Here is a 100,974-nt window from a genome sequence, read left to right as displayed (position 1 = left end):
GCCGATGCGGTCAGTCCTGGGCTACGAGGTGCAGGAGGTCAGCGACTGCACCCGGGCCGTCAGCGAACCGGTCCCGCCCAGCAGGGTCACGGAACCGACACCGAGGCGGGCGATTCCCGCGATGATCCCGGCGGACAGGCAGTTCGTCTGGCTGACGTACAGCGGCGCCGCGCCCTTGGCCGCGAGCACTGCACCGGCGAGGGCGTCCGGGAACACGACACCGCTGGCGACGTAGACCTTCGACGCTGCCGGGAACGCATCGGTGTTGATCGTCTGCGATGCCGCATAGCGGTCTGCGCCTCCGAGCCGTTTCACCGAAGCCGCTTTGCCCGCGAGCGATTTCTCGATGCCCGCCGACACCGATCCGGCGCCTCCCGCGATCCGGATGGCGGCCGGGTGCAGTTTCGCGATGAGCGCCAGCGTGGCGGCGTCGAGCGTCGGCTTGGCGCCGTTGACGAGAAGGACAGCGGAGCCCGTCGAACCCGCTGCGGCGCCGGCGGACAGCGCATCCGGGAAGTTGGAGCCGGTGGCGAGGTACAGGGTCGGAACCCCCGTCTTGCCGAAGACCCCGTCGACCAGGCCGCGGGAGGCGGCGTAGCGGTCGGCACCGGCGTAGCGCTTCACAGGGGCGATCGCGCTGAGCGTCTTCTCGACCGCGGCGGAGACCGAACCGGTGCCGCCGACGATCACGATCTTCGCCGGTGAGAGGGTGGCGATCTTCGCCTTGACGCTCGCCGGCAGGGTGCTCTTGGCCGTCAGGAGGAGCGGTCCCTTGCCCGCTGCCGCTGCAGGGGCGGCGCTCAGAGCATCCGGGAACGTCTCGCCGCTCGCGACGTAGACCACGTCAGCCGTCGTCGGGTAGCCGGCGTTCGCGATCGCGACCGCTTCGCTGTACCTGTCGGCGGCGGCGATCCGGTCGACCGCCGGCGTCGCGGCGATGGTGACGGTGCCGGTGACGGCCGTGGAACGGCTGCGCACGCCCCAGCCGGCGACGACGCGATACGTGTGCTTGCCGCGCGCGGCACCTGTCAGGGGCAGGCTGAACGCCGTGCTGCCCTTCGCGATGGCCACCTGCGAGGTCGGGGAGGACGCGCCGTCGAGGTACAGGTAGACGGTGTCGCCGGGGATGCCGTTCGGCAGCGTTCCCTGCAGGCCGTGTCCGGTGAAGACGACGCCGGACGGGTCGAAGACCGTCGGGGTGCTCAAAGAGACCGCGAGCTCCCAGTCGGGCTGCTGATCGGCGATGCTCTCGTACTGCCCGATGATCGGGAAGAATGCGGAGTGGATCGCCGAGCTGCAGGACTTCGTGCCATTCGGTGCATCGCTCGCCGACAGCACACCGATCGCGTAGTTGCCGGCCATCGCCGATCCGCCACTGTCGCCGGGCAGAGCGCAGGCGGTGGTGATGTACGCGTTCACCGTGTGCGCGACGTCGTTGTCGTCGTAGACGTCGACGTACTGATCGACGTCGGTCACCTTGCCGCACGTCCACCCTGTCGTACGTCCCGACTTGCAGAACAGCGTGCCGGCGACGGCAGAGGTCTGCCCGTAGACGGCCACGGGCGAGCCTGCGGTCTGAGCGCCCTTGCCGCCGCCCCACGTGGCGACGCGCGGCTTCGGGGTGAGCGCCTTGTTCGTGACGGCCACGAGTCCGGAGTCGTAGCCGCCCCCGAATTCGAAGCTGGCGTCGATCATCGAGCCGATCGGAGAACCTGCCCGCAGAGAGGTCGATCCCGCGGTCGGCTGGGTGAGCATGAACGGAGTCGGGAGCGGGGAGGACTGATTGCTCGCCGTGCGCAGGCAATGGCCGGCGGTGGCGAACTGCGAGGCTCCCGTGGAGACCGAGAAGCCGTTGAAGCCGATCGAGCAGAGGTCCCAGTACGGACCGTCGACGAACGCCCATCCGGTGCCGTTGACGAGGTCGGCGAGCGCGGTGAACTTCTTGCCGCTGAAGACCTCACGACCGGCGCCGCTGCCGACGACGGCGTCCGCCCCGCGCGACGTCACGGAGGCGACGTCGTGCTTCGTGGCGACGTCGACGACGAGCTGCGTGCCGTCGAGCCTGGCATCGGAAACGTGGACGCCGTCGCCCGTGAGGTCGGAGATCACCTGTCCCGCGTCGACCGTCGCGGCGGCGGTGGCCAGATACTGCTCCGGCGTCACCCCGAGGTCGCGCTGCACGGCGGAGACCAGGTCATCGGGGAGCTGAGCCGCCTGATCGACGAACCGGGAGGCGGAATAGTCGCCCATGTGGGCATCCGGAGCAGATGGTCCCGACGGAGTCGACGTCGAGTGCGGCGTCGGCTCCTCCGATGCGATCGCCGGAGTCGCCCCCAGCAGTCCGGCGATGATCGTCGCGAAGACGATTCCCGCACCGGTTTTCGAGACCTTCATGCATCCCCCTTTGTAAGCAACAGAAACATCGAGAGCTTAGGGGTTGCGGGGCCGCTTCGGCGACTTCCCTTACGGGTGACACGCACCGCACGAGCGGACACGGACACTGGGGCGGATCACCCCGGAGCCCACCCGCCGTCGACGCGCACGAGCGCCGCGCGGCGGATACGTTCGTCGCTGGACCGCCGACCTCGAGGACCCGTCATGCATCAGCAGAATCACCCCGGGCACAGCGTCCCGGACGACCGGACCACCGTCACGTTCTATCTCGACCTGGAGTTGCGCGCCAGAGCCCGCGCGGCGTACGAGCACACGCGCGTCGTCGAGACCGACGACTCGTGGTCGCACATGATCGGCAAAGCCGTCTCCGCCGAAGTCGGGCGGCGCGAAGAGCTCTACAACCAGAGCCACCGGTTCGTCGCCGACGACCGGCGTCTCCCTCCCGGCCGGCCGGTCCGATGACGAACGCTCCGCTCGAACAGCTCTCGACCCGGCTGCTCGCCCAGTCGGCCTACGAGGCGCTCCGCCGGATGATCATCACCGGGCAACTGGCACCCGGCACGCGCATCCGGGTGGACGACCTGGCGTCGCGCTGGCACGTGTCGCGCACGCCGGTGCGGGAGGCCGTCTCCCGGCTGGTGCTCGTCGACCTCGTCACGGTCGCGCGCAACAGTCGCACGGCGGTCGCGCACTGGACACCCGGCGACATGCTCGAGCGCGCCGAGATGATCGGCACCCTTGCGGAGGCGGCCGGCGAGCGCGCGATGGCCATGGTTCCGTCCGCGCATGACGGGTCAGGCGAATTCGACGACGCCGCGGCCGATCTGCTCACCGCACGCGCGACAGCATCGGATGTGCGCGCGTTCGTCACCCTGTGCTGTGGGATTCTCCGCCGCTCCGGCAACCGCGTCGCCCTCTCGACCGTGAGCGTTCATCTCGCCCCGCTGGTCGGGGACTTCTACGTTCCGGCGATCGCCGGGCGGTTCGGCGTGCGACTCGACATCGCCGCCGACGAACGCCGCACGCTCGTGGCCGACTTGCGACAGGCGATCGACGCCGGTGACGCACCGTGTGTCCGCTCGACCATCGCGGCGTACGTCGCGGCGCTCCGTCGCTCCCACGAAGGGGTCGGGAACATCAATTGAGCGGGTTCGCGTCGATGTCGACGTCGGTGCGGCGGTATTCGTCGAGGAACTGGCGACGGCTCGCCCCGAACAGTTCGCCCACCAGCCGGGCGGCGGCCTCTGCGTCGCCCTCCTTCGCGGCGGCGACGATCCGATCGAGCTCCGCGGGAAGATTGTCGACGTCGAACGGGCGCGTCCACACCGTGACGTAGCGGAGCACCTGCGGGCGCAGACCCTCGGCGGCGGCGAGCAGCACGGCGTCGCCGGAGGCGCGCTCGAACTCGAAGAAGAAGCCGTCGACGGCGCGGGCGAGCGCCGCCCCGTCTCCCGCCTTCGCGTTCGTCTTCGCCTCAGACGCCTGTCGTGCCAGCTCCGCGATCTCGGGCGACCCGAGGTGCGGCACCGCCCGCCGCACGGCCTGCTCCAACAGGATGCCCGCGGCCGCGACGCCTTCGTCGATCGCCCGCAGGTCGAGCGGGGCGACGCGCGTGTACCGGTTGGGCGCCATCTCGACCAGCCCGATGTCGGCGAGCCGCATCAGTGCTTCGCGCACCGGGGTACGGGAGACGCCGAGCCACGTCGTGAGGGTCTCGTCGAGAAGGGTCTCCCCCGGCTCGAGGGTTCCATCGATGATCCCGGCGTAGATGCGCTCGTAGACGATGTCGCGGAGAAGCCGGCGTTCGAGGGGCGCGGAGTTGCGCGTGGGAAGCGGCATCAGTGCTCTCCTCCCGCCGGTGCCTGCGCGGCCGCGGCGGCGCCCCCTATCCCGTCGGACCAGAACGCGGAGGCGCTCCGGGCGGCCGCGGCGGCGTCGCCGTCCAGCGCTGCGCCGATCATCGCGGTCAGCTGGGGAAGCGCTCGTGCGGGGGCATCCGGTGCATGACCGACGTTGATCGCACGCAGCACTTCGGGGGTGTGGCGGGCCACCAGCCGGGCGATCGCGCGATTGTCCAGGCGTCGGAGGAAGAGGGCGAGCGTGGAGTCGTCGGCGAGCTGGCCGCGCAGGAGAGCCGCCGGATCCGCCACAGCCGCCAGGCTCTTCGCCGTGGAGCGGAGCGCCTCCCGGTCGGCGTCGGTGAGAAGTGGAGTCGCATCCTGTACGGCGGCGCCGGCCAGAGTCGCGAGCATGTCGGCGAGCGCGCTGATCCGCGCGGGATCCACGGGCGTGACCCTCGTCTGCTTCTGGGGCAGGATCTCCACGAGTCCCATCGCGGCGAGCTGATTCAGAGCCTCGCGCACCGGGGTGCGGGAAACGCCGATCCACTGCTCGATCTCGCTGTCGACCAGCTGCTCGCCCGGCAGGAGGTCTCCGCCGACGATCGCATCGAGCAGACGCTCGAAGACTTCGTCGCGGATCAGCCGGCGCGGACTGATCGTGTCGATCACAGGTACGGGCATCTTCTGGATATTACATCCCAACTACTGGGATGCCTCCGGGGTGCATCTCACCCGTCGCGGGTGATGGACGTGCGCTGAGCCCGGTACTAGGGTCGGTCGCGTAAGGGAGCAGGCGTCGAGGTCGCTCCCGAGGAGATGGTCCATATGTGCCGTTGGTTGGCGTATTCGGGGGAACCGCTCAAGCCGTCGACGGTGGTGCTGGATGCCCAGCATTCCCTCGTCAAGCAGTCGCTGAACTCACCGCTGGGCGCCGAGACCGTGAACGGGGATGGATTCGGGTTCGGGTGGTATCCGAGCGGGCCGGACGCCGGCACGCAGCCGGCGATCTTCCACAGCACGGAGCCGGCCTGGAACGACACGAACCTGCGTGAACTGACGGAGGCGATCGAGAGTCCGCTCTTCTTCAGTCACGTGCGAGCGGCCGCCGGGCCGCCGATCCAGCAGACGAACTGCCACCCGTTCCGGTACGAGAACTGGCTGTTCATGCACAACGGGGCCCTGGCGGACTTCCACAAGACCAAGCGCGAACTGACCTTCGCGATCGACCCGTCGCTCTATCCGCATGTCATGGGCACGACCGACTCGGAAGTGCTCTTCCACCTGGCCCTCACCTTCGGCCTGATGGAGGACCCGATCGCCGCGATGACCACGGCCATCCGGCTGGTCGAGAAGGTCGGGCATGACAACGGCATCGCGTTCCCCATGCAGGGAACGGTCGCGGTGGCGGACGGGACGACCATCTGGGCGTTCCGGTACTCGTCGCAGGGCCGCACCCGCTCGCTCTTCCACTCCGTCGACATCCCGACCCTGCGCGAGATGTACCCGGACATCGACCGGCTCAACATCTTCGGCAGCCGCGCGCAGGTCGTGGTCTCCGAACCGCTGAACGATCTGCCAGGCGCGTTCCGCGAGGTGCCGGAGTCGACGGTCGTGGTGCTCGACGAGACCGGATACCGGCACGAGCCGTTCCTGGCCGAGGAGTCCGTTCCGGTCTGAGGGGTGGGGGCGCCGGCGCTCGGTGAGCGCGTCTACGATGAGCGCATGACATCTGCCGAGGCCGTCCCCCCGACGGTCGAGAGCGTGCACGTCCCCGAGAACTGGTCGTCCGGCCGGTTGCTCTCGACGGCCGCCCGGCTGGTCGAGCGGGCGTGGGCGGATGCCCTCGAACAGCTCGGACTGACGCACGCCGGCCTGATCGTGCTGCAACTGCTCGAGTCCGGCGTCACCACGCAGGCGGAGCTCGCCCGGCACGCACGCGTCGAAGCGCAGACCATGTCGCGCACCGTCGACCGGCTCGAGCGCGAGGGCCTGGTGGAGCGCGTTCCGGATGCCGCCGACCGTCGCCGCCACATCATCCGGATGACGCACAGCGGCGCCGCGATCTGGCAGCGATCCCTCGGCCTCGAGAAGACGGTCTTCCCTGAGGTCGACGATCCGGATGCCCTGCGCGCCGCCCTCCTGCAGATCGTGCACGCCCCGGCGGTCGCGCGCCGCGCCTGATCCGCAGCGCGCAAGGCGGCGGGTGTCAGCGCCCGAGCGCCGGCTGGGACGGACAGCGAGCGAGGACCCGCGCGATCGCGTCGCGCTCGGCCTGCGTGACCCAGAGGCCGTATGCCGCCTTCACCGACACCTGCCGCGCGACATAGGCGCACCGATAGCCTGTGCTGGGCGGGAGCCAGGTCGCCGCATCGCCGTCGCTCTTCTGCTCGTTCGTCGGCCCGTCGACCGCGAGCAGGTTCAGCGGATCGTTCGCCAGCGCGATCCGCCTGCTCTGCGTCAACTGCTGCGCACCCGTCTGCCACGCGTCCATCAGCGCGACGACATGGTCGATCTGCACGGCGACGGACGTGGTGCTGCCGCGAACGAAGGCGATGGTCCTTCCGGTGTACGGGTCGTGGAGGGTTCCGGAGGTCACCCGGCACGACCCCGATCTCACGGCCGGACGCAGGTCGCGGGCGAGGATGTCGTTGCGGGTGTCGCAGCCGTTGCGGTCGACGTCCGTCCAGGCCGTTCCGAAGCGGCCCACGCGGTCGTACCCGGTCTTGGGCGCTCGCCCCTTGACCGGCAGGGTCTGCAGAAGTGCGAGCGCGGTGCCACCCGCCGCCGGGGCATCCGGGCTTGTCGGGGTCGGGGTCGGCACGGACGTCGCGGAGTCGGTCGACGCGGGAGCGGACGTCGCGGGAGCGGACGTCGCAGGATCGGCCGTCCCGGGATCGGCCGTCGGGGCGCCGACGAGTCCGCTGCTCGCGGCGCCGACGACCACCACGGCGAGAACGGCGAAGCTCAGCCAGCCGGCGAGGGCCCGCGCCTTCGATGAACGGCGTCGTGAGGGCACGGCACGTCTGGATTCTGGCACGACGAGAAGTCTCGCAGGGGCCGCCGACCTTGCGGGCCCCGCTCGCCGGTCATGCGGACTTCCGGCTCACAGCAGCGCCCGTCGGGCCACGCGATCGGCGTGGGAGACCGTGGGTGCGAGGTCGCTCGGCGAGGAGCCGGCATCCGCGTCGCTGCGACGTGCGTCTGAGGCGCCCGCCCAGACGATCGGCCGCCTCGCCGCCAGAGACGCGGGCACGTCGAGCACACGCTGGTTGGTGCTGCCGCGGAACGCCAGGCTCAGGTCACGCCGCTCGATCAGGAAGGGACCATCGACCAGCACGTCGAGGCCGTCGAGCAGTGCGAGTGTGTCGGCGCGCCCGGCGGCACCCTCGGCCAGGAGCTGCTCGAACGTGTAGCCGCTCCAGCACCACACGTCTCTGCTCCGGCCGAACCGCTCGCGCACCCGATGCAGCAGGCGCAGGCACACCCTCGTGTTGAGGAACGGCTCGCCGCCCATCAGAGTGAGCCCCTGCACGGCCTCGTGGGCGAGATCGACGAGGATGCGCTCTTCCAGCTCGTCGTCGTACGGCCGGCCGTAGCGGAAACTCCAAGCGGCCTCGTTGTAGCAGCCCTCGCATCCGAAGAGGCAGCCGCTCACGTACAGGCTGCAGCGCACACCCTGGCCGTCGACCATGACGAACGGCTTGTAGTCGGCCACGTAGCCGTGGCTGACCTTCTCGGATCTCCATCGGCCCGGTTCGGGCACGCGCACCACGGGCGGTCAGTCGACGGTCAGGTGCTTGACACGCGAGGAGATCTCGACGTGGCGCCCGTGCACCATCGGTCGCTGCTGCGGATTGCCGAGGTAGCCGCAGGTGCGCTTCACCACGTCGCAGCTGCGGGGGTCGGTGTTGCCGCATCCGGGACACGCGAAGCCGCGCGCTGTCGGCGAGAAGTCGCCGACGAAGCCGCAGAGGTGGCAGCGGTCGATCGGGGTGTTCGTGCCCAGGTAGCCGATCCGGTCGTAGGCATAGTCCCACACCGCCTCCAGCGCCTTCGGATTGGTGCGGAGCACCGGGTACTCGCAGTAGTGGATGAACCCTCCCGACGCATACGGCGGGTAGTCCTTCTCGAAGTCCAGCTTCTCGAACGGCGTGGGGTTCTTGCGCACGTCGTAGTGGAAGCTGTTCGTGTAGTACTCCTTGTCGGTGATGTCGGGAACGGAGCCGAACCGGGCCGCGTCGAGGCGGCAGAACCGGTCGGTCAGGCTCTCACTGGGCGTGGAGTAGACCGAGAACCGGTAGCCGTAGCGATCTGTCCACTTCGCGGCACTGTCGGCCAGCCGGCGGAGGACGCGGAGCGTGAACTCCTTGGCCTCGGGGTCGTTCTCCCACCGGCCGCCGTAGAACGCGGTCGCGGTCTCGTAGAGGCCGATGTAGCCGAGCGACACCGTCGCGCGGCCGTCGCGGAACAACTCATCGACCTCGTCGGTGGGCGCCAGCCGTCGCCCGAAGGCGCCGTGGACGTAGAGGATCGGGGCGTTCGCCGGGACGGCCTCGGCGCACCGCTGCACCCGGTAGACGAGGGCGTCGCGCACAGTCTGCAACCGCTCGGCGAGCAGGCTCCAGAACACGTTCTGGTCACCGTTCGCCTCGAGGGCGATGCGCGGCAGGTTGAGCGTGACGACGCCCAGATTCATCCGGCCCTCGACCACGTTCCTGCCCTCGTCGTCCACCCAGGCCGGCAGGAAGGAGCGGCACCCCATGGGCATCGTGAAGCCGCCGGTCAGTTTCACGATCGTGTCGTAGCTGAGGACATCCGGGTACATGCGCTCGGTCGCGCACTCGACGGCGAGCAGCTTGATGTCGTAGTTCGGATCGGACGGCTCGAGGTTCAGGCCGCGCTTCAGCGTGAAGATCAGCTTGGGGAAGATCGCAGTGCGGCGCTCACCGCCGAGCCCCAGGATGCGGATCTGCAGGATCGCGCGTTGGATCTCGCGCTCCAGCCAGCCGGTGCCGAGCCCGAAGCCGACCGACGTGAACGGTGTCTGCCCGTTGGACGTGAACAGCGTGTTGATCTCGTATTCGAGGCTCTGCATCGCATCGTAGATGTCTTTGCGCGTCTTCTCCTCGACGTACGCGTTCCGCTGCTCCTCATCGACGTTCCATCGTTCGGCGTCGGCCTGGTGCTTTGCGCGGTTGATGGCCGCGTACGGCGCGAGCAGCTCGTCGATGCGGTTCACGGAGCAGCCGCCGTACTGGCTCGAGGAGACGTTCGCGATGATCTGGGAGATCTGCGCCGTCGCCGTCTGGATCGAGCGCGGAGGGTCCACCTGGGCATTGCCGATGCGGAAGCCCTGCGCGAGCATCGTGTCGAAGTCGATGAGACAGCAGTTCGTCATCGGCGCGTAGGGGTGGTAATCGAGGTCGTGGTAGTGGAGATCGCCCTTGGTGTGGGCGTTCGCGACGTGCGGCGGCAGCATCCTCAGCCCGATCGCCTTGCCGACGGCGCCGGCCGTGAGGTCGCGCTGCGTGTTGAAGACGTCGCTGTCTTTGTTGGCGTTCTCGTTGACGACCGCCTGCTCCTTCTCCAGCAGCCGGCCGATCGACTGGTTGACGTCGGTCGCCCTGCTGCGCGCGAGGTCGCGTTGCACGCGGTAGTCGATGTACGCCTGAGCGACGGCGTACTCACCCGACTCCAGCAACGCGTGCTCGACGACGTTCTGGATCTCGTAGATCTTGATGGCGGCGCCAGTGCGTCCGGCTCCGGTGCCTCCGGCTCCGTCACTGCCCCCGAAGCGATCCGCGATCTCGGCCTCGATGCTCTCGACCAGTTCGTCGAGCACGAGCTCGTGGAGCGCAAGCGGCGGACCGTAGACGGCGCCGAACGCCCGGCGGAGCGCCGACCGGATGCGCGCGTCGTCGAACGGCAATCGTCTCCCATCGCGCTTGAGCACCGAGAGCGGCGGCCGCTCCACGTCCCCCGCGCTCACGTCCGCGCCGACGCGAGTCTGCTTCTCCTGGTCGATCGGGCTCACGATCCGCTCCCTCCGCCGCGATCGGGTCGACCACAAGATGTGGTTCCGTCTCGCGCAGCGGCAACAACATATTCGGTCTGAGGGCAGCCATCGGCTCGGATCCGGCGCCGTGCACGAGGTCCGCGGCCGGGATGCGCAGCCGAGGTCCCTGGTCTACGCGCCTGTCACCCGGACCGGCCGCCGGTGCCCGAGCCCGCTCCTCCACTCGCACCGCGCTGAGTGGTCGCGAATTGTCGCGCGGAGCACGATTTCGACCCGTGCGGCGACAATTGGTGACCACTCGGCGCCGGCCACGACGATCGCCTGTGGACAACCATGCGGCGAGGGGACAATCATGCGGGAGACGGCACCAAACGAAAACGGCCCGCTTTCGCGAGCCGTTCTCTACTGTCTCAACCAGTGTGCGCCCGGAGGGATTCGAACCCCCAACCTTCTGATCCGTAGTCAGATGCTCTATCCGTTGAGCTACGGGCGCAATGGCCTGATGCGATACGCTCGCGGGCCGGATTAGAGCTTACATGACGCCGTCGAGTACCGCCAATTGGCGCTTCAACGCGACCTGGCGGTACGACGTCTCGATCAATTCGGCGAGTTCGGTCCAGTCGGCGTCCCGGGTGTCGAGGTCGACCGCCAGCCAGCCGGATGGTCCCCAGTACGGGGGCGAGAAGAAGCGTTCGTCCTCGCGCAGCGCCCGCGCCTCCTCCGGGTCCGGCTTGAACACGACCGTGTTCGGGCGGTCCATGCTGCTGCCGACGATCGCGAAGATCTTCTTGCCCGCGCGGAACGTCGGGCGGCCCCAGGCCTCGACCTCCACCGACTCCGGCAGCCGCAGGCACAGCCCCCTCACCCGCGCGACCAGCCGGTCGCCCGCGTCGAAGAGCTGCGGATGTTCCATGGCAGGAGGGTACCGCCGACGTGCGACCCGCGCCAGACTGGGGCGGGGAGGTCGATGATGACTGTTTTCATCGATATGACGGTGTCGCTCGACGGCGTCGCGGCCGGTCCGGAGGTCGGCCTGTCGCACCCGCTCGGCATCGGCGGCGGCCGGCTGCACCGCTGGATCGGGATGGGCGGCGACCAGGACATCGACGATCCGCCCGCGCGCGCAGGAGAGCCCGACGGGATCGATGCGGCCGCGGCCGCCGCGATGTTCGAGGGCACCGGTGCGTTCGTCATGGGGCGCACCATGTTCGATGTCGGCATCGACCTGTGGGGGCCAGACGGCGCGTTCGGCGTTCCGGCCTTCGTGGTGACCCACCGGGCGGAACCGGTGCTGGTGCGCGGCGCGACCACCTTCACGTTCGTGACCGAAGGGCTCGAGACGGCCGTGCACTGGGCGCGGGATGCGGCGCAGGGCCGCGACGTGTGCATCGCCGGCGGCCCCACCCTGGCCGACGCCGCGCTGCGAGCGGGTCTGGTCGACGAGCTCGTACTGCACGTCGTGCCCGTGCTGTTCGGCGAAGGCACCCGTCTCTTCGAGGATGGTCCGCTGCACCGCGTCGAGCTGATGCCGCTGGCCACCACCCAGACCGCGGCCGCCACGCACCAGCGCTACGCCGTTCTGCGCTGAGCCGAAAGCCACTGCGGCAACGAGCCTCGCCGCTCCCTGCGGGCGGCGGCTACGCGAACACCTCGTCGAGGAAGCACACCATCGCCCGCCAGCTGCGGGCATCCGCCACCGGCCGGTAGCGGTCGGTTCCCGGGATCGTGAACGCGTGCGGCGCGCCCGAGTAGCTCGTCACCTGCCAGTCCACGTGCGGGGCCGCCCGCAACTCGTTCTCGAAGGCCACCACCGCGTCATCCGGCACCACGGGGTCGGATGCGCCCGTGAGCACCAGCAGCGACGCGGCGATCGCACCCGCATCGCTCGGATCGTGCGTCACCAGACCTCCGTGGAACGACACGACGCCACGGGCGGGCGCACCCGTGCGCGCGAACTCGAGCGCGGCCGTCCCGCCGAAGCAGTAGCCGATCACGGCGAGACGCGCCGGGTCGACAGCCGGATGCTGCAGCAGCGTCGTGAACCCGGCCGACACCCGCGAACGCAGCAGGGGGAGATCGCGGTAGTACTTCGTCGCTTCGGCCGATGCGTCGTCGCCCGTCGGGCGCACACCGGCGCCGTAGAGGTCCGCCGCGAAGGCGACGTAGCCGAGCCGTGCGAGCATCTGCGCGCGCATCCGCACGTTGTCGCCGACGCCGTGCCAGTCGTGCAGGATCAGCACGGCCGGCTTGCGCTCGTCGGCCTGCACGTCGCGGGCGAGGTAGCCCTCCAGGGCGAGCCCCTCGTGCTCGTACGCGATGACTTCGGCGTCGATCACGGAGTGGGGACGGATGGGGACCTGCGCGAGCAGGGCCTCGTGGGCAGGCGAGAGGGAGGGCATCGGGGATGCGATGGTCACAACGGCTCCAGGAACTTCGGTTCGCGCTCCGTCGGTCGACGGGCGCGGCCTGGCCTGCTGTGGCTCGGGTACGCGGTATGCAACACGCGGAATCCCCAGGGTGCGGGTCGGGATCCCACGAGTTTCACCATACATCGGGTTGCCTCACGACGCGACGGACGTACCATTGGCGCATGAGCACGGAGTTCAGCAACGAGACCGATGCGAGCCGCTACGCGATGCACATCGACGGCGAGCTGGCGGGGGTGCTCGACTACAGCATCCTGGGCTCGGCGATCTCGCTGACCAGGGCTTTCACGGTTCCCGCCCGACGCGGGCAGGGACTAGCCGCGCAGCTCGTCGAGTTCGCGGTGAACGACATCGAGGCCACCACCGACCTCCGCATCGTGCCGATGTGCTGGTATGTGGCCGACTGGTTCGAGGCGCACCCCGAACGCTCGGGTCTGCTCGAGCGCCGCGCCGGCTGAATGAGCGATCCCGGGCGACCCCTCACCGAATGCGGCGCGAGATGACGACGACGCGACGGGTGCGGGTCACGGCCTTCGGCGCGGCCGACGTTCTCGTGATCGAGTCCGCGGGCCTCCCGGCGCCGCGTCACGGAGCCGTGGTGGTGCGCGTCACACACGCGTCCGTCGGCGCGACCGACGTGCTGGCTCGTCGCGGCGGCTACCTGCTGCAGCCGCGTGCCGGCTTCACCCCCGGCTACGACGGGGTCGGCGTTCTCGAGACGGGCAGCGAAGACGCCGAGCGTCTCGGTCTGCGGCCCGGGATGCGCGTCGCATTCTGCCTGCCCCGGATGCGCACCCACAGCACGCGACTCGTCGTCTCCCCGTCCCTCCTGGTGCGCGTGCCCGATGAGCTGACCTCCCCGATCGCGGCGACCGCTCCCCTCGATCTGCTCACGGCAGGCCTGGCGCTGCATCTCACCGGTGCGCAGAGCGGGGACTGGCTCCTCATCCAGGGCGTCACCGGCGCTGTCGGATCGTTCGCCGCGCAACAGGCGACGCGCGCCGGCATCCGGATCGCCGGCACCGCATCGGCGCGATCAGCGGAGTCCGCCCGCGCGTCCGCCTCCGTCGTCGTCGACTACACCGACCCCGACTGGGCCCGCGTTCTCCGCGATGCCGTCGGCGGCCGGGTCAGCGCGGCGATCGACCACACCGGGGCGGCCGCGGTGCGCGATGCCGTCGATCCGCGGGGAATCGTCGTACGAACAGCCTTCACCGGACGCGCGGGCCGCGAACGCGCAGATACGGCGGTGGGCGGGTTCAGGTCGAGCATCCGGCGCTGGGGGCATCCGCGGGAGCGCGTGTGCTCGGTGCCGCTCTTCATCGCCACCCGTCGCGCCGCATATCGCCGGATGCCGGTCTCGCCGACCTCGCCTCGGGCGCGCTCACCCCTCCGGAGGTCGAGCTGTTCCGCTTCGACGAAGTGCGCGCCGCCAACGAGCGGGCCGCGCATCCGGTGCCGCGGCGCAAAGCCGTGCTGGAGATGCCGCCCGCCTAGCCGCCTGCGGCCCAGGTCGTGTGGGAATGGCGGATGGCCATTCCCACACGGCATCGGGTAAGACGCCGGCGCCGCCGAAACGGCCCCTAACTCCGTGCAGCGACACGCCGGTGACAACTTGAGTAAACATCGACGTCAACCGGACAGTCAACTCCGGTAGGCACGTTCGGCTCCCTGGAGGTCGCGTCAGGTCGCCGACGGCGCGAGCGCCTGGAGCGCGCTGCGGTTGGTGTCGTAGATCGTCACTCCGTCGATGAGTTCCAGGTGCTGCAGCCGCTCGCGCAGCCCCGGCCGCAGCCGCGTGAGCCCGAGGTCGGTGTTGCGGCTCTCGAGCCACTCCCGCAGCGCGCGCCAGGCGTCCGCCCCCGTCACATCGACGTCGGTCACCGCCTCCATGTCGAGCACCAGATGCTTCGCGTCTGCCGCGCGCACCGCACGCTTGACCGCCTGCTCGAAGGGCGAGCTGTTCGCGAAGAACAACGGCGCCGCGAGGCGGATGACCACGACGCCCGGCGCCGTCGGCTCGCCGGGTGGCGCCTCGTCGAGCAGCGAGCTGCCGGGGTCACCGTCGGCTGCGAGCGTGTCGATGGCGGGATTCGCGGCGCGGCGGGTCACGTTGATCACGGCGAGCACGAAGGCGATCACTATGCCCGCGATCGGCCCGAGCAGCAGCGACCCGAGGAAGCAGGCGGCCGCGATGACGAACTCGAAACGGTCCTGCTTCCACAACGAGATCAGGTCCGGGATGCCCAGCAGCGGCACCACGGCGACGGCGACGATCGCGCCGATGGCGGGCGACGGGATGTCCTCGAGCAGCGCGGTGCCGAAGATCAGGAGCGCGAGAGTGCCGACCGCGGTGATCAGCGTCGGCAGCTGCGTGCGGGAGCCGGCCTGGTCCATCGCGGCCGTACGCGACGTGGACGAGCCGACCGTGAAGCCGCCGGTGACGCCGGCGCCGAGGTTGGCGACGCCGAACGCGAAGAGCTCGCGGTTCGGACGGGTGGGATAGCCGCGCTTCTCGCCGTACGAGCGGGAGACCAGCAGCCCCTCCCCCATGGTGACGAGCGTCAGGGCGATGGCCGAGGGGATGAGCGTGAGCCACTCCGTCCACGCGATCACCGGCCAGGTGAACGTGGGAGGACCGGCCTCCACCTTTCCCAGCACAGAGACGCCCGCCTTCTGCGCGTGGGTGAGGACGACGACGATCGTGCCGACGATGAGAACCACGAGCGCCCACGGAACCGCCCGCGCGATCCGGCGACCGCCGAGCAGCACGATGAGCGCGCCGATCGAGATGAGGAGCGACCAGCCGTTCAGCGTCACCAGGCCGCCGAACAGACCGCCGAGCTTGTCGACGAACTCTCCGCCGCTGTCGATCTTGACCCCGAGCATCTTGGCCACCTGGCTCACGAGGATGTCGAGCGCGAGGCCCCCGACGAATCCGATCAGGATCGGCTTGGAGAGGAAGTTGGCGAGGAAGCCCAGCTTGAAGAAGGAGCAGAGCAGGAACAGCACGCCGCCGATGAGTGCCTGCGCGAGCGCGAGCGTGATGTAGTCCTTGCCGCCTGCGACGGCGAGCCCGCCGAGCGAGGAGGCGACGAGCGCGGCGGCTGCGGCATCCGGCGATGCGACGAGCTGCCGGGACGACACGGTCAGCGCGTAGAGGATCGCCGGGACGACCAGGGCGTAGAGGCCGGCCGTCGGCGGGAGCCCGGCGATCTGGGCGTAGCCGATGTTGAGCGGCACCGCGATCGCGAGGAGGGTGACGCCGGCGAGGATCTCGCGCACGGCGTTCTTGGCGGTGAGACCCGCCAGCGGGCGGATCCGGACTCGACTCTCCGGCGCCGCGGTGTCGCGCGGCGCCGGAGAACCGGAGTTGGTGGTCACGTCAGGTCAGGTGAACCGACGTGCGGTCAGGCGGACGGGTTGTGAGCCAGCGCGTGGGCCTTGAGGTGCTCGAACTCCTCCTGCGTGATCGTGCCGGCGTCGAGAAGAGCCTTCGCCTTGGCGATCTCGTCGGCCGGGCTGGCCGCGGCGACCGTGCGGATGTAGCTGTCGGTGGCCTGCTGAACCTGCTTGGCCTCTTTCTGGCTGCGCTCGGCCATCCCCGGTCCGCGCGCGATCAGGTAGACCAGCGCCGTGAGGAAGGGCACGAAGATCAGGAACAGGATCCACACTGCCTTCCACCAGCCGTTGAGCTTGTGGTCGCGGAAGAGGTCACCGATGATGGCGAACAGCGCGAACAGGTAGGCGATGAACGCGAAGCTCCAGAAGAAGAGCCAGATGATGTCCCAGAAATTGCTCCACATAGTGCGATCGATCCCCTCGTGCACCCTGCGCCCAGTGCACAGGGATGCGGTGAATGTATCGTGCGCCCGGTCACGGCGTCTAGACCCTCTGTTATGCAGGGAGACGCTCGGCTAGGGTCGGCTGCAACGCATCGAAGCTCATGATGGAGGGGACGCAACATGGTTGACGCGCAGGACTCGGTACAACGGGCGACACTCCCGATTCCCGATCTGGCATATACGGGGACGGTCACCTACGACGCGACCGATCCGGATACCCACTATCCGCCGATCAAGCGACTGCTTCCGCCGTCCGACGCCCCGAACGTGCTGGTCGTCCTCATCGACGACACCGGCTTCGGGGCGTCGAGCGCTTTCGGGGGTCCTGTTCACACGCCCAACTTCGAGCGCGTCGCCGCGCAGGGCCTCAAGTACACGCGGTTCCACACGACGGCCCTGTGCTCGCCGACCAGGGCCGCACTGCTGTCCGGACGCAACCACCACACCGTCGGCATGGGCGGCATCACCGAGATCGCGACGAGCGCCCCCGGGTACAACTCCCTGCGACCGAACAACTGCGCTCCACTGGCGGAGACGCTGCGCCTCAACGGCTACAACACGGCGCAGTTCGGCAAGTGCCATGAGGTGCCGGTGTGGGAGACGAGCGCGGTCGGACCGTTCGACCACTGGCCGACCCCCGGTGGCGGCTTCGAGTACTTCTACGGTTTCATCGGCGGCGAGACCAACCAGTGGTATCCCGCCATCTACGAGGGAACGACCCCGGTCGAGCCGTGGGGAACCCCCGAAGAGGGTTACCACTTCATGGCCGACATGACCGAGAAGGCCATCGTCTGGACGAAGCAGCAGAAATCGCTCGCCCCCGACAAGCCGTTCTTCACCTACTTCGCCCCCGGCGCGACCCATGCCCCGCACCACGTCCCGCCGGAGTGGGCCGACAAATACACGGGGAAGTTCGACCAGGGCTGGGACGAGATCAGGAACGAGACCTTCGCGCGCCAGAAGGAACTGGGCGTCATCCCCGAGAACGCGACGCTCACGACGCGCAGCGACGGCATCCCGGCCTGGGATGAGATGAGCGACGAGATCAAACCTGTGCTCGCCCGCCAGATGGAGGTCTACGCCGGGTACCTCGAGTACGCCGACCACCACGTGGGCCTTCTGCTCGACGCGCTCGAGGAGATCGGCGAGCTCGACAACACGCTCGTCTACGTGATCATCGGCGACAACGGCGCCTCCGCCGAGGGCACGATGACCGGAACGACCAACGAGGCGTTCACGATCAACCACATGACCGAGATGGAGGACGACGCGTACAAGATCGCCCACAAGGACGACCTCGGAACGCCGCGCTCCTACAACCACTACGCCATCGGCTGGGCGCACGCCATGGACACCCCGTACCAGTGGACCAAGCAGGTGGCCTCGCACTGGGGCGGCACCCGCAACGGCACCATCGTCTCGTGGCCGAAGGGCATCGCCGCGCGCGGCGAGATCCGCAACCAGTTCGCGCACGTGATCGACGTGGCGCCGACCGTGCTGGCCGCTGCCGGCATCCCGGAGCCGTCGACCGTTCACGGCGTGACGCAGCGACCCTACGAGGGCACCCCGATGAACTCGACGTTCGAGGCCGAGGACGCCGACGAAGTGCACACCACCCAGTACTTCGAGATGCTGGGCAACCGCGCGATCTTCCACAAGGGTTGGACGGCGGTCGCCCTGCACAAGAAGCCGTGGCTCGGGTCGGACCACGGCCTGGACGAGGACGTCTGGGAGCTCTACAACGTCGAGGAGGACTGGACGCAGTCGCACGATCTCGCCGCCCAGGAGCCCGAGAGGCTCGCCGAACTCCAGCGGCTGTTCCTCATCCAGGCGGCGCGGTTCAACGTGCTCCCGCTCGACATCCGGTCGGCCGAGCGCTTCAACGAGGAGATCGCCGGACGGCCGGCGCTCGTGAAGGGGACCTCGCAGACGTTCTACCCGGGCATGAAGCGCCTCAGCGAGAACTCGGTCGTCAACGTGAAGAACAAGTCGTTCACGGTGACCGCCAAGCTGACCGTGCCGGACGGCGGAGCGAGCGGCGTCGTCATCGCCCAGGGCGGTGCGTACGGCGGATGGTCGCTCTACCTGACCGACGGCAAGCCCGCCTTCGCGTACAACATCATGGGCATCACGACCGACTTCACTCGATCGGAGACGGCGCTCGAACCCGGCGAACACGAGCTCGTGATGCATTTCGCGTACGAGGGCGGCGGTCTCGGAAAGGGCGGAACGGTCACGATCACCGATGGCGGCACAACGCTCGCCGAGGGGAACGTGGAGCGGACGCTGCCGTTCTTCTTCTCCATGGACGAGACCGTCGACATCGGCGAAGACCTGGCCTCGCCGGTCTCCAGCGACTACGGCGCGACCGGCAACGCGTTCACGGGGAAGATCTCGTGGATCCGGCTGGATGTCGGCGACGACAACCACGATCACCTGATCGATCCGGAGCACCGGCTGCAGATCGCGATGACCCGGCAGTAACGATGAGCGACCTCCTGCCGTCCTGGCGTGACACGGCGACGAAGAGCGCCATCGTCGACTTCGTGGCCTCGGTCACGACCGGCGATGGCACCCTGCCCCCGGACGAGCGCGTCGCGGTGTTCGACAACGACGGCACGCTGTGGACCGAGAAGCCCATGCCGACCCAGCTGCACTTCATCGTGATGCGCTGGGCGGCGGCCGCAGCGGCCGACCCGTCGCTCGCCGACCGTCAGCCGTACAAGGCGGCGGTGACCAACGACCTCGCGTGGCTCGGAAAGGCGATCGAGAAGCACTACGACGGCGACGACAGCGACCTGCACACGATGATCGGCGCGATCCTGGCCACCACCGCAGGTGAGAGCGTCGAGGAGTACCAGGCCGCGGTGACCGGGTTCTACCGGGACGCCAAGCACCTGACCCTCGGCCGTTCCTACGCCGGCGCGGTGTACAAGCCGATGATCGAGCTGCTGCGATTCCTCGAGGCCAACGGGTTCACCTGCTACATCGTGTCGGGCGGCGACCGCGACTTCATGCGGCCGATGTCGCACGACTACTACGGCATCCCTCCCGAGCGGGTCGTCGGCTCGGCCGTCGGTCTCAGCTTCGACGAGACCGCGAACGAGGTGCGGTACGGCAACGCCTTCTCGTTCATGGACGACGGACCGGAGAAGCCGGTGCGCATCTGGAGCAGGGTCGGGCGGCGCCCGGCGCTCGCGGTCGGCAACTCCAACGGCGACATGCAGATGCTCGGATACGCGAGCGGGCTCGGGATGCTCGTGCACCACGACGACGACACGGGACGCGGCGACGAACCGTACGATGCCGGCGCGGAGAGGGCGCTGGCCGCGGCATCCGGGAACGACTGGACGATCGTGAGCGTGCGCGACGACTGGTCGCAGATCTTCCCCCAGCCCCAGGCAGCCGACGCGTGACGGCCACGACGGCCGCCCGGCGCCGCATCCCGCTCTTTCCCACCCTGGCCGGCTACCAGCGGAGCTGGCTGGGCCGCGACATCCTCGCCGGCGTCTCGGCCGGCGCTGTCGTCATCCCGCAGGCGATGGCGTACGCCACGATCGCGAACCTGCCGGTTCAGGCCGGCCTGTACACCTGTACGGTGCCGATGTTCGTGTACGCGATGCTCGGAGGCTCGCGGGCGATGAGCGTCTCGACGACCTCGACGATCGCGACCCTCACCGCGACCACGCTCGTCTCGGTCGGCGTGGCGGCGCACTCGGACGACATCCCGCGCGACCTGGTGACGCTCACGCTGCTCGTCGGCATCATCCTGCTGGTCGCGCGCCTGCTGCGGCTGGGATCGCTCGTCGAGATCATCAACCGCCCGACGTTGCTCGGCATCCAGGTCGGGGTCGGGGCGACCGTCGCCGTCGGTCAGCTGCCCAAGCTGCTCGGCGAGGAGTCCCAGCCGACCGGGGAGGGCTTCATCCGGTCGATCGTGGCCGTGATCGAGGCGATCCCGCACGCGAACCTCGCGACGACCCTGCTGTCGGCCGGGTCGATCGCCGCGCTGTTCCTGTTCAAGCGGTTCCTGCCGCGGGTGCCGGGGCCGCTGATCGTGGTGGTCGTCGGCATCCTGCTCGTGGCGTTCGGCGTGTTCAACGGCGCCGGGGTGGACCAGATCCCGCCGGTTGCGCAGGGCATCCCCCTCCCGACGCTGCCCAGCCTGCAGAACGTCGTCGGGCTGGTTCCCGGCGCGTTCGCGATCGCGGTGATGGCCTTCCTGGAATCGGCCGCCGTGGCCCGCGGCATCCGGGACCCGGGTGATCGTCCGATCGACAGCAACCAGGAGCTGCTCGCGACGGCCGGCGCCAGCCTGATCGGCGGGTTCTTCCAGACGCTCCCCGCAGCCGGCGGCTTCTCGCAGAGCGCCGTCAACAGAGCGGCTGGCGCCCGCTCGCAGCTGGCCGCGCTGGTGACGGTCGCGCTCGCGCTGCTCGTCGGCCTGTTCCTCGGTCCGATCATCGGGCTGCTGCCGCAGGCGACGCTCGCGTCCCTCGTCTTCGTCGCGGTGTTCGGGCTGATCGATGTGCGAACGCTCGCCAGCCTGTGGCGCATCAGCCGGCGCGACTTCTGGGTGGCGATGGTCACGACCCTGGTCGGGCTCACAGCCGGGTTGCTGGTGGCGGTGGCGACGGGAGTCGTGCTCACGCTCATCCTGCTGCTCTCGGCGCTGAACAAGCCGCGGATCGCCACCGCTGCCGGAGCGGACGGCGAGCTCGTGGTCTCGCTGCTGGCGCCGCTCTACACGGCCAATGTGCTGGGAACGGAGCAGGCCGTGCTCGCCGCGGCGGACGCGCAGCCGGGGCTGACGGTGCTCGTGCTCGACATGTCGGTGCTGCAGGAGATCTCGTTCACCGTGATCGAAACGCTGGAGGACCTCGACCGGGAACTCGCGGGGCGCGGCGTCGAGCTGCGGCTGAGCCGTCTGCCGGCCGGCGCCCGCGCGGTCGCCGAGCGCACGGGATGGTTCAGCGGGCTCGAGGGGGCCGGACGGGTCATCCGTTGAGGCGGCGGAGGCGGACTTCGGCCCAAATGTAGATCGCGGCGTAGGCGAGCAGCGACACCAGGATGCCGCAGACGAACATCGCTGCTGACGGACGGGCCCAGAGCAGCTCCCGGTTGCGGATGGCCAGCGCGAGCGCGATGAACACCAGGCTCGCCAGCTGCGCCTGGAAGACCTGTCGGAACGCCGACCAGCGGCTGTCGCCGAGCATCCACACATTGACCATGCCCGGCAGCGTGAGGATCGCCCCGCAGACCCGCGCCGTCAACGGCGTGAGCTTCCAGCCCCATACGTCGATCGCGATCTGAGGAACGACGAAGAGGCACAGGCCGACGACCAGTGCTGCCAGCCCGACCACCGCGAGCAGGATGCGCACCCAGGCCGGGATGACCACGTCGCGTTCGTCGGGCACACGCGGATCCTCCCGCCGGTTGAGGATCATCGCCACGAGCACCATTAACGGGGTGGTCACGTAGAGCGTCACCCACACGATGAACGAGATATGCCCGAAGTGGAATTTGCCCCAGTGCAGGAACGTCGCGACGGCCAGCAGCGTGGCGAACAGCAGTACAGCGGGGAACCCGTAGCGCACCGCATGCCACCGGTTCGGGCGCACGACGTGCACGAAGAACCAGATCCCGCCGAAGTACGCGCTGCCGAGGAGCATGGCGGTCAGCGGCGGCGCGATCGTCCACGCGAAGAGCGTGTCCGTGTGGTCGGCCAGCGGGTACAGGATGACGAACGCCGCGACCAGGAACGGGATGATGATCGCGCCCACCACTCGTGTGTACGGCAGGATGCGGTCGGTCATGTCCCGCTCGCCGTCAGCGGTGCCGACGCCTCGGCGACGGCCTCCTCCTCGCTCAGCGTCCGCCCCTGCATCACCGCGTCGTCGAGGCCGTCGGCACGGCCGCTCGCCACGAACTGATCGACGAAGGTCTGGTGGAACGAGAACGCCGGCGCGTTGTGCAGTCCGCTGCGCTCGCGCAATGACCGGGATGCCCCCAGCAGGTGACCCGCGCGCACCACGTCTCCCGCGAGAGCCGCCACGGCAACCAGACCTTCCAGCGCGTATGCGACGCCTTCGACGTGGCCGAGCCGGGAGGAGATGCCGAGGCACTCGCCGAAGTCGACCGCCGCATCCTGAACATCGCCGAGCAGCAGCCGGGCCCAGCCCCGGTGGTGCAGCGCGATGGTCTCGGCGAGCTCGTCGCCCTGCCGGCGCGCGATACGCAGACTCTCCTCGAAGCGGTTCAGGGCGCCGTGCACGTTCTGCCGCAGCAGTGCCACCCGCCCGAGCATCACGAGCGCCATCGACTCGCCCCACAGGTCACCGCTCGACCGGAACAGGCCGAGACTGGTCTCCATCGCGTCGTCGGCGCGCGCGGGATCGGGACTCTGAGCGGCCAGCAGTGCGAGGGCGAGCGAGATCAGGGCCAGAGCCTCGCCGGCCGCATCGCCTTCGCGGTGGAACAGCTCGGCGCTCTCGGTGAGGCCCGACGCGACCGTGCCGTCCGGGTCCTGCCAGAACGTGATCGCCGTGGTGAAGTACAGCGCCGTCGCCCGCGTCACGTCGTCGAGCTCGTCCCCCGACGCCAGTGCCTCGTCCATCCACCCGCGCACCTCGCCGAGCAGACCGGCGACCCACCAGTAGACGTAGAGCGTCCAGGCGAGGTGCGCGGCGGTGCGCCAGTCGCGCTGACCGAGAAGATACCGTTCCGCCGCACGCAGGTTGTCGCTCTCGTCGCCGAGGCGCAGCACCCACTCCGCCTGCTTCGCTCCCTCGAGCTCCAGCTCGGCACGATCGCCCAGTCGCACGAAGTAGTGCGCGTGCACGCCGCGCATGCGCTCCAGCGCTCCGTCGGCGATCAGTCGCTCGAGGGCGTACTCGCGCACCGTGGCGAGCATCGAGAAGCGCGGACGCTCGCTGGTGTCGTGCTGGCTGAGCAGGCTGCTGTCGACGAGCGCTGCGAGAGCGCTCAGCGTGTCATCGTCACCCGCGCCTCCTGCCGCGCTGCCGCCTGCTGCGGTGCCACCGTCGGCGTCGCCGCTCTCCGGCCCGCTCGCGGCCACGAACTCTGCCGCCTCGATCGTGAAGCCTCCCTCGAACACCCCGAGGCAGGCGAGCAGACGACGCTCGCTCTCCCCGAGCAGCTGCGTGCTCCACTCGATCGTGCTGCGCAGGGTCTGCTGACGCTCCGGCAGGTCGCGGGCGCCCCCGACCAGAAGAGGCAGCCGCCGGTCGAGGCGCTCCAGCAACTCCGGCGCCGACAGCACCCGGATGCGCGCTGCCGCCAGCTCGAGCGCGAGCGGCACCCCGTCGAGCGCCTCGCAGATGCGCACGACCGCCTCGGCGTTCTCGGTGGTGATCTCGAAGTCCGGTTTCACCGCGTGCGCCCGCTCGACGAACAGCGCCGTGGCCGGCTCGCCCACCAGGGGCCCGAGCTCGAAGCTCTGCTCACCGCCGAGCCGCAGCAGGGACCGGCTCGTGACGATCACCGCGATGCCGGGGGCAGCGCCGAGCAGCGCGGCGAGAGCGGGAGCAGCACCCAGCACCTGCTCGAAGTTGTCGAGGACGAGCAGCATCTGCCGGTCGCGCAGCGCCGTGACGACCTTCTCGGTGATCGGCGCATCGCCGGTGTCGCGCACGCCGATGGTCTGAGCGAGCGTATTCGGCACCGCCGCGGGGTCGTGCACGGTGGAGAGGTCGACGAAGACGGCGCCGTCCGCGAACCGCGGAGCGAGCGCCGTCGCTGCGGCGATGGCGAGCCGGCTCTTGCCGATGCCGCCGGAGCCGGTGATCGTGACCAGGCGGGTGCCTCCCAGCAGCATCCCTTCGAGGTCGGCGAGTTCTCGTTCGCGGCCGATCAGCTCGGTGAGCGGAGCGGGGAGAGCCGCGGCCGCTCCCTCGCTCTCGGCCGCCGCAGCCGGCGCCGACTCCGCGGCTCGGCTCAACTCGAACCGCTCCGCGAGCAGCGTGGCCAGGTCGGACTCGAGCAGCACCGCGAGTTCGTCGGCCGACTCGAAGTACTTGAACGACGCCCGGTCGTCGGAGCGGATGCGATCGAGGAGTTCCTTCAGCCGCGGCTCCCGATTCTCAGCGGGGTCTTTGATGTAGAGCAGACGCGGCAGATCCGGCGGGCACAGGTTGTATTCGTCCTCCAGCCCGGACACGTCCTCGTCGGGCGCGACCCAGCCGTAGCGCTCCCAGTAGATTCCGACGAACACGTCGCACTGCTGCAGGTAGGCCCGGTAGAGCTCCCGCGGCGGATGCGGGCGTGCGCCGAGTTCGAACATCACCGGCGCCAGGTGCAGTCGCTCGACGGCGGCTCTCGCGGCCCGGCGCTCGGGCGCGAGTTCCTTGAGGGTCGAACTGACGAAGATCCGCAACCGCTGATCAGGGGTGCGGATGACGCGAGCCCCTGCGCTCATGTCCTGAATTCTGTTGCCCCGCGGCCGATTAGTCCAGCGTTTTCCCCCGGTCGTTGCCGACTACCCGGGCCCCTACCCGCACCGCGCCCGATGTCGACCCCCTCACGTACGTGCGCAGTCCCGCCTACTGTCCACGGTGATGCCAGAGCGCATCGCGGCGCCGACCGGCCCGCACCCGACAGAAGGAGTACTCCCATCGCTACCGTCACCTCATCCGTCGATGTCGACGTCCCCGTCTCCATCGCCTACAACCAGTGGACCCAGTTCGAATCGTTCCCCCACTTCCTCGACGAGGTCGTCTCGATCCGTCAGCTCGACGAGACCCACACGCACTGGGTCGTCAAGATCGGCGGAGCGGAGCGCGAGTTCGACGCCGAGATCACGGAACAGCATCCGGATGAGCGGGTCGCGTGGAACAGCGTCGGCGGCGAGGTCGACCACGCGGGCGTCGTCACCTTCCACCGCCTCTCCGAGTCGACCACCCGCGTGACGGGGCAGCTCGGCTGGACCCCGGCCGGCGCACTGGAGAGCCTCGGTGCGGCACTCGGCGTCGACGATCACGCGATCAAGAAGGATCTCAAGAACTTCAAGGAGTTCATCGAAAGCCAGGGGTCCGAGACCGGTGCCTGGCGTGGAGACGTGCAGGCCGGCTGAGCCGGCGCGTCGCCACCCCTGCCGCCCGTGAGGGCCCTGTGGCTAAGCTGTGCGCATGAGCACGAAGAGCAAGCAGGGTCCTCACGAGGAGACGACGCTTCACATGGGAGGATCCCGCGGACTGTGGGGTGCCTTCGCCGGGCTGATCGTCGCCGTTCTGATCGCCTACCCGCTGTCGGCGTGCATCGCCTTCGCCACGCATCCGGCCTCGCAGAAGCTGTTCGGCGGGCGCCTTGAATCGGCGTCGCAGGGCGGGTTCGCGGCCTTCTGGTGGGTTCTCGCACTCGCGTGCATCGCGCTGCCGTTCATCGTCGGCTTCGGGATCGCCAAGCTCTCCGCACGCACGGTCGGCATCATCACGGCCGTCGTCGTGGTATTCCTGATCCTCATCATCGTGCTCGGTCAGCTGTTCGCCTTCTGAGCGGGTCGGGCGGGCGCGTCAGTCGCGTGCGCCCGTCGAGCGTCGGTCTGAGCGTCAGCGCCCGGCTTCGCGTGCGTCGAGCACGCCCTGCAGGTCGCGGAACGCGCGCTCGTCGTCGCGCGTCACCCGCCCGCCACGCGCCTGGATCGCCGCCGGCAGCCAGTCGCTCAGCGTGAAGCGCCGGTGGCGCGGCTCCGCCTGCTCGGAACGCGTCACCCGGGCGATCCATCCGTGTTCCATTCCTTGTGTCCACACTGTGTTTGCCATGTCTCTAACGCTACGTTCGAACATATTCGGCCACGAGATGGCATTGGGACTATCTTCGTAAAGATTCCGCCAGTACACTCGGGGCATGATCCACTCGGTGGCAGTGCCCCTGATCGACGACTTCGCAATGTTCGAGTTCGGTGTGGTCTGCGAGGTCTTCGGCCTCGACCGCAGCTACGCCGGCCTCCGCCCGTTCGACTTCCGCGTCTGCGGTCTCGAACCGGGCGTGCCCCTCACGAATCCGACCGGGGCGTCGATCATCCCGCCCTTCGGTCTCGAGGCGATGGAAGACGCCGACCTGATCGCGGTGCCGGCGGCCCGCATCCGTGACGACTACCCGGAGGAGCTGCTCGACGCACTGCGACGCGCGGACGCGCGTGGGGCCATCCTGCTGAGCGTGTGCTCGGGCGCCTTCCTGCTGGGCGAGGCGGGGCTGCTCGACGGGCGCGACTGCACCACTCACTGGCGCTACGCGGATGCGCTCGCCCGCCGCTACCCGAAGGCGCGCGTCGACCCCGACGTGCTGTTCGTCGACGCGGGCAACCTCATCACGAGCGCGGGGACGTCATCCGGCATCGACGCGAGCCTGCACCTGGTGCGCCGCGAGCTGGGGAGCGCCGTCGCCAATACGATCGCCCGCAACATGGTGGTGCCGCCGCAGCGCGACGGCGGTCAGCGCCAGTACATCGACCGCCCGGTACCCGAGGTCGCCGGCGACACCTTCAGCGAGCTGCTCGACTACCTCTCCGACCGGCTCGACGAGTCGCACACCGTGGACGCCCTTGCCAAGCGCGCGCACATGTCGACCCGCAGCTTCGCCCGGCGCTTCGTGGCGGAGACCGGCGTGGCGCCGATGCAGTGGCTCACGCGCCAGCGCGTCCTCCACGCCCGGCTGCTCCTCGAGACGACCGAGCTGCCGATCGACGAGGTCGCCCGCCAGTGCGGCTTCAGCAGCGCGACGCTCTTCCGCCACCACTTCGCCCAGGAGGTCGGCGTCGCGCCGACGCAGTACCGCCGGTCCTTCGCGAGCGACCCTGCCGACGAAGGTGCGCGCTCCCTGGTCGGCTGAGTTGGCGCTTGTTGTCGCTGCGGGGCCGGATTCCCGCCCCTACGCGACAGTTTGTGACGTCTCGTTTCGCCGTGGGTGCTCCCACCTGTCGAGAGCCTTCCGCTCACCGCGGCGAGGTGATGGGATCGATGGGGGCGTCGGCGGAACCGCCGCGGAGCGAGCGAAGGAGAACCAGTGGCAACGGTTGTGCAGTACGAACGATTCGGCGGACCCGAGGTGCTCGAGGTGGTGGAGGTTCCGACGCCTGACGCTCCCCCGGGCGCCGTCGTCGTCGCCGTGAAAGCCGCCGGGGTGAACCCGATCGACGCCAAACTGCGCTCGGGCGCCCGCGCGAGTTCCGAGATCACGGAGCCGCGCCGTGTCGGTTCGGATGCGGCGGGCGTGGTCGTCGACGTCGGCGACCGCGTCTCGGACTGGTCGATCGGCGACGAGGTCGTGGTGCGCAACGCCGACGGGGCGTACGCCAGCCACGTCGTCGCGCGGGAGGATCAGCTCGTGCGCAAGCCGGCATCCGTGTCGTGGGAGGTCGCCGCCGCGATCGGCGTGCCGGTGAGCACCGCCTACCAGGCGCTCCGCTCCCTCGGCGTAACGGATGGCACGACCCTGCTGCTGCACGGCGGCTCCGGGAGCGTCGGCCGCGCGGCCATCCAGTTCGCTCATCGCTGGGGCGCGACCGTCATCGCGACCGCGGCCGAGAACAACCACGAGCGGCTGCGGGAGCTCGGGGCGATCCCGGTCGCCTACGGCGGTGGGCTGGCCGACCGCATCCGTGCCGCTGCACCCGGAGGCATCGACCGCGTGCTCGATGCGGTCGGAACCGGCGAGGCGCTCGAGACCTCGTTCGAGCTCGTCGCCGACCGGGATCACATCGGCACCCTCGTGGTCGGGGCGAGGGCCGCCGAGCTCGGGATCCACGCCTGGTCGGGCGGCAACCCCGTGCCGCTCACCGCGGAGGAGCGCCGGCTGCGCGCCGAGGCCTATGACGTCGTGCTCGATCTCCTGGAGCGGGGCGAGTTCCAGATCGACATCGCCCGCAGCTTCCCGCTCGCGGAGGTCGCCGAGGCGCACCGGCTGGTCGAGGGCGGCCACCCGGGCGGCAAGGTGCTGCTCATCCCCTGATCGGGCGCTGACGGGCGCGGGGCGGCGCACCGCTCGACTTTCCGATAAAAACTGAGTAGACTCATTTATGAGTTCATTCATTTCGTGCGATCGGGAAGAGGTGTGACGATGACGGATGAGTCCACCCGGCCCGCAGGCCGGCGCGAGCGCAACAAAGAGGAGAAGCGGTCGCGCATCTTCGATGCAGCCGCCCGCTTGTTCGACCGCGACGGATTCGCCGCCGTCACCACCCAGCAGATCGCGGACGAAGCCGACGTCGCCGCCGGCACGGTGTTCCGCTACGCCGCCACCAAGGCCGAGCTGCTCGTCATGGTCTACAACGACAAGAGCGCCCAGAGCATCCAGTCGGGCATCGACGCCGACGATCCGGATGGCCCGGCCGCCGATCGGGCGCTCCGCCTCGTCACCCCGCTGGTGCGCGCCGGCCGCAACAGTGACGAGAACACCCTCGTCTACCAGCGCGAGATCCTCTTCGGCGACCCCGGCGAGCGCTACCGCGCGGAGGGGCTCGAGCTGTTCGTCGCACTGCGCGAGCGCATCGCCGCCACCCTCCGCGACTCCTGGCTGCGCGCGAACCCCGGCGCCTCCCCCGCACCCGACAGCGCCGCCGCTGCACGGGCGATCTTCGCCGCCATGCACCTCGCCATCGCCGATGCCGCCATCACCGCGACCTCGACCGACGACCTGCTCACCGATCTCGCCGCGGACTTCGAGGTGATCGCCCGCGGCTACCTGACCACCCCGACCACCTCTGAGAAGGAGCAGCAATGACAGACATCACCAACGTCACCGTTCTGGGAACAGGTGTTCTCGGCTCGCAGATCGCGTACCAGACCGCCTTCCACGGCTTCACCGTGACCGCCTACGACATCACCGACGAGGTGCTCGCCACCGCCGAGAAGCGGTTCGCCGGTCTCGCCGCCACCTACGAGTCCGAGGTCGCGGGGGCCGCCGGCGGCGCGGCCCAGCAGGCTCTGCAGCGCATCCGGTACTCGTCCGATCTGGCGGACGCCGTCGCTGACGCCGACCTGGTCATCGAGGCGATCCCCGAGAACCTGCAGCTCAAGCAGGAGACCTACACGAAGCTCGGTGAGCTCGCCCCCGAGAAGACGATCTTCGCCACCAACTCGTCCACCCTGCTGCCGAGCGACCTCGTCGCATTCACCGGGCGGCCTGCCGAGTTCCTCGCCCTGCACTTCGCCAACCACGTGTGGGTGAACAACACGGCGGAGATCATGGGCACCACCCAGACCGACCCCGCGGTGTACCAGACGGTGGTCGACTTCGCCTCGGCGATCGGCATGGTCCCGATCGAGATCAAGAAGGAGAAGGCCGGCTACGTGCTCAACTCGCTGCTGGTCCCCCTGCTGGATGCCGCATCCGAACTGCTCGTCGACGGAATCGCCGACCCCGAGACCATCGACAAGACCTGGCGCATCGGCACGGGATCCCCGGTGGGACCCTTCCAGATCTTCGACATCGTTGGCCTCACGACGGCCTACAACATCTCCGCGGCGGCCGGCCCCAAGCAGCGCGAGTTCGCCGCGTACCTCAAGGAGAACTACATCGACAAGGGCAAGCTCGGCCTGTCGACGGGCGAGGGCTTCTACCGCTACTCCGCCTGAGAGGAACCGGACGCCGTAACGAGACCGAGGCGGCAACGAGATCGAGGCGCCGACGCGCCGTCACAACCCCCGTAGTGACGGCAGCCGCGTCGGCGCCTCGCTGTCAGCGAGCCTAGCATTAACCGGACGAATGGTATGTTTACTCAGCGAACGCTCGGCTGACCTGCAGCTGTGATCGTCGCGTAGACCTGACCCCACCCGGCCTCGAACTCGACCTCGCCGATCTCGCCACGATCCTTCCGCTTCTCCAGAGCGAGAAGCGCTGCGCGGCAGGCACCCAGCGTGCGCGCGTCACCCGCTCGGTGCAGTGTCGTCCCGACCACCATGCTCGACGCGCTGACGCTGCGGCACGCCCGCCGCAGCTCGCGGGACACCCGCGCGAGCACCATGCACCCGGCCACGTACAGCCCGAGCATCCCGACGAGCGCCGCCCACGACGCGACCGGCGCCAGCACCATTGCGGTGACGAGCGCTCCGAGACCGCCCACCAGCGGCCACTGGCGATAGGCCATGAGGATCCTGCGCTCCGCTGCGTTGGTTCCCGGCGCGAACACGACGAGGCGGTGCGAGACCACCCCGCTGCGGTGCGCGCTCGCGCTCGACGTCTGGTCGAGGTAACCCCACGGATGGCGTCCCTCCGACAGCACGCGGAGGCACCGCTCGACACGGCGACCGGCTCGACGGGGACGGTCGCCGCTGCGACGTTCGAGGGCGGATGGAAGACGGGATGCAGTGGACACGCTCCTGTTCTACGTGCGCGGCCGCCCCGCCATCGGGATCCTTACGGAATCCGGACGCGTGAGGGCCGCATCCGAACGGAACACGAACGCGGCCGCCCATGGACCACCGGCTGCGCCGCCCGCGTCAGCGGAGCTCCTTGCGCGGCATCACCAGCTCCTTGATGATCAGGATGATGCCCGCCGAGATCGGGATGGCGACGAGCGCGCCGGCCAGCCCGAACAGTGTCGACCCGGCGAGCGCGGAGATCAGCACGACCGAGCCCGGGATCTGCACCGCCTTGCCCATGACCTTCGGGGTGAGGATGTAGGCCTCGACCTGCATGTAGATGAGCATGAAGATCAGCACGATGAGCGCCGAGACCGGCGAGTGGATCAGCGCGATGATCGTCATCGCGATCGTCGTCAGCACCGTTCCGATCAACGGGATGAGTGTGATGAAGAACGCCGCGATGCCGATGAGGAACGCGCCGGGCACACCCGTGACCACCAGGAGGATCGTGCTGTACACCGCGTTGAAGAACGCCAGGATCACCATGCCGCTGAGGTACTTCCCGAAGTTGCGCAGGATGCGTTCGGAGTACTCGATGAAGGTCGGCCGGTGCGAGGCGCTCACCAGCTTGTAGGCCGCGTTCTTCGTGGAGTCGTAGCTGGCGATGAAGTAGATGGTGAGGATCAGTACGAAGAAGCCGGAGGTGATCGCGTCGAGCACCCCGAGCCCGAAGCCGACCACCCCGCTGCCGATCGCGGCCCAGACGGTCGGGTCTTTGACCTCCTTGGCGATCCAGGTGACGAAGTTGCCGAGCACGCCGTTGCTCGCCTCGTTGGCCGTGTCGAACCAGCCCTGGTCGCGCAGGGTGTTGATCTCTTTGGGGATCGCCTGCACCAGGTAGCTGATCTGGCTGACCACCAGCGGGAGCACCACCCAGACGATCGCAACCGCGACGCCGACGATCAGCAGGATGACCGTCACGATCGCCCACGCCCGCGAGAAGTGGTGCCGCTGGAACCACCGGATGAGCGGGTCGAGCCCGACCGTCGCGAACGCGGCGAAGAAGATCATGAACAGGATCGAGCGGAGTCCGTAGAGCGCCAGCCCGGTGGCGATGGCGCCGATGACGCCCAAGGAGACGAGATAGCCCCACTGCAGGGGTGTGCGCGAGCTGCGCGGCTCGAACGGCTGCTCAGGCCGTGGTGCCACCACCGTCGTCGCCGGTGCCGTCGCCGGCTGCGCGGCCGGTGTTCGCTTGGATGCCCGCATCGTCGTCTCCCCAGGGTTCGATGGTGCTCACCCTAGTGGGAAGAAGCGCTCGGAATCAGTCCCTCGGCGCGGTGTCGATCACCAGGCGTCGGCCGGAGCCTGCACGATCTCGACGGGCCGCGTACTCCAGTGGGCGCCGTTGGCGTAATGGCTCGACGCCCATGGAGACGCCCAGATCGCCTGGGCAGTCGCATCCGCGGAGCTTCCGGCGGCGAGGCCGGCCACGATCTCCGGATACCCGCGGTGCAGGTTCTCGGCGCAGTAGCGCGCGGCCGTGACCAGGTCGGGATAGCTGCCGAGGCCGGCGCCCCCGCCGGAGCCGTAACCGTTGTTCAGCGGGTTGTTACGGTTCCACCAGTCGGGAGGACCGTTCTCCTGCCGCATCCAGCGCAGGATGACGGTGACGTTCTCTTCGGTCTTCGGCCAGCCGCCGAACAGGAGCACGAGTTTGGCCCAGTCGGCGTTGGTCCCGTTGTTCGCCAGGGTCTGCACGCCGTCGGTCGCGGCGACGCCATCGCGCACGACGGTCTGCGCCGTCACGCCCGGTGCGACCTTCATCGTCTGCCCGGCGATGCGCTCATCGAACGTCGGCACCGCCGCCTGAGCCCGCTGGGTCGGCGCGATGGAGAGCCCGGCGATGAGCGCGAGCGCCATCAGACCGAGCGCGATGCGGTTCGGCAACGGCAGCGCCATGACGACGGCCGGAGTCGGCAGGCGTCGGCCTGCCGAGCGGCGGCCGTGTGCGCGTTGGGGGTCTGCTGGCTGCATACCCGTTCGAGGGTACCAAAGGGTTGCGGGTTCGTGAACCGGGCCGATCAGCCGCGCAGCGCGATCCGTTCGCTGCGCCAGCGGTCGTAGAGGCCCCACGGATCGTCCACTCCGGCACTCAGGGCGGCGAGGTGCGCGGCGAGGTCGTCGTTCGGCTCGAACCATTCGGTGCGAGGGATGCGGTGGGCGGCGAACTGCCGGTGCCGGCGCTGCTCGAGCATCCGGCCGCCGCGCTCGAACGCGAGTACCTCGTGGTGCGGGAGTGCTGCGATCCGCTGGCGAGGGTTACCGGACGTTCCGATCTTCACCCGGTCGTCGAAGCGCAGGTAGTAGACGACGTCGACGCGGTCGTCGAGCGCATCGCCGTCGGGGATATCGCCCTGCCGCCACTCGCAGATCGCGCAGAGCCAGCCCGACGGGTACCGCACGCCGAGACGCGAGCCGCATGCCAGGCACGGTGACGGGAGGAGGTCGGTGATCCCCACGTCGGAGGCGACCCAGTCGTACGCCGCCACGAGGTGGTGGGTGCAGAGCGGCACCGGGGAGCCCGCCTCGACCGGATCCGGGCAGGGCGCGCCGTTCGGGAGGAGGACCGCGCAGTGCATGCCGGAACGATAGCGCGCACCGCCGACGCCGCGACGTCGCCCCGGCAGCACCTTTTCGGTGCGCGCCGGATGCAAGCCGGTGTCAGGCGTATCCGACGACTCCGGTGAAGTCCGGAGAGCCGTCGGGGCGTGCGGGGAGCGGTGCACCGTTGATGTAACGGGGCCACTCGAGTTGCAGACCGGAGCCGACGACGAGTCGCGGGTATGCGGTCGACGGCGGCGCGAAGGACGGAGCGGCGGGGACGGCCGGCGGTGTGGGAGTTGTCGGCGCCGCCGGAGCGGGCGCAGTGGGCGGAGCGGGCGGCGCGGCCGGAGTCGACGGCGCGGCCGCCATGGGCTGCCAGCTCTGGAACGCCGCCGCCGGCTGCTGCACCGGCCGCGGCGGGAACTGCTGCTGGGGCTTCGCCACCTTCGGACCGAAGAGCGAGAAGGTCAGCGGGATCAGGATGGTGCCCAGAGCATCCAGGATCGCGATCACGCCCATCAGCCGCCAGTACGTCTCGCCGAAGTCGACACGCGTGAAGATCAGCGGCAGTGACAGTCCGACCGTCAGCAGTCCGACGAGGGTGAGCGTGCCGATGGTCACCTTGCTCATGAGAGGGCCGGTGAACCGGCGCTGCGTGTTGAGCACCAGGTGGATGTGGAGCAGCCCGAGCCGCGCGACGGCCACCAGCGCGAACCAGGCGAACGGCTCCCACCAGGGGGAGCTCCCGTCGTACGTGTTCGGCGTCCAGACCTTCACGAGACCGGCGATCAGCAGGTAGACCGAGGTCACGACGCTGACGGCGCCGAACCAGGGGGCGCGCCGCGCCGACACGTCCGCGTCGTACCAGGAGACCAGCGAGAAGAAGACGAAGAGCGAGATCGTGCCGATCAGACGCCAGCACAGTTCGTCGAACTCCCCGATGAGAACCGCGTAGACGCCGACGAGCGCTGCGGCGATCAAGGCCCCGATGACGATGCGGGGCATCAGGTGGCGAACCCACGCGTACTGGCGGGTCTCCGGTCGGTGGAGCGGGGCAGGGGCGGTCGTGCTCATGGGATGCCTCTCATATGCCGTTGCGTGCATGCGCCCTCGGGTCGGGCGCTCCGCCGAGCGTATCGAGCGGGTTCGGCAGCTGGTATCCGTGCACACACGGATTCTCAGCCCGCCCCGGTGGCCCGGCCTACGATGGCGCTGAGCCGATGTCCGGGGCGCGGCGTCGATCGCTCTCGCTACGATGACCGGATGGACGACGCCCGGTTCCTCGACGCTGTTGCCGATCGCCTCGCCTCCCTTCCCGCGGTCGAGGCGGTGAGCCTCGGAGGCTCGCGCGCTCAAGGCACGGAGCGGCCCGACAGCGACTGGGATCTCGCCGTCTATTATCGCGGCGCCTTCCGTCCGCAGGCGCTCCGCGACCTCGGCTGGCCGGGCGAGGTCGCCGAGATCGGCGGGTGGGGCGGCGGAGTCTTCAACGGCGGCGCCTGGCTGACGATCGACGGACGCGCGGTCGACGTGCACTATCGCGATCTCGACGTGATCGAGCACGAGCTCGGCGAGGCCGAGGCCGGGCGTTTCCGCATCGAGCCGCTCCTGTTCCACCTCGCGCTCATCCCGAGTTATCTGGTGGTCGGCGAGCTCGCCATCAACCGTGTGCTCCGCGGCTCGCTGCCGCGCCCCCACTACCCGGATGCTCTGCGCCGGGCTGCTGCCGACGAGTGGTCGGGCCGCGCGGAGATCACAGCGGTGTACGCCGAGCGCAACCACGCAGCCCACGGCCGGGTGACGGCCTGCGCCGGGCTGCTCGCGACGTCGGCGATGCAGTTCGCGCACGCGGTGATGGCCGCCCGGGGCGAGTGGGTCACCAACGAGAAGACGCTGCTCGACCGTGCGGGCATGCGCTCGGTCGACGACCTCGTCGTGGAACTGACCCCCGAACCCGCGCGCCTCGGCGCGGCCGTCGCCGAACTGGTCGAACTCGGCCGGTCACGACTGGCCGACGCCAGGGGCTAGTCGACGTCGACCGACCAGATCGGAAGACCGTTGGCGGTCAGCCGGTCGGTCTCGATGTAGATCGCCGTGCGGCCGTCTTCGTCGGTCAACTCCGCCTGAAAGGCGTACTCCGTCAGATCCCAGGTGCGGCCGTCGAACGGGCCGCCCTCGAGCTGCGCGATGCGGGCATCCATGGTTGAACGCTACTCCCCCGCGGCCCGGTAGCACCCGCAGAAGATGCGCGTACTATCGCCAGGGCAGCCAGCTGAGGTTGCTCCGACCCGAAGGAGGCGCGATGGACGTTCCGACTCTTGTCGTGGGAACACAGCGCTATCGCTTCGATGTCGACGTCGAAGATCTGAAGCGCTCGATCGTCGACGCCGTGCGCAACGGAGGCTCGTTCGTGACGATCATCAGCACGGCCGGCCGGCGCACGGACCTGCTCATCACCGCGTCCACCGAGGCGCGCATCGAATTCGCCCCGCCGCCCGAGCCGGAGAGCGCCGGTGCGAGCGGACCGGAGACGTTCCGCGACGACTTCGATCTGGACTACGGCCTGTAGCCGTCCGAGGGGGCGCGGCCTAGGCGCTCACGTCGGGATCGGTCGCGAACCCCTCGCGGAAGATGCGGCGCGCCCGCTCGGCGATCGCCGGACGCTCGTCGTGGTCGGTGCGCGAGAGCAGGAACGCGAGCATCGACACCGCGAGCATCACGTCTCCCCCGGTGACGCTCGCCCGGATGCGCCCGGCGTCCTGATCGCGCACGAGCACCGCGTCGACGACGGCGGACACCCGCGCGCCGAGCTCTTCGGCCCGCGGGTCGTGGCGCTCGGTGCTGATCATGTCGATGAGGGCGGTGGAGGCGATCGCCTGTTCGGAGATCTCGTCGAAGAGGTCGCTCATGCGGGCATCCGGTCGATCTCGTAACGCCTCGAGATCGGTGATGTTGTCGTCGAACACCGCCAGCGCCAGCGCGATGCGATCGGGGAAGTGCCGGTAGAGGCTGCCCTGTCCGACCCCGGCTCGACGGGCGACCGCGCTCAGCGGAGCGGCGAATCCGCCCTCGGCGAAGACCTCGCGCGCGGCGGCGATGAGAGCCCGACGGTTCTCGGGACCGGCACTTCGTCCTCTGTTCATCTTCCCGTCAGCTGGCACGGGTGTAGCGTACTACCGGACAGTGTTGTCCGGTAGATCAGGGGTCAGCGCCCGTATCCCCCAGCGACGCGCCCCGCAGAGAAAGAGGAACAGATACCCATGAGCAAGAACGCAGGTACGCTCTCCGGCGATTCGTCGATCCGCACGTGGCTCGAAGACCCCGTCGGTGGCCCGATCATCCGCGACCTCCTGGCGCAGTCCGGTCAGGATGCGGACGTGCTGCGACCCGTGCACCGCCTCGCACTCAAGCGCCTCGTGTCGCTGAGCAAGGGCGCCTTCACGCAGCAGATGATCGACGAGCTCGTGCAGCGCGTCGAGTCCGGCGAAGTGCCGGCAGGCTCGACCGCCGTCCCCGGCGCGACCGCTGCCGCCGACGAATCCGCAGCGGAGTCCCCCGCCTCGGCTCCCGAGCCCGAGCCCTGGGTCGAGGTCGTCACCGCAGGACGCTTCGCGGGCAAGACCGTGATCGTGACCGGAGCCGGCTCCGGCATCGGCCGCGCCACCGCATCCCGCATCGCCCGTGAGGGCGGCCGCGTCGTCGCCGTCGACATCTCCCGGGAGCGCCTCGACGCCTTCGCCGCCGAGCTGCCCGAGGCCGAGATCGTGCCGGTCGCCGGTGACATCACCGACGACGCGGCGATCGCCGCGATCGTCGCCGCCGCCGGACCCCGCATCGACGGACTGGCCAACATCGCCGGGATCATGGACAACATGACCCCGGTGCACGAGGTCTCCGACGCGATCTGGGACCGCGTGTTCTCGATCAACGTCACCGGCACGATGAAGCTGATGCGCGCCGTCATCCCCGCGATGCTCGCCCAGGCCTCCGGGTCGATCGTGAACACCGCGTCGGAGGCGGCCCTCCGCGGCTCCGCGGCCGGTGTCGCCTACACGGCGTCGAAGCACGCGGTGGCCGGCATCACCAAGAGCAGCGCCTTCATGTACGGCCCGAGCGGCATCCGCGTCAATGCTGTCGCCCCCGGACCGACCATCACCAACATCGAGGCGTCGTTCGGGTCCGCACTCGGTGCCGAGCGCGTGCAGCTCGCCATGACGATCCTGCCGGATGCCGCTGAAGCCGACGCTCTCGCGGCGTCGATCACCTTCCTGCTGAGCGACGACGGTGTGAACGTCAACGGCGTGATCCTGCCGTCGGACGGCGGCTGGTCGGTCGCGTAGCAGGTCGTCTCCATCGCGCCCGGCCCTCATGATCATCCTCGACGGGTGACGTGAGGCGCCGGGCGCTGTCGCACACTGGTGCCGATGTCCGAATCGGAAACCCCGCCCCGTAAAGAACGGACCTGGCCGACGGAGCTCCGCGAGATCGTCGCGGTGTTCATGCTCTCGGTGACGGCCATCCTCACCGCCTGGTGCGGCTTCGAATCCTCGAAGTGGAGCGGTGAGATGTCGATCGAGTTCAGCCAGGCCTCCTCCGACCGCATCCAGTCCCTGAACGCCTCCAACGACGCCAGGGAGGCGCGCTCGATCGATCTCACGATCTACGCGCAGTGGGTGGATGCCCGCGCAACCGGCGACGAGAAGCTGGCGTCGTACGTCGAGGCCCGCTTCACCCCGGCCTTCCAGGTCGCGTTCGACGCGTGGCAGAAGGGCGGCGAGTCGACGGCGTCGCCGTTCGCCGAACCCAGCTATGTGCCGGCGGGCCAGGCCGAGGCCGACAAGCTCTCGACGAAGGCCGATGCCACATTCAACGCCGCTCTGCAGAGCAACCAGCGCGGCGACAACTACTCGCTGCTCACCGTTCTCTTCGCGCTCGTGCTGTTCTTCAGCGCCATGTCGAGCCGCAACCGCTACCCGTGGGTCGACTGGTTCCTGCTCGGACTCGCGATTGTGATCGCCATCGCGGGAGCGGTCATCCTGGCGTCGTATCCCGTGCTGATCTGACGCACCCGTCGTGACCCTTGCCCTTGCATACCCCTCCGGGTATAGCCTGTGGCCATCCGACGACGAGGGGATGCACCATGGACTGGAACAACTTCTGGAGCGTTATCTGGTTCGTCTTCTGGATCTTCGCCTATACGGCGTACTTCTTCGCGCTGTTCGCGATCCTGGCCGATCTGTTCCGCGACCAGAAGCTGAACGGCTGGTGGAAGGCGGTCTGGGTCATCTTCCTGATCTTCGTGCCGTTCCTCACCGCGCTGGTGTACCTGATCGCCCGCGGCCGTGGCATGGCCGAGCGACAGGGCGCCCGTTATGCGCAGGTCAGGGAGGACTATGACGACGGCGCCAAGTCGAGCTCGTTCGCGAACCCGGCCCATGAGATCGAGAAGGCGAAGAACCTGCTCGATCAGGGCGTGATCACGCAGGGCGAGTTCGACGCGATCAAGAACAAGGCGCTCGGCAACAAGTTCTGAGGCGCCCCTCGGTCGCGCTTCGTTGAGGGGTGGCGAAGGCATCGAAACCCGCGGTTTTGGATGCGTTCGCCGCCCCTCGACGTCAATCAGGCGTCGGCGATGAGGGCCACGGCCTGCGGCGCTAGCGACAGGCCGGAGGCAGGGGCTCCGGTGAGGATGTCGGTGCCGAGCAGTTCGAGCGTCACTGCGGCATCCGAGTGGTTGATCGCCACGAGATGCGTGCCGCGTCGGACGAACTCCACTCCGGCCGCGCGCGGCAGGCGGTCGACGGCCGACGCCGTCAGGATGCCGTCGAGCAGGGTGCCGAGCGGAGCGTCGTCGAGCTGCGTCGCGACGTACCAGGCCGTCCCCGCCCCGCGGTCGTGATGCGTGACGGCCGGATGCCCGTCGAGCGCACCGCCCTCGAACACCGCGTCCACCGTGGCCGAGGTGATGCGCACGTACTCGCCCCACAGCGTGGCCTCCGCGACGCCGCCGATCGCGTCGCCGCTCACCGTGAGCACGGGAGGCGTGCCGCTGCCGAGCGCCGCGAGATCCGGAGCGGCGGGCGGCGCGAACTCCTCGATCCACACCCCGAGCGTCTCGCGGAGCAGCCCGAGATACCCGCCCGTGCGCACGTGCAGATTCTCGTCGAGCACCGCCGTGAGGTACCCGACGACCAACGTGCCCCCGCCGGCGGCGTAGGCGTCCAGCGCCGTCAGCTGCTCGTCGCTCGCCACGAACAGCGACGGCACCACCACGACGCGGTAGCCGGCGAGGTCGTCGGTGGGGCGCACGAAGTCGATCGTCGCGCCGGCCGCGGCGAGCGCCCGGTACCAGCTGAACACATCCACGATGTAGCTCACCGCCGCCGGTGACGCCGGCTGCTCGATCGCCCACCACGAGTCCCAGTCGAAGACGATCGCGACCTGCGCGGGCACGGGAGCGCCCAACAGACCCTCGACGCCCGAGAGCATGCGCAGCTCCGCCCCGAGCTGCTCGACCTCGCGGAAGACGCGCGTGTCTGTTCCGCCGTGCGGCACCATGCCGGAGTGGAACTTCTCCGCGCCCGCCACGGCCTGCCGCCACTGGAAGAAGAGGATGCCGTCGGCCCCGCGCCCGATGCTCTGATACGACCAGGCGCGCATCTGCCCCGGCAGCTTCGCCGCGTTGCGCTCGCGCCAGTTGACCGCGCTCGGCGCCTGCTCCATCAGCAGCCACGGTGCGCCACCGCCGAGCGAGCGCATCAGGTCCCGCTGCATGGCGGCGTACGCCGACGAGTACGGATCGGCCGGATCCGGATAGGAGTCGTCCGACACGATGTCGACCTCCTGCGCCCACTTCCAATAGTCGGCGGCCTTGAAGAACCCCATGAAGTTCGTCGTGATCGGCACCGTCGATGAGCGCCGGATGATCGCCGCTTCGGCGCGGTAGCACTCCAGCAGTTCGTCCGAGCTGAAGCGGTCGAAGTCGAGCAGCTGCGTGGGGTTCTTGAAGGTGGGCGCCGCCCGCGGCGGCAGGATCTCGTCGAAGCCGGCGTAGTGCTGCGACCAGAAGGCCGTGCCCCAGGCGTCGTTGAGCGCCTCGATCGAGCCGTACTTGCGTTCCAGCCACGAGCGGAACGCGGCGGCCGACGCGTCGCAGTAGCAATGGCTGACGTGGCATCCGTATTCGTTGTTCACATGCCACAGCTCGAGCGCGGGATGGTCGGCGTACCGCGCGACGATCGCCTCCACGAGCCGGGCCGCGTAGCGCCGGTACACCGGCGAGCTCGGGCAGTACGCCTGCCGGCTCCCCGACGAGAGGGTCACGCCCTGTTCGGTGACCGGCAGCATCTCCGGATGCGCGATCGCGAGCCACGGGGGCGGTGACGCCGTGGCCGTGGCCAGGTCGACGCGCACCCCTCCCGCGTGCAGCAGGTCGAGCACCTCGTCGAGCCAGGCGAAGTCGAACTCGCCGTCCCGCGGTTCGATGCGCGCCCAGGAGAAGATGCCGACCGAGGCCAGGTTGACGCCCGCCCTGTTCATCAGCGTCACGTCGTCACGCCAGACCTCGGCGGGCCATTGCTCCGGGTTGTAGTCCCCGCCGTACCAGAAGTCGCTCATTCCTTCACACTTCCGCTCGCGAGTCCCGTCGTCCAGTAGCGCTGGAGGAACAGGAAGGCGATGACCAGCGGGATGATCGAGACGAGCGATCCCGTGATGACCACCGAGAACAACGCCTGCGACCCGCCGCCGGCTGCGCTCGTGGCCTGCTGCTGGGCGAGGCCGACGGTCAGCGGATACAGCTCGGAGCTGTTCAGCATGATCAGCGGAAGGAAGTAGTTGTTCCAGGTCCCGACCAGCGCGAACAGGAACACGGTGACGATCCCCGGCCCGAGGAGCCGCAGGCCCACCTGCCAGAAGATGCGGAACTCGCCCGCGCCATCCACCCGGCCCGCTTCGATCATCGAGTCCGGGATGGCGTCGGCCGCATAGACCCGCATCAGGAACACGCCGAACGGGCTGACGAGCGACGGCACGATGACCGCCGCCGGAGTGTTCGTGATGCCGAGCTGGCTGAACATCAGGTAGGTCGGCAGGGCGAGCGCCGTGAGCGGGATCATGATGGCCCCCAGCACCACGCTGAACATGACGATCGCACCCGGGAAGCGGTACTTGGCGAACGCGTAGCCCGCCATGGTCGCCAGAAGCGACGCGCCGATGGCGCTCACCAGCGCGTAGACCAGCGTGTTGATCGCCCAGTGCAGGTAGATGCCGTTCTGGGTCGTGAAGACCGCCGCGATGTTCGTGAAGAGGTCGAACGAGTGCCCGAACGCGAACCCGAAGGTGCTGAACAGATCGCCGTTGTTCTTGGTGGATGCGATGAACAGCCACACGATCGGCAGCACGAAGTAGAGCGCGCAGATCCAGAGCAGCACGGTCAGCAGGGTGCTGCGCTGCTTCTCTCTGTTGTACGACGTGCCCTCACCCCGGCGATTGGTGTTGCGCCGGGGCGGCGCCTCCGACGGTGGGGCGATCGGTTCGCCCGTCGCTGTGTCAGTCATTTCGGGCTTCCTTTCGCTGCGTCGTGAGCTGGACGACGTACGACACGATCGCGATCACCAGTCCGAGGAGGAAGGCGATGGCCGCGGCGTAGTTGACGTCCTGGTTCGTGAACGCGAGGTTGTAGGCGTAGTAGTTCGGCGTGTAGCCGTTGTCGATGACGTTGGGCGCGAGCGCATGCAGCAGGCTCGGCTCGTTGAAGAGCTGGAAGGTGCCGATGATCGAGAAGATCACAGTGAGCACGATCGCCGGCCGGATGGCCGGGATCTTTATGCTCCACGCCACCCGCCACTGACTGGCGCCGTCGATCTCCGCCGCCTCGAAGAGCTCGGTCGGGATCGACCGCAGCGCGGCGTACATGATGATCATGTTGTAGCCGACGAAGGCCCAGGTGACGATGTTCATCATCGAGCCCAGCATGTTCCCTGCGCTCAGCAGGTCGGGAGCCCCCAGACCGACGGCCCGGAACGTCTGGGCGATCGGGCCGAAGTCGTTGCCGTACAGGTAGCCCCACATCAGCGTGGCGACGACGCCGGGCACGGCGAACGGCAGGAAGATCAGCAACCGCAGGGCCACGGATCCGCGCACCCGGCCGCTGTCGAGCGCGAGGGCGAAGAAGAGCGACAGGGCGAGCATGATCGGCACCTGGATGACCAGGAACAGCGCCATGCGGCCGACGCCGGCGAGGAAGTCGGGATCGGTGAAGGCCCGGAGGTAGTTGGCGAACCCCGCAAAGGTCGAGCCGCCGACGAGCTGGGTCGTGAACAGGCTCAGGTAGCCGGAGTAGAACAGCGGCAGCAGGAGCATCACGATGAACACGATCATGAACGGCGCGACGAAGAGGTAGGCCGCGATGTTGAGCCGGCGCTGGTTCGCGCTGTGCTTGCGACGCACCTTCGGGATGCGCTCTCGCGCGCGCACCGGCGATGGTGCGACGGACTGGGTCATGATGAACTCCTTTGTTCGACCAGGTGCGTGCCGGGGCGGCGGTGTCGGCCCGCCGCCCCGGCACGACTTACTTGTTGACGGAGAAGCCCTGCTGGGTTCCGTAGGTGACGAGGGCCTTCTGCCAGGCGTCGAGCCCGGCCGAGAGATCGCCCTTCGCGGCGAGCGCCTTGCCCATCGTCTCGGTGTAGCTCGAGTAGGCGTAGTCCATGTAGGGCAGCCAGTCGAACTTCGTGTCGACGGTGGTGGAGATGTCGGCGAACAGCGCGTTCACCTTCTGGCCGCCGTAGAACGGTGCAGCCTGGTCGACGAACGCCGGATCCTTCAGGGTCGCGTTCAGTGTCGGGAACAGGAACTGCTTGTTCGCCAGCATCAGCGTCGACTCGGGATCGTTGTTGATGAACTTCGCCAGCTCGTAGGCGGCGATCGGGTTCTTCGTCGTCTTCAGCACGGCGTCGGACGATCCACCCCAGTTACCGGATGCCTCCTTCGCTCCCGGCGTCTGCGGCAGTGCGGCGGCACGCCAGAGACCGGAGGTCTTCGCGGCCGTACCCTGCAGGAAGACGGGCGCCCATGCCGCGGTCAGCCATCCGGCGTACTTGCCGTTGGCGAGACCCTGGTACCAGCTGTCGGTGAAGTCGGGGTCGGTCGAGACATACCCCTTCTGGATCAGGCCCTGCCAGTACGTGGCCACCTTCTTCGCCTCCGCGCTGTTGACGTCGACCTTCACACCCTTGCTGCCGTCGTAACCGAACGGCTTGACGCCCGCCTGCCACAGCAGTCCGAGCATCTGGCCGGCCTGGCTCGATGCGAGGTTCGACATGAACACACCGGTCTTCGACTTCACCGCTGCGGCATCCGTCGCGTACTCGTCCCAGGTCGTCGGGGCCTTGGTCACTCCTGCTTTGCTGAGGATGTCCTCGCGGTACAGGTTTCCCATCGGTCCCGAGTCCTGCGGGATGGCGAAGATCGAGTCGTTCTGCTTGACCTGGTTCCAGACCCACGGCACGTACTCGTTGCTGAGACTCGAGGCGCCGTACGGCGCGAGGTCGAGCAGGCTGTCGGTCACGGTGAACGAGGAGATGTACTGGAACTCCATCTGCGCCACATCCGGAGCGCCCTTGCCCGCCTTCAGCGCGGTGCGCAGCTTCTGGTAGTGCGGGGCTCCCTGACCGACGTTCTCGACGTCGACCTTGATGGCCGGGTACTTCTTCTCGAAAAGGGCGACCTCGTTCTTGATGTCGGGGACCCACGTCCAGAAGGTGAGGGTGGTCGGCGTCTTCATCGCCTTGTCGATCTCGGACTGCGAGACGGGCTTGGTCGTCGTTCCCGACGTCCCGCCACCGCCGCCGGTGCAGCCGGTCAGCGCGAGGGCGACAGCCAGGAGGCCGGTGCCCAGCGCCACTGCTGTTCTCGGTGCTTTCTTCCTCATGAGCGTTCTCTTTCTCTTGGTGGTCCGGTCACGCCTGTGAACCGGGGACCTCGAACACGGCGACGTCGCGCGGTTCGAGGGTGAAACGGGACCCGGCGGCGAACTGCTCGCCGGTCTCGACGAGGGTGCTGTCGGCGGGGACGGTGACGGAGTGCGCGGTGCCCGACCAGTTGTGCACGAACGTTACGGTGCGCTCGCCGGCTCGGCCGGTGCTGACGGTGACGGGCGTTTCGGTGCGCCAGCGCTCGGATGCCGTGCTCGGCACCAGCCAGCGGGCGATGCTGCGGGCGAGCGGCTGGTTGGGCACCGTGCCGACGTAGGTCACGCGCCCGGCGCCGAACGGCGTCGTGGTCATCGCGGCACGCGCGCCGAGCTCGGTCGGCTCGTACTCCAGAACGGTCTCGGCGCCCTCGAGGTTCAGCACGTCGACCCACGCGGTCGCCTGCGAGCCGGGCTCGAGCTCGAATCCGGATGCCGCCTCGCCGCTGCTCGCGGTGACCGTGAGCGGGGCCGCCAGGTTGCTGTACTCGTCGTACCAGACACCGGCCGCCTCGTGCAGCCGGTCGGGGGCGACACCGCGCCGCGCCCGGGCCAGTTCGTCGCCGTAGCCGGTGCGGATGCCCAGCACCAAGTGGCCCCCGGCCTCGGCGTAGGCACGCAGCGCGTCGAGCGCGGCGTCGTCGGCGACGTACTCCGCGACGGCGACGAGCACCGGATACTGCGCGACGAGGTCGGCCGCATCCTGTTCGACGAACTGCCGGGTGTGCTGAACCCGCACCTGCGCGCCGGCTTCGCTGAAGCCGCGGTAGAAGGCATCCACGATGTGCGCGTACGAACGATGGTCGGGGCCGCCCTCCTCGGTCGCGAGCGGCGGGTAGAACTCGAAGGACCACTTCGTGTCGGTGGAGTAGAGCATGAGCACGTCGGCATCCGGCTCGAAGCCGTCGAGCGCGTCGCCGATGCGCTTCAGGCTCGCGCCGAGCTCCGCGACCTCCCGGTAGATGCGGCCGGGCACCTGGCTGTGCGGTAGCACGCCGCCCCAGTACGTCTCGACGCCGAAGTGCAGCGTGTGCCAGTGCCAGTACTCGATCATCCGGGCGCCGCGGCTGACCAGCGCGAAGGCCGCCTGCTTGATCTGACCCGGATACGGCGGCTGGTTCTGCCACGGGCCGCCGATCGACTGCGCGTTGGTCTCGGTGACGAGGAAGCGCTCCTGCGCCGACGAGAAGGCCCGGTCGCCCCACTGGAACAGCGCCCACGGCCCGGTGTGCCACCATTCGGCCCGGCGCGGCAGGTCGACGTCGGCGGAGAGGCCGTCCTGCATCAGGTAGTACGGGTTGCCCGCCGTGATGTCGAGCGATGCGGCCAGCTCGTCATCGGAGATCTGCGCACGCGAGTACGAGATGCAGGTGGTGACGAACTGGTCGTCGCGGGCGTACTCGCGCACGATCTCCGCCTGCCAGGCGATCAGGTCGGTGGCCTGCTCGCCCTGGAAGCGGCGCCACTCGAGCTGGTACTGGGGCATCATGTTGCCGGCGGGGCGCCAGAGCTCCGACCACTCGGAGATCCGGTGCGACCAGTAGACGAGGCCCCACTCCTCGTTGAGTCGCTCGACGGTGCCGTAGCGCGCGCGGAGCCAGGCGACGAACGCCTGGAAGGTCGACTCGTTGTGCGGCAGGTTGTTGCCGGGCTCGTTGTCGACCTGGTAGCCGATCACGGCGGGGTGGTCGGCGTAGCGTGGGATCATCTTTCGGATGACCCGCTCGGCGTACCACCGGTAGACCGGCACCGACTGGTCCATCTCCTGGCGCGCGCCCCAGCCGATGGCCCGGCCGTCGGCGCCGATCGCCGCGATCTCGGGGTGGAGGGTCTGAAGCCACGGCGGGATGGCGTAGGTGGGTGTGCCGAGGACGACCGCGATCCCCCGTGCGTGCGCTCCGTCCAGCACCGGCTGCAGCCAGTCCAGGTCGAACTCACCGTTGCGCGGCTCCCAGGTGGACCACACCGACTCGCCGACCCGGATGACGGTGAAGCCCGCCTCCACCATCAGGTCGAGGTCACGATCGAGCGTTCCCTCCTCCTGGTACTCGGCGTAGTAGGCGGCTCCGAAGAGCACGCCGGGGAACTGAGGGTTCTGAGTCATCGTCGACCTTTGCTTCGTCGTACTGTTGTCGACAACATTCTGCGGTTGCGTCACCTGAATGTTGTCGACAACATTAGGTTGGCCGCTACATTACACACGCTGTGAAGCAACGCACAAGAGCCGTGACCGGATGGTTACTTTGCGACGGGTGGGGCCGTCGACGCCCGCGCGACGAGCTCCGGCAGGCGGTATCCGGGGACCTGCTCGACGCTCTCGCCCTCGATCTTGGCGATCAGCACGTTCATCAGGTACGCACCCTCGCCCTCGAAATCCAGGCGGATCGTCGACAGCGACGGCAGGTGGAACCGCGACTCGGGGGCGTCGTCCATGCCGATGACGCTGACGTCGTCCGGCACCCGGATGCCGCGCTCCGCGAGACCGAAGATCAGCCCGATGGCCATGCTGTCGTTGGCGAGCGCGACCGCGGTCACGCCATCCGGAAGCTCATGGGCGGCGCGGTAGCCCGACTCGGCTGACCAGTCTCCCTCCGTCTCCCAGGCGAGCTTCAGCCCGCGGCCGGCGACCTCGTCGACGAACCCGCTCCGGCGCTCCCCCGACGCGATCCACACGCCGGGGCCGTTGACGAAGGCGACCGAGCGGTGGCCGAGGTCCGCCAGATGGGCGGCCGCGAGCAGGCCGGGATGCGCGCGCGGGTTGCCTCCGGCCGACGCCAGGCCCTCACCGGAGTCGATGGAGATCGGCACGTCGATCGCGCGGTTGGCGACGGCCGCCCGCACGACATCCGTCTGCGCGGTGGCGAAGACGCCCGCGATCTGGTGCTCCATCACGACGTCGAGGGCGGCGTCGACCGAGGCGGTGTCCTCGCCGTCCATGGACGCGATGTCGAGAACGAAGCCGCGGCTGCGCGCGGCGGTGGTGGCACCCGCGATGATCCGCCCCGGCCCCGACAGCTCCATGCGGTGCGCGAGGATGCCGATCCTGTTCGACTGTCGCGACCGCAACCAGCGCGCGGCGCCATTCGGGCGATAGTTGAGTTCCTCGATGGCGGACTGCACCTTCGCCCGGGTCGTGGGGCGGATGCCCTCGAACCCGTTGAGGAACCGCGTCACCGTCTGATGGGAGACTCCGGCCTGGCGGGCCACATCGTAGATGGTGGCGCGCCTCATGGAATGTAGTGTCTCACAGCCGCTCTCCCCGCCCCTGCTGCTGCTCCGTCCTCCCGCGCCCCCTTCGGTACCCGCTTCCGTTGAGGGGTGGCAAACTCGCCTGAACACGCCGGTGGGGGCTGCTTTTGCCACCCCTCAACGAGACCGGCCACCCTCAACGGAAGGAAGCGGGAGGAAGCGGGAGGAGGCGGGCTCAGGGGCCGGTGGTACCCTTCGAGAGAGGAGCCCGGACAACGTCCACGCCCCTCTTGCTCGAGGCATGGAGGGTTCGATGCGTGATTTCACCACACCGCTCCACTCGACGACCGAGGCGCCGTCGACCAGATCCGGCCCCGCGCGTCCGCCAGGCGGACTCCCGCTGACCATCCGGTTCACGGCGCCCGAGTACGCGGCGCTGCTCCGGATCGCCGGCGAGCGCTCGACGACGGCCAGCCATCTGATCGAGGATCTCGTGCGCTACGCGCTCACCCACAGCGTGGTGCCGCCCCTGACCGAGCCGCCGAGTCGCGCGCGGGGTCGCGCAGAGGCTCAGGAGCCGCACGAAGACACGGACCCGCAGGAGAACACGGCCTGACCGTTTCGTTGAGGGGTGGCGAATGCGCCTCTCACCGGCGTGTTTAGGCGGATTTGCCACCCCTCGACGAAAGGGGGCGGCCGGCTAGCCGGCTAGGCGGGCGCGGAGGTCTTCGAGGAAGCCGTCGCCGGGGTCGAGGGTGTCGCCATTCAGGCGAGCGGACGGCGTACCGGTGATCGCGTGCGAGCCGGCGAACGCGTCGGTCGTGACTTCCGCGAGGAGCTCGTCGTGGTCCCGCTGCCGGAGTGCCTCGCGCACGTCGACGTCGTGGCGGGCGGCGATGGCGGTCAGCTCCGCGTCGTCGAGACCCGTCGTGGCCTCCTCCGGCTGCCGTTCGTAGAGCTCGGCGAGCACCGCCAGCACGGCATCCGGAGCCACGCGGGCGGTCTCGATCAGCACGGTCGACGCACGCGTCGAATACTTCGACCCCTTCGACTCGCGGTCGAGGAACGTCAGGGGATGCAGCACGAGCGAGACCTCGCCCCGCTCGACGAGGTCCGCGATCGCGGAGCCGTTCTCCGCGTCGAACTTCGCGCACCACGGGCACAGCGGATCGAACCAGAGCTCGAGCACCTGTTCCGACGGCTCGCCGAGCCCGATGGTGCCGGTCGCCGCATCCCAGGCGTTCGACGCGCTCGCGGCGCTCGGCGACGCCAGCGACCCCGCCGCGCATCCCGTCACGAGCGAACCGATCACCGCGGCCGCAGCCATCACCAGCGCCCACCGCCCAGAACGTCTCCGCATGCCACCGCTCACGCCGAACTCCCTTCTCGTGGCCGCCATCCGCGTGAGGCAGCACCGGGAGAATCTACGACGCGCGCACGGCCCCCTCAGGCCGAGCGGCCGAAAACACGTAGGGCGTCAGACGCCGACGCGCACGTCCGGATGCTCCGCCTCGCCGACGACGGGAACGCTGTGGTGGCGGCGCTCGAGTGCAGCGCCCTCCACATCGACGTTCGGCAGGATGCGGTCGAGCCAGCGCGGCAGCCACCAGGCCGAACGGCCGAGCAGGTGCATGAGGGCCGGCATCAGCAGCATGCGCACGACGAACGCGTCGAGGAGCACTCCGATGGCGAGCCCGAAGCCGATCGAGCGGATCATCGTCGACTCCGAGAAGATGAACCCACCGAAGACCGAGACCATGATCAGCCCCGCCGCCGTGACGACGGACCGGCCTGCGCGCAGACCCTGCATCACCGCTACGCGTGCGGATGCTCCGTGCACATACGCTTCACGCATCCCGGACGCGAGGAAGAGCTGGTAGTCCATCGCGAGCCCGAACAGGATGCCGATCAGGATCACCGGCAGGAAGCTCAGGATCGGCCCCGTCCCGTGGATGCCGAGTGCGTCGGCGAACCAGCCCCACTGGAACACCGCCACGATGGCACCGTAGGTGGCGAAAAGCGACAGGATGAACCCGCCCGTCGCGATCAGCGGCACGAGCAGCGACCGGAACACCAGGATCATGATGAGGAGCGACAGCCCGACCACGACGACGAGGTAGAGCGGCAGCACGTTCGCGAGGCTCTCGGAGATGTCGATGTTGATGGCGGCCTGACCCGCGACGCCGAGCGTGATGCCGCCGACCGCCGGCAACGAACGCAGATCGCGCACGAGCCGATCGGTCGAGACGCTGTTCGGGCCCTCCTTCGGAACGACCTGGAAGGCCGCCAGCCGGTTGTCGTCGGACACGGCGATCGGCGCCACCGCGACCACGTCGCGCTGATCGGCGATCTTCTGCGCGACGAGCACCTGCTTCTCGAGCACCTGATCGTCGTCGAGGCCGGCGGGCAGTGCCGCTGTGACGAGCAGGGGCCCGTTCGCACCGGCGCCGAACGCCTTCTCGGTCGTCGTGAAGGCGCGGTACGACGCGGATCCGGCCGGTTCGGTCGAGCCGTCGGGCAGGCCGACGCGCATCGAGAGGGCGGGGATCGCCACGATCAGCAGCGCGACGACGCTCACCAGCACGGTCACGATGGAGCGAACCGTCGACATCGGGCGCACCGGCTTCGGCTGGTGACGCTCGTGGCCGATGCGGCCGCGGGCGCGCTTGTTCAGGATCTTCGTGCCGAACAGTCCGAGCAGCGCGGGCGTGAGGCTGATCGCGATCAGCACAGCCACGGCCACGCACACCGCGCCGACCGTTCCCATCAGCCCGAGGAACGGCACACCTGTGACGTTCAGCGCGAGCAGTGCGACGATCACCGTCGAGCCGGCGAACACGACGGCGTTGCCGGCCGTCCCGTTGGAGAGGCCGATCGACTCCCGCACCTCCGCGCCCTGCAGCAGCTGCTTTCGATGCCTGTTCACGATGAACAGCGAGTAGTCGATCCCCACCGCGAGCCCCAGCATCACGCCGAGCACCGGCGTGACGGATGCCATCTGGACGATGCCGGAGAAGGCCAGCGAACCGACGACGCCGATGGCCACGCCGACGAGGGCGGTCACGATCGGCAGCGACGCGGCGATGAGGCCGCCCAGCATCACGAGGAGCACGACCGCCGCGAACACGAGACCGGCGGCCTCACCGACACCGAAGATCTGCGGAACGCCCTGAGAGATGTCGGTCGAGAACGAGACGTCCGCGCCGTCGATCTTCTTCGACTCGAAGTGGTCGATCACGGCCTGCTTCGACGACTCGGAGAGCTCCAGTCGCGGCACGGTGAACGCCACGTTCACCAGCGCGGTCGAGCCGTCTTTCGAGACGACACTGATGCCATCGGAGAGGGCGAGGAGCTTCGCACCGAGGTCGGCCTTCGTGCTCTGCTGCTCGAGGGTCGTGCGCCCGGCGTCGAGCTTCGTCTGCTGCGCCGCGAGTTGCGCCTTCTGCGCGTCGAGCTGCTGCTGCTGCGCGTCCAGCTGGTCGGTCGGTGCCCCGGCCGTCGTCGCCTGTGCGCGCGCCTGATCGAGCTGGGACTGGGCGGCCGCGAGCTGGGCGCTGCCGGCATCCAACTGCTTCTGGCCGGCGTCGAGCTGCGCGCGACCGGCGGTGATCTTCGCGGCGCCGTCGGCGAGCTGCTTCTGCTGGTCGGCGCGCTGCGCCTCCGAGGCGAACGGATCGTTGATGGTCGCGACGTCGGGCAGGTCGTCTCCGTCGGCGACGAGCGCACTGATCTGCTCCCGCTGCGTCGCGGTGAGCGCCGAGCCGTCGCGGGTCGTGAAGACGACGGTTCCGGATGCCCCGCTGAAGTCGGGCAGCTTGGCGGCGAGCTCGTCGGTGACGGCCCCGGATGCGGTCCCCGGGATGTCGAAGCTCGAGGTGAGCGTCTTGAACCCGATGAGGAAACCGCCGACCGCGAGCGCGAGCACGACCACCCAGGCGGTGATGACGACCCATACCCGGCGGGCGGCGAACACGCCCAGCTTGTAGAGCAGTTCTGCCATGGTCCACGCCTCTCGTCCGCGCCGCTCGTGCCAGCGCTTGATAATACGATACGGACCGTCTCGTCTTCTGAACATAAGATGTGAGGATGTCTGAGCACCGACGCGGACCTGCCCGCAGCGAGGTGGCGAGGGTCGCGATCCTCGAGGCCACCGCCCGGCAGTTCGCGACACGCGGCTACGACCACCTCACGATGGAGGGCATCGCTGCCGACGCGAAGGTCGGCAAGCAGACCATCTACCGGTGGTGGTCGTCGAAGGGCGCGCTGGTCGCCGACTGCCTCATCGAGGGCCTCCTGCTGCCCGACGATCTCAACCCGCCCGACACCGGCGACCTGCGCGCCGATCTCACCGACTGGCTCGGCAGCATCCTGGCGATCGCCCAGCATCCGGGGGGCGAGGCGCTGATGCGCTCGCTCATCTCGGCGGCCGCGGAGAACGAAGACGTCGGGCGCCGTCTGCACGAGAGCCTCGGCGCCAGTTCGAGTCTGATCGTGCGACTGCAGGCCGGGGTGGATGCCGGGCAGCTTCCCGCGGGCGCCCCGCTCACCGAGATCGGCGAGGCACTCGTCGGCGCGGTGATCCTGCGGGCGATCAGCCGGGTTCCGGCCGAGGAGGCCACGACCGCCCGCCTGGTGCAGGCGGTGCTGCCGGCCGGCTGACTCCGCGCCGGCGCCTTCCCGTCAGAACGCTTCGCCGGTGGGGTCCTCGCCCACGGCGTGCTCGGCGAGCTCCTCGCCGCCGACGGGCTCGCTCTCCCAGTCGAGCAGCCGCCAGCCGCTCTCCGGGTCGCCGTCGACGACGACGAGACCCGTGTTCGACAGCATGTGCTCGCGCACGAAGTCGGCCTCGATGTTGCCCGCCCGCAGGCCGACCCAGGTGCGGATGGCCGCGCCGTGGCTGACCACCGCCACCGTGCGGCCCGCGTCGCCCGAGGCATCCGCCGCGATCGCCCGTTCGACGGCCGCGTCGTAGCGGCGGAAGAACTCGTGACCGCTCTCGGCGCCCGGCATGCGCGCGTCGAGCTGGCCGGACGCCCAGGCCAGAAAGGTCTTCAGGTAGATCGCCACCGAGTCGCGATCGTGCTTGCCCTCGAGATCTCCCGCTTGGATCTCGCGCAGTCCGTCGATGACCAGTGGCTTCAGTCCGCGGGCGGCGGCCAGCGGACGAGCGGTCAGCTGCGTGCGAACCAGAGTGCTCACGCTGAGCGCGTCGATGCGCTGGTCGGCCAGGGCGGCCGGCAGCGCCTTCGCCTGGCGCGTGCCGAGCGCGGTGAGGCGCGGACCGGGCGCGATGGTGCCGATGGCGCCGCGCACATTGTCGGGAGTCTGGCCGTGACGGATGAGGAGGAGTCGCATAGGACTCTCACACTACGACGCAGGTGCGACGCCCGCGGTGTCGCGCGAGACAATGGACCGTGCACAATCTCGGACTCCTCTTCGACGTCGACGGGCCGATCGCCAGCCCGATCACCCGCACCATCAACATCCGCAGCATCGTCACCGACCTCGTCGCGATGACGGCGGCCGGGGTGCCGATCGCGTTCATCACCGGGCGCTCGGGCGACTTCATCCGCAATCAGGTCGTGGCCCCGCTGTGCGATGCCGGTCTCTCCGAGGCGCTCGAGGAGCACGGCGCCCGCATGTTCGGCGTCTTCGAGAAGGGCGGCGCCTGGGCGGCGATCACCGGCGACGGCATGGGCGAGGTGACCGTGGACGAGACGGTCGCGTTCGGCGACGACGCGGTGGACGGCATCCGGATCCTGGTGCGCGAGCGCTTCGCAGACACGATGTTCTTCGACGAGACCAAGCGGGCGATGATCTCGGTGGAGCAACGCACCGACGTCGATCCGGAGACCTACGCCGAGGCGCAGGGCCGCTTCGAGGACGCCGCGTTCGAACTGCTGACCGGCCTCGGCATCGGGCTGCGCTACGGCGAGCGCGTGGCGCCGGATGCCCGTGGCGAGGTGCCCTTCCGCATCGATCCGACGATCATCTCGACCGACATCGAGTCCGTGCTGCTCGACAAGGATCGCGGCGCCCAGCGCGCATTCGACTACTTCGCGGCGCGCGGCCCGCTGCCTCGGCGCTGGCGCTCGATCGGCGACTCGCGCAGCGACTACAAGATGGCGGACTTCGTCCACGACGCCGGGTACGAGGTGGCGCACGTCGACGTGCGGCCGGCGGACGGCATCCTGGAGCGCCCGTACGAGGTGATCACGATCGGCGACGCGATCCACGACACGGCCGGCGCCGAGTTCCTCGCGCACTGGCGCAACGAGCTCGGCCTCGCGACCTGAGCTCGGCCTCGCGACCTGAGTGGGGTGCCGGCGGGAGGGGGCGGATGCGAGACAATGAGGCCATGCCCGTGACCACCGGACCCGGCGGCGAAACGGCCGGCGATCCGACCGGCGACGCCGCTCCCGCTCCGCATTCCCAGACGCTGTCGCGGGGCATCCGGGTGCTCGAGGTGCTGGCGGAGCGCGGCGCCCCGATGACGATCGCCTCGATCGCCGCCGCGCTCGGCGTGCACCGGTCCATCGCGTACCGCATCCTGCGCACGCTCGAGGATCACGGCCTGGTCGTGCGCGATCGGTCCGGCTCCGTGCAGCTCGGACCGCGGATGGCGACCCTCGCCCGGTCGGTCTCGCGCGATCTGCAGGCGGCCGCGCTCCCCCAGCTCACGGCGGTCGCGAACGATCTCTCGATGACCGCCTTCCTCGCCGTGCTCGACCGGCGCGATGTCGTCACCCTCGTGGCCGTCGAGCCCGCCCACGCCCACGCGTCCGTCGCGCAGCGTCCCGGCACGCGGCACCCGCTGGCCTCCGGTGCGCCCGGCATCGCCATCCAGTCGGCGCTGACCGATTCGCAGTGGCGCACCCTGCCCGACGAGCACCCGCGCGACGAGGCCGCAGACGCGCGCGCCCGCGGTTATGCAACCAGTCACGACGAGGTGATCCCGGGCCTGGCGTCGGTCGCCGCCCCGCTCGCGGTCACCGGCCAGCCGGTCGCCGCGGTCGCCGTCGTCTACGTGGCGAACGGGCGGGACACCGCCGCGATCGGGGCGCGGCTCGCCCAGGCCGCAGCAGAGATCGCGGCCGACCTGCGCTGAGGCGCCGTGGACCTGCGCTGAGGCGCCATGCGCCCGCGCGCCTGCGACGTCCTATCATCCGCATCACGGATCGTATACAATCGCCCTGCGCCTCGACGACGAGGCGCCAGACGAGCGAGAGGATCCGCCGGATGCTCGACACCCCGACCATTCAGGCCATCGCCGACGAACTCGCGACGGCCGAGCGGGAGCACACCACCGTTCCGCTGCTGACCGACAGACACCCCGGCATGACGGTCGACGACTCGTATGCCGTGCAGCAGTTGCGCGTCGAGGGGGGCGTCGCCGACGGACGCCGGCTCGTCGGCCGGAAGATCGGCCTGACCTCCAAGGTGATGCAGCAGGCCACCGGCATCACCGAGCCCGACTACGGCGCCATCTTCGACGACATGGTGCACCAGACGGGTGCGGTCATCCCGTTCGACCAGTACTCGAACGTGCGCATCGAGGTGGAGCTGGCCTTCGTGCTCGGCGCGCCGCTCGAAGGTCCGGATGTCACCCTGTTCGACGTGCTCGCGGCGACCTCGTACGTCGTGCCGGCCCTCGAGATCCTGAGCTCGCGCATCGAGCTGACCGGACGCACCATCGTGGACACGATCGCCGACAATGCGGCGATGGGCGGGATGGTCGTCGGCGGCCGTCCGGTCGCGCCCGACAAGGTCGACCTCCGCTGGGTCGGCGCCCTGCTCTACCGCAACGAGACCATCGAGGAGTCCGGCCTGGCCGCGGCGGTGCTGAACCATCCGGCGACCGGTGTCGCCTGGCTCGCGAACAAGCTCGCGCAGCACGGCGGCCGCCTCGAAGCCGGGCAGATCGTGCTCGCCGGGTCGTTCACCCGCCCGCTGTGGGTCGAACGCGGCGACACCATCCACGCGGACTACGGAACCCTGGGAGCCATCACATGCCGATTCGTCTGAGCGCGCACTCCCAGGAGCCGACGCCCACCTTCGCCGACCACCTGACGGTGACCGACCGACCGCTGTTCGGCATCTGGTCGTGCTCCGGCAGCGCGCTCGTCGCCGAGATCTGCGCGGGGAGCGGTCTCGACATCGTGCTGATCGACGGCGAGCACTCCCCCGTCTCGCTGGAGTCGATCCTGGCGCAGCTGCAGGCCGTCGCCGCGTATCCGGTCGTGCCGATCGTGCGTGCGCCCATCGGCGATCCCGTCATCGTCAAGCAGCTGCTCGACCTCGGCGCGCAGAACATCCTCGTGCCCATGGTGGACAGCGCCGCCCGCGCGGAGGAGATGGTGCGCGCCGTGCGCTACCCGCCGCTCGGGATGCGCGGCGTCGGCAGCGCGCTCGCCCGGTCGTCGCGCTGGAGCCGCATCGACGACTACGTCGGGCGCGCAGCCGACCTCGTCTCGCTCACCGTCCAGATCGAGACCGTGGAGGGGCTCGCCGATGCCGCGGCGATCGCGTCGGTGGATGGCGTGGACGCGATGCTCGTCGGACCGGCCGACCTCGCCGCTTCGATGGGCCTGCTCGGGCAGCAGAGCCATCCGGACGTCGTGGCCGCCGTCGAGGAGGTCATCCGCATCGGGATCGCGGCCGGCACGCCGGTGGGCGTGAACGCCTTCGATCCCGCGATGGCCGACCGCTACGTCGAGGCGGGCGCGGCCTTCGTGCTGGTCGGCGCGGATGTGACGTTGCTCGCCCGGTCGTCCGAGGCTCTGGCCGACCGCTTCATCGCGGATGCCGGCGTCACGGCCGACGCCGACGACGACACCGGCTCGGATGCGGAGTGACCCGATGACCGACGTCATGCGCCCCGGCAAGATCATCGCCGTGCACCTCAACTACCGCTCACGGGCGGCGCAGCGCGGGCGCACCCCCGCCGCACCCTCGTACTTCTTCAAGCCGGCCTCCTCCGTCGCCGCGACCGGCGGCGAGCTCGAGCGCCCGGCGGGCACCGAGCTGCTCGCGTTCGAGGGCGAGATCGCGCTCATCATCGGGCGCCGCACCCGACGCGTCTCCCCGGAGGACGGCTGGGCGGCGGTCTCCGGTGTCACGGCGTCGAACGACTTCGGGCTCTACGATCTGCGCAGCGCGGATCGCGGTTCCAACGTGCGCTCCAAGGGCGGTGACGGTTTCACGCCGCTCGGGCCCTCCGTCATCCCGGCCGCGGCCGTCGACCCCGGCGCACTGCGCGTGCGCACCTGGCTGAATGGCCGTCTGGTGCAGGAGGGCAGCACCGACGACCTGCTCTTCCCGTTCGGCCAGCTCGTCGCCGACCTGTCGCAGCTCCTGACCCTGGAGCCGGGCGATGTCATCCTCACGGGGACTCCCGCCGGGTCGTCCGTCACGAGCCCCGGCGACGTGGTCGAGGTCGAGGTCGACGCACCGACGGCGCCGGGCGCGCCGAGCAGTGGACGGCTGACCACGCGGATCGTCGCGGGCGACACCCCGTTCGGCGCCTATGGCGCGCAGCCGTCCGTCGACGATGTCCAGCGCGCCGAGGCCTGGGGCACACCCGCGGAACCACAAGCGCGGCCCTGGTCGCTCTCCGACGACCTGCGCGCGCAGCTCGCGAGCGTCGCCACCGCCACGCTCAGCTCGCAGCTGCGCAAGCGCGGCCTGAACAACGTGTCGATCGACGGCCTCACCACGACGCATCCGGATGCCCGGATCGTCGGCACGGCGAAGACGCTGCGTTACCTGCCGAACCGCGAAGACCTCTTCGAGTCGCACGGCGGCGGCTTCAACGCTCAGAAGCGCGCATTCGACGAGGTTGCCCCCGGCGAGGTCATCGTGATCGAGGCCCGCGGCGAGCGCGGCAGCGGCACCGTCGGCGACATCCTGGCCCTTCGCGCCCAGGTGAACGGCGCGGCCGGCATCGTGACCGACGGCGGCGTACGCGACCTGGCCGTCGTCTCGGCCCTCGACATCCCGACCTACCACGCGGGCGCCCATCCGGCCGTGCTCGGCCGCAAGCACGTCCCGTGGGAGGTGGACGTGGCGGTGGCGTGCGGCGGAGCGACCGTGCTGCCGGGCGACGTGATCGTCGGCGACGCCGACGGGCTGCTGGTCATCCCGCCGTCGCTGGTCGCGGAGGTCGCCGCCGACGCGATCGAGCAGGAGCGCGAGGAGGAGTTCGTGGCCGAGCAGGTCGCCGGCGGCGAGCGTGTCGACGGGCTCTTCCCGATGAACGCCGAGTGGAGAGAGAGGTACCGCGCGTGGCGGCAGCAGCAGTAGGCAGCGTCACGCCGAGCAAGTCCCAGGTCGCCTACGACCACATCCGGCAGCGGATCGAGGATGGCCGGTACGTGTCGGGCTTCCGCCTCGTGCTCGGCCAGATCGCGGGCGAACTCGGCGTCAGCGTCGTGCCCGTGCGGGAAGCGATCCGGCGGCTCGAGGCGGAGGGCCTGGTGACCTTCGAGAAGAACGTCGGCGCCCAGGTCGCCCTGCTGCACGAGACCGAGTACAGCTACACGATGGAGACGCTGGCGCTGGTGGAGGGGGCGGCCACCCGGCTCTCGGCCCCGCTGCTCACCGCCGGTCACCTGCGACGCGCGCGCGAGGTCAACCGCGAGATGATCGCGTGCCTCGACGACTTCATCCCGCACCGCTTCACGCAGCTGAACCAGGAGTTCCACTCGGTGCTGTTCGAGGAGTGCCCCAACCCGCACATCCTCGACCTGGTGCACCGCGGCTGGAACCGGCTCGCCGTGCTGCGCGACTCGACCTTCAGCTTCGTCCCCGGCCGCGCTCGCGAGTCGGTGGACGAGCACGAGCAGATCGTGCGGCTCATCGAGACCGGCGCGGACCCCCTCGAGATCGAGCTCGCCGCGCGGCGTCACCGCCTCGCCACGCTCGACGCCTTCCACGCCTACCAAGACGTCCACAAGCGCCACCACTGAGCGCCCGCCGACACCACCGAGGAGCCAGCATGGCCACGCACTACGTCCCCGAGAACCTGCCCGACCACCTCCGGCACTACATCGACGGCGCGTTCGTCGACAGCGTCTCCGGCGCGACCTTCGCCGTACTCGACCCCGTGTCGAACCAGCCGTACGCCACCGCCGCCGCCGGTCAGAAGGAGGACGTCGACCTGGCCGTCGCCGCCGCGACCCGCGCCTTCACCGACGGACCGTGGCCGCGCATGAAGCCACGCCAGCGCGCGCGGGTGCTCGACCAGATCGCCGACGCGATCGAGGCCCAGGATGCCCGGCTCGCCGAGCTCGAGACTTTCGACACCGGCCTGCCGATCACGCAGGCGCTCGGCCAGGCTCAGCGCGCGGCCGAGAACTTCCGGTTCTTCGCCGACCTGATCGTCGCCCAGACCGACGACGCCTATTCGGTGCCCGGCGCACAGCTCAACTACGTCAACCGCAAGCCGGTGGGCGTGGCAGGGCTCATCACGCCCTGGAACACCCCGTTCATGCTCGAGAGCTGGAAGCTCGCCCCGGCGCTCGCCTCCGGCTGCACCGTCGTGCTCAAGCCGGCCGAGTTAACACCACTGTCCGCCGGCCTGTGGGCGCAGATCTTCCGCGACGCGGGGGTGCCCGACGGCGTCTTCAACCTGGTGAACGGGCTCGGCGAGGAGGCGGGCGACGCGCTGGTGAAGCATCCGGATGTGCCGCTCATCTCGTTCACGGGCGAGAGCAGCACCGGGCAGTTGATCTTCGCCAACGCCGCCCCCTTCCTCAAGGGTCTCTCGATGGAACTCGGCGGCAAGTCCCCCGCCGTCGTCTTCGCGGACGCCGACCTCGACGCCGCGATCGACTCGACCTTGTTCGGCGTCTTCTCGCTCAACGGCGAGCGCTGCACGGCCGGCTCCCGCATCCTGGTCGAACGCGCGATCTACGATGAGTTCCTCGAGCGGTACGCGGAGCGGGCGAGGAACATCGTGGTCGGCGACCCGCACGACCCGGCGACCGAGGTCGGCGCGCTCGTGCATCCCGAGCACTTCGAGAAGGTCATGAGCTACGTCGAGCTCGGCAAGACCGAGGGTCGCCTGCTCGCCGGAGGCGGGCGCCCGACGGGGCTGGACACCGGCAACTACGTCGCGCCGACCGTGTTCGCCGACGTCGCCCCCGACGCCCGCATCTTCCAGGAGGAGATCTTCGGCCCGGTCGTCGCGATCACGCCGTTCGACTCCGACGACGAGGCGCTCGCTCTCGCCAACGGCGTGCGCTACGGTCTGGCCGCCTACATCTGGACGCGCGACCTCGAGCGCGCGCACACCTTCGCCCGCAACGTCGAGAGCGGGATGGTCTGGCTCAATTCGCACAACGTCCGCGACCTGCGCACGCCCTTCGGCGGCGTCAAGGCGTCCGGTCTCGGGCACGAGGGCGGCTACCGGTCAATCGACTTCTACACCCATCAGCAGGCCGTGCACATCACGCTCGGTCCCGTCCACACCGCGCGCTTCGGCGCCACCGCCCACTGACGCCGCTACTCACCGAGGAGAAGCCCATGCCTGCACTGCCGACCCCGTCCGTCACGCCGCCCGACGTCATCCGCGCCGCCTACGCCGAGCTCATCGTCTCCGACATCGCCGCGTCCCGGGCCTTCTACGTCGGCGTTCTCGGACTGGTCGTCACGTACGAAGACGACGACACGCTCTACCTGCGCGCCTTCGAGGAGTATCTGCACCACTCGCTCATCCTGCGGCGGGGGCCGGTGCCCGCCCTGGCCGCACTCGCCTACCGCGTGCGCAGCGCCGGCGAGCTCGACGCCGCGGTCGCCTACTACGAACAGCTCGGCGTGCGCGTCGAGCGTCGCGCGGCCGGCGCGACGCGCGGGGTCGGCGAAGCCGTGCGCATCGAGGACCCGCTCGGCTTCCCGATCGAGTTCTTCTACGACTCCGAGCACGTCGAGCGCTTCACCCGCCGCTACGACGTGCAGGGCGCCGGCGCCATCTCGCGACTCGACCACTTCAACATCGTCACCCCCGACGTCCCCGCGGCCCGCGACTACTACGAGGGCCTCGGCTTCCGCGTCTCCGAAGACATCAAAGACGATGAGGATGTCGTCTACGCCGCGTGGATGCACCGCAAGGCCACCGTGCACGACGTGGCGCTCACCGGCGGCGACGGGCCCCGGATGCACCACATCGCCTTCGCCACGCACGAGCGCAGCCAGATCCTGCACCTCTGCGACCACCTCGGAGCGTTGCGCCAGTCGGACCGGATCGAGCGCGGGCCCGGGCGGCACGGCGTCTCGAATGCGTTCTACCTCTACCTGCTCGACCCCGACGGCCATCGCATCGAGATCTACACCCACGACTACTACACGGGGGATCCGGACAACCCGGTGGTGACCTGGGACGTGCACGACAACCAGCGGCGCGACTGGTGGGGCAATCCGGTCGTGCCGAGCTGGTACGCGAACGCCTCGACGGTGCTCGATCTGGATGGCGAACCGGTCGCCCTCACGCACCGCACCGAAGCCCGCGAGTCCGAGGTGACGATCGGCGCCGACGGGTTCTCGTACACGCGCAAGAACGACGCCGAGCTCGGCTTCAAGCTCGGTTCGCAGGTCTGAGGCGGTCGAGGTCCGCGCAACCCCGTGCTAGCGCGCGGCCGCGTGACGACGGGAGAGCAGAAGCGGCTCGAAGAACGCGGAGAGCTCCGCCGTCGCGGCCAGCGGCAGCACGTTCGACACATACTGGTCGGGGCGCACGACGACGACGGCTCCGCCGCGGTCGATCCCTCGCAGCTCGAAGATGTCGTGCTGCGGGTCGGCGGCGTACACCTTCTCGTAGTCGACCAGGTCGAACGGTCCGGTGCGCGGGAGGAACGCGGTGGGCACAGCTCCGAGGTCGACCTGCCCGTGGCTCTGCTGGTAGACGACCTTCACGTCGAACCAGGCGTCGACGTTGGCGCCCTCGGGCGTGTAGGCGACGATCGGCGAGTCGGGGGCGTGCGCGATCCACTCCGCGAACTCGGCCACCGCTGACCCAGCGCCAGCGGCGTCCGCGCCCGCCGCCGCGTCGGCGAAGACGTAGATGCGCCAGCGACCGTCGGCGCGGGCATGGTGACCGAGCTGCACCGGGTTGCCGTCGCACACGCGCTCGACCGGTGCGGACTTGAACCGCTTGCCGATCGGGAACCCGGTCGCGAGCGACTGGTGCGCGGGCTCGGCGATGAGCATCGACGGCGCGTACTGCGTCATGAAGCCGGCCGGGAACTCGGCCGTGCGAACGTAGAAGTCCTCCAGCTCCGACGGATCGTCGAGGTCGGATGGCTTCGTCGCCATGAGAGTCGACCACTGCTTGTCGAAGTCGATCAGGTTCTGGGCGATCACCTGGCGCTCGGCGGAGTACGTGGCCAGCAGGCTCTCCGGGCTCCGTCCCTCCAGCACGTGACCGAGCTTCCAGCCCAGGTTGAAGCCGTCCTGCATCGACACGTTCATTCCCTGACCGGCCTTCGCGCTGTGCGTGTGGCAGGCGTCGCCGGCGATGAACACCCGCGGTGTGCGCGTGCCGATCGCATCCGGGGTGACGTCGTCGAAGCGGTCGGTCAGCCGGTGCGCGACCTCGTAGACGCTGTGCCACGCGACGTTCCTCACGTCCAGCGTGTACGGGTGGAGGATCTCGTTCGCCTTCGCGATGATCTGCTCGATCGTCGTCGCGCGCACGGCACGCGCGTTCTCACCCGACGCCTCGCCCAGGTCGACGTACATGCGGAAGAGGTACCCGCCCTCGCGCGGGATGAGCAGGATGTTGCCGCCCGAGCCCGACTGGATGGCGCACTTCGTGCGGATGTCGGGGAAGTCGGTGACCGCGAGCACGTCCATCACGCCCCACGCGTGGTTGGCCTGGTCGCCCGCCATCGTGCATCCGATCGCCTCGCGCACGCGGCTGTGTGCCCCGTCGGCCCCCATCACGTACTTCGCGCGCACGATCCGCTCCTGCCCGTCCCGCTCACCGCTCGTGTGAGCGAGCGTGACGGTGACCGGATACTCCTCGCCCTCTGCGACCTCCAGCCGCCGGAACTCGAGACCGTAATCGGGGGTCAGGCGCGTCGGCGAGTTCGCCGCCACCTCGGCGAAGTAGTCGAGCACGCGCGCCTGGTTGACCAGGAGGTGCGGGAACTCGCTGACGCCGGCCGGGTCGTCGGGCGCGACGGCGGCACGCACGATGCGCGACGGATCGGCGGGATCCGGCTTCCAGAACGCCATCTCGGTGATGCGGTACGCCTCCGCGATGATGCGCTCGGCGAATCCGAACGCCTGGAAGGTCTCGACGCTGCGGGCCTGAATGCCGTCGGCCTGGCCGATCTCGAGCCGTCCGGGACGCCGCTCGACGATGCGCGTCGTCACCTCGGGGAACTGCGAGAGCTGCGCCGCGGCGATCATGCCCGCTGGCCCGGTGCCGACGATGAGCACGTCGACGACCTCCGGGAGCTCGCTCGGACGGTCGATGCCGACACCGGCGGCCGGCTGGATGCGCGGATCACCGGAGACATAACCCTTGTCGTGGAACTGCACGGCTGCCTCACTTCGTCGTGTGGTGGTGCGTCGTTCGATCGTGTGTTCGATAATCGAACACACGGTTCGCATAACGCGCAACGATCATAGGCTCGGCGCGCGTGAGGGGCAATCGGGCGACGCCGTCGGTCGCCTAGAGTGAACGGATGATCTCCCGGCGGGAGGCGGCCCTCCGTCTCGACATCTCCCTCGAAATGGCGAAGCGTCACGACATCCCGTCCCGGATGACCGAGAGCGAATTCGCCGAGCTGTCGAACGATCCGCCCGCCTGGCTCGTCCAGTCACGCGCCAATCGCACCGGCAAGAAGCCGGTGTGGGTGCAGCTGACCTGCGACGTCTGCGGCTTCACCGAATCGACCCGCCCCAAGAAGTGGTGGCCCGACTTCACCTACCTCAGCTGCGACCACCATCCGGCGAGCGACCTGCCCGACCCGCTGCCCAGCCTGCACCGCCGCGAGGTCGACGGCATCGGCTCCCGCTTCATCGGCATCGTCGACGAGTGACCCGCCGCAATCGAGTCCGGGAGAAGTCGGGGCGCCAGTGATCGCGCGACTGATTTCTCCCGGACTCGATGGCTACGGGGTGACGGTGGCCTGCAAAGGCTCGTTCACGGGGATGAGTCGACGCAGCTGCGTGACGTGCTTCGGGGTGAGTTCGTCGAGGGAGGCGACCTCGAGCAGCTTCATCGTGCGCACGAGCTGATCGCTGAGGATCTCGATGGTGCGGTCGACGCCGGCCCGTCCTCCGGCCATGAGGCCGTACAGGTAGGCGCGCCCGATCAGGGTGAACTTCGCGCCGAGCGCGTACGCGGCGACGATGTCAGCGCCGTTCATGATTCCCGTGTCGATCGCGATCTCGGTGTCGTTGCCGACCTCTTTGACGACCTGCGGCAGCAGGTGGAACGGGATGGGCGCGCGGTCCAGCTGGCGCCCTCCGTGGTTCGAGAGCACGATGCCGTCGACGCCGAGGTCGACGAGCCGCCGGGAGTCCTCGACGTTCTGCACGCCCTTGATCACGATCTTGCCCGGGAACAGCTCCCGGATGATCGCCAGGTCGTCGAAGCTGATGGAGGGGTCCATCGCGGCGTTGAGCAGGTCGCCGACCGTGCCGCCGGTCGCGGAGAGCGACGCGAACTCGAGCTTGGGCGTGGTGAGGAAGTCGTACCACCACCACGGCCGCGGGATGGCGTTGACGATCGTGCCGAGGGTGAGTTGCGGCGGGATCGAGAAGCCGTTGCGCTTGTCGCGCAGCCGCGCCCCGGCGATCGGGGTGTCGACCGTGAAGAAGAGGGTGTCGAATCCGTTGGCCGCCGCGCGGCGCACGAGCTCGTACGAGATCTCCCGCTCCCGCATCACGTACAGCTGGAACCAGTTGCGGCCGGTGGGGTTGGCCGCTTTGACGTCTTCGATCGACGTGGTTCCGAGGGTCGAGAGGGTGAACGGGATGCCGGCGGCCCCCGCCGCTCCCGCGCCCGCGACCTCGCCCTCGGTCTGCATCAGCCGGGTGAAGCCGGTCGGGGCGATGCCGAACGGCAGCGCCGACGGGCCGCCGAAGATCGTGCAGCTTGTGTCGACCGTCGAGACGTCGCGGAGGATCGACGGGTGGAACTCGATTTCCTCGAACGCCTGCCGGGCGCGCGCCAGGGAGAGCTCGCCCTCCGCGGCGCCTTCGGTGTAGTCGAACGCGGCCTTCGGGGTGCGGCGCTTGGCGATCTTCCGCAGATCGTCGATCGTGAGCGCGCTCTGGAGGCGCCGCTTCTTCCCGTCGAACTCGGGCTTCTTGAACGACATGAGCTCGAGGAGCTCGGCCGGTTTCGGAACTTGGCGAGTGACCATGCTGGATGCCTAACGGGATTCGTGGTGGATGGTGGATGAGGCGACGGATTCGGGAGGCGCATCCCGGTAGTAGCCGCTGATGTGGTCGTGCACCCGGGCGCGGGCATCACGACCGTCGCCCGCGACGATCGCGCCGAGGATCCCGCGGTGCTCGCCGCGGAGTCTCGCCGCCATGGTCTCCCAGCCGGGGATGCGCGCTGCGCCGGAGAGCACGTAGCTCTCGATGGACGTGCGGAGGCCGGCCATCATGGCGGCGACGACCGAGTTGCCCGACGCCTCGGCGAGGGCGAGATGGAACTGCGCGTCGAGTGCGAGGAACTCCTCGGCGGTGAGCGCCGGGTTGTCCATCGCGTCGAGCAACTGCCGCGCATCGGCGAGATCGATGCCGGATGGCCGCTCGGCGAGGTCCGCGGCGACCGCCGTCTCGAGGAGCAGACGCGTGCGCACCACGTCTGCCACCGGGAAGCCGTTCGCGGCGACCTGCAATCGCATGAGGGCCTGCATGCCCCCGACCGGACGGGCGACGATGATGGCCCCCGAGCTCGGTCCCGATCCGGTCTGGGTGCGCACGAGCCCCATCGCCTCGAGCACCCGGATCGCCTCGCGCACACTGGAACGGGCGACACCGAGGTCGGCCGCGAGGGTGCGCTCGGCCGGCAGATGGTCGCCGAGCCGCAGATCCCCGTCGACGAGGCGCGCCTCGATGTGGGCGAGCACGCCCTCCCAGGCGCGTGGCTCCGTCGGCATCGGCACTCCTCGGTCGGATTCGATCAGGTGGCGGGTTCGATCGTGTGGTCGGACCATGTGGTCGGCCCACACTAGCACGGACCCTCGATCGAGACCGAGCGCTAGGACTCCTGTCGCTTGCGGAACGCGACCATGTTCATCCGGTTGCCGCATCGCACGCTGCAGAAGCGCTTCGATCCGTTGCGGGAGAGGTCGAGCAGCAGGCCTGTGCAGTCGTCGGCGGCGCACACCCGCAGGCGGCCGGTCTCCGACGAACGGATCACGTCGACCAGCGCGAGCGCCACTTCGACGCGGATGCGCTCGGCGAGCGGCGCATCCTGGGCCGTGGCGTGGAGGTGCCAGTCGAAGCCGTCGTGACGCATCAGGTGAGGCAGCGCGCGGGCATCCGCCAGCATCGCGTTGACCTCGAGGGCCGCGTCGTCCCGGTTGAGCGACCACGTACGCCGCAGCCGCTCGCGGGTCGCGTGCACGTCTCGGAGTTCGGCCTCGTCATGGTCGACACGCCCCGAGTAGCGGTTGGTGGCGATGAGGGCAGCCAGCGCATCCGGGGTCGCCAGCTCGTCTTGTCCGCTGCGCGACGCGCTGGGGACGGTGTTGCAGAGCACGACGGCGAACTCGAGCGCGTCCTCTGTGTCAGGGGCAAAATGCAAGTTGACTCCTTACTCACGACAAGCGTAGCGTCAGGAGCATCATCCACCTAGACCCTGACCAGGACCTGCCATGAAGCGCACCTCGACGTCACTCGGACTCCTCATCGCGATCATCGCTGCGGCCACGTTCGGCCTGTCGGGCGCCTTTGTGAAGCCGATGCTCGAGGCCGGCTGGAGTCCGGCTGCGGCCGTGGCGGCGCGGGCCCTGATCGGTGGCATCGTGCTGATCCCTGTCGCAATCATCACCCTGCGCGGCCGCTGGTCGGCGCTCTGGCGCGGACGCTGGCGGGTGCTCGGCATGGCGCTGGTCGGCGTCGCCGGAACGCAGCTCGTGTACTTCGCGGCGATCCAGCGGATCCCGGTCGGCACCGCAATTCTGCTCGAGTACATGGCACCGCTGCTCCTGGTCGCCGTCACCTGGGCGCTCACGCGGCACGCCCCCAAGGCGGTGGTGCTGATCGGCTCGGTCGTCGCTGTCACCGGCCTCGTGATGGTGGTCTCCCCCGACGGCTCCGGAGCGCTCGATCCGCTCGGCCTCTTCTTCGCCGTGCTCGGGATGGTCGGCTGCGCTGCCTTCTACGTGATCGCCGCCCGTCCGAGCGACGGCCTGCCCCCTGTCGCTCTGGCGGCGTCGGGCCTCCTCATCGGCGGCGTCGTGCTCGCGGCTGTCGGAGCGACCGGGATCGTCCCGTTCCAGGTGAGCTTCGACGACGTTCAGCTCTTCGGCCAGGCGACCGCGTGGTGGATCCCGCTTCTCGTCATCGGGGTCTTCGCGACCGCTGTCGCCTACGCGGCGAGCATCACCGCCACCGAGATGCTCGGCTCGCGGCTCGCGTCGTTCGTCGGGCTGCTCGAGGTGGTGGCGGCGACCTTCTACGCGTGGCTGCTCCTCGGCGAGAAGCTCGGCCTGCTGCAGCTGCTGGGCGGGGCGCTCATCCTGGTCGGCATCGGCTTCGTGCGCTCGGAGAAGGCGGACACAGCGGCGGATCTGACCACGAACGGAACGTCGGCGTCTGGTGCGCACGAACCAGCTCTCGACACCGGGCCTCGACGCTAGTGCGCCGATCTCACTCCGGCACGTACTCCTGTTTGACGGCCCCTCCGGTGGCCGACTCGATGTAGCCGAAATCGCGGTCGCTGTTGAGGAGTACGGCATCGTTGACAACAGCGAAGGCCGCTATGAGGCAGTCGAACGCTCCGGCTGAGCGCATCATCCCGCGCGCCCACAACGCCTCTTGAATCTCGAGGGCGTCCTGCTCCGACGGATGCACGAGAGCGGGCAGCAAGTCATCCATGTCTCGTCGGAGCTCGGCGTACTCATCGGCCGAGCGGGCGGAATGGCAGTACTCGAGGACTTGGGGCGGGCACGTGATGATGAGGTGCTTCGGTGAGATCTCCGTGAGCCGCTGAGCGATCCGCTCGCTCCGCGATGCCTTCTGCCAGATCGAGTTGTCGACGAGATAGGTCGTCACCGCGGATCTTCGAGGGTGCCGTGTGGCCGCTCATCGACGGTCGGGCGGATGGTCGGCGCATCGATCTGATCGGTTTCGAACCGCCGCTTGATGATCCGCTCGACGACCGCGGGCTGACGCCTCACCGCGATCAGGGTTCGGAGTGCCAGGTCGACCGCTTCACGGTTGCTTGTCGCCCCCGTCAGCTCCTTCGCGACGCGAAGCTCGTCGGGATCGATGTCGATGGATGTGATCGCCACGGCGGCCTCCCCTCTTATATAGACCAGTATATAGCGGTGGATGGCACCCGCCGGCGTCACGACGCCGCGGACCATCATCGCCTGCCCACCCGCTCCGCTGCGCGCGGCTCCCAGCCAGGTGCGGGTTCCGTCCGTGCCGGGGTGATGCAGATCGTCGTTCCGTCGGCGACGAACCGACGATTCACGACCCCTCGCCGGCCGCGCCGCTGGGCGGGCAGCGCGGCTGAGCGGGTGGCGCCGCTGAGCGGGTGGCGCCGCTGAGCGAGGGGCCTAGGGAAGCGCGGGGGCCGGGAGCGCGGCCGGCGCGAGACGGCCGTCGACCATGTTCAGCACCGCGTGCATGCGCGGCAGGTGCACCAGGTCGTGGGTCACGAGCAGCGTCGACGTGTTCAGCTCGCCCGTGAGACGGAGGATGAGGTCGATGATGGCGGCGCCGCGCTCCTGATCGAGTGCGCTCGTCGGCTCGTCGACCAGCAGCACGCTCGGTTCGTTCATCAGTGCCCGCGCGATGTTGACGCGCTGACGCTGGCCTCCCGAGAGCTGGTGCGGGCGCTTGTCCCGATGTTCGGCGAGACCGACAGCTGCGAGCAGTTCCTCGGCGCGCGTCGCGACCTCCGCGCGTCGTGCGCGCGAGCCGCGGCGACCGAGCTCGTTCATCACGCAGAGCTGTTCGAGCGCGGTCAGCGACGGGAGCAGGTTGGACTGCTGGAAGACGATGCCGACGTGGTCGCGCCGCAGGTCCCCCGCATCCCGCGCACCGAGCCGGGCCGCGTCGACCCCGTCGATCATGACCCGTCCCGAGTCGGGACGGATGAGGGTGGCGGCGACCGCGAGCAGGCTCGACTTGCCGGAGCCGCTGGGCCCGGTGATCCCGGTGACGGTTCCGGGGTGCGCTGTGAGCGACGCGTGGTCGACGGCGGTGACGCGGCCGTCGCCGTCGGGGAAGGTGAGGGTGACGTCGTCGAGCTGGATCATCGGTTGCTCCCGAGTGCGGTGAGGGGGTCGGCGGAGGTGACGGAACGAAGGGCGAATGCCGCGCCCGCGAGGCCGAGGGCGATCAGCAGCACGGCGGGCAGCAGGGTGGTGAACGGACTCAGGATGAACGGCAGGGCTGTGCCCGCGAGCATCCCGAGCGCCGCGACGACGCCGGTGCCGACACCGACTCCGATCACGAGCACCACGAGCGCCTGCCCGAGGGCGTCGCGCACCAGGGAGCGGGTGGAGGCGCCGAGAGCCTTGAGAACGGCGATGTCTCCCGTTCGCTGCATCGTCCACACGGTGAAGAAGGCGCCGATCACGAGCGCGGAGATTCCGAACAGCAGGGCGACCATGAGCAGCAGCGACCCGATCTCCGAACGGAACGAGCCGATCGCGGTCAGCGAGCCGAGCGGGGTCTGGCTGATCGTGTGCTCGTTCGCGTCGACCGCCGACCAGTCCGGGTCCCCGGTGACGGACAGGACGGTCGCGAAGGCGCCGGCGCTCCCTGTCGCCGCCGAATAGCGCTGCCAGTCGTGCAGCGTCATGAAGACGACCGGTGTGTGGCTGTACCAGCCATCACCGCGAACGCTCGCAACCGTGTAGTCGACACCGGCGATCGTCACGGTGTCGCCGGCCGATGCGGACAAGCCGGATGCGGCCCCTTCCGACAGCACGAGTCGGCCGTCCTCGGACGGTGCGTCTGCGCCGAATCCGGCGCCGACCCCGAAGATCGACACGGCCGTCTGAGTGCCCTCGGACTGCGCACGCGTCTGGCTGATCCCGATCGGCACGGATGCGGTGACCCCGCTCGCCGTCGACCAGGCGTCCGCCTGCGCCTCGGTGATCGCGGAGTCGGAGAAGCTCGCCCCCGATGCCGTCTCCCCGGCCGGCGGCTCCGAGAAGACGAGCCGATCACCGGGCAGGGCGAGCACGGCAGAGACGTTCTGCGCGGCCAGACCTCCGGTGAGGCCGCTGAGGAAGCCGACGAGCAGGGTGATGAGGGCGACCACCGATCCGATCAGGATGAAGCGGCCGCGGGCGAAGCGGAGATCTCGCCAGGCGACGAACATAGGAGGGTCCTTTCTGGGTCACAGCACGTGACCCTTCAACCCTCGTTCGGACGAGGCCGGCCGTCATCACCCGTGCGAACGGATTCCGCGCACCAGAGGTCGGGCGGAAACGTCGAACTTTCGAAGGATGCCGCCGCGCCCCCGCGCACGTAGTCTGAGGTGAGATGAAACACACCGCGTTGACCCCTGTCTTCGTCGGTCTCCGAACCGGCCTGCACGTGGTGTTCGTCGTCCTCACCGGCATCGTCGTCGTTCGGGCGGTGGTCTCTCCGACGCCGTCGAGCGGAGTGGTGGTCGCCCTCTGCGCCGTCCTGCTCGCGACGTATGCCGCCGGCGGCATCTTCGCTCGCCGCCGCTCCGGGTCGTCGCGCCGAGCCGCCCTGCTCTGGCTGCTGGTGCTGTCCGTCGAGTGGATCGCGCTCGTCTGGCTCATCCCCGAGGCCGCGTATCTCGTCTTCCCGATCTTCTTCCTCTACCTCCATCTGCTTCCCGGCTGGTGGGGTCCCATCGCGGTCGTCGCCGCCACCGCTCTCGCGATCGTCGCCCTCGGCATCCACGGCGGGTGGACCGTCGGCGGGGTCGTCGGCCCCCTCGTCGGCGCAGCGGTCGCCATCCTGATCGGTCTCGGCTATCGGGCCCTGGCCCGCGAATCCGCGGAACGGGAGCAGCTCATGCTCGAGCTGATCGCCACGCGCGACCAGCTTCTGGCGACCGAACGCGAGTCCGGCGTGCTGGCAGAACGCGCGCGGCTGGCCCGCGAGATCCACGACACCGTCGCGCAAGGGCTGTCGAGCATCCAGATGCTGCTGCATGCGGCCGAGCGGGAGGCGCCCGATGGCCCCGGCGTCGAATACGTGCGGCTGGCCCGGGAGACGGCGGCCACCAACCTCGCCGATGCACGCCGCTTCGTGCGGGAGCTCACCCCGGCCGCGCTCGTCGAGCAGGGGATCGGCGCCGCCCTCCGCCGCTTGGCGGACACGCAGTGGCGCAGCAGCGCACTCGAGGTTCAGGTGCGGGTGTCGGACGAGCTGGAGCTGCCGATGCCCGTGCAGACGGCCCTGCTGCGCATCGCGCAGGGGGCGATGGCGAACGTGGTGCAGCACGCCGAGGCCCGCTCGGCGACCATCGCGATCGAACGGGATGCCGACACCGTGCGACTGACGATCAGCGACGACGGGCGCGGATTCGATCCCGCCGCGGCCGCCGCCGCGAAGGCGTCAGGGGCCTCCGACTCCTTCGGCCTCACCGCGGCGAGGGAGCGCGTCGACCAGTTGGGCGGGGTGCTCACGATCGACGCGGAGCCCGGTCACGGATCGACCATCACAGTCGACCTGAAGGTCGAGGACGCCGGATGATCCGCCTGGTGATCGCCGACGACCATCCGGTGGTGCGCGCCGGACTGCGTGCCCTGCTCGATCACGAAGACGGCCTCACGGTCGTCGGTGAGGCGTCGACGCCCGATGAGGCGGTCGCGCTGGCCGAGCGCGAGAACCCGGACGTCGTGCTGATGGATCTGCAGTTCGGACCCGCCGCCGGCGGAACCGGGACCGGTGCGGGTGCGAGCGGAACCGTGGCGACCGGGGCGGACGCGACCCGCCGCATCCGGGCACTCGACGCCCCGCCCTACGTGCTCGTGCTGACCAACTACGACACCGACGGCGACATCCTCGGCGCAGTGGAGGCGGGCGCGAGCGGCTACCTCCTGAAAGATGCCCCGCCGCGCGAACTGATCGCTGCGGTGCGTGCGGCCGCCTCCGGAGAGAGTGCGCTTGCCCCGGCGATCGCGGGCCGGCTCCTCGACCGGATGCGGTCCCCTCAGGTGAGTCTCAGCAGGCGCGAGATCGAGGTGCTGAGCCTCGTGGCCGCCGGTCGCTCCAACAGCGAGATCGCCGCGGATCTCGTCGTCAGCGAGACGACCGTGAAGTCGCACCTGGTGCACATCTTCTCGAAGCTCGACGTCGGGTCTCGAACCGCCGCGGTATCCGTCGCGCGCGACCTCGGGATTCTGCGTCCCTAGCCGGCCGTGCGGATCACCCGGATCGGGTGATGTCTGTTTGTGCCGTGCCGCCCTATGTTCGAGCCAGCCCGGCGTGATCGACACGTCGCAGAGCGAAAGGCAGTGAGATGAGTTTCTGGGATTATCTGGTCTGGTTCTTCTGGTTCTATATCGCCATCTCCTGCATCTGGATATTCATCACCGTCATCATCGACGTGTTCAGGGATCGCACCCTGAACGGCTGGGCGAAGGCGCTCTGGGTGCTGTTCCTGGTGTTCTTCCCGTTCCTCGCGGCCTTCATCTACCTGATCGCACGCGGGCGCAGCATGGCTGAACGCCGGGCGGGCGAGATGCGTCAGGCGCAGACGGAGACGAACGACTACATCCGCACGGTGGCGAACACGGCGTCGCCGGCCGCCGAGATCGAGAAGGCCAAGGGGCTGCTCGACTCCGGCGCGATCACGCCGGCGGAGTACGACTCGATCAAGAGCAAGGCGCTGGCGGCCGCCTGAGCCGCTCCATCGCTCGCGACGGGGGCTGGGCCTTTCGGCTCACGCCCCCGCGAGTTCGCGAACGGCGTCGACCACGAGCTGGTGGTCGACGTCGGAGGCGAGCCCGGAGACCGTCGCCACCGCGACCACCCCGACGCCGGCGACCCGGATGGGAACGGCTCCCCCGGCCAGGGTGTAGACGGCCGGGTCGAGCCAGCCCGGCGACAGGAACGGGATGTCGTCGCGCTCGGCCTGGGCCGTCAGCAGCGCCGTGCTCAGCTCGAACCTCAGCGCCGTGCGCGACTTCTTCTCGACCCAGCTGTCGTTGTCGGCCGTCGCGCCCGGGAGCGAGGCGTGGAAGAGGATCCCCGTCGATGTGCGAATGTCGACCACGACGGGGAGGCCCTGCTCCACGGCGATGCGGGCGAGGCGGCTGCCGAGTTCCCAGGCATCCCGGCGATCGAAGCCCGTGAGCACCAACCCGGCCTCCTCGGCCTCGAGCTGTGCGATCCGATCCGTTGCTTCAGCCATGGGCGGCCCTCTCTCTCTCCGTTATGAGTGCACACACAGTCTGGACCACCGTGCGTGCACGGGACGGACTCACCCCTCGACGACCACCCGCGCCCGCGCCACGTTCAGCACGCGCGCGTGCGTCGAGGCGGCATCCCCCTCGACCTGCGCCGCGACACGCGCGGCGACGAAATACGTGCCGGGGGCGTCGAAGGCGACCTCGCGCTCGACCACGACACGAGAGGCGGCCTCGAGGTCGAGCGCGTCGCCGAGCACGCCCGTGCCCCCGAAGTCCGGGAGGACCTCGACCACGACGCCGGGGGCGGGGGTCTTCACGTCGAGCCGCACCGACACCGACTCGCCGATTCGCGCAGACACGCAGACGGAGCCGTTCACGGTGAGCGACGCGACCGGCTGGATGCCCCGCCGTTCCGTGGCGTCGCTCGGCACGACGATCTGACCGTCGACCACGTCGTACGACGTCGTCGGTGACGGCTCGACCCCCTCCTCGACCCAGGCCGCGAGCTGCCGGAGCGCCGCCTCGAGCGCGCCGACGTAGGCGACCGTGCGCGTGGGGAACTCCTGCGGGTCGTCGTCGCCGTGCAGCGCGTTGTCGACGTACCAGAGGCGCAGCTGATCGTCGACGTCACCGCCGACGTGCTCAGCGACCCTGGCGCGGTACCAGTCCGCCTGCCACGGGAACGCCTCCCGGTCGAGCAGGCACGCGACCACGATCATCTTCTCCGAGATCGTTCCGGTCGGCAGCGATCCGGCTGTGCTCTGCGTGAAGAGCGGGCCGAGCAGCATCGGCCGTTGCGGATACAGGGGCGCGCCGTCGTCGCCACGGAACTGATCCCAGACGGTGTACTCGGCGCCGGGCACCTGGTGCCGGTGGTACGTCTGGGCGGCGAGGAAGTTCGAGTTGTCGACGGTGACCTCGTCGCCCACGGCGAGCGCCGCGACGATCGCGTCCTGGCCGGGCTCGATCCGGGCGAGATCCCCCTCGACACCCGACAACCGGATGACACTGCCGGCAGCCGCCCCGCTTGCGACGGCGAGCTGCGCACCGAGGATCCAGCCGTTGGGCGCTTCGGCCAGTCGCAGTGAAGAGACCACCGTTCCCGCGGACGCGGTGTGGAGGAACGACTCGTCGACACCGCCGGCGACGAGTTCATCGCCTCGGCTCGCGCCCTCGTCGACGAGCTCGGTGATGGACGTGGTCAGCTGCACACGATCGCGGTGCACCGACGACGCCGCGTCGGAGCCGAGGTAGCCGTCGACGGTCCAGAACTCCGCCGGATACGTCGGATCGGCCGCCAACACGCCCGGATAGAGCACGCTGAACGCGTGCATGCCCATGGTCCGCCAGCCGAACCACGAACGGGGAGGGAACCCCATCTTCGTGACCTCGGCCAGCGCGGCGGCTTCATCGTCCGTCAGGTCGAGCGCTGCGGTGTCTCCGCCGACGTCGTACGCGTCGACGATCGCCGAGAACGCATCGCGGAGAACGCGCTGGGCGTGCATCCGGACGCTGAACACATTCGGGATCGACAGCGGGCTGCCCGGGACGTACGGGACGAACCCGTCCCAGACACCGCGGGTGTTCTCGGCCGCGCCGATCGTGCGGTACGCGCCACCGCTGCCGCCGTAGAGATAGCCGTACGTGCGGTGGTCGCCGAAGAGCTCCCGCGCAACGACGCGAGCGAAGCGCGCTGCAGCGGCGTTGGCGCGGTACGCGCCGATCGTCGGATCCATGCCCGAGAACGGGTTCGCGGCATCCGGACCGCCGCCGTTCGTCTCGACGAAGGCGGCGCCGCTCTCGACCGCGAACGCGATCTTGTTGTACTCGCCGAGCTCCTCCGGGGCGAGGTTCTCGCTCTGCGGCACGGGCGTGACGTGCTGGAAGAACCGTCCCTGGTAGTCCGCCTCTTCGGGGAAGTAGAACGAGAACCGGGTGTCGGTGCCAGTGAACCCGCCGTGCACGTAGCGGTGGGCGACGGGGCTCGCCCGCCACTCGTCGACGTCGACGTACGGATGCGCGTGCACCTCGTCCACGCCGTCCGCCTCCCACTCGACGCCGATGAGGCCGGTGCGTTCGGTCGTGCTCTGTTCTGCGCTCATGGGGTCACTCCTGTGGATCGATGGGGCGGATGCGGTGGGATGCGCGGGATGCGGCAGTGCGCATCCGGCTACTTGATGCCCTTGAGCGGGAAGATCGCGACGGCCGCCAGGATCACGAGCACGCATGCAGCGATCCAGACGCCCACGTAGCCGCCCGTCGTCGCCACGACGGCGCCCGCGAGGATGGGGCCGAGCGCCTGGCCGAGATTCGAGCCGAGCCCGGCGACGCCCAGGTCGCGCCCGGCCGCCTTCTCGTCGGGCAGCACGTCGATGAAGAGCGCCTGGTCGACCGGCAGGTAGATGCCGAACGCGATACCGCCCACGATCGCCTGCAGGAACAGTCCCAGAATGGTCGGCGACACGATCGGGATGAGCATCGACAGCGCCATCAGCACCGAGGCGACGATGACGAAGATGCGTCGCTTTCCGAGCTTGTCGGAGAGCTTGCCGGCGATGAAGAGCGCGATGATCGTGATGGGCACGCCGACCAGCGTGAGCAGCGGCGCCAGCTGGGTCGCCTGCACCTGGCTGAGGGCCGGCCGGATGTAGCTCTGCAGCATGTAGAGGCTCAACGCCGTCGACACCGTGTAGCCGAAGCTGAGCAGGATGCGAGCCACCCACACCCAGCGGAAGTTGCGCGACCGCAGAGCGATCGTGAAGCCGATGAAGAAGGACTTCCAGTTCATCTTCGGCACGAGGAGGTTCTTCGACGACCGGTCGCGGGCGAAGAGCACGAACATCACTCCGGCGAAGGCGACGAACGCCGCCACGATGAAGTAGATGTCGAGGCCGAGCACCGCGAAGAGCGATCCTGCGGCGAGGCCGCCGAGCAGGCCTCCGAAGAAGTTGCCGAACCCGCCGAGAGCCGAGGCCGTTCCGCGTCGGTTGACGGGCATCCGGTCGGCCACGGTGGTTGCGAGCGGCCCGACGGCCGCGTTGATGGCCGCCTGCGCGACCATGTAGACGATCGCCAGCACAGCGAGCGTGGGAGCGAAGCGCATCAGCACGAGCAGGAGCGAGCCGATCAGCGATCCGAACAGGATCCAGGGAGCGCGTCGGCCCCAGCGGCTGCGCGTCCGGTCGGCGAGAACACCGACGACCGGCTGCACCAGCATCGTCAGAACCACACCGATCGAGGTGATGATCGCCAGCGACTGAGCCCGTGCCGCGTTGAACCCCGTGAGCAGGTCGAGTTGGTGGGCCTGCGCGCCCGTCGCGGTGGTCGTGCCCGCGTCGACCGCCTGCTGCAGCAGGGTGAGCTTCTGGAGGTCGACTCCGGCGTTCGCGCCGGTGAACCACTGGCCGAACTCGAGCAGCTGCACGTGGTTCGGCAGCATGATCCCGAGCACGGCGCCCCAGACCGCGCTGATCGCGATGGTGAGGATCGTGTACCAGGTCAGGTAGCGACGCGAGAGCGGACCCTTGACCAGGATCGGGGAGGTGCCCGGCTCGGCAGGGTCGAGGATGACGTCGCGCTTGCCGGCCTTGCGACCAGCGGCTTCGGACACGGGGTCGGGGTCCGGGCTGGACGCAGAGGTGGGTTCGGGGGCCAGGGTGTCGCTCATGGAGGGGTCCCATCGTCGGTGATGACCGGCACTCAGGTGTATGGCAGAACGGTCGTCCGCCATGTGTCGGCGAAAGCAGCATGCCATACGGCTTTCGTGCGGCGCAAGTCAAAGCCGCATATCATGCTGTTTATGGGAGCCCGTGGTCCGTACGCGAAAGGCAAGGCGAAGCGCGCCGAGATCCTCGACGTCGCACTCGAGGTGATCGCCCGCGACGGATACTCGGCCGCGACGGTCAAGAACCTCGCGGATGCCGCCGGGCTCAGCCAGAACGGCCTGCTCCACTACTTCGGCTCGAAGGACGCCCTGTTCGCCGAGATCCTCCGCCATGAAGACGAGGTCACCGCGATCGAGACCGACGCGGACAACCGGAACTTCGCCGACGACCTGGTGACGGGCATCCTGGATGCGATCGAGACCGAGATCACCTCACCCGGCATGACCCAGCTGGCCCTGCGGGTGACCGGAGAGGCGACCGAGCCGGAGCACGTCGCCCACGACTACCTGCGGAACCGCTATGAGACCATCCGGTTGCTGGTGCGCAACGCGCTGATCGACCTGCAGACCGCCGGCCGCGTCGCGGCGGATGTCGACGCTGACGCGGTCTCGGCTCTGGTCTTCGCGAGCTGGGACGGCCTGCGCACCCAATGGCTCTATGACAACACGATCGACGTGCGCGCACACATGGTGTATCTGCTGCGCGCTCTCGGGGTCGACGCACCCGTGGTCGCCGAGGCTACGGCGCAAGCAGTCCCGTCAGCACCTCGGTGAGCGGTCCGCTCAGTTCGCTCTCGCTCGCCGACGTGAGCGGCTCCAGCCCGGAGGTCGAGCGCAGCAGTACGGTGCCGAACGCGGTCGCCATGGCGAGCTGTGCGCGCAGCATGAGGTGCTCGGTGGTCGGATCGTCGCGCCGCCATCCGGCAGCGGCCGCCAGGCGCTCGGTGAAGTTGCGGAACGTGGCGCGCCGGATGCGCTCAGCACCCTCATCGCCCGAGGTGCGCAGCAGTAGGAGCAGTTGAAGCGAGTCGTCGCCGTTCGGCGAATCGCTGATCGTGCGGATGATGTCGCGCGCCGCGCGCTCGATGGAATCCACCACCTCACCAGGCCGCTCGAGCCGCTCGACCACTCGGGTCAGGCAGGCCTCGAACAGCCCCTCCTTCGAGGTGAAGTATCGGTTGATGAGCGCGACGTTCACGCCGGCGTCCGCAGCGATCTCGCGCACGGTCGTCGCGGCGTAGCCGTCGCGGGCGAAGCGCCGGCGCGCAGCGTGGAGCAGGAGCTGCTGCGTGTTGCCGGCGTCGCGGGTCTTGATCGGGCTGGAGGCGCTCACTTCGTCGTCGCTGACGGTGAGCACGGGCGTGCCGGAAGCCATGTCGTCCTTTCGTCTCCTCCACGGTACAAGTCGCCGCCTGGGAAGTAAACGCGCATTGACTTGTCGCGTTCTCTGACTAGTATTCGTAAGTCAGCAAATGTTTACATCATCTCGGAGAGAAATGTCTCGAACGATCGACGGGCCCGCAACGGGCTCCGTTCCCGCGGTCGCCCCCGCGAAGACCCCCGCAAAACGCAGGTCCACCCTCATCGTCGTCTACCTGGCCCTCGGTGGCCTCGCGTTCTCGGTGCTGCAGTCCCTCGTCGCGCCGGCGCTCGCCACCATGGGCAAAGACCTCGGCGCCACCACCAGCGACGCCAGCTGGATCATCACCGCCTACCTGCTGTCCGCGTCCGTCATGACACCGATCCTCGGACGCCTCGGCGACATGGTCGGCAAGCGCCGCATCCTGATCGTCGTGCTTGCGCTGGCTCTCGTCGGAACCGTGCTCGCCGCCATCGCCCCGAACCTCGGCGTGCTGATCGTCGCGCGAGCGCTGCAGGGAGCCGCCGGCGCGGTGATGCCGCTCTCGATCGGCATCGTGCGCGACGAACTGCCGCACGAGCGGGTCAGCGTGACCATCGGTCTGCTGTCGGCGATCTTCGGCGTCGGCGCCGGTATCGGCATCGTCGCGGCCGGCCCGATCATCGAGAACCTCTCGTGGCCGTGGCTGTTCTGGCTGCCGGGCATCCTGATCGCCATCGCGCTGCTGGGCGTCATCTTCGGGATGCCGGAGTCGCCGATCCGCAAGCCGGGTCGCCTCGACGTGGTCGGCGCGGCCATCCTGTCGGTGGCGCTCGTCTCGATCCTGCTCGCGATCAGCAAGGGCGAGGAGTGGGGCTGGGACGCCGGCAGCACGATCAGCCTGCTGATCCTGGGCGCCGTGGCGCTCATCGTGTTCGTGTTCGTGGAGCTGCGCGTGAAGGAGCCGCTCATCGACATGCGGCTGTTCAAGGTGCGCGGCGTGTGGACGGCCAACGCGGTCGCCCTGATCTTCGGCTTCGCGATGTTCGGCACCTTCGTGCTGGTCCCGACCCTGCTGCAGCTGCCGAAGATCACCGGCTACGGCTTCGGCGAGACGGTCTCCTCCGCCGGCCTCTTCCTGCTGCCCACCGTGGTCATGATGGTGATCTTCGGACCGGTCGCCGGCATCATGGTGCGCAAGATCGGCCCGAAGCCGCCGATGATCGCCGGTGGCATCCTCGTGACGGCCGCGTTCATCCTGCCTGCGATCTCGCACGGCGAGCTGTGGCAGGTCGTCGCCTCCGGTGTTCTCACCGGCGCGGGTATCGGCCTGGCGTTCGCGTCGATGTCGAACGCGATCATCGAGAGCGTCCCCGCCGGCCAGACCGGTGAGGCGATGAGCGTCAACACGATCGCGCGGACGATCGGAAGCTCGATCGGCACGGCCGTGATCGCGGCGATCATCTCGTCGAACGCGTCCCCTCAGGGGCTGCCGACGGACGACGCCTTCACCATCGGCTTCTGGGTGTGCGCCGGCGTCGCCGTGCTTGCGATCATCGCCGCGATCATCGCACCGTCGATGCGCACGCGCCGCGCGCAGGCGCTCGCCCTCGGGGTCGAAGACCTCGACTGACGGACTCTCGACGACTGAGCGGGGGGGGNNNNCGCTCTGCTGTGTCGGCTGCGGTGTCGGGCGCCGGTGTCGGGCGCCGGTGTCGGCTGCGAGTGGGATGCTGGGGAGATGACACCAACGGCGTCGTCGGTCGCGTTGCTGCGCGGCATCAATGTGGGCGGCAAGAACCTGATCGGGATGCCCGCCCTGGCCGAGGCCTTCACTGAGGCCGGGTACCAGGATGTGCGCACCCACCTGCAGAGCGGGAACGTGCTGTTCACCGGGCATCCGGCGACAGGAGCGGGCGTGGAGGATGCTCTGGAGCGGATGCTCCGGGAACGGTTCGAGCTCCCGATCCTCGTGGTGGTCCGCTCGCACGGCGAACTCGCCGCGACGGTCGCGGCCGCGCCCGCCGACCACGGCTCCGATCAGCTGCGCAGCGACGTGTTCTTCGTGAAGCAGCCGCTCACCGCAGAAGCCGCCTACGCCGAGCTGCCGGAGCTGCGCGAGGGGGTCGACGCCGTCGCGCTCGGCCCCGGCGCCATCTACTTCTCACGCGTCGCGGCCCGGGCGACCAAGACGCGCATCCAGCGCTTCATGGCGATGCCGGTCTTTCAGCAGATCACGTCGCGCAGCTGGCGTACGACCACCCGCCTGCTCGAGCTGCTCGACGGCGACTGAGCGGCTGCACCGCTTGGCCTGCGGTCGTCGCGTCCGACCCGCCAATTGCATTTATTGCCCGATGATCAGCGCGCGTTGAGGATGAACGGTGCGGTTTCGTGACGAAGCTCGAACCGGCCTGATACTCTGCCTATAAGTGCTGATCCTGACGCATGTCAGGGGTAGGCGCTTCCCGCCCCCGGCCTCGCCGGGGGCCTTTCTATTGCTACCGGAAGACGACACCGGGCACGCCCCCTGAGTATCGATTCACTGCGGTGTGGACGGCAGAGCCGAGCCGTTGCCAGGTTTCCGCAGGCGCAACGGTAGCGACGGACGAACTCGGCGGCACGAGAGCACGCCAGCCGGCATACGCAACCAGGTCGGCCATCTGGACGAAGTACGACTCGTGCGATGCTCTGGGCACCGGATCATCGATGAAGTTCTTGGCATCGACCCGGATGGACCCGTTCCCTGTCATGCTCCCGGCGGTCATGAACCGTCGCGCCTTTCGAACAATCCTGCGTACGGCGTCGTTCTCGCCGTTGTCGTGGATGAGCATCATCCCCTCGCGCTCGTAGTGGGTCGTGCGTTCGAGACGCTGGAGAAGCGTGGTCCACGCCAGCTCGAAGCACGCGGTGCCGACCGTTGAGTTGCGCTCCTTGTCGATCACAATCGCGAAGGCGCGAGCGTCGATACCGGCAAGCATGTCCAGATGCGCCCCGTAGATGAGAGCACGTTCCGCGGGCGCTAGCCCGAGCGCACGGAACGGGCCGCCCGAACGGATGAGGTAGTTGGCTTTCACCTCCGCCCGCACCGGAAGCTGGAATCGGTCGCGCAGCCGCCGTCGGAACTCGACGAGATCGTCGAACCCCGCCGACCATTTATCGGCGTCCACCAGGACACACCCCAGCACATAGTGGGAGGTCGATCCGCCCTTGGAAACGTCGCCGGTGTTTCCCGACTCGTCTATGTATGCCAACAACACAGCGGCATCGTGTCACCAGGATCGATCGCACCGACGGTCTTTCCACGAGATTGCGGGCGAGCCAAGCGGGACGTAATCATCGGGTGGGATTGTGTTGGGCTCCGAGGCGTGAGCTACGACCGGCTGAGGGCGAGCGGGAAGTCCCAGCCGGTAAACCAGCCGACCGCCTTCACCCACGACGCGTTCTCGGCGGCCGTGGCCGGGAGTCCGCTCTGGGTCATCGAATCGGTCAGGGCGCGCACCTCGACCGCGAGCTCGGCGAGGACCGTTCGCGTCAGCTCCCACCACGCGTCGCTGGACACGCCCGAAGTCAGCAGGTGCATCCGGCAGGGCAGCGTTCCCGGCGAAACCGTCGCCCCTGCCGCCGCCGCGCAATCCGGGCACACGCTCGCCGACCATTCCGGCCGCGTCTCGGCGAGCCACTCTCGGGTGAAGCGCATCCAGTTCGCCTCCAGCGTGAGCTGCCGGAGGTCGAGACCGGCGTGTGTCACCCCGCCCTGCGTCTCGCCGCGTACGTCGGCGCAGATCACACAGCCTCCGTGCCGTTCGAGTGCCCTCGTCCGGCCGCGGCGCCCGGCGTGCCCGGTGCCGAGCTTCTCCACCATCGTCCGGAGCAGGTCGGCGTAGAGGATCGTGAGATCGAAGGGTTGATGCCCGCCCCTCATGCCGGCGCCGGCCTCCCACAGCTCGATCTCGACCACCGCGTAGGCCCAGGAATGCCGGGCGCACATCCCCCAGTTCTCCCGCAGCCTCGTCCGGGTGGCGCCGTTCATGATGTCACCGTGCACGAAGTCCCACAGCACGCGCACTTCCTCCGGACTCAGCCGGGCGTCCGCATCCTGGCTCAGCGGGCGGTCGTACCGTCCGTCCTCCGCGTCGGCCACAGTGCCCTCCTCCCACGCCGGAGCAGAATCTCAGTATCTCCCCGCTTAGTGGATTCTTAGTGAGCGTCGAGAAGGCTGACAACGTGATGACGAGAGGCGACGGATGAACCTGCTGCAAGCCCTGATCCTCGGCATCGTCGAAGGCATCACCGAGTTCCTGCCCGTCTCCAGCACGGGTCACCTCACGATCGTCGAGAAGCTTCTCGGGCTGACCGTCGACGACCAGGGTGTCACCGCCTTCACCGCCATCATCCAGGTCGGCGCCATCCTCGCCGTGATCATCTACTTCCGGTCGGACATCGCCCGGCTCTTCCTCGCCTGGATCCGCGGCCTCGGCAGCCGCCGGGCCAGGGACGACCCCGACTACCGGCTCGCCTGGTACGTGATCGTCGGCTCCATCCCGATCGGCATCGTCGGCTTCCTGGCCAAAGACCTCATCTCGGGCGGGCTGCGCAATCTCTGGGTCGTCGTCGCCGCGCTGGTGCTCTGGAGCATCGTGATGTGGGCGGCCGAACGCGTCGCCACCCAGAAACGCGACGAACGGAAGGTCACCATCGTCGACGCGATCGTGATCGGGCTGTTCCAGTGCATCGCGCTCATCCCCGGCGTCTCGCGGTCCGGCGCCACGATCAGCGCCGGCCTCTTCCGCGGACTGAACCGGGTGGCGGCGACCCGCGTCTCGTTCTTCCTCTCGATCCCGGCCCTCGTGGCGGCGGGCGGCTACGAAGGGGTCACGCAGGCGGGCGCGATCAGTGCATCCGTCGGCTGGCTCCCGACGATCCTGGCGACGATCGTCAGCCTGGTGGTCGCGTACGCGGCGATCGCCTGGCTGCTGCGCATCGTCGCCCACCACCCGATCACCGTGTTCATCTGGTACCGCATCGGGCTGGCACTGCTCGTCGCCGTGCTGCTGCTGACCGGCGTCATCACCGCGACCTGACCGTCGTCATCACCGCGACCTGACCGTCGACTGCTTCAACGCCGCACGACGCACGCCCACCTCGTCGCGACGTCTGGCCACCAGCCAGCTGACGTCGCGTCCGAACGACTCGACGAGCAGAGCCAGCGCGAACGCTACGAGCGCGATGTCGATGCCGGGCAGAAGGCCGGAGGCGGCGATCGCGAGGGCGATGCCCGCGACGGCCGTCACCACCTTGCGCCAGTAGCGGGGCGGGAGCTGCCGTCGCATCCACGGCAGCGCCCATCCGGCCGCCACGAACGCGTACCGCAGCAACCCGATGGCCAGCACCCACAGCCCCATGGTCTGCGCGACGAAGACGCTGAGCACGAGGAGGAGGAACGCATCCACCTCCATGTCGAACCGGGCGCCGAGCTCGCTCGTCGTGCCGGTGCGTCGCGCGACCCAGCCATCGACCGCGTCGAGGGCGAGCGCGGGCACGACGAGCGCGACGAGCAGCCCGATGGAGATCGGTGCGGTGAAGGACGCGACGACCAGCCCGGTGATCACACCGACGATCGTGGAGCGCATCGCGGTGACGATGTTCGCGGGACCGAATCGGGCGGAGCGGCGACGCCGCAGCCCCCGAACGACCAGGGCGTTCGAGACCAGCAGGTAGGCGAGAACAGCCACCCAGCCGGATGGCGGCAGCAGGGCCATCCGCCACTGCACGACCAGCACGCCCATGAACAGCACGAGCGCTGCACCGGCTGATGCCCAGCCGATCGCTTCGAGTTGAACCCTTTTCACATGCGTCTCGTGTTTCTCTCGACGGCACCTCGTCCGTCGACGGCACCTGTTGCCGTTAACACGCCGAGCGCGCACCATTGGTTCACCGAGGAGGAAATGTGCTCGAAGCCACTGCCTTCTGGACCGAGAAGCCGGGCGCCGGCGCTCTCCGATCCCAGACCCTTCCGTCTCCCCGCGATGGCGAGGTGCTCGTCCGCACTCTTTTCAGCGGTGTGAGCCGCGGCACCGAGACGTCCGTCTTCGGGGGCCACGTGCCGGCGAGCGAGCACGAACGGATGCGGGCGCCGTTTCAGGAGGGCGACTTCCCGGGCCCGGTGAAGTACGGCTATCTGAACGTCGGCGTCGTCGAGCAGGGACCGCCGGAGCTGCGCGGACGAACCGTCTTCACCCTCTTCCCCCACCAGTCCGCGTTCGTCGTCCCGGCCGATGCCGTCGTGCCCGTGCCTGACGGGGTGCCGGCCCGGCGCGCCGTGCTCGCGGGCGCCGTCGAGACCGCCGTCAACGTGCTCTGGGATGCCGCACCGCTCGTCGGCGACCGCCTGACCGTCATCGGGGCCGGGATGATCGGGTGCTGCGTCGCGCGGCTCGCTCAGGGCATCCCCGGGGTCGAGGTCACGCTTGTCGACGTCGATCCGGCGCGGCGCTCCATCGCCGAGCGGCTCGGCGTGGCCTTCGCCGAGCCGGCCGCGGCTCCGCACGATCGCGACCTCGTCATCAACACGAGCGGTTCGGATGCCGGGCTGCGGCTCGCCCTCGAGACCGTCGTCACCGAGGGCGAGGTGATCGAGGCGAGCTGGTACGCCGACCGGCCGGCGTCGCTGATGCTCGGCGCCGACTTCCATTCCCGGCGCCTCACCATCCGGGCGAGCCAGGTAGGAGTCGTCTCCCGCCGTCGTCGCGATACCCGGACCACGAGCGACCGCCTGGCCCTGGCCCTGGACCTCCTGCGCGATCCGGTCTTCGACGCTCTGCTCACGGCCGAGTCGTCGTGGCGGGACCTGCCCGAGGTGCTGTCGGGACTGGCCGAAGGCCCGAGCTCCGACCTCTGCCATACGATCGATTGGGGAGATGCCTGATGCCGTTCTCGGTGACCGTGCGAGACCACATCATGATCGCGCACAGCTTCACGGGCGAGGTCTTCGGACCCGCGCAGCGGCTGCACGGCGCGACCTTCGTCGTCGACGCGACGTTCGGCGCCGACGACCTCGATCCGGATGGCGTCGTGGTCGACATCGGGCTCGCGACCGCCGCCCTGTCGGAGATCACCGGCTCGCTCACCTACCGCAACCTCGACGACGAGCCCGCGTTCGCCGGCACGAACACGACGACGGAGGTGCTCTGCCGGGCGATAGCCGACCGGCTCGCCGACCGCGTCGCCGACGGGCCGCTCGGCCGGGGCCGGAACCTGACCTCGATCACGGTCACCCTCCACGAATCGCACGTCGCGTGGGCGAGCTATTCGAGGTCGCTGTGAGTGCGCATCCGGACACGCCCGTGTTCTTCGCGGTCCCCGACGTCATCGACGATCCGGGTCGGGTGAGCGGCGGCAACCTGTACGACCAGCGCGTCCGCGACGGGCTGCGCGCGGACGGCTGGGACATGCGGATGGCGCTCGTCGGCGACGACGACCGGCAGACCGCGGCCGCCCTGACCGCCCTGCCGGACGGCGCCCTGGTGCTGCTCGACGGGCTCCTCCTCGCCCGCGAATCCGCCGCTGTCGCCGACCACGGAGCACGACTGCGCCTCGTCGTTCTCGCGCACATGGTCGCCGGCGAGCTGACCGACGACGAGCGCGCCGCGTTCCGGGTCGCTCAGCGCATCATCGCGACGAGCGGCTGGACACGTTCCGAGCTCATCGCGCAGGATGCGGCGGATCCGCACCGCATCGTCGTCGCCCACCCGGGGACGGACGCCGCACCGGTGACGACGGTGTCCCCATCCGGTGGGCGGTTGCTCTGCGTCGCGACGGTCGCGCCGCACAAGGGCCAGGATCTGCTCGTGCGAGCGCTGGCCGGGTTCGCCGACCTCGAGGGCTGGACCTGCACGATCGTCGGATCGCTGGAGGCCGCACCCGACTTCGTCGCCGAGCTGAAGGACGCCATCGCGGCGGCCGGACTCGCCGAGCGGATCACCTTCACCGGGGTGCTCACCGGGGCCGCGCTCGACGAGGCGTACCGTCAGGCAGACCTCGTTGTCCTGCCGTCCCGCACCGAGAGCTACGGCATGGCGGTCGCCGAAGCCCTCGCGCGCGGCATCCCGGTGCTGGCGAGCGGGGTCGGCGGGATCCCCGAGGCGATCGCGCGGAACGAAGGGGGGATGATCGTGTCGCCCGACGACCCGTGGGCACTCGCCGTCGTGCTGCGTCAATGGTGGGCCAGTGCCGATCGGCGCCGGGAGCTCACGGCGGCGGCCCTGACGGCGCGCGGCGCGGCGCGGCGGTGGGGCGACACCGCCGCGATCGTCAGCGCGGCCCTCGATGCCGCCGTCACAGCACGGGCCGCCGAGCGACAGGCGGCACGATCATGACGGAGGTCGTCGAGGTCAGCAGCGACTGGCTCGCGCTTCGCGAGGCCGAGGACGCGCGCGCCCGTTCCGGCGATCTCGCGCGCAATGTCCGCACCCTTCTCCCCGTCGGACCGATCACCGTCCACGATCTCGGCAGCGGCACCGGGTCCATGATGCGCTGGCTCGCACCTCAGCTGCCGGGCCCGCAGACCTGGGTGCTCCACGACTGGAATGCGCGCCTCACCGCGCACGCACTCGATCCCGAGCCTCCCCGGGATCTGTCCGGGTCCCCCGTCTCGATCCGCACCCGCCTGGGAGAACTGGCGGAGCTCGCCGCAGGTGACCTGGCCGGTGCCTCGCTCGTGACGGCGTCGGCACTTCTCGACGTGCTGACCTCCCGCGAGGCGCACGCGATCGTCACCGCCTGCGTCGCGGTCGGTGCACCGACGCTCCTGTCGCTCAGTGTGGTCGGCGAGGTCGAGCTGCGACCCCGCGATCCACACGACCTGCTCGTCGAGAGCGCGTTCAACGCTCATCAACGACGGGAGGTGCGCGGTCGCAGGCTGCTCGGCCGGTACGGGGCTCCGATCGTCCGCGGGCTCTTCGCGGAGGCGGGGTGGAAGGTGCGCACGGCGCGTACGAGCTGGCGATTGGACGACCGCGACCCCCGGCTGCTCGCCGAGTGGTTCGACGGCTGGGTCGATGCAGCCGAGGAGCAGTCCCCCGCGTTGCGCGAGCACGGCGCCGCCTACCGGGAGCTGCGTCGGGCCCAGGCGGATCGCGGGGAGCTCTCGGTGGTCGTGTATCACCTCGATCTGCTGGCGTGGCCGCGATGACTCGTCGCATCGCCCTCGAACGCGCCCGCGCCGTCGTCGGCTCGCGGTGGTTCCGGCTGACCGTTCGGGTCGTCATCGGCGGAGGTGTGCTGGTCGCCATCGTCGCCCGGGTCGGCGCCGGGCCGTTCCTCCACGGGCTGCAGAGCCTCAACGGGGCCGCGATCGGCGCGGCGGTCGTTCTGGCCGCGATCGCGACGGCGGCGGCCGCCTGGCGGTGGCAGCTCATCGCCCGACGCCTCGGCGTCGGGCTGGGCTGGCCGACGGCGGTGGGCATGTACTACCAGTCCCAGTTCCTCAACACGGTGCTGCCGGGCGGGGTGATCGGGGACGTGCAGCGGGCGGTCGGCCATGGCCGCCGTGCCGACAGCGTCAGGATGGCCGCGCGCGCCGTCGCGGTCGAACGCGCGGTCGGTCAGGTGGTGCAGCTCGGGATCGCCGTGGTGATCGTGATGCTCTTCGGAGCCGAGTTCGAGGGCGTCCTGTTCCCCGCGATCGGTGTGGTACTCGTCGTGCTGGCCGTCGCCGCCGTCGCCGCGGCCTGGGCGAGCATCCGGGTCAGGCGCGTGCTGCGGCACGAGGTGGACGAACTCCGCGCCGGACTGGGCTCGCCGGCGGTCGCCATCCAGGCCGTCGCCGCCTCGGTCGTGGTCGTCTGCTGTCACGTGGCGACGTTCGCCGTCGCGACGTTCGCGGTGGGCATCGACGTGCCGCCGCTGCGACTGCTGACGCTCGCGATCGTCGTGCTGCTCGCCGCCTCCATTCCCTTCAACATCGGCGGATGGGGCCCCCGCGAGGGAGTCGCCGGCTGGGCCTTCGCGGTGGCCGGCTTCGGCGCAGCCGCCGGGGTCTCCGCGGCGACCCTGTTCGGCGTGCTCGCGATCCTCTCGGTCGTGCCCGGCGTGATCGTGGCGCGGCTCGCATCCCTCATCACCAGGAGGTCTCATCGTGATCGACAAGCCCTACGTGACCCTCAGCTGCGCGATCTCCCTCGACGGGTACCTCGACAGCGTCGACCCGCCGAGGCTCGCCCTCTCGAACGCAGCGGACTTCGATCGGGTGGATGAGGTCCGCGCGCACCACGACGCCATCCTGGTCGGGGCGCGCACGGTGCGGTTGGACAACCCGCGACTGCTGGTGCGCAGTGCCGAGCGGCAGGACCGGCGGGTGGCATCCGGATTGGCGCGCACGCCCTGGAAGGTGACCGTGACGGCGACGGGCGACCTCGACCCTGAGGCCGCGTTCTTCACCGATGGCGACGCGACGAAGCTCGTGTACTGCCCGCGCTCGGAGGCGCCGCGCATCCGCGGGCGCCTCGGCGATGCGGCGACGGTGGTCCCGCTCGGCGACGTCGTGGTGATGGCCGACCTGCTCTCGGAGCTGGCTGATCGGGGCGCACGGCGCGTCATGGTCGAAGGCGGCGGCACCACGCTGACGCAGTTCCTCGCCGCGGATCTCGTCGACGAACTGCATGTCGCCGTCGCACCGCTCTTCGTCGGAGACCGGCGGGCTCCCCGCTTCGTCGGCGACGGCGCCTTCCCGTGGACCGCCGACCGGCGGGCCGAGCTCGCCGGCGTGAAGCAGGTCGGCGACGTGGTGCTGCTGCGCTACGCGTTGTCCGACCGGTTCGTGCTCGAACCCGACTCGTCACCCGTGTGCCCGGAGCCCCGGGCGACCGCCCGGGACCGGTCGTGAGCGGTACCCCGACGGCGCCCGCCCAGAGGTCGTCCACTCGGACGCGTGCCCGCACCGTCAGGACGGCCATCGCGACGGTGCTGTCGGCGATCACGCTCTTCGTCGTCTCGCTGGCCCCCGGCGTGATTGCGTCAGGTTCGGCGCTGGCGCTGGCTCGGATCCCGCTGGAGAGCATCCTGGCGCTCATCGTGCTGGCGTTCGTTCCCTGGCGCTGGGTGCGCCGTATCGTCGCGACGGTCGTCGCCGTCGTTCTGGTGCTCGCCACGCTCACCGCCGCCCTCGACCGCGGATTCACCGCGACCGTCGGCCGACCGTTCGATGTGGTGACCGGCTGGCCCGAGCTGGTGGATGGGTACGGCGTTGTCAGCGATGCGACGGGATCGATCGCAGCGGTCGCCATCCTGGTTCTCGTGGTCGTCGCGACGGCCGGGCTCATCGTCGCGGTCGCTGCCTCGCTGCTGCACCTCGCCGCGATCCTCGGCCGCGGGCGGCGGATCTCGCTCATCGGGGTGTCTGCTCTCACCGCGGGCTGGGTCGTGCTCGCGCTCGTCGGCGCGCAGCTCGTGCCGGGCGAGCCGATCGCGGCGTCCGATTCCGTCGCGGCAGCCGTGGCCAAGACCGATCAGCTGGGCGCTGCTGCGCGAAGCCAGGCGGCATTCGACCAGGCGGCGGCGACGGACGCGTATGCATCGCAGCCCGCATCGAAGCTGCTCACCGGGCTGAAGGGAAAGGACGTCATCGTCGCGTTCATCGAGAGCTACGGGCAGGTGGCCGTGCAGAACACCCCCTTCTCCAGCGGGGTGGATGCCGTGCTCCGAACGGGAAACGCCCAGCTGGCCGCGAAGGGCTACTCCGAGCGCAGCGCGTTCCTGACGTCGTCGACGTTCGGCGGGATCAGCTGGCTCGCCCACTCGACACTGCAAACCGGCCTGTGGATCGACTCCCAGCAGAAGTACGACCAAGTCACCTCGGGCATCCGCTTCACCCTCAGCGACGCCTTCAGGAAGGGGGGCTGGCAGACGATCAGCGACGTGCCGTCGGACACGAAGACGTGGCCGGTCGGGCGCTCGTTCTACCACTACGGCAGCCAGCTCAATGCGACGAATGTCGGGTATGCGGGCCCGAAGTTCAGTTACGCGCGGGTTCCCGACCAGTACACCTGGTCGTACTTCCAGCAGCACGAACTGGCGAAGCCGCACAAGCCGCTGATGGCCGAGATCGACTTCGTGTCGTCGCACACGCCCTGGACGCCGCTGCCGAACCTCGTGCCGTGGGCGTCGGTCGGCGACGGCTCGATCTACGACCCGCAGCCCGCGCAGGGCCTGCCGCCCAGCGTCGTCTGGCAGGACCCGCGTCACGTGCAGCAGGTCTACGGCCAGTCGATCGAGTACTCGATGAGCAGCCTCTTCTCGTTCCTCACCACCTTCGACGATCCGAATCTGGTGCTGGTCGTGCTCGGCGACCACCAGCCGGCCACCGAGGTCAGCGGAACGGGCGCGAACCACGACGTTCCGGTCAGCATCATTTCGAAGGACCCCGCTGTAATGGACCGCGTCTCGTCGTGGAAGTGGGAGCCGGGGATGCTGCCGTCGGCCGCGGCGCCGGTGTGGCGGATGGACGCGTTCCGCGACCGGTTCCTCGCGGCGTACGGGGGGTGAGCTCTACGGCTGTGCTCGTCGTCGGCTGAGCTCTACGGCGATGCGGGGAAGGATCGGCGCGCCACGAGCACGATGATCCCCCCGGCGAAAACGAGCGCCGCACCCGCGAACGGCAACCAGCCGAGCCCCGGCCCCGCCAGAACGGCCGCTCCGATCGCCGCTCCCGCACCGATGCCGATGTTCGCCGTCGAGTTGACGAGAGCGCCGATCACTTCGGGAGACGCGCCACGGGTGCGGATCGCCGCCGTCTGGAACACCGAGGCGACACCGCCGAACCCCGCACCCCAGAACGCCGTCGCCGCCAGCACGCCCCCGAGTGCCGGGTACGCGATCCCGAGCGCCACCAGTCCGACCGTCACGACGCTGAGCAGCAGGATGACCGCGGTGCGAGGCCGGCGATCGAGATTGGTCGCCGCGAACCAGGTGCCGAGGAGACCGACGGCGCCGACGCCGAGCAGTACGGGACCGACACCCGCCGCCGACAGCCCCGCCGCCAGCAGGAGCACGGAGATGTAGGTGTATACGGTGAAGTGCCCCAGATAGACGACCGCGTTCGCCGTGGAGACGATTCCGAGCCGGATGCGACGGGCCCCGGCGCCCTCTCCCTTGTGACTCGTGCCGCCGCCGGGCACCGCCGGAAGCAGCAGGGCGACGATCACCACGGTCAGGGCACACACCCCCGCCAGTACGCCGAACGCGGCGCGCCACCCCAGCGCGGTTCCCAGCGAGGTCGACAACGGCACCCCGAGAACGAACCCGGCGGAGGCGCCGGCGGTGACGAGCGCGAGGGCGCGCCCGGTGTACGCCGCCTGAACCAGACGGGAGGCGTATCCGATGCTCACCGAGAAGAACAGGGCGTGGGCGATTCCGCCGAAGGCCCGACCCGCGGCGAGCACGGCGAAGTTCGGCGCGACGGCGACGACGACATTGCTCAGTGTGTACGCGACCAGGGTGGCCAGGAGCAGCCGCTTGCGCGAGATGCGGGCGGTCCACAGAGTCAGCGGCACCGCGAGTACGGCGACCATGAAGGCGTACACCGTGACGAGGAGCCCGGTGATCGAGTCGGACACCCCGACCTCGTCGCCGATCGCCGGCAGCAGGCCGACCGGCAGCATCTCCGTCGTGACCGCGAGGAAGGTCGCGATGGTCAGTGCGAACAGTCCCCCGGCGGCCGCGCGCACGGTTCCGGGCCGCCAGGCCGACGCGACAGACATGAAGCGATGCTAGCTTGACCGAGAGCCGAGCTTCTCGGCGATTGAACTGTTTGCGCGGCTCGCTCGTGTTCTTGGTGTGGTCTCCACCGGTAGAGGCTCGGATCGGAAGCAGGTGTTCAGATGACTGACGCAGGTGTTCAGGTGGCGCAAAGAGGTCAGGGGCTTCTCTGGGTCATGCGGATTCTGAGTGCGATCGTGCTGGTCGCGACCGGCGGGATCCACCTCTACCTCATCTTCAACGGCGTCGGAGGGCTGCTCGGCGTGCTCTTCACGCTCAACGCCATCGCGGGAATCGTTCTGGGGATCGGGATGCTCACGCTGCATCGCGGGCTTCTCGCGCTCGCGACGGTGCTGAGTCTGCTGTTCATCATCGCGAGCCTCATCGCCCTTCTGCTCGCGCTGACCGTGGGCCTGTTCGGCATCACAGAGACATGGACCTTCACCCTCGTGCCGGAGACGGTCATCATCGAGGCGATCGGCGTCGTGGTGCTCGCCATCACCTCGGTGGTCGTGCTGCGCGCCCGGCGGGCGGGCTGACCGCCGGTCCGCTCGGACGCGCGCGACCGTTCAGGACGGGCGGAGTCCCCGCCGTCAAGCCTGCGCGGTGCCGGCGATCTGGGTGTTGAAGGGCAGGAACGGCGTGTGGAGCCGGTAGTGCTCCACTGCGACGCTCTCGAATCCGGCGGCGCGCAGCGACTGCTCCAGGTCCCGTTCGCACGAGCAGCCCTCGAAGGTCCAGGCCCACGGCCGGCGGAAGAGGCGCTGGGCGGCACGGGTCGGCGTGCCGGCCTTCGCGACCACGTGCTCGACGAAACGGAAGGTGCCCCCTGGGCGCAGGATGCGACGGATCTCGGTGAGCACGGCGGCCGGGTCCTGCACCGAGCAGAGCACGAGCGAGGAGATCACGGTGTCGACGCTCCGGTCGGGAAGGCCGGTCTGCTCGGCCATCCGGTCCCGCAGGTCGAGCTGAACACCTTCGCGGAGCGCGGCGGCGCGCAGGGGACCGTGCATGTAGTGGTTCGGTTCGATGGCGATGAGAGTGCCGCCCGCCGGGAGGTAGCCCAGGTTGGCGCCGACCCCGGAGCCGATCTCCACGACCTCGCTCGGGAGCTCCGCGAAGACGTGCTCCTTGCGACGGCGCAGGCTCCGCTCCAGGTACGGCCCCATCGCCCGGAAGAACGCGGCGTTGAAAGGGCCGCGACCGCGGTGCAGCTGGAATTCCGTGGTCGTCGGGGTCGTGGTCGGGGTCGTGGGCGTGGTGTTCGTTTCGGTCATGGCTGCTCCCGTGGGTTCGTGGTCGATCGCTCGATCGATCGATCGCTACCAGCGTGCGCGACGGCCGTGGGGCGTGTCAGGCGTAGAACTACCTCAGTTCGTCGGCGACGTGCGGTCGTGCTGAGCGGCGTACCAGCTCGCGATCTGGGCCCGGGATCGGAAGCCGAGCCGCAGGCGGATCCGTTCGACATGACCCTCGGCGGACCGCTCGTCAATGCCCAGTTTCGCGGCGATCTCGCGGTTCGTGCGTCCGGCACTGACCAGTGCGGCGACCTCGGATTGCCGGGGCGTCAGCCGCGCCGTGCCGTTTCGAGAGGCGCGCAGGCCGAGGAATCGGCGGATGGTCGCCACGAGCCGGTCCGCGTCGCCGGCGTAGGGCAGATGCGAACGGCCGGGCAGCACGACGAGCTCGGCGCCCGGGATGCCCGCGGCGAGCGCTTCGGCCTGCGCGACCGGAGCGGCACGATCGTGCTCCCGGTGAACCACCAGCGTCGGAACGCTCACGTGAGCAAGGAGGTCGCTCACATCGAGCGAGTAGCTCAACTCCAGCAGCGATCGCGCCGTGGCGGCCGTCGACGACGCCCGCTGATAGTGGCCGAACTCCCTGCGCGACGTGCCATGGGCATCGGGGACGAAGATGTCGGTGAGAACGTCGGAGCCGAGCCCCCAGTGCGACTCGACCAGCCCCAGCACGTGGTCCCGTGCATCCGGTGGTGAGATCTCGGTGCCGGTCACCCAGCCGCCGTAGAGCACGAGCCGCCTCACGGTCTCCGGATGCTCGGCTGCCCACGCGACGGCGACGAGCGCTCCCATCGAGGTGCCGATGAGGTCGAACGGTTCAGCGCCGAGGGTCGCGACGACCGCGGCCAGTTGCTCGAGCTCGTACTCCAGCGACGGCGGCCGGGTCATCGGTCCCGACAGGCCGCATCCCGCGCGGTCGTAGCGCACGAGTCGACGCCCCTCGGCCAGGCTCTCGTAGAACGCGCGCTCCTCCGGCAGGTCCCAGCTCAGCTGCAGGTGGCCGATCCAGCCGGACACGTAGACCATCGGCCTGCCGTCGCCGACGGTCGCATACGCCAGCTCCGTGCCGTCTGCCGTCGTCAGCTGCGCGATGCGTTGCTGCATGCCTCCATTGTGGTCACGCCTCGCCGGTTGAGCCAGGTCGGCCCACCCGCGGTCAGCCCACCGGGACTTCGCTCGCCTCCTCCTCGGTTGCCGCGCCGCGGAACTGCGTCATGTAGAGCTCGTAGTAGGCGCCGCGCTTCTCCAGCAGGGTGGCGTGGTCGCCCTGCTCGACGATGTCGCCGTTCTCCATTACCAGGATGGTGTGCGCATCGCGGATCGTCGACAGGCGGTGGGCGATGACGAACGACGTGCGGTCGGTGCGCAGGGCCGCCATCGCGTGTTGCACGAGCAGCTCGGTGCGGGTGTCCACCGACGATGTCGCCTCGTCGAGGATGAGCAGCGACGGGTTCGCGATGAAGGCGCGCGCGATGGTGATGAGCTGTCGCTCGCCCGCCGAGACGTTTCCTCCGTCGGACTCGATGACGGTGTCGTACCCGTCCGGGAGCTGCCGCACGAAGCGGTCGACCATGGTCGCCTTCGCGGCCTCGATCACTTCGTCGTCCGTCGCGTCGAGGCGGCCGTAGCGGATGTTCTCGCGGATGGTGCCTGAGAACAACCAGGCGTCCTGAAGCACCATGCCGACCTGGCCGCGCAGTTCGGCGCGGGAGAGCTCGGTCGTGTCGATGCCGTCGAGTCGGATGGCGCCGCCGTTCAACTCGTAGAACCGCATGATCAGGTTCACCAGCGTCGTCTTTCCCGCGCCGGTCGGACCGACGATCGCGACCGTCTGTCCGGGCGAGACCGAGAGGCTGAGATCGGTGATGAGCGGGGTCTCGGGGTCGTACGAGAACGTGACGTCCTCGAGCTGGACCCGCCCGTCGGCGCGCTCCGGAAGGTGCTGCGTCTCGTGGTCCGGCGTCTGGTCGTCGGCGTCGAGGAACTCGAACGTGCGCTCCGCCGACGCGACACCAGACTGCAGCATGTTCGCCATGCCCGCGATCTGGCCGATCGGCTGCGAGAACTCGCGCGAGTACTGGATGAACGCGGTCGCGTCACCGATGGTCATCTGACCGGAGACGACGCGCAGGCCGCCGACCACCGCGATGAGCACGTACGAGAGGTACGAGACGAAGTTCATCGCCGGCATGATCATGCCGGAGACGAACTGGGCGCCGACCATCGACGAGTAGAGCTTCTGGTTGCGAGCGTCGAACTCTTCGAGCATCACGCCGTCGCGGCCGAACGCCCGCACCAGCTCGAGGCCGGAGAAGGACTCCTCGATGTGGCCGTTCAGCGAGCCGGTCGCGTTCCACTGCTGCTTGAAGAGCTTCTGCGACCGGGAGCCGATCACACCGGCGATCACGCCGGACAGCGGGATGGAGATGAGCGCGATCAGGGCCAGCTGCCACGAGACGATGAACATCATGATGCCGATGCCGATGACCATCAGCACCGACTGGATCAGCTGCGAGAACGCTTGCTGCAGCGCCGTCTGGATGTTGTCGACGTCGTTGGTGACACGGGACATCAGGTCGCCGCGCTGCCGGGTGTCGAAGTAGCGGAGCGGCAGCCGGTTGAGCTTCTTCTCGATGTCGGCACGCAGCCCGTAGACCACCCGCATCACCAGGCCGTTCAGGATGTAGCCCTGCCACCACTGCAGCAGCGATGCGACCAGATACATCGCGATCACGATCATGAGCAGGCGCCCGAGTTCGACGAAGTCGATCCCCTGCCCCGGAGTCGCTCCGGAGCCCGCCAGCACGTCGGCGAACTGGTTCTGGCCGGCGGCGCGCGCTGCCGCGACCGCCTGATCGAGCGTCAGGTTGGCAGGCAGGCTCAGCCCGATGGAGCCGCGGAAGATCACGTCCGTGGCGGCGCCGAGGATCTTCGGCGCGATGACGATCAGGGCGACCGAGACCACGACGAGCAGGGTGACCCAGGTCATCCCGAGCCATTCCGGCTTCAGCAGTGAGAGCAGCCGCTTGAACGACGGCCAGAAGTGCTCCGCCTTCTTGGCCGGCGTGCCGCCGAACAGGTCGCCGTCCGCCTCCGTGGGCACGAACTCGTCGTCGATGCCTTCGAGCACCGCCTCGACGGCGGATTCCTTCGCGGCGAGGTCGACGTCGGTCTTCGCCTTCTTCGGCGTCTTCGTCTTCTGCGTGCGGGCCATCTCAGGCCACCTCCAGGCTCAGCTGCGACTCGACGATCTCGCGATACGTCTCACTCGTCTCCAGCAGTTCGTCATGCGTTCCGTAGGCGACGACGCGTCCGTCGTCGAGGACGATGATGGCGTCGGCCTCGCGGATGGTGGACACCCGCTGGGCCACGACGATCACGGTCGCGTCTCCGGTGGAGCGGGCGAGCGCCTCGCGCAGCCGGGCATCCGTAGCGACGTCGAGCGCTGAGAACGAATCGTCGAACAGGAACACCTTCGGCCGCGCGACGAGCGCCCGCGCGATGCAGAGCCGCTGTCGCTGACCTCCCGAGACGTTCGTGCCGCCCTGGGCGATCCGCTCCTCGAGCCCGTGCTCCTTGGCGCGCACGAACGGCTCGGCCTGAGCGATCCGCAGCGCCTCCCAGAGCTCGTCGTCCGTGGCATCCGGGTTTCCGAACCGGAGGTTGCTCGCGATCGTCCCCGAGAAGAGGTACGGCCGCTGCGGCACCAGCCCCAGCACACCCGAGAGCTGCCGGCGGGTGAGGGAGTCGACCGCAACGCCACCGATGCGCACGTGACCGGACTGCGGAGTGAACAGGTTGGCGATCACGGAGACCAGGGTGGTCTTTCCCGCTCCGGTGGAGCCCACAATCGCCGTGATCTTGCCCGGCTCGGCGGTGAACGTCACGTCGCTGAGCACCGGCTTCTCGGCCCCGGGGTACCCGAAGGTCACACCGTCGATCTGAACCGTGCCGTCGGCCGGCTCGGCACCGGAGACGGCGGCGCCCTGCTGCGACGGGGTCGCGCTGAGCACCTCGTCGATGCGCTCGGCGCAGACCATCGCGCGCGGGATCATCATGGCCATGAAGACGCCCATCATGACCGCGGTGAGGATCTGAAGGAGGTACTGGAGGAACGCGGTCAGCGCGCCGATCTGGATCTCTCCGGAGTTCACACTGTGGCCGCCGAACCACAGCACGGCGACCGTCGCTACGTTCAGGATCAGCATGATCACCGGGAACATCAGCACGAAGATGTTGCCCACCCGCACCGACACCCGCGTCAGCGCCAGGTTGGCGTCGTCGTACCGCTCGCTCTCGAACCGCTCGCGCACGAACGCGCGGATCACGCGGATTCCGACGATCTGCTCACGGATGACCCCGTTGACGCCGTCGATGCGGTCCTGCATCTCGCGGAACAACGGCAGAAGTCGCCAGACCATCACGCCGACGACGACGAAGAGCACCGCGACCGAGACCCAGATGAGCCAGGACAGCGCGGCATCCACCTGCACGGCGAGGATGATGCCGGCGATGCACATGATGGGCGTCGACACCATGAAGTTGAGCGTGAGCAGCACGAGCATCTGCACCTGCTGCACGTCGTTGCTGTTGCGCGTGATCAGCGTCGGCATCCCCCACCGGGCGAGGTCGAGGGACGGCAGCTCGTCGACCTTGCGGTAGAACGAGCGGCGGATGTCGCGCCCCACCGACATGGACGCGCGGGCGCCGAAGTAGGTGGCGGTGATCGCCGCGATGACCTGCACGAAGCAGACCATCAGCATCATCCCGCCGGTCGACCAGATGTAGTCGGTATCGCCGAGGGAGATGCCCTTGTCGATGATGTCTTTGTTGAGGGTGGGCAGGTACAGCGCGGCGAGCGTCGCGATCAGCTGCAGGATCACGACCGCCACGACCGATCGCCAATAGGGACGGGCGTAGTGTGCTGTCATTCGGAGGAGAGTCACGAGATTTCCTGTGGTCGCAGTGTAGGGAGGTGCGTGCGCGGGGCGGACGAACATTCCAATAAACCACAGTCGCCATCGGCATACGGCCGCGACGCCATAGTCTCATTCCCCCGAACAGACAACACCGTAGCGCGATCCGCCGACATCCGTCTCGCCGGAGGGGTGCCCGTCAGGGAAGGTAGGCGGCCAGCGGACGCAATGCGGGCTGCGACGACGGGTCGGCAACGGCGGCCGCGCCGACGGCGCACGCCGTGCTCAGGGCAGCTTCAGGGGACAGCCCGTCGCGCAGGGCGATGGTCAGAGCGGCGCAGAACGCGTCTCCGGCGCCGACGGTGTTCACCGGCGTCGTCGCCACGGCGGGCACGGACGCGATGACCTCACCCCGCTCCAGCAGGGCCGCGCCCTTCGAACCGTAGGTGACAGCGACGAGCGGCGCATCCTGCAGCTCGGGCATCAGCGCGTACTCGGTCTCATTCACGATGAAGAGGTCGACGCGGTCGAGCACCGCCCTGGGCAGCTGCTGGGCGGGCGCCGCGTTCAGCGCGAGATAGCCGGGGACCCGGTCGGCGAGCTGCGACACCAGCTCCATCGAGATCTCGAGCTGGGCCAGCACGGTCTCGTCGTCGGAGAACTCGACGCCATCGATGTCGACGAGCGCGTTAGACCCTTCGCAGACCGCGATCTGGTTCTCGCCCTCGCGGTCGACCACGATGAGCGCCGTTCCCGTCGCCTCGCTCACCGTGGCGATGTGTGTGGTGTCGACGCCCGCCTCGACGAGCGCCGAGCGCATCCACCCGCCGTCGGCGTCGTCGCCCACCGCACCGACCATCCGCACCTCGGCGCCCAGACGCGCGGCGGCCGCGGCCTGATTGGCGCCCTTGCCCCCGGCGTCGCGGCGCAGCCGGCCACCGCCGATCGTCTCGCCCGGTTCGGGAAGCCGGTCGGTGATGGCGGTGAGGTCGACATTGATGCTGCCGACGACGGTGAGCTTCTGCACGCTGGGTCTCTCTGGGTTCCGGTGGACGCGGGCGGTCATGCCTGGGAGGCCTGCACCACTGAGAGGTGCCCGACCCGTGACGACACGATGCATTTCGCGAGGTAGATGGGCGTGCCGTCGAGCTCGGCGGTCTGCGTGAGGATGAGCACGGGGTCGTTCGCTCCGAGGTCGAGGAGCTTCGCGCGGGACGAACCTGCGACGTTGACGGCGATCTGGCACACCCCCGAACCGAACACGGGCCCGATGCGTTCGATGAGCTCCGCGAGCAGGGTGGCCGGCGCCTCGGCCGCGGCCTGGAGGTTCTCCGCGATGGCCGGGCTGACGTCGCTCAGGTAGCGCCCGGCGGGAAAGTGCTCCTGCACGATCGCGATGGGCTCGCCATCCTGCTCGATCACGCTCTCGCGGAACCAGGTGTTCGCGGCGAGGTCAAGAGCCAGCTTGTTCGAGACGAAGTCGGTCGTCGGCTGCATGGTGAACTCCACCGGCCGCACGGAGACTGCGCGGTCGCCGTCGGAAAGGGCCTGCTCGAACGGGCGCAGTTCTTCGAGTCCGACGCGCGGGATGCTCGTGGCGACGAATCGGCCGATCCCGCGGCGGGTGACGATGAGACCGTCCTCTTCGAGGAGCATGAGCGCTTCGCGCACGACTGTGCGGCTGACACCGAGGGATGCGCCGAGCTCGGTTTCGCGAGGCAGAGCGGAGCCGAGCGGGAACACGTGCCCGCGGATGCCCTCGGCGATGCGCGAGTACACCGCCACGCGCAACGGCTGACCGACCGTGGTGGTGAGGTCGCGTTCCAAGAACTGGTCGACGGTCATGGTCATCGCGGTGGCTCCTTCGCTCGTAAGCTCACGCAATTCAACCACAAAAAGATGGTGTGTGCGCATGTCGTACCGAAGAGGTATAACATCGTACCCACCGCATCCACCGCGGTCCTGCAACGAAACAGTCAGACAAAGGAGTCGCCCCCGTGAGTTCCCCCACGCTCGACAGCACTGCGACGGCAGCTGCGCATCCATCGGCCCCGCCGCTCCACGGAGGGAAGGCCGTCGCACTCGTCGCCACGCTGATCCTCGGCGTGCTGTCGTTCCAGCTGAACGCCAGCATGATCACCCCGGCGCTGCCGGACATCGCCCGCGACCTGCACGAAGACGTCGGTGCTGTGTCACAGGTGTCGTCGCTGTTCTTCCTCGCCGGTGCGATCGGCGGCGTCGTGCTCTCGCGCTGGAGCGACTTCATCGGCCGCAAGCAGGCCCTGGTCATCGTGCTCCTGATGCTGGCCGCCGGCACACTGCTGTGCATGTTCGCGCCGAACCTCACCGTGCTGCTCATCGGCCGCGCGCTGCAGGGCGCGTCGAGCGCGGCGTTCCAGCTCTCGTACGTGATCTTGAGCGAGCGGATGAGCGCCAAGGTCTTCGGCACGACGCTCGGCATCATCACCGCGGTCAACGGCGGCGTCGGCGGCGTCGACGGCTACTTCGGCGGCCTGCTGGCGGACACCTTCGGCTTCCGCTCGATCTTCGTGGTGATCTTCCTAGTCGGCCTGGTCGCCCTCGCCTGCGTGCTGCTCGTGGTCCCCAAGACGTCCAAGCCGGTCTCCACCGGCCGCATGGACTGGTGGGGAGCCGCCGTGCTCTCGATCGCGCTCATCTGCGTCACGTTCTTCGTCTCGCAGGGTTCGTCTGCCGGCTGGACCGCACCGATCACCCTGCTCTACCTCGCGGGCACGATCGTCTCTCTCGTCGCCTTCTGGTTCGTCGAGAAGAAGCGTGTCACCCCGCTGATCGCCGTCGAGCACCTGCGCTCGCGCCAGGTGT

Annotated in this window: 100 protein-coding genes and 1 tRNA gene (1 of these 101 cut by a window edge); 49 read left to right on the top strand and 52 right to left on the bottom strand. The window is 69.3% G+C overall.

Annotated features, from left to right (window positions below; translation table 11 throughout):
• Positions 1 to 21 precede the first annotated feature (21 nt).
• A complete protein-coding gene (locus PKE84_RS09445) occupies positions 22 to 2,394 on the bottom strand; it encodes a cell wall-binding repeat-containing protein (protein WP_271176977.1) in 2,373 nt (790 codons plus the stop codon).
• 204 nt (positions 2,395 to 2,598) lie between these two features.
• Between PKE84_RS09445 and PKE84_RS09440 the strand changes: the two genes are divergently transcribed.
• Together PKE84_RS09440 and PKE84_RS09435 are read left to right on the top strand one after the other, a co-directional pair.
• On the top strand, positions 2,599 to 2,856 hold the full coding sequence (locus PKE84_RS09440; protein WP_271176976.1) for a ParB family protein: 258 nt from the start codon (positions 2,599 to 2,601) through the stop codon (positions 2,854 to 2,856).
• On the top strand, positions 2,853 to 3,539 hold the full coding sequence (locus tag PKE84_RS09435; protein WP_271176975.1) for a GntR family transcriptional regulator: 687 nt from the start codon (positions 2,853 to 2,855) through the stop codon (positions 3,537 to 3,539). The genes PKE84_RS09440 and PKE84_RS09435 overlap by 4 nt, the downstream gene beginning before the upstream one ends.
• On the opposite strand, the gene PKE84_RS09430 is transcribed toward PKE84_RS09435, so the two are convergent.
• A complete protein-coding gene (locus tag PKE84_RS09430; protein WP_271176974.1) occupies positions 3,532 to 4,233 on the bottom strand; it encodes a GntR family transcriptional regulator in 702 nt (233 codons plus the stop codon). The genes PKE84_RS09435 and PKE84_RS09430 overlap by 8 nt on opposite strands.
• Positions 4,233 to 4,916: a GntR family transcriptional regulator gene (locus tag PKE84_RS09425; RefSeq protein ID WP_271176973.1), complete on the bottom strand. Its 684-nt coding sequence runs from the start codon at positions 4,914 to 4,916 to the stop codon at positions 4,233 to 4,235. Before PKE84_RS09425 ends, PKE84_RS09430 begins: the two co-directional genes overlap by 1 nt.
• A 144-nt stretch (positions 4,917 to 5,060) precedes the next feature.
• Here PKE84_RS09425 and PKE84_RS09420 point away from each other — a divergent pair, with 144 nt between their 5' ends.
• Both PKE84_RS09420 and PKE84_RS09415 read left to right on the top strand, forming a co-directional pair.
• Positions 5,061 to 5,912: a class II glutamine amidotransferase gene (locus tag PKE84_RS09420; protein ID WP_271176972.1), complete on the top strand. Its 852-nt coding sequence runs from the start codon at positions 5,061 to 5,063 to the stop codon at positions 5,910 to 5,912.
• Between the two features lie 45 nt (positions 5,913 to 5,957).
• A complete protein-coding gene (locus PKE84_RS09415; RefSeq protein ID WP_271176971.1) occupies positions 5,958 to 6,416 on the top strand; it encodes a MarR family winged helix-turn-helix transcriptional regulator in 459 nt (152 codons plus the stop codon).
• Positions 6,417 to 6,441: 25 nt separating this feature from the next.
• Here PKE84_RS09415 and PKE84_RS09410 read toward each other — a convergent pair whose 3' ends face one another.
• The 5 genes from PKE84_RS09410 to PKE84_RS09390 all read right to left on the bottom strand — a co-directional run bounded on the left by PKE84_RS09410 (position 6,442) and on the right by PKE84_RS09390 (position 11,164).
• Positions 6,442 to 7,272, bottom strand: a complete 831-nt coding sequence (locus PKE84_RS09410) for an HNH endonuclease family protein (RefSeq protein ID WP_309297484.1) — start codon at positions 7,270 to 7,272, stop codon at positions 6,442 to 6,444.
• 66 nt (positions 7,273 to 7,338) lie between these two features.
• Positions 7,339 to 8,007: an anaerobic ribonucleoside-triphosphate reductase activating protein gene (nrdG, locus tag PKE84_RS09405; protein ID WP_271176970.1), complete on the bottom strand. Its 669-nt coding sequence runs from the start codon at positions 8,005 to 8,007 to the stop codon at positions 7,339 to 7,341.
• Positions 8,008 to 8,013: 6 nt separating this feature from the next.
• Entirely contained in the window at positions 8,014 to 10,269 is a 2,256-nt protein-coding gene (gene nrdD / locus PKE84_RS09400) for an anaerobic ribonucleoside-triphosphate reductase (protein WP_271176969.1), read from the bottom strand.
• 402 nt (positions 10,270 to 10,671) lie between these two features.
• Positions 10,672 to 10,744: transfer RNA gene (locus PKE84_RS09395), tRNA-Arg, on the bottom strand.
• Positions 10,745 to 10,783: 39 nt separating this feature from the next.
• Complete coding sequence (locus tag PKE84_RS09390; RefSeq protein WP_271176968.1) at positions 10,784 to 11,164, bottom strand: MmcQ/YjbR family DNA-binding protein; 381 nt, start codon at positions 11,162 to 11,164, stop codon at positions 10,784 to 10,786.
• Positions 11,165 to 11,221: 57 nt separating this feature from the next.
• Between PKE84_RS09390 and PKE84_RS09385 the strand changes: the two genes are divergently transcribed.
• Positions 11,222 to 11,839: a dihydrofolate reductase family protein gene (locus PKE84_RS09385; protein WP_271176967.1), complete on the top strand. Its 618-nt coding sequence runs from the start codon at positions 11,222 to 11,224 to the stop codon at positions 11,837 to 11,839.
• Positions 11,840 to 11,888: 49 nt separating this feature from the next.
• Here the strand turns inward: PKE84_RS09385 and PKE84_RS09380 are convergent, their stop codons facing one another.
• On the bottom strand, positions 11,889 to 12,668 hold the full coding sequence (locus PKE84_RS09380) for a dienelactone hydrolase family protein (protein WP_271176966.1): 780 nt from the start codon (positions 12,666 to 12,668) through the stop codon (positions 11,889 to 11,891).
• Between the two features lie 173 nt (positions 12,669 to 12,841).
• Between PKE84_RS09380 and PKE84_RS09375 the strand changes: the two genes are divergently transcribed.
• Together PKE84_RS09375 and PKE84_RS09370 are read left to right on the top strand one after the other, a co-directional pair.
• Complete coding sequence (locus tag PKE84_RS09375) at positions 12,842 to 13,135, top strand: GNAT family N-acetyltransferase (RefSeq protein WP_271176965.1); 294 nt, start codon at positions 12,842 to 12,844, stop codon at positions 13,133 to 13,135.
• Between the two features lie 41 nt (positions 13,136 to 13,176).
• Positions 13,177 to 14,235, top strand: coding sequence for a quinone oxidoreductase family protein (locus PKE84_RS09370; RefSeq protein WP_271176964.1), 1,059 nt, complete (start codon positions 13,177 to 13,179; stop codon positions 14,233 to 14,235).
• Positions 14,236 to 14,360: 125 nt separating this feature from the next.
• Here the strand turns inward: PKE84_RS09370 and PKE84_RS09365 are convergent, their stop codons facing one another.
• Positions 14,361 to 16,061, bottom strand: a complete 1,701-nt coding sequence (locus PKE84_RS09365; RefSeq protein ID WP_271176963.1) for a SulP family inorganic anion transporter — start codon at positions 16,059 to 16,061, stop codon at positions 14,361 to 14,363.
• A 26-nt stretch (positions 16,062 to 16,087) separates the two neighbouring features.
• Positions 16,088 to 16,483 (bottom strand): SHOCT domain-containing protein, encoded by a 396-nt coding sequence (locus PKE84_RS09360; protein ID WP_271176962.1) that lies wholly within the window; start codon positions 16,481 to 16,483, stop codon positions 16,088 to 16,090.
• 159 nt (positions 16,484 to 16,642) lie between these two features.
• Between PKE84_RS09360 and PKE84_RS09355 the strand changes: the two genes are divergently transcribed.
• The 3 genes from PKE84_RS09355 to PKE84_RS09345 are packed head-to-tail and all read left to right on the top strand — an operon-like array spanning position 16,643 to position 21,530.
• The gene (locus PKE84_RS09355; RefSeq protein ID WP_271176961.1) at positions 16,643 to 19,006 is read left to right on the top strand and encodes an arylsulfatase; all 2,364 of its coding nucleotides are present in this window, start codon (positions 16,643 to 16,645) and stop codon (positions 19,004 to 19,006) included.
• 2 nt (positions 19,007 to 19,008) lie between these two features.
• The gene (locus tag PKE84_RS09350; RefSeq protein WP_271176960.1) at positions 19,009 to 19,938 is read left to right on the top strand and encodes an HAD family hydrolase; all 930 of its coding nucleotides are present in this window, start codon (positions 19,009 to 19,011) and stop codon (positions 19,936 to 19,938) included.
• The gene (locus PKE84_RS09345) at positions 19,935 to 21,530 is read left to right on the top strand and encodes a SulP family inorganic anion transporter (protein WP_271176959.1); all 1,596 of its coding nucleotides are present in this window, start codon (positions 19,935 to 19,937) and stop codon (positions 21,528 to 21,530) included. Before PKE84_RS09350 ends, PKE84_RS09345 begins: the two co-directional genes overlap by 4 nt.
• Here PKE84_RS09345 and PKE84_RS09340 read toward each other — a convergent pair.
• Together PKE84_RS09340 and PKE84_RS09335 are read right to left on the bottom strand one after the other, a co-directional pair.
• Positions 21,520 to 22,338 (bottom strand): hypothetical protein, encoded by an 819-nt coding sequence (locus PKE84_RS09340; RefSeq protein WP_271176958.1) that lies wholly within the window; start codon positions 22,336 to 22,338, stop codon positions 21,520 to 21,522. The genes PKE84_RS09345 and PKE84_RS09340 overlap by 11 nt on opposite strands.
• A complete protein-coding gene (locus PKE84_RS09335) occupies positions 22,335 to 24,959 on the bottom strand; it encodes a DUF4062 domain-containing protein (RefSeq protein ID WP_271176957.1) in 2,625 nt (874 codons plus the stop codon). Before PKE84_RS09335 ends, PKE84_RS09340 begins: the two co-directional genes overlap by 4 nt.
• Positions 24,960 to 25,154: 195 nt before the next feature.
• On the opposite strand from PKE84_RS09335, the gene PKE84_RS09330 reads away from it, so the two are divergent.
• Both PKE84_RS09330 and PKE84_RS09325 read left to right on the top strand, forming a co-directional pair.
• Positions 25,155 to 25,613, top strand: coding sequence for an SRPBCC family protein (locus PKE84_RS09330; protein WP_271177140.1), 459 nt, complete (start codon positions 25,155 to 25,157; stop codon positions 25,611 to 25,613).
• A 55-nt stretch (positions 25,614 to 25,668) separates the two neighbouring features.
• Complete coding sequence (locus PKE84_RS09325) at positions 25,669 to 26,034, top strand: hypothetical protein (RefSeq protein WP_271176956.1); 366 nt, start codon at positions 25,669 to 25,671, stop codon at positions 26,032 to 26,034.
• A 54-nt stretch (positions 26,035 to 26,088) separates the two neighbouring features.
• Here PKE84_RS09325 and PKE84_RS09320 read toward each other — a convergent pair whose 3' ends face one another.
• Entirely contained in the window at positions 26,089 to 26,301 is a 213-nt protein-coding gene (locus PKE84_RS09320) for a hypothetical protein (RefSeq protein WP_271176955.1), read from the bottom strand.
• A gap of 85 nt (positions 26,302 to 26,386) precedes the next feature.
• Between PKE84_RS09320 and PKE84_RS09315 the strand changes: the two genes are divergently transcribed.
• The 4 genes from PKE84_RS09315 (at position 26,387) to PKE84_RS09300 (ending at position 30,114) form a co-directional block, all read left to right on the top strand.
• Positions 26,387 to 27,370, top strand: a complete 984-nt coding sequence (locus tag PKE84_RS09315; RefSeq protein ID WP_271176954.1) for a helix-turn-helix domain-containing protein — start codon at positions 26,387 to 26,389, stop codon at positions 27,368 to 27,370.
• Between the two features lie 174 nt (positions 27,371 to 27,544).
• Complete coding sequence (locus tag PKE84_RS09310) at positions 27,545 to 28,489, top strand: NADP-dependent oxidoreductase (RefSeq protein ID WP_271176953.1); 945 nt, start codon at positions 27,545 to 27,547, stop codon at positions 28,487 to 28,489.
• Positions 28,490 to 28,597: 108 nt separating this feature from the next.
• Positions 28,598 to 29,260, top strand: a complete 663-nt coding sequence (locus PKE84_RS09305) for a TetR/AcrR family transcriptional regulator (protein WP_271176952.1) — start codon at positions 28,598 to 28,600, stop codon at positions 29,258 to 29,260.
• Positions 29,257 to 30,114, top strand: coding sequence for a 3-hydroxyacyl-CoA dehydrogenase (locus tag PKE84_RS09300; protein ID WP_271176951.1), 858 nt, complete (start codon positions 29,257 to 29,259; stop codon positions 30,112 to 30,114). The genes PKE84_RS09305 and PKE84_RS09300 overlap by 4 nt, the downstream gene beginning before the upstream one ends.
• A 143-nt stretch (positions 30,115 to 30,257) precedes the next feature.
• Here the strand turns inward: PKE84_RS09300 and PKE84_RS09295 are convergent, their stop codons facing one another.
• The 5 genes from PKE84_RS09295 to PKE84_RS09275 all read right to left on the bottom strand — a co-directional run bounded on the left by PKE84_RS09295 (position 30,258) and on the right by PKE84_RS09275 (position 34,524).
• Positions 30,258 to 30,854, bottom strand: a complete 597-nt coding sequence (locus tag PKE84_RS09295; protein ID WP_271176950.1) for a DUF6611 family protein — start codon at positions 30,852 to 30,854, stop codon at positions 30,258 to 30,260.
• 124 nt (positions 30,855 to 30,978) lie between these two features.
• Positions 30,979 to 32,052, bottom strand: a complete 1,074-nt coding sequence (locus PKE84_RS09290) for an AI-2E family transporter (protein WP_271176949.1) — start codon at positions 32,050 to 32,052, stop codon at positions 30,979 to 30,981.
• 138 nt (positions 32,053 to 32,190) lie between these two features.
• Positions 32,191 to 32,880, bottom strand: a complete 690-nt coding sequence (locus PKE84_RS09285) for a hypothetical protein (RefSeq protein WP_271176948.1) — start codon at positions 32,878 to 32,880, stop codon at positions 32,191 to 32,193.
• A 47-nt stretch (positions 32,881 to 32,927) separates the two neighbouring features.
• Positions 32,928 to 33,485: a GIY-YIG nuclease family protein gene (locus PKE84_RS09280; RefSeq protein WP_271176947.1), complete on the bottom strand. Its 558-nt coding sequence runs from the start codon at positions 33,483 to 33,485 to the stop codon at positions 32,928 to 32,930.
• Positions 33,486 to 33,567: 82 nt separating this feature from the next.
• Positions 33,568 to 34,524: a hypothetical protein gene (locus PKE84_RS09275; protein WP_271176946.1), complete on the bottom strand. Its 957-nt coding sequence runs from the start codon at positions 34,522 to 34,524 to the stop codon at positions 33,568 to 33,570.
• A 189-nt stretch (positions 34,525 to 34,713) separates the two neighbouring features.
• On the opposite strand from PKE84_RS09275, the gene PKE84_RS09270 reads away from it, so the two are divergent.
• Complete coding sequence (locus PKE84_RS09270) at positions 34,714 to 35,478, top strand: nucleotidyltransferase domain-containing protein (protein WP_271176945.1); 765 nt, start codon at positions 34,714 to 34,716, stop codon at positions 35,476 to 35,478.
• Here PKE84_RS09270 and PKE84_RS09265 read toward each other — a convergent pair.
• A complete protein-coding gene (locus PKE84_RS09265) occupies positions 35,475 to 35,651 on the bottom strand; it encodes a hypothetical protein (RefSeq protein WP_271176944.1) in 177 nt (58 codons plus the stop codon). The genes PKE84_RS09270 and PKE84_RS09265 overlap by 4 nt on opposite strands.
• Positions 35,652 to 35,752: 101 nt before the next feature.
• Here PKE84_RS09265 and PKE84_RS09260 point away from each other — a divergent pair, with 101 nt between their 5' ends.
• Positions 35,753 to 36,019: a hypothetical protein gene (locus PKE84_RS09260; RefSeq protein ID WP_271176943.1), complete on the top strand. Its 267-nt coding sequence runs from the start codon at positions 35,753 to 35,755 to the stop codon at positions 36,017 to 36,019.
• Positions 36,020 to 36,038: 19 nt separating this feature from the next.
• Here the strand turns inward: PKE84_RS09260 and PKE84_RS09255 are convergent, their stop codons facing one another.
• Positions 36,039 to 36,611: a TetR/AcrR family transcriptional regulator gene (locus PKE84_RS09255; RefSeq protein WP_271176942.1), complete on the bottom strand. Its 573-nt coding sequence runs from the start codon at positions 36,609 to 36,611 to the stop codon at positions 36,039 to 36,041.
• Between the two features lie 99 nt (positions 36,612 to 36,710).
• Between PKE84_RS09255 and PKE84_RS09250 the strand changes: the two genes are divergently transcribed.
• The 3 genes from PKE84_RS09250 to PKE84_RS09240 all read left to right on the top strand — a co-directional run bounded on the left by PKE84_RS09250 (position 36,711) and on the right by PKE84_RS09240 (position 38,983).
• Positions 36,711 to 37,790 (top strand): SDR family NAD(P)-dependent oxidoreductase, encoded by a 1,080-nt coding sequence (locus tag PKE84_RS09250; RefSeq protein WP_271176941.1) that lies wholly within the window; start codon positions 36,711 to 36,713, stop codon positions 37,788 to 37,790.
• 84 nt (positions 37,791 to 37,874) lie between these two features.
• Positions 37,875 to 38,513 (top strand): hypothetical protein, encoded by a 639-nt coding sequence (locus PKE84_RS09245; protein ID WP_271176940.1) that lies wholly within the window; start codon positions 37,875 to 37,877, stop codon positions 38,511 to 38,513.
• 77 nt (positions 38,514 to 38,590) lie between these two features.
• Positions 38,591 to 38,983: an SHOCT domain-containing protein gene (locus PKE84_RS09240; protein WP_271176939.1), complete on the top strand. Its 393-nt coding sequence runs from the start codon at positions 38,591 to 38,593 to the stop codon at positions 38,981 to 38,983.
• An 86-nt stretch (positions 38,984 to 39,069) separates the two neighbouring features.
• Here the strand turns inward: PKE84_RS09240 and PKE84_RS09235 are convergent, their stop codons facing one another.
• The 6 genes from PKE84_RS09235 to PKE84_RS09210 all read right to left on the bottom strand — a co-directional run bounded on the left by PKE84_RS09235 (position 39,070) and on the right by PKE84_RS09210 (position 47,653).
• Positions 39,070 to 41,067, bottom strand: coding sequence for a beta-galactosidase (locus PKE84_RS09235; RefSeq protein WP_271176938.1), 1,998 nt, complete (start codon positions 41,065 to 41,067; stop codon positions 39,070 to 39,072).
• Complete coding sequence (locus PKE84_RS09230) at positions 41,064 to 42,008, bottom strand: carbohydrate ABC transporter permease (RefSeq protein WP_271176937.1); 945 nt, start codon at positions 42,006 to 42,008, stop codon at positions 41,064 to 41,066. The genes PKE84_RS09235 and PKE84_RS09230 overlap by 4 nt, the downstream gene beginning before the upstream one ends.
• On the bottom strand, positions 42,001 to 42,954 hold the full coding sequence (locus PKE84_RS09225; RefSeq protein ID WP_271176936.1) for a carbohydrate ABC transporter permease: 954 nt from the start codon (positions 42,952 to 42,954) through the stop codon (positions 42,001 to 42,003). Before PKE84_RS09225 ends, PKE84_RS09230 begins: the two co-directional genes overlap by 8 nt.
• A 67-nt stretch (positions 42,955 to 43,021) precedes the next feature.
• Positions 43,022 to 44,383, bottom strand: a complete 1,362-nt coding sequence (locus PKE84_RS09220) for an extracellular solute-binding protein (RefSeq protein ID WP_271176935.1) — start codon at positions 44,381 to 44,383, stop codon at positions 43,022 to 43,024.
• Positions 44,384 to 44,411: 28 nt separating this feature from the next.
• Positions 44,412 to 46,526 carry a beta-galactosidase gene (locus PKE84_RS09215; protein ID WP_271176934.1) on the bottom strand — a complete coding sequence of 705 codons (2,115 nt, stop codon included), beginning with the start codon at positions 46,524 to 46,526 and terminating at the stop codon, positions 44,412 to 44,414.
• A 134-nt stretch (positions 46,527 to 46,660) separates the two neighbouring features.
• Positions 46,661 to 47,653, bottom strand: coding sequence for a LacI family DNA-binding transcriptional regulator (locus PKE84_RS09210; protein ID WP_271176933.1), 993 nt, complete (start codon positions 47,651 to 47,653; stop codon positions 46,661 to 46,663).
• A 271-nt stretch (positions 47,654 to 47,924) separates the two neighbouring features.
• Between PKE84_RS09210 and PKE84_RS09205 the strand changes: the two genes are divergently transcribed.
• Positions 47,925 to 48,227: a hypothetical protein gene (locus tag PKE84_RS09205; RefSeq protein ID WP_271176932.1), complete on the top strand. Its 303-nt coding sequence runs from the start codon at positions 47,925 to 47,927 to the stop codon at positions 48,225 to 48,227.
• Positions 48,228 to 48,311: 84 nt separating this feature from the next.
• Here the strand turns inward: PKE84_RS09205 and PKE84_RS09200 are convergent, their stop codons facing one another.
• Complete coding sequence (locus PKE84_RS09200; protein ID WP_271176931.1) at positions 48,312 to 48,938, bottom strand: DsbA family protein; 627 nt, start codon at positions 48,936 to 48,938, stop codon at positions 48,312 to 48,314.
• 150 nt (positions 48,939 to 49,088) lie between these two features.
• Complete coding sequence (locus PKE84_RS09195; RefSeq protein WP_271176930.1) at positions 49,089 to 51,611, bottom strand: MMPL family transporter; 2,523 nt, start codon at positions 51,609 to 51,611, stop codon at positions 49,089 to 49,091.
• An 86-nt stretch (positions 51,612 to 51,697) separates the two neighbouring features.
• Between PKE84_RS09195 and PKE84_RS09190 the strand changes: the two genes are divergently transcribed.
• Positions 51,698 to 52,270, top strand: coding sequence for a TetR/AcrR family transcriptional regulator (locus PKE84_RS09190; RefSeq protein WP_271176929.1), 573 nt, complete (start codon positions 51,698 to 51,700; stop codon positions 52,268 to 52,270).
• A gap of 21 nt (positions 52,271 to 52,291) precedes the next feature.
• Here the strand turns inward: PKE84_RS09190 and PKE84_RS09185 are convergent, their stop codons facing one another.
• Entirely contained in the window at positions 52,292 to 52,966 is a 675-nt protein-coding gene (locus PKE84_RS09185) for a histidine phosphatase family protein (RefSeq protein WP_271176928.1), read from the bottom strand.
• A gap of 59 nt (positions 52,967 to 53,025) precedes the next feature.
• On the opposite strand from PKE84_RS09185, the gene PKE84_RS09180 reads away from it, so the two are divergent.
• The 8 genes from PKE84_RS09180 to hpaD all read left to right on the top strand — a co-directional run bounded on the left by PKE84_RS09180 (position 53,026) and on the right by hpaD (position 61,207).
• Positions 53,026 to 53,907, top strand: a complete 882-nt coding sequence (locus PKE84_RS09180; protein WP_271176927.1) for a hypothetical protein — start codon at positions 53,026 to 53,028, stop codon at positions 53,905 to 53,907.
• A 62-nt stretch (positions 53,908 to 53,969) separates the two neighbouring features.
• On the top strand, positions 53,970 to 54,719 hold the full coding sequence (locus tag PKE84_RS09175) for an IclR family transcriptional regulator (protein WP_271176926.1): 750 nt from the start codon (positions 53,970 to 53,972) through the stop codon (positions 54,717 to 54,719).
• Between the two features lie 131 nt (positions 54,720 to 54,850).
• Positions 54,851 to 55,636 carry a 2-oxo-hept-4-ene-1,7-dioate hydratase gene (hpaH, locus tag PKE84_RS09170; RefSeq protein WP_271176925.1) on the top strand — a complete coding sequence of 262 codons (786 nt, stop codon included), beginning with the start codon at positions 54,851 to 54,853 and terminating at the stop codon, positions 55,634 to 55,636.
• Positions 55,621 to 56,466 (top strand): HpcH/HpaI aldolase family protein, encoded by an 846-nt coding sequence (locus PKE84_RS09165; protein ID WP_271176924.1) that lies wholly within the window; start codon positions 55,621 to 55,623, stop codon positions 56,464 to 56,466. The genes hpaH and PKE84_RS09165 overlap by 16 nt, the downstream gene beginning before the upstream one ends.
• Positions 56,467 to 56,470: 4 nt before the next feature.
• Positions 56,471 to 57,913: a fumarylacetoacetate hydrolase family protein gene (locus PKE84_RS09160; RefSeq protein WP_271176923.1), complete on the top strand. Its 1,443-nt coding sequence runs from the start codon at positions 56,471 to 56,473 to the stop codon at positions 57,911 to 57,913.
• A complete protein-coding gene (locus PKE84_RS09155) occupies positions 57,895 to 58,578 on the top strand; it encodes a GntR family transcriptional regulator (RefSeq protein WP_271176922.1) in 684 nt (227 codons plus the stop codon). The genes PKE84_RS09160 and PKE84_RS09155 overlap by 19 nt, the downstream gene beginning before the upstream one ends.
• A 29-nt stretch (positions 58,579 to 58,607) precedes the next feature.
• Positions 58,608 to 60,110 (top strand): 5-carboxymethyl-2-hydroxymuconate semialdehyde dehydrogenase, encoded by a 1,503-nt coding sequence (gene hpaE / locus PKE84_RS09150; protein ID WP_271176921.1) that lies wholly within the window; start codon positions 58,608 to 58,610, stop codon positions 60,108 to 60,110.
• 26 nt (positions 60,111 to 60,136) lie between these two features.
• Positions 60,137 to 61,207 carry a 3,4-dihydroxyphenylacetate 2,3-dioxygenase gene (hpaD, locus tag PKE84_RS09145; RefSeq protein ID WP_271176920.1) on the top strand — a complete coding sequence of 357 codons (1,071 nt, stop codon included), beginning with the start codon at positions 60,137 to 60,139 and terminating at the stop codon, positions 61,205 to 61,207.
• Between the two features lie 27 nt (positions 61,208 to 61,234).
• Here the strand turns inward: hpaD and PKE84_RS09140 are convergent, their stop codons facing one another.
• The gene (locus tag PKE84_RS09140) at positions 61,235 to 63,154 is read right to left on the bottom strand and encodes an FAD-binding monooxygenase (protein WP_271176919.1); all 1,920 of its coding nucleotides are present in this window, start codon (positions 63,152 to 63,154) and stop codon (positions 61,235 to 61,237) included.
• 146 nt (positions 63,155 to 63,300) lie between these two features.
• Between PKE84_RS09140 and PKE84_RS09135 the strand changes: the two genes are divergently transcribed.
• Complete coding sequence (locus PKE84_RS09135; protein WP_271176918.1) at positions 63,301 to 63,657, top strand: DUF5997 family protein; 357 nt, start codon at positions 63,301 to 63,303, stop codon at positions 63,655 to 63,657.
• Between the two features lie 72 nt (positions 63,658 to 63,729).
• On the opposite strand, the gene PKE84_RS09130 is transcribed toward PKE84_RS09135, so the two are convergent.
• The 3 genes from PKE84_RS09130 to PKE84_RS09120 all read right to left on the bottom strand — a co-directional run bounded on the left by PKE84_RS09130 (position 63,730) and on the right by PKE84_RS09120 (position 66,386).
• A complete protein-coding gene (locus tag PKE84_RS09130; protein WP_271176917.1) occupies positions 63,730 to 64,989 on the bottom strand; it encodes an alpha-hydroxy acid oxidase in 1,260 nt (419 codons plus the stop codon).
• A gap of 9 nt (positions 64,990 to 64,998) precedes the next feature.
• A complete protein-coding gene (locus PKE84_RS09125) occupies positions 64,999 to 65,736 on the bottom strand; it encodes a FadR/GntR family transcriptional regulator (RefSeq protein ID WP_271176916.1) in 738 nt (245 codons plus the stop codon).
• Positions 65,737 to 65,837: 101 nt separating this feature from the next.
• The gene (locus PKE84_RS09120; RefSeq protein WP_271176915.1) at positions 65,838 to 66,386 is read right to left on the bottom strand and encodes a CGNR zinc finger domain-containing protein; all 549 of its coding nucleotides are present in this window, start codon (positions 66,384 to 66,386) and stop codon (positions 65,838 to 65,840) included.
• A 70-nt stretch (positions 66,387 to 66,456) separates the two neighbouring features.
• Between PKE84_RS09120 and PKE84_RS09115 the strand changes: the two genes are divergently transcribed.
• The gene (locus PKE84_RS09115) at positions 66,457 to 67,443 is read left to right on the top strand and encodes a DMT family transporter (protein ID WP_271176914.1); all 987 of its coding nucleotides are present in this window, start codon (positions 66,457 to 66,459) and stop codon (positions 67,441 to 67,443) included.
• A 10-nt stretch (positions 67,444 to 67,453) separates the two neighbouring features.
• Here the strand turns inward: PKE84_RS09115 and PKE84_RS09110 are convergent, their stop codons facing one another.
• From PKE84_RS09110 to PKE84_RS09095, 4 genes are all read right to left on the bottom strand, one after another.
• Entirely contained in the window at positions 67,454 to 67,858 is a 405-nt protein-coding gene (locus PKE84_RS09110; protein WP_271176913.1) for a PIN domain-containing protein, read from the bottom strand.
• Entirely contained in the window at positions 67,855 to 68,175 is a 321-nt protein-coding gene (locus PKE84_RS09105; RefSeq protein ID WP_271176912.1) for a type II toxin-antitoxin system VapB family antitoxin, read from the bottom strand. The genes PKE84_RS09110 and PKE84_RS09105 overlap by 4 nt, the downstream gene beginning before the upstream one ends.
• Before the next feature lie 192 nt (positions 68,176 to 68,367).
• Complete coding sequence (locus PKE84_RS09100) at positions 68,368 to 69,072, bottom strand: ABC transporter ATP-binding protein (RefSeq protein ID WP_271176911.1); 705 nt, start codon at positions 69,070 to 69,072, stop codon at positions 68,368 to 68,370.
• Positions 69,069 to 70,145 carry an ABC transporter permease gene (locus tag PKE84_RS09095; protein WP_271176910.1) on the bottom strand — a complete coding sequence of 359 codons (1,077 nt, stop codon included), beginning with the start codon at positions 70,143 to 70,145 and terminating at the stop codon, positions 69,069 to 69,071. The genes PKE84_RS09100 and PKE84_RS09095 overlap by 4 nt, the downstream gene beginning before the upstream one ends.
• Positions 70,146 to 70,309: 164 nt before the next feature.
• Between PKE84_RS09095 and PKE84_RS09090 the strand changes: the two genes are divergently transcribed.
• The 3 genes from PKE84_RS09090 to PKE84_RS09080 all read left to right on the top strand — a co-directional run bounded on the left by PKE84_RS09090 (position 70,310) and on the right by PKE84_RS09080 (position 72,653).
• Positions 70,310 to 71,500 carry a sensor histidine kinase gene (locus tag PKE84_RS09090; protein ID WP_271176909.1) on the top strand — a complete coding sequence of 397 codons (1,191 nt, stop codon included), beginning with the start codon at positions 70,310 to 70,312 and terminating at the stop codon, positions 71,498 to 71,500.
• On the top strand, positions 71,497 to 72,162 hold the full coding sequence (locus PKE84_RS09085; protein WP_271176908.1) for a response regulator: 666 nt from the start codon (positions 71,497 to 71,499) through the stop codon (positions 72,160 to 72,162). The genes PKE84_RS09090 and PKE84_RS09085 overlap by 4 nt, the downstream gene beginning before the upstream one ends.
• A 107-nt stretch (positions 72,163 to 72,269) precedes the next feature.
• A complete protein-coding gene (locus tag PKE84_RS09080) occupies positions 72,270 to 72,653 on the top strand; it encodes an SHOCT domain-containing protein (RefSeq protein ID WP_271176907.1) in 384 nt (127 codons plus the stop codon).
• A 39-nt stretch (positions 72,654 to 72,692) separates the two neighbouring features.
• Here the strand turns inward: PKE84_RS09080 and PKE84_RS09075 are convergent, their stop codons facing one another.
• The 3 genes from PKE84_RS09075 to PKE84_RS09065 all read right to left on the bottom strand — a co-directional run bounded on the left by PKE84_RS09075 (position 72,693) and on the right by PKE84_RS09065 (position 76,828).
• Entirely contained in the window at positions 72,693 to 73,163 is a 471-nt protein-coding gene (locus PKE84_RS09075) for a heme-binding protein (protein WP_271176906.1), read from the bottom strand.
• A gap of 69 nt (positions 73,164 to 73,232) precedes the next feature.
• Positions 73,233 to 75,263 carry a hypothetical protein gene (locus tag PKE84_RS09070; RefSeq protein WP_271176905.1) on the bottom strand — a complete coding sequence of 677 codons (2,031 nt, stop codon included), beginning with the start codon at positions 75,261 to 75,263 and terminating at the stop codon, positions 73,233 to 73,235.
• Positions 75,264 to 75,331: 68 nt separating this feature from the next.
• On the bottom strand, positions 75,332 to 76,828 hold the full coding sequence (locus PKE84_RS09065; protein WP_271176904.1) for an MFS transporter: 1,497 nt from the start codon (positions 76,826 to 76,828) through the stop codon (positions 75,332 to 75,334).
• Between the two features lie 132 nt (positions 76,829 to 76,960).
• Here PKE84_RS09065 and PKE84_RS09060 point away from each other — a divergent pair, with 132 nt between their 5' ends.
• A complete protein-coding gene (locus tag PKE84_RS09060) occupies positions 76,961 to 77,599 on the top strand; it encodes a TetR/AcrR family transcriptional regulator (RefSeq protein WP_271176903.1) in 639 nt (212 codons plus the stop codon).
• On the opposite strand, the gene PKE84_RS09055 is transcribed toward PKE84_RS09060, so the two are convergent.
• Positions 77,565 to 78,200: a TetR/AcrR family transcriptional regulator gene (locus PKE84_RS09055; protein WP_271176902.1), complete on the bottom strand. Its 636-nt coding sequence runs from the start codon at positions 78,198 to 78,200 to the stop codon at positions 77,565 to 77,567. The genes PKE84_RS09060 and PKE84_RS09055 overlap by 35 nt on opposite strands.
• Before the next feature lie 121 nt (positions 78,201 to 78,321).
• On the opposite strand from PKE84_RS09055, the gene PKE84_RS09050 reads away from it, so the two are divergent.
• A complete protein-coding gene (locus tag PKE84_RS09050; RefSeq protein WP_271176901.1) occupies positions 78,322 to 79,797 on the top strand; it encodes an MFS transporter in 1,476 nt (491 codons plus the stop codon).
• Positions 79,798 to 79,905: 108 nt separating this feature from the next.
• Complete coding sequence (locus tag PKE84_RS09045; protein ID WP_271176900.1) at positions 79,906 to 80,457, top strand: DUF1697 domain-containing protein; 552 nt, start codon at positions 79,906 to 79,908, stop codon at positions 80,455 to 80,457.
• Between the two features lie 205 nt (positions 80,458 to 80,662).
• Here PKE84_RS09045 and PKE84_RS09040 read toward each other — a convergent pair whose 3' ends face one another.
• Positions 80,663 to 81,421: a DUF3800 domain-containing protein gene (locus PKE84_RS09040; protein WP_271176899.1), complete on the bottom strand. Its 759-nt coding sequence runs from the start codon at positions 81,419 to 81,421 to the stop codon at positions 80,663 to 80,665.
• A gap of 113 nt (positions 81,422 to 81,534) precedes the next feature.
• On the bottom strand, positions 81,535 to 82,305 hold the full coding sequence (locus tag PKE84_RS09035; protein ID WP_271176898.1) for a hypothetical protein: 771 nt from the start codon (positions 82,303 to 82,305) through the stop codon (positions 81,535 to 81,537).
• 103 nt (positions 82,306 to 82,408) lie between these two features.
• Between PKE84_RS09035 and PKE84_RS09030 the strand changes: the two genes are divergently transcribed.
• Complete coding sequence (locus tag PKE84_RS09030) at positions 82,409 to 83,245, top strand: undecaprenyl-diphosphate phosphatase (RefSeq protein WP_271176897.1); 837 nt, start codon at positions 82,409 to 82,411, stop codon at positions 83,243 to 83,245.
• Between the two features lie 9 nt (positions 83,246 to 83,254).
• Here the strand turns inward: PKE84_RS09030 and PKE84_RS09025 are convergent, their stop codons facing one another.
• A complete protein-coding gene (locus PKE84_RS09025) occupies positions 83,255 to 84,013 on the bottom strand; it encodes a CDP-alcohol phosphatidyltransferase family protein (protein ID WP_271176896.1) in 759 nt (252 codons plus the stop codon).
• A gap of 98 nt (positions 84,014 to 84,111) precedes the next feature.
• Between PKE84_RS09025 and PKE84_RS09020 the strand changes: the two genes are divergently transcribed.
• From PKE84_RS09020 to PKE84_RS08990, 7 genes are read left to right on the top strand one after another with little or no spacing between them, the layout of a single operon-like run.
• On the top strand, positions 84,112 to 85,089 hold the full coding sequence (locus PKE84_RS09020; protein WP_271176895.1) for a zinc-dependent alcohol dehydrogenase: 978 nt from the start codon (positions 84,112 to 84,114) through the stop codon (positions 85,087 to 85,089).
• On the top strand, positions 85,089 to 85,487 hold the full coding sequence (locus PKE84_RS09015; RefSeq protein WP_271176894.1) for a 6-pyruvoyl trahydropterin synthase family protein: 399 nt from the start codon (positions 85,089 to 85,091) through the stop codon (positions 85,485 to 85,487). The genes PKE84_RS09020 and PKE84_RS09015 overlap by 1 nt, the downstream gene beginning before the upstream one ends.
• Positions 85,460 to 86,539 (top strand): glycosyltransferase family 4 protein, encoded by a 1,080-nt coding sequence (locus PKE84_RS09010; protein ID WP_271176893.1) that lies wholly within the window; start codon positions 85,460 to 85,462, stop codon positions 86,537 to 86,539. Before PKE84_RS09015 ends, PKE84_RS09010 begins: the two co-directional genes overlap by 28 nt.
• On the top strand, positions 86,536 to 87,354 hold the full coding sequence (locus PKE84_RS09005) for an SAM-dependent methyltransferase (RefSeq protein WP_271176892.1): 819 nt from the start codon (positions 86,536 to 86,538) through the stop codon (positions 87,352 to 87,354). Before PKE84_RS09010 ends, PKE84_RS09005 begins: the two co-directional genes overlap by 4 nt.
• Positions 87,351 to 88,418: a lysylphosphatidylglycerol synthase transmembrane domain-containing protein gene (locus tag PKE84_RS09000; RefSeq protein WP_271176891.1), complete on the top strand. Its 1,068-nt coding sequence runs from the start codon at positions 87,351 to 87,353 to the stop codon at positions 88,416 to 88,418. Before PKE84_RS09005 ends, PKE84_RS09000 begins: the two co-directional genes overlap by 4 nt.
• The gene (locus tag PKE84_RS08995; protein ID WP_271176890.1) at positions 88,300 to 89,046 is read left to right on the top strand and encodes a RibD family protein; all 747 of its coding nucleotides are present in this window, start codon (positions 88,300 to 88,302) and stop codon (positions 89,044 to 89,046) included. The genes PKE84_RS09000 and PKE84_RS08995 overlap by 119 nt, the downstream gene beginning before the upstream one ends.
• The gene (locus tag PKE84_RS08990) at positions 89,043 to 90,704 is read left to right on the top strand and encodes an alkaline phosphatase family protein (protein ID WP_271176889.1); all 1,662 of its coding nucleotides are present in this window, start codon (positions 89,043 to 89,045) and stop codon (positions 90,702 to 90,704) included. Before PKE84_RS08995 ends, PKE84_RS08990 begins: the two co-directional genes overlap by 4 nt.
• Positions 90,705 to 90,736: 32 nt before the next feature.
• Here the strand turns inward: PKE84_RS08990 and PKE84_RS08985 are convergent, their stop codons facing one another.
• Positions 90,737 to 91,918, bottom strand: a complete 1,182-nt coding sequence (locus PKE84_RS08985; protein WP_271176888.1) for an MFS transporter — start codon at positions 91,916 to 91,918, stop codon at positions 90,737 to 90,739.
• A 120-nt stretch (positions 91,919 to 92,038) separates the two neighbouring features.
• Here PKE84_RS08985 and PKE84_RS08980 point away from each other — a divergent pair, with 120 nt between their 5' ends.
• Complete coding sequence (locus PKE84_RS08980) at positions 92,039 to 92,455, top strand: hypothetical protein (RefSeq protein WP_271176887.1); 417 nt, start codon at positions 92,039 to 92,041, stop codon at positions 92,453 to 92,455.
• A 54-nt stretch (positions 92,456 to 92,509) separates the two neighbouring features.
• On the opposite strand, the gene PKE84_RS08975 is transcribed toward PKE84_RS08980, so the two are convergent.
• From PKE84_RS08975 to PKE84_RS08950, 6 genes are all read right to left on the bottom strand, one after another.
• Positions 92,510 to 93,193 carry a class I SAM-dependent methyltransferase gene (locus PKE84_RS08975; protein WP_271176886.1) on the bottom strand — a complete coding sequence of 228 codons (684 nt, stop codon included), beginning with the start codon at positions 93,191 to 93,193 and terminating at the stop codon, positions 92,510 to 92,512.
• Positions 93,194 to 93,286: 93 nt separating this feature from the next.
• Positions 93,287 to 94,318, bottom strand: a complete 1,032-nt coding sequence (locus PKE84_RS08970; protein ID WP_271176885.1) for an alpha/beta fold hydrolase — start codon at positions 94,316 to 94,318, stop codon at positions 93,287 to 93,289.
• 52 nt (positions 94,319 to 94,370) lie between these two features.
• A complete protein-coding gene (locus tag PKE84_RS08965) occupies positions 94,371 to 96,428 on the bottom strand; it encodes an ABC transporter ATP-binding protein (protein WP_271176884.1) in 2,058 nt (685 codons plus the stop codon).
• 1 nt (position 96,429) lies between these two features.
• Positions 96,430 to 98,145: an ABC transporter ATP-binding protein gene (locus PKE84_RS08960; protein ID WP_271176883.1), complete on the bottom strand. Its 1,716-nt coding sequence runs from the start codon at positions 98,143 to 98,145 to the stop codon at positions 96,430 to 96,432.
• A gap of 184 nt (positions 98,146 to 98,329) precedes the next feature.
• Entirely contained in the window at positions 98,330 to 99,196 is an 867-nt protein-coding gene (locus PKE84_RS08955; RefSeq protein WP_271176882.1) for a PfkB family carbohydrate kinase, read from the bottom strand.
• A complete protein-coding gene (locus PKE84_RS08950; protein WP_271176881.1) occupies positions 99,193 to 99,981 on the bottom strand; it encodes a GntR family transcriptional regulator in 789 nt (262 codons plus the stop codon). The genes PKE84_RS08955 and PKE84_RS08950 overlap by 4 nt, the downstream gene beginning before the upstream one ends.
• A gap of 146 nt (positions 99,982 to 100,127) precedes the next feature.
• Between PKE84_RS08950 and PKE84_RS08945 the strand changes: the two genes are divergently transcribed.
• A protein-coding gene (locus PKE84_RS08945) for an MFS transporter (RefSeq protein ID WP_271176880.1) crosses the window boundary here: on the top strand, positions 100,128 to 100,974 show its 5' portion. It continues 575 nt past the right edge of the window; only the first 847 of its 1,422 coding nucleotides appear in the window; it begins with the start codon at positions 100,128 to 100,130; its stop codon lies off the right edge, out of view.

Origin of the sequence: Leifsonia poae, assembly GCF_027921845.1 — a bacterium.
GTDB classification, from domain to species: Bacteria; Actinomycetota; Actinomycetes; order Actinomycetales; family Microbacteriaceae; genus Leifsonia; species Leifsonia poae.
This window is presented reverse-complemented; position numbering and strand designations above follow the sequence as displayed.

Bases quoted from the DNA above. Each gene is read 5' to 3' on its own strand.
- PKE84_RS09195 (WP_271176930.1), bottom strand. From the start codon at position 51,611: ATGGCAGAACTGCTCTACAAGCTGGGCGTGTTCGCCGCCCGCCGGGTA.
- PKE84_RS09210 (WP_271176933.1), bottom strand. From the start codon at position 47,653: ATGAGGCGCGCCACCATCTACGATGTGGCCCGCCAGGCCGGAGTCTCC.
- PKE84_RS09415 (WP_271176971.1), top strand. From the start codon at position 5,958: ATGACATCTGCCGAGGCCGTCCCCCCGACGGTCGAGAGCGTGCACGTC.
- PKE84_RS09045 (WP_271176900.1), top strand. From the start codon at position 79,906: ATGACACCAACGGCGTCGTCGGTCGCGTTGCTGCGCGGCATCAATGTG.
- PKE84_RS09355 (WP_271176961.1), top strand. From the start codon at position 16,643: ATGGTTGACGCGCAGGACTCGGTACAACGGGCGACACTCCCGATTCCC.
- PKE84_RS09250 (WP_271176941.1), top strand. From the start codon at position 36,711: ATGAGCAAGAACGCAGGTACGCTCTCCGGCGATTCGTCGATCCGCACG.
- PKE84_RS09240 (WP_271176939.1), top strand. From the start codon at position 38,591: ATGGACTGGAACAACTTCTGGAGCGTTATCTGGTTCGTCTTCTGGATC.
- PKE84_RS09085 (WP_271176908.1), top strand. From the start codon at position 71,497: ATGATCCGCCTGGTGATCGCCGACGACCATCCGGTGGTGCGCGCCGGA.
- PKE84_RS09015 (WP_271176894.1), top strand. From the start codon at position 85,089: ATGCCGTTCTCGGTGACCGTGCGAGACCACATCATGATCGCGCACAGC.
- PKE84_RS09165 (WP_271176924.1), top strand. From the start codon at position 55,621: ATGCCGATTCGTCTGAGCGCGCACTCCCAGGAGCCGACGCCCACCTTC.
- PKE84_RS09225 (WP_271176936.1), bottom strand. From the start codon at position 42,954: ATGACCCAGTCCGTCGCACCATCGCCGGTGCGCGCGCGAGAGCGCATC.
- PKE84_RS08960 (WP_271176883.1), bottom strand. From the start codon at position 98,145: ATGACAGCACACTACGCCCGTCCCTATTGGCGATCGGTCGTGGCGGTC.
- PKE84_RS09305 (WP_271176952.1), top strand. From the start codon at position 28,598: ATGACGGATGAGTCCACCCGGCCCGCAGGCCGGCGCGAGCGCAACAAA.
- PKE84_RS09300 (WP_271176951.1), top strand. From the start codon at position 29,257: ATGACAGACATCACCAACGTCACCGTTCTGGGAACAGGTGTTCTCGGC.
- PKE84_RS09245 (WP_271176940.1), top strand. From the start codon at position 37,875: ATGTCCGAATCGGAAACCCCGCCCCGTAAAGAACGGACCTGGCCGACG.
- PKE84_RS09060 (WP_271176903.1), top strand. From the start codon at position 76,961: ATGGGAGCCCGTGGTCCGTACGCGAAAGGCAAGGCGAAGCGCGCCGAG.
- PKE84_RS09160 (WP_271176923.1), top strand. From the start codon at position 56,471: ATGACCGACGTCATGCGCCCCGGCAAGATCATCGCCGTGCACCTCAAC.
- PKE84_RS09190 (WP_271176929.1), top strand. From the start codon at position 51,698: ATGTCTGAGCACCGACGCGGACCTGCCCGCAGCGAGGTGGCGAGGGTC.
- PKE84_RS09080 (WP_271176907.1), top strand. From the start codon at position 72,270: ATGAGTTTCTGGGATTATCTGGTCTGGTTCTTCTGGTTCTATATCGCC.
- hpaH (WP_271176925.1), top strand. From the start codon at position 54,851: ATGCTCGACACCCCGACCATTCAGGCCATCGCCGACGAACTCGCGACG.
- PKE84_RS08985 (WP_271176888.1), bottom strand. From the start codon at position 91,918: ATGTCTGTCGCGTCGGCCTGGCGGCCCGGAACCGTGCGCGCGGCCGCC.
- PKE84_RS09100 (WP_271176911.1), bottom strand. From the start codon at position 69,072: ATGATCCAGCTCGACGACGTCACCCTCACCTTCCCCGACGGCGACGGC.
- PKE84_RS09265 (WP_271176944.1), bottom strand. From the start codon at position 35,651: ATGGATGCCCGCATCGCGCAGCTCGAGGGCGGCCCGTTCGACGGCCGC.
- PKE84_RS09220 (WP_271176935.1), bottom strand. From the start codon at position 44,383: ATGAGGAAGAAAGCACCGAGAACAGCAGTGGCGCTGGGCACCGGCCTC.
- PKE84_RS09445 (WP_271176977.1), bottom strand. From the start codon at position 2,394: ATGAAGGTCTCGAAAACCGGTGCGGGAATCGTCTTCGCGACGATCATC.
- PKE84_RS09370 (WP_271176964.1), top strand. From the start codon at position 13,177: ATGACGACGACGCGACGGGTGCGGGTCACGGCCTTCGGCGCGGCCGAC.
- PKE84_RS09425 (WP_271176973.1), bottom strand. From the start codon at position 4,916: ATGCCCGTACCTGTGATCGACACGATCAGTCCGCGCCGGCTGATCCGC.
- PKE84_RS09385 (WP_271176967.1), top strand. From the start codon at position 11,222: ATGACTGTTTTCATCGATATGACGGTGTCGCTCGACGGCGTCGCGGCC.
- PKE84_RS09105 (WP_271176912.1), bottom strand. From the start codon at position 68,175: ATGATGGTCCGCGGCGTCGTGACGCCGGCGGGTGCCATCCACCGCTAT.
- PKE84_RS09350 (WP_271176960.1), top strand. From the start codon at position 19,009: ATGAGCGACCTCCTGCCGTCCTGGCGTGACACGGCGACGAAGAGCGCC.
- PKE84_RS09280 (WP_271176947.1), bottom strand. From the start codon at position 33,485: ATGCACTGCGCGGTCCTCCTCCCGAACGGCGCGCCCTGCCCGGATCCG.
- PKE84_RS09315 (WP_271176954.1), top strand. From the start codon at position 26,387: ATGATCCACTCGGTGGCAGTGCCCCTGATCGACGACTTCGCAATGTTC.
- PKE84_RS09215 (WP_271176934.1), bottom strand. From the start codon at position 46,526: ATGACTCAGAACCCTCAGTTCCCCGGCGTGCTCTTCGGAGCCGCCTAC.
- PKE84_RS09125 (WP_271176916.1), bottom strand. From the start codon at position 65,736: ATGCCGACGGAGCCACGCGCCTGGGAGGGCGTGCTCGCCCACATCGAG.
- PKE84_RS09390 (WP_271176968.1), bottom strand. From the start codon at position 11,164: ATGGAACATCCGCAGCTCTTCGACGCGGGCGACCGGCTGGTCGCGCGG.
- PKE84_RS09115 (WP_271176914.1), top strand. From the start codon at position 66,457: ATGAAGCGCACCTCGACGTCACTCGGACTCCTCATCGCGATCATCGCT.
- PKE84_RS09000 (WP_271176891.1), top strand. From the start codon at position 87,351: ATGACTCGTCGCATCGCCCTCGAACGCGCCCGCGCCGTCGTCGGCTCG.
- PKE84_RS09335 (WP_271176957.1), bottom strand. From the start codon at position 24,959: ATGAGCGCAGGGGCTCGCGTCATCCGCACCCCTGATCAGCGGTTGCGG.
- PKE84_RS08965 (WP_271176884.1), bottom strand. From the start codon at position 96,428: ATGGCCCGCACGCAGAAGACGAAGACGCCGAAGAAGGCGAAGACCGAC.
- PKE84_RS09005 (WP_271176892.1), top strand. From the start codon at position 86,536: ATGACGGAGGTCGTCGAGGTCAGCAGCGACTGGCTCGCGCTTCGCGAG.
- PKE84_RS09075 (WP_271176906.1), bottom strand. From the start codon at position 73,163: ATGGCTGAAGCAACGGATCGGATCGCACAGCTCGAGGCCGAGGAGGCC.
- PKE84_RS09135 (WP_271176918.1), top strand. From the start codon at position 63,301: ATGATCTCCCGGCGGGAGGCGGCCCTCCGTCTCGACATCTCCCTCGAA.
- PKE84_RS09270 (WP_271176945.1), top strand. From the start codon at position 34,714: ATGGACGACGCCCGGTTCCTCGACGCTGTTGCCGATCGCCTCGCCTCC.
- PKE84_RS09285 (WP_271176948.1), bottom strand. From the start codon at position 32,880: ATGCAGCCAGCAGACCCCCAACGCGCACACGGCCGCCGCTCGGCAGGC.
- PKE84_RS09260 (WP_271176943.1), top strand. From the start codon at position 35,753: ATGGACGTTCCGACTCTTGTCGTGGGAACACAGCGCTATCGCTTCGAT.
- PKE84_RS09230 (WP_271176937.1), bottom strand. From the start codon at position 42,008: ATGACTGACACAGCGACGGGCGAACCGATCGCCCCACCGTCGGAGGCG.
- PKE84_RS09320 (WP_271176955.1), bottom strand. From the start codon at position 26,301: ATGGCAAACACAGTGTGGACACAAGGAATGGAACACGGATGGATCGCC.
- PKE84_RS09050 (WP_271176901.1), top strand. From the start codon at position 78,322: ATGTCTCGAACGATCGACGGGCCCGCAACGGGCTCCGTTCCCGCGGTC.
- PKE84_RS08980 (WP_271176887.1), top strand. From the start codon at position 92,039: ATGACTGACGCAGGTGTTCAGGTGGCGCAAAGAGGTCAGGGGCTTCTC.
- hpaE (WP_271176921.1), top strand. From the start codon at position 58,608: ATGGCCACGCACTACGTCCCCGAGAACCTGCCCGACCACCTCCGGCAC.
- PKE84_RS09235 (WP_271176938.1), bottom strand. From the start codon at position 41,067: ATGAGCGACTTCTGGTACGGCGGGGACTACAACCCGGAGCAATGGCCC.
- PKE84_RS09375 (WP_271176965.1), top strand. From the start codon at position 12,842: ATGAGCACGGAGTTCAGCAACGAGACCGATGCGAGCCGCTACGCGATG.
- PKE84_RS09275 (WP_271176946.1), bottom strand. From the start codon at position 34,524: ATGAGCACGACCGCCCCTGCCCCGCTCCACCGACCGGAGACCCGCCAG.
- PKE84_RS09360 (WP_271176962.1), bottom strand. From the start codon at position 16,483: ATGTGGAGCAATTTCTGGGACATCATCTGGCTCTTCTTCTGGAGCTTC.
- PKE84_RS08950 (WP_271176881.1), bottom strand. From the start codon at position 99,981: ATGACCATGACCGTCGACCAGTTCTTGGAACGCGACCTCACCACCACG.
- PKE84_RS09095 (WP_271176910.1), bottom strand. From the start codon at position 70,145: ATGTTCGTCGCCTGGCGAGATCTCCGCTTCGCCCGCGGCCGCTTCATC.
- PKE84_RS09175 (WP_271176926.1), top strand. From the start codon at position 53,970: ATGCCCGTGACCACCGGACCCGGCGGCGAAACGGCCGGCGATCCGACC.
- PKE84_RS09090 (WP_271176909.1), top strand. From the start codon at position 70,310: ATGAAACACACCGCGTTGACCCCTGTCTTCGTCGGTCTCCGAACCGGC.
- PKE84_RS09065 (WP_271176904.1), bottom strand. From the start codon at position 76,828: ATGAGCGACACCCTGGCCCCCGAACCCACCTCTGCGTCCAGCCCGGAC.
- PKE84_RS09435 (WP_271176975.1), top strand. From the start codon at position 2,853: ATGACGAACGCTCCGCTCGAACAGCTCTCGACCCGGCTGCTCGCCCAG.
- hpaD (WP_271176920.1), top strand. From the start codon at position 60,137: ATGCCTGCACTGCCGACCCCGTCCGTCACGCCGCCCGACGTCATCCGC.
- PKE84_RS09055 (WP_271176902.1), bottom strand. From the start codon at position 78,200: ATGGCTTCCGGCACGCCCGTGCTCACCGTCAGCGACGACGAAGTGAGC.
- PKE84_RS09440 (WP_271176976.1), top strand. From the start codon at position 2,599: ATGCATCAGCAGAATCACCCCGGGCACAGCGTCCCGGACGACCGGACC.
- PKE84_RS08970 (WP_271176885.1), bottom strand. From the start codon at position 94,318: ATGCAGCAACGCATCGCGCAGCTGACGACGGCAGACGGCACGGAGCTG.
- PKE84_RS09430 (WP_271176974.1), bottom strand. From the start codon at position 4,233: ATGCCGCTTCCCACGCGCAACTCCGCGCCCCTCGAACGCCGGCTTCTC.
- PKE84_RS09340 (WP_271176958.1), bottom strand. From the start codon at position 22,338: ATGACCGACCGCATCCTGCCGTACACACGAGTGGTGGGCGCGATCATC.
- PKE84_RS09185 (WP_271176928.1), bottom strand. From the start codon at position 52,966: ATGCGACTCCTCCTCATCCGTCACGGCCAGACTCCCGACAATGTGCGC.
- PKE84_RS08975 (WP_271176886.1), bottom strand. From the start codon at position 93,193: ATGACCGAAACGAACACCACGCCCACGACCCCGACCACGACCCCGACG.
- PKE84_RS09420 (WP_271176972.1), top strand. From the start codon at position 5,061: ATGTGCCGTTGGTTGGCGTATTCGGGGGAACCGCTCAAGCCGTCGACG.
- PKE84_RS09205 (WP_271176932.1), top strand. From the start codon at position 47,925: ATGCGTGATTTCACCACACCGCTCCACTCGACGACCGAGGCGCCGTCG.
- PKE84_RS08955 (WP_271176882.1), bottom strand. From the start codon at position 99,196: ATGACCGCCCGCGTCCACCGGAACCCAGAGAGACCCAGCGTGCAGAAG.
- PKE84_RS09070 (WP_271176905.1), bottom strand. From the start codon at position 75,263: ATGAGCGCAGAACAGAGCACGACCGAACGCACCGGCCTCATCGGCGTC.
- PKE84_RS09130 (WP_271176917.1), bottom strand. From the start codon at position 64,989: ATGGTCACTCGCCAAGTTCCGAAACCGGCCGAGCTCCTCGAGCTCATG.
- PKE84_RS09030 (WP_271176897.1), top strand. From the start codon at position 82,409: ATGAACCTGCTGCAAGCCCTGATCCTCGGCATCGTCGAAGGCATCACC.
- PKE84_RS09325 (WP_271176956.1), top strand. From the start codon at position 25,669: ATGAGCACGAAGAGCAAGCAGGGTCCTCACGAGGAGACGACGCTTCAC.
- PKE84_RS09200 (WP_271176931.1), bottom strand. From the start codon at position 48,938: ATGGCTGCGGCCGCGGTGATCGGTTCGCTCGTGACGGGATGCGCGGCG.